This is a genomic window from Streptomyces ochraceiscleroticus, from assembly GCF_000720485.1.
Classification (GTDB): domain Bacteria; phylum Actinomycetota; class Actinomycetes; order Streptomycetales; family Streptomycetaceae; genus Streptomyces; species Streptomyces ochraceiscleroticus.
Map to the genome: position 1 here is coordinate 288,358 of NZ_JOAX01000003.1, position 88,071 is coordinate 376,428.

The 88,071-nt window shown below is 72.4% G+C and carries 77 protein-coding genes and 1 pseudogene (1 of these 78 only partly in view); 39 read left to right on the top strand and 39 right to left on the bottom strand.

Going from position 1 to position 88,071, the window contains the following annotated elements; translation table 11 throughout:
• A protein-coding gene (locus IG84_RS0105510; RefSeq protein ID WP_031051909.1) for a C40 family peptidase crosses the window boundary here: on the top strand, window positions 1-769 show its 3' portion. It extends 383 nt beyond the left edge of the window; only the last 769 of its 1,152 coding nucleotides appear in the window; the start codon falls outside the window, past its left edge; the stop codon is at window positions 767-769.
• Between the two features lie 74 nt (window positions 770-843).
• Here the strand turns inward: IG84_RS0105510 and IG84_RS0105515 are convergent, their stop codons facing one another.
• From IG84_RS0105515 to IG84_RS0105535, 5 genes are read right to left on the bottom strand one after another with little or no spacing between them, the layout of a single operon-like run.
• Entirely contained in the window at window positions 844-2,097 is a 1,254-nt protein-coding gene (locus IG84_RS0105515; protein ID WP_031051911.1) for a styrene monooxygenase/indole monooxygenase family protein, read from the bottom strand.
• Between the two features lie 41 nt (window positions 2,098-2,138).
• Window positions 2,139-2,753, bottom strand: coding sequence for a GTP-binding protein (locus tag IG84_RS0105520; RefSeq protein WP_031051913.1), 615 nt, complete (start codon window positions 2,751-2,753; stop codon window positions 2,139-2,141).
• Window positions 2,754-2,757: 4 nt separating this feature from the next.
• A complete protein-coding gene (locus IG84_RS0105525) occupies window positions 2,758-3,159 on the bottom strand; it encodes a DUF742 domain-containing protein (protein ID WP_031051916.1) in 402 nt (133 codons plus the stop codon).
• Window positions 3,156-3,644: a roadblock/LC7 domain-containing protein gene (locus IG84_RS0105530; RefSeq protein WP_031051917.1), complete on the bottom strand. Its 489-nt coding sequence runs from the start codon at window positions 3,642-3,644 to the stop codon at window positions 3,156-3,158. Before IG84_RS0105530 ends, IG84_RS0105525 begins: the two co-directional genes overlap by 4 nt.
• On the bottom strand, window positions 3,641-6,532 hold the full coding sequence (locus IG84_RS0105535) for a nitrate- and nitrite sensing domain-containing protein (protein WP_031051918.1): 2,892 nt from the start codon (window positions 6,530-6,532) through the stop codon (window positions 3,641-3,643). Before IG84_RS0105535 ends, IG84_RS0105530 begins: the two co-directional genes overlap by 4 nt.
• 589 nt (window positions 6,533-7,121) lie before the next feature.
• Here IG84_RS0105535 and IG84_RS0105540 point away from each other — a divergent pair.
• Entirely contained in the window at window positions 7,122-7,967 is an 846-nt protein-coding gene (locus tag IG84_RS0105540; protein ID WP_031051919.1) for a protein phosphatase 2C domain-containing protein, read from the top strand.
• A 31-nt stretch (window positions 7,968-7,998) separates the two neighbouring features.
• On the opposite strand, the gene IG84_RS0105545 is transcribed toward IG84_RS0105540, so the two are convergent.
• A complete protein-coding gene (locus IG84_RS0105545) occupies window positions 7,999-8,553 on the bottom strand; it encodes a MarR family winged helix-turn-helix transcriptional regulator (RefSeq protein ID WP_078648614.1) in 555 nt (184 codons plus the stop codon).
• A gap of 211 nt (window positions 8,554-8,764) precedes the next feature.
• Between IG84_RS0105545 and IG84_RS0105550 the strand changes: the two genes are divergently transcribed.
• Both IG84_RS0105550 and IG84_RS0105555 read left to right on the top strand, forming a co-directional pair.
• Window positions 8,765-9,634 carry a lysozyme gene (locus IG84_RS0105550; RefSeq protein WP_031051924.1) on the top strand — a complete coding sequence of 290 codons (870 nt, stop codon included), beginning with the start codon at window positions 8,765-8,767 and terminating at the stop codon, window positions 9,632-9,634.
• 124 nt (window positions 9,635-9,758) lie between these two features.
• Window positions 9,759-10,598, top strand: a complete 840-nt coding sequence (locus tag IG84_RS0105555; protein ID WP_031051925.1) for a lysozyme — start codon at window positions 9,759-9,761, stop codon at window positions 10,596-10,598.
• Window positions 10,599-10,675: 77 nt separating this feature from the next.
• Here IG84_RS0105555 and lon read toward each other — a convergent pair whose 3' ends face one another.
• Window positions 10,676-13,084 (bottom strand): endopeptidase La, encoded by a 2,409-nt coding sequence (gene lon, locus IG84_RS0105560; protein ID WP_031051927.1) that lies wholly within the window; start codon window positions 13,082-13,084, stop codon window positions 10,676-10,678.
• A gap of 201 nt (window positions 13,085-13,285) precedes the next feature.
• On the opposite strand from lon, the gene IG84_RS0105565 reads away from it, so the two are divergent.
• From IG84_RS0105565 to IG84_RS0105580, 4 genes are all read left to right on the top strand, one after another.
• Entirely contained in the window at window positions 13,286-13,981 is a 696-nt protein-coding gene (locus tag IG84_RS0105565) for a spermidine synthase family protein (RefSeq protein ID WP_031051928.1), read from the top strand.
• Window positions 13,982-14,125: 144 nt separating this feature from the next.
• Window positions 14,126-14,866 (top strand): response regulator transcription factor, encoded by a 741-nt coding sequence (locus tag IG84_RS0105570; RefSeq protein ID WP_030258798.1) that lies wholly within the window; start codon window positions 14,126-14,128, stop codon window positions 14,864-14,866.
• Window positions 14,863-15,978, top strand: a complete 1,116-nt coding sequence (locus IG84_RS0105575) for a HAMP domain-containing sensor histidine kinase (protein ID WP_037799308.1) — start codon at window positions 14,863-14,865, stop codon at window positions 15,976-15,978. The genes IG84_RS0105570 and IG84_RS0105575 overlap by 4 nt, the downstream gene beginning before the upstream one ends.
• Before the next feature lie 261 nt (window positions 15,979-16,239).
• The gene (locus IG84_RS0105580; protein WP_031051932.1) at window positions 16,240-20,064 is read left to right on the top strand and encodes a multifunctional oxoglutarate decarboxylase/oxoglutarate dehydrogenase thiamine pyrophosphate-binding subunit/dihydrolipoyllysine-residue succinyltransferase subunit; all 3,825 of its coding nucleotides are present in this window, start codon (window positions 16,240-16,242) and stop codon (window positions 20,062-20,064) included.
• An 82-nt stretch (window positions 20,065-20,146) separates the two neighbouring features.
• Here the strand turns inward: IG84_RS0105580 and IG84_RS0105585 are convergent, their stop codons facing one another.
• The 10 genes from IG84_RS0105585 to IG84_RS0105630 form a co-directional block, all read right to left on the bottom strand.
• Entirely contained in the window at window positions 20,147-20,812 is a 666-nt protein-coding gene (locus tag IG84_RS0105585; RefSeq protein WP_031051934.1) for an esterase/lipase family protein, read from the bottom strand.
• A 176-nt stretch (window positions 20,813-20,988) separates the two neighbouring features.
• On the bottom strand, window positions 20,989-23,787 hold the full coding sequence (gene fxsT / locus IG84_RS0105590; protein ID WP_051861418.1) for an FxSxx-COOH system tetratricopeptide repeat protein: 2,799 nt from the start codon (window positions 23,785-23,787) through the stop codon (window positions 20,989-20,991).
• A 123-nt stretch (window positions 23,788-23,910) separates the two neighbouring features.
• Window positions 23,911-26,907 carry an FxSxx-COOH system tetratricopeptide repeat protein gene (fxsT, locus tag IG84_RS0105595; protein ID WP_031051938.1) on the bottom strand — a complete coding sequence of 999 codons (2,997 nt, stop codon included), beginning with the start codon at window positions 26,905-26,907 and terminating at the stop codon, window positions 23,911-23,913.
• A 100-nt stretch (window positions 26,908-27,007) separates the two neighbouring features.
• A complete protein-coding gene (locus tag IG84_RS0105600) occupies window positions 27,008-28,405 on the bottom strand; it encodes an aKG-HExxH-type peptide beta-hydroxylase (protein ID WP_031051940.1) in 1,398 nt (465 codons plus the stop codon).
• A complete protein-coding gene (locus IG84_RS0105605; RefSeq protein WP_078648615.1) occupies window positions 28,405-29,604 on the bottom strand; it encodes an FxsB family cyclophane-forming radical SAM/SPASM peptide maturase in 1,200 nt (399 codons plus the stop codon). Before IG84_RS0105605 ends, IG84_RS0105600 begins: the two co-directional genes overlap by 1 nt.
• Window positions 29,605-29,778: 174 nt before the next feature.
• The gene (gene fxsA, locus IG84_RS41015) at window positions 29,779-30,000 is read right to left on the bottom strand and encodes an FxSxx-COOH cyclophane-containing RiPP peptide (protein ID WP_037799310.1); all 222 of its coding nucleotides are present in this window, start codon (window positions 29,998-30,000) and stop codon (window positions 29,779-29,781) included.
• 59 nt (window positions 30,001-30,059) lie between these two features.
• On the bottom strand, window positions 30,060-33,338 hold the full coding sequence (locus IG84_RS41020; RefSeq protein WP_051861419.1) for an SAV_2336 N-terminal domain-related protein: 3,279 nt from the start codon (window positions 33,336-33,338) through the stop codon (window positions 30,060-30,062).
• 7 nt (window positions 33,339-33,345) lie between these two features.
• On the bottom strand, window positions 33,346-34,368 hold the full coding sequence (locus IG84_RS0105620) for an AAA family ATPase (protein WP_031051944.1): 1,023 nt from the start codon (window positions 34,366-34,368) through the stop codon (window positions 33,346-33,348).
• A gap of 130 nt (window positions 34,369-34,498) precedes the next feature.
• Window positions 34,499-36,532, bottom strand: a complete 2,034-nt coding sequence (locus tag IG84_RS0105625) for a VMAP-C domain-containing protein (RefSeq protein WP_051861420.1) — start codon at window positions 36,530-36,532, stop codon at window positions 34,499-34,501.
• Entirely contained in the window at window positions 36,529-36,972 is a 444-nt protein-coding gene (locus IG84_RS0105630; RefSeq protein ID WP_051861421.1) for a CU044_2847 family protein, read from the bottom strand. The genes IG84_RS0105625 and IG84_RS0105630 overlap by 4 nt, the downstream gene beginning before the upstream one ends.
• A 127-nt stretch (window positions 36,973-37,099) precedes the next feature.
• Here IG84_RS0105630 and IG84_RS0105635 point away from each other — a divergent pair, with 127 nt between their 5' ends.
• The 4 genes from IG84_RS0105635 (at window position 37,100) to IG84_RS0105650 (ending at window position 40,359) form a co-directional block, all read left to right on the top strand.
• Window positions 37,100-37,279, top strand: a complete 180-nt coding sequence (locus tag IG84_RS0105635) for a DUF6104 family protein (RefSeq protein ID WP_018536135.1) — start codon at window positions 37,100-37,102, stop codon at window positions 37,277-37,279.
• A gap of 90 nt (window positions 37,280-37,369) precedes the next feature.
• Window positions 37,370-38,248: a DUF4097 family beta strand repeat-containing protein gene (locus tag IG84_RS0105640; RefSeq protein ID WP_051861422.1), complete on the top strand. Its 879-nt coding sequence runs from the start codon at window positions 37,370-37,372 to the stop codon at window positions 38,246-38,248.
• A gap of 4 nt (window positions 38,249-38,252) precedes the next feature.
• Entirely contained in the window at window positions 38,253-39,302 is a 1,050-nt protein-coding gene (locus tag IG84_RS0105645) for a PadR family transcriptional regulator (protein ID WP_031051953.1), read from the top strand.
• Between the two features lie 178 nt (window positions 39,303-39,480).
• Complete coding sequence (locus IG84_RS0105650; protein WP_031051955.1) at window positions 39,481-40,359, top strand: SCO6745 family protein; 879 nt, start codon at window positions 39,481-39,483, stop codon at window positions 40,357-40,359.
• A 46-nt stretch (window positions 40,360-40,405) separates the two neighbouring features.
• Here IG84_RS0105650 and IG84_RS0105655 read toward each other — a convergent pair whose 3' ends face one another.
• The 4 genes from IG84_RS0105655 to IG84_RS0105670 form a co-directional block, all read right to left on the bottom strand.
• Window positions 40,406-41,746, bottom strand: coding sequence for an extracellular solute-binding protein (locus IG84_RS0105655; protein WP_051861423.1), 1,341 nt, complete (start codon window positions 41,744-41,746; stop codon window positions 40,406-40,408).
• A 104-nt stretch (window positions 41,747-41,850) separates the two neighbouring features.
• Window positions 41,851-42,444 (bottom strand): HutD/Ves family protein, encoded by a 594-nt coding sequence (locus IG84_RS0105660; RefSeq protein WP_031051957.1) that lies wholly within the window; start codon window positions 42,442-42,444, stop codon window positions 41,851-41,853.
• A complete protein-coding gene (locus IG84_RS0105665; RefSeq protein WP_031051959.1) occupies window positions 42,444-43,406 on the bottom strand; it encodes a zinc-binding dehydrogenase in 963 nt (320 codons plus the stop codon). Before IG84_RS0105665 ends, IG84_RS0105660 begins: the two co-directional genes overlap by 1 nt.
• A 194-nt stretch (window positions 43,407-43,600) precedes the next feature.
• Window positions 43,601-44,803, bottom strand: a complete 1,203-nt coding sequence (locus IG84_RS0105670) for an NAD(P)-dependent malic enzyme (protein WP_031051960.1) — start codon at window positions 44,801-44,803, stop codon at window positions 43,601-43,603.
• Window positions 44,804-45,344: 541 nt separating this feature from the next.
• Between IG84_RS0105670 and IG84_RS0105675 the strand changes: the two genes are divergently transcribed.
• From IG84_RS0105675 to IG84_RS0105685, 3 genes are read left to right on the top strand one after another with little or no spacing between them, the layout of a single operon-like run.
• Window positions 45,345-46,313, top strand: coding sequence for an ABC transporter substrate-binding protein (locus IG84_RS0105675; RefSeq protein ID WP_031051962.1), 969 nt, complete (start codon window positions 45,345-45,347; stop codon window positions 46,311-46,313).
• A gap of 55 nt (window positions 46,314-46,368) precedes the next feature.
• The gene (locus tag IG84_RS0105680; protein WP_031051964.1) at window positions 46,369-47,313 is read left to right on the top strand and encodes an amino acid ABC transporter permease; all 945 of its coding nucleotides are present in this window, start codon (window positions 46,369-46,371) and stop codon (window positions 47,311-47,313) included.
• A 32-nt stretch (window positions 47,314-47,345) separates the two neighbouring features.
• Window positions 47,346-48,098 carry an amino acid ABC transporter ATP-binding protein gene (locus IG84_RS0105685; protein ID WP_031051965.1) on the top strand — a complete coding sequence of 251 codons (753 nt, stop codon included), beginning with the start codon at window positions 47,346-47,348 and terminating at the stop codon, window positions 48,096-48,098.
• Window positions 48,099-48,176: 78 nt separating this feature from the next.
• Here IG84_RS0105685 and IG84_RS0105690 read toward each other — a convergent pair whose 3' ends face one another.
• Window positions 48,177-48,938, bottom strand: coding sequence for a class I SAM-dependent methyltransferase (locus IG84_RS0105690; RefSeq protein WP_031051967.1), 762 nt, complete (start codon window positions 48,936-48,938; stop codon window positions 48,177-48,179).
• 91 nt (window positions 48,939-49,029) lie between these two features.
• Here IG84_RS0105690 and IG84_RS0105695 point away from each other — a divergent pair.
• Window positions 49,030-49,687, top strand: a pseudogene (locus IG84_RS0105695) (CGNR zinc finger domain-containing protein); the annotation flags it as partial.
• Here the strand turns inward: IG84_RS0105695 and sodX are convergent.
• Window positions 49,597-50,058 (bottom strand): nickel-type superoxide dismutase maturation protease, encoded by a 462-nt coding sequence (gene sodX, locus IG84_RS0105700; RefSeq protein WP_031051970.1) that lies wholly within the window; start codon window positions 50,056-50,058, stop codon window positions 49,597-49,599. The pseudogene IG84_RS0105695 and the gene sodX overlap by 91 nt on opposite strands.
• Window positions 50,059-50,199: 141 nt before the next feature.
• Here sodX and sodN point away from each other — a divergent pair, with 141 nt between their 5' ends.
• Window positions 50,200-50,595 carry a superoxide dismutase, Ni gene (gene sodN, locus IG84_RS0105705; RefSeq protein WP_030085982.1) on the top strand — a complete coding sequence of 132 codons (396 nt, stop codon included), beginning with the start codon at window positions 50,200-50,202 and terminating at the stop codon, window positions 50,593-50,595.
• 207 nt (window positions 50,596-50,802) lie between these two features.
• Complete coding sequence (locus IG84_RS37680) at window positions 50,803-51,546, top strand: GAF and ANTAR domain-containing protein (protein WP_031051972.1); 744 nt, start codon at window positions 50,803-50,805, stop codon at window positions 51,544-51,546.
• 27 nt (window positions 51,547-51,573) lie between these two features.
• Here IG84_RS37680 and IG84_RS0105715 read toward each other — a convergent pair whose 3' ends face one another.
• Window positions 51,574-52,305: a GAF and ANTAR domain-containing protein gene (locus IG84_RS0105715; protein WP_031051974.1), complete on the bottom strand. Its 732-nt coding sequence runs from the start codon at window positions 52,303-52,305 to the stop codon at window positions 51,574-51,576.
• Window positions 52,302-53,036 carry a GAF and ANTAR domain-containing protein gene (locus IG84_RS0105720; protein WP_031051975.1) on the bottom strand — a complete coding sequence of 245 codons (735 nt, stop codon included), beginning with the start codon at window positions 53,034-53,036 and terminating at the stop codon, window positions 52,302-52,304. Before IG84_RS0105720 ends, IG84_RS0105715 begins: the two co-directional genes overlap by 4 nt.
• A gap of 285 nt (window positions 53,037-53,321) precedes the next feature.
• On the opposite strand from IG84_RS0105720, the gene IG84_RS42020 reads away from it, so the two are divergent.
• Complete coding sequence (locus IG84_RS42020) at window positions 53,322-53,738, top strand: hypothetical protein (RefSeq protein ID WP_169749857.1); 417 nt, start codon at window positions 53,322-53,324, stop codon at window positions 53,736-53,738.
• A gap of 29 nt (window positions 53,739-53,767) precedes the next feature.
• Here the strand turns inward: IG84_RS42020 and IG84_RS0105730 are convergent, their stop codons facing one another.
• The 3 genes from IG84_RS0105730 to yczR all read right to left on the bottom strand — a co-directional run bounded on the left by IG84_RS0105730 (window position 53,768) and on the right by yczR (window position 57,131).
• Entirely contained in the window at window positions 53,768-55,009 is a 1,242-nt protein-coding gene (locus IG84_RS0105730) for an RNA polymerase sigma factor (protein WP_031051980.1), read from the bottom strand.
• 14 nt (window positions 55,010-55,023) lie between these two features.
• Window positions 55,024-55,437, bottom strand: coding sequence for a YciI family protein (locus tag IG84_RS0105735; RefSeq protein ID WP_031051981.1), 414 nt, complete (start codon window positions 55,435-55,437; stop codon window positions 55,024-55,026).
• A 224-nt stretch (window positions 55,438-55,661) separates the two neighbouring features.
• A complete protein-coding gene (gene yczR / locus IG84_RS0105740; RefSeq protein ID WP_037799321.1) occupies window positions 55,662-57,131 on the bottom strand; it encodes a MocR-like transcription factor YczR in 1,470 nt (489 codons plus the stop codon).
• 87 nt (window positions 57,132-57,218) lie between these two features.
• Here yczR and yczE point away from each other — a divergent pair, with 87 nt between their 5' ends.
• Complete coding sequence (yczE, locus tag IG84_RS0105745) at window positions 57,219-57,923, top strand: membrane protein YczE (protein ID WP_037799323.1); 705 nt, start codon at window positions 57,219-57,221, stop codon at window positions 57,921-57,923.
• Here yczE and IG84_RS0105750 read toward each other — a convergent pair.
• Complete coding sequence (locus tag IG84_RS0105750; protein ID WP_031051991.1) at window positions 57,889-58,836, bottom strand: LysR family transcriptional regulator; 948 nt, start codon at window positions 58,834-58,836, stop codon at window positions 57,889-57,891. The genes yczE and IG84_RS0105750 overlap by 35 nt on opposite strands.
• Window positions 58,837-59,064: 228 nt before the next feature.
• On the opposite strand from IG84_RS0105750, the gene snpA reads away from it, so the two are divergent.
• From snpA to IG84_RS0105770, 4 genes are all read left to right on the top strand, one after another.
• Window positions 59,065-59,721, top strand: coding sequence for a snapalysin (gene snpA, locus IG84_RS0105755; RefSeq protein ID WP_031051992.1), 657 nt, complete (start codon window positions 59,065-59,067; stop codon window positions 59,719-59,721).
• Between the two features lie 203 nt (window positions 59,722-59,924).
• Window positions 59,925-60,617, top strand: a complete 693-nt coding sequence (locus tag IG84_RS0105760; protein ID WP_031051993.1) for a FadR/GntR family transcriptional regulator — start codon at window positions 59,925-59,927, stop codon at window positions 60,615-60,617.
• The gene (locus IG84_RS0105765; RefSeq protein WP_245659224.1) at window positions 60,617-61,906 is read left to right on the top strand and encodes a CynX/NimT family MFS transporter; all 1,290 of its coding nucleotides are present in this window, start codon (window positions 60,617-60,619) and stop codon (window positions 61,904-61,906) included. The genes IG84_RS0105760 and IG84_RS0105765 overlap by 1 nt, the downstream gene beginning before the upstream one ends.
• A gap of 69 nt (window positions 61,907-61,975) precedes the next feature.
• Window positions 61,976-63,064 carry a magnesium and cobalt transport protein CorA gene (locus tag IG84_RS0105770; RefSeq protein WP_031051999.1) on the top strand — a complete coding sequence of 363 codons (1,089 nt, stop codon included), beginning with the start codon at window positions 61,976-61,978 and terminating at the stop codon, window positions 63,062-63,064.
• Window positions 63,065-63,110: 46 nt separating this feature from the next.
• Here IG84_RS0105770 and IG84_RS0105775 read toward each other — a convergent pair whose 3' ends face one another.
• Window positions 63,111-64,103 (bottom strand): NAD-dependent epimerase/dehydratase family protein, encoded by a 993-nt coding sequence (locus tag IG84_RS0105775; protein WP_031052001.1) that lies wholly within the window; start codon window positions 64,101-64,103, stop codon window positions 63,111-63,113.
• A 198-nt stretch (window positions 64,104-64,301) separates the two neighbouring features.
• On the opposite strand from IG84_RS0105775, the gene IG84_RS0105780 reads away from it, so the two are divergent.
• Window positions 64,302-65,240: a beta-ketoacyl-ACP synthase III gene (locus IG84_RS0105780; protein ID WP_031052004.1), complete on the top strand. Its 939-nt coding sequence runs from the start codon at window positions 64,302-64,304 to the stop codon at window positions 65,238-65,240.
• 129 nt (window positions 65,241-65,369) lie between these two features.
• A complete protein-coding gene (locus IG84_RS0105785) occupies window positions 65,370-65,819 on the top strand; it encodes a VOC family protein (protein WP_051861424.1) in 450 nt (149 codons plus the stop codon).
• A gap of 10 nt (window positions 65,820-65,829) precedes the next feature.
• On the opposite strand, the gene IG84_RS0105790 is transcribed toward IG84_RS0105785, so the two are convergent.
• Together IG84_RS0105790 and IG84_RS0105795 are read right to left on the bottom strand one after the other, a co-directional pair.
• Window positions 65,830-66,741: a glutaminase gene (locus IG84_RS0105790; RefSeq protein WP_031052008.1), complete on the bottom strand. Its 912-nt coding sequence runs from the start codon at window positions 66,739-66,741 to the stop codon at window positions 65,830-65,832.
• A gap of 10 nt (window positions 66,742-66,751) precedes the next feature.
• Window positions 66,752-67,525, bottom strand: coding sequence for a helix-turn-helix transcriptional regulator (locus IG84_RS0105795; protein WP_031052010.1), 774 nt, complete (start codon window positions 67,523-67,525; stop codon window positions 66,752-66,754).
• A gap of 126 nt (window positions 67,526-67,651) precedes the next feature.
• On the opposite strand from IG84_RS0105795, the gene IG84_RS0105800 reads away from it, so the two are divergent.
• The 3 genes from IG84_RS0105800 to IG84_RS0105810 all read left to right on the top strand — a co-directional run bounded on the left by IG84_RS0105800 (window position 67,652) and on the right by IG84_RS0105810 (window position 69,764).
• Entirely contained in the window at window positions 67,652-67,888 is a 237-nt protein-coding gene (locus IG84_RS0105800; protein ID WP_031052012.1) for a hypothetical protein, read from the top strand.
• A gap of 276 nt (window positions 67,889-68,164) precedes the next feature.
• Window positions 68,165-68,755 (top strand): N-acetylmuramoyl-L-alanine amidase, encoded by a 591-nt coding sequence (locus IG84_RS0105805; protein WP_031052013.1) that lies wholly within the window; start codon window positions 68,165-68,167, stop codon window positions 68,753-68,755.
• A 115-nt stretch (window positions 68,756-68,870) separates the two neighbouring features.
• Window positions 68,871-69,764 (top strand): 1-aminocyclopropane-1-carboxylate deaminase/D-cysteine desulfhydrase, encoded by an 894-nt coding sequence (locus IG84_RS0105810; protein WP_031052015.1) that lies wholly within the window; start codon window positions 68,871-68,873, stop codon window positions 69,762-69,764.
• Between the two features lie 85 nt (window positions 69,765-69,849).
• Here IG84_RS0105810 and IG84_RS0105815 read toward each other — a convergent pair whose 3' ends face one another.
• On the bottom strand, window positions 69,850-71,457 hold the full coding sequence (locus IG84_RS0105815; protein ID WP_031052017.1) for a Na+/H+ antiporter: 1,608 nt from the start codon (window positions 71,455-71,457) through the stop codon (window positions 69,850-69,852).
• A 41-nt stretch (window positions 71,458-71,498) separates the two neighbouring features.
• Here IG84_RS0105815 and IG84_RS0105820 point away from each other — a divergent pair, with 41 nt between their 5' ends.
• The 4 genes from IG84_RS0105820 to IG84_RS0105835 all read left to right on the top strand — a co-directional run bounded on the left by IG84_RS0105820 (window position 71,499) and on the right by IG84_RS0105835 (window position 73,989).
• Window positions 71,499-71,759, top strand: a complete 261-nt coding sequence (locus IG84_RS0105820; protein ID WP_031052018.1) for a UBP-type zinc finger domain-containing protein — start codon at window positions 71,499-71,501, stop codon at window positions 71,757-71,759.
• Between the two features lie 85 nt (window positions 71,760-71,844).
• Window positions 71,845-72,333: a GNAT family N-acetyltransferase gene (locus tag IG84_RS0105825; RefSeq protein ID WP_031052022.1), complete on the top strand. Its 489-nt coding sequence runs from the start codon at window positions 71,845-71,847 to the stop codon at window positions 72,331-72,333.
• 266 nt (window positions 72,334-72,599) lie between these two features.
• Window positions 72,600-73,013, top strand: a complete 414-nt coding sequence (locus tag IG84_RS0105830) for an ATP-binding protein (RefSeq protein WP_030264314.1) — start codon at window positions 72,600-72,602, stop codon at window positions 73,011-73,013.
• Between the two features lie 43 nt (window positions 73,014-73,056).
• Window positions 73,057-73,989: an RNA polymerase sigma factor SigF gene (locus IG84_RS0105835; protein WP_030264312.1), complete on the top strand. Its 933-nt coding sequence runs from the start codon at window positions 73,057-73,059 to the stop codon at window positions 73,987-73,989.
• A gap of 355 nt (window positions 73,990-74,344) precedes the next feature.
• Here the strand turns inward: IG84_RS0105835 and IG84_RS0105840 are convergent, their stop codons facing one another.
• On the bottom strand, window positions 74,345-74,800 hold the full coding sequence (locus IG84_RS0105840) for a hypothetical protein (RefSeq protein ID WP_031052025.1): 456 nt from the start codon (window positions 74,798-74,800) through the stop codon (window positions 74,345-74,347).
• A gap of 82 nt (window positions 74,801-74,882) precedes the next feature.
• Here IG84_RS0105840 and IG84_RS0105845 point away from each other — a divergent pair, with 82 nt between their 5' ends.
• Window positions 74,883-75,866 (top strand): diacylglycerol/lipid kinase family protein, encoded by a 984-nt coding sequence (locus IG84_RS0105845; RefSeq protein WP_031052029.1) that lies wholly within the window; start codon window positions 74,883-74,885, stop codon window positions 75,864-75,866.
• 317 nt (window positions 75,867-76,183) lie between these two features.
• The gene (locus IG84_RS0105850; RefSeq protein WP_003983230.1) at window positions 76,184-76,441 is read left to right on the top strand and encodes a WhiB family transcriptional regulator; all 258 of its coding nucleotides are present in this window, start codon (window positions 76,184-76,186) and stop codon (window positions 76,439-76,441) included.
• Window positions 76,442-76,699: 258 nt separating this feature from the next.
• Here the strand turns inward: IG84_RS0105850 and IG84_RS0105855 are convergent, their stop codons facing one another.
• Complete coding sequence (locus IG84_RS0105855) at window positions 76,700-78,169, bottom strand: sensor histidine kinase (protein ID WP_031052032.1); 1,470 nt, start codon at window positions 78,167-78,169, stop codon at window positions 76,700-76,702.
• Window positions 78,170-78,732: 563 nt separating this feature from the next.
• On the opposite strand from IG84_RS0105855, the gene nagB reads away from it, so the two are divergent.
• Window positions 78,733-79,515: a glucosamine-6-phosphate deaminase gene (gene nagB / locus IG84_RS0105860; protein WP_031052034.1), complete on the top strand. Its 783-nt coding sequence runs from the start codon at window positions 78,733-78,735 to the stop codon at window positions 79,513-79,515.
• Between the two features lie 68 nt (window positions 79,516-79,583).
• Here nagB and IG84_RS0105865 read toward each other — a convergent pair whose 3' ends face one another.
• The 4 genes from IG84_RS0105865 to IG84_RS0105880 all read right to left on the bottom strand — a co-directional run bounded on the left by IG84_RS0105865 (window position 79,584) and on the right by IG84_RS0105880 (window position 84,331).
• Window positions 79,584-81,122 carry a glycoside hydrolase family 3 protein gene (locus IG84_RS0105865; protein WP_031052036.1) on the bottom strand — a complete coding sequence of 513 codons (1,539 nt, stop codon included), beginning with the start codon at window positions 81,120-81,122 and terminating at the stop codon, window positions 79,584-79,586.
• A gap of 160 nt (window positions 81,123-81,282) precedes the next feature.
• Window positions 81,283-82,113 carry a carbohydrate ABC transporter permease gene (locus IG84_RS0105870; protein WP_031052038.1) on the bottom strand — a complete coding sequence of 277 codons (831 nt, stop codon included), beginning with the start codon at window positions 82,111-82,113 and terminating at the stop codon, window positions 81,283-81,285.
• The gene (locus IG84_RS0105875) at window positions 82,110-83,033 is read right to left on the bottom strand and encodes a carbohydrate ABC transporter permease (protein WP_245659230.1); all 924 of its coding nucleotides are present in this window, start codon (window positions 83,031-83,033) and stop codon (window positions 82,110-82,112) included. The genes IG84_RS0105870 and IG84_RS0105875 overlap by 4 nt, the downstream gene beginning before the upstream one ends.
• Before the next feature lie 44 nt (window positions 83,034-83,077).
• A complete protein-coding gene (locus IG84_RS0105880; RefSeq protein ID WP_031052045.1) occupies window positions 83,078-84,331 on the bottom strand; it encodes an extracellular solute-binding protein in 1,254 nt (417 codons plus the stop codon).
• Window positions 84,332-84,573: 242 nt separating this feature from the next.
• Here IG84_RS0105880 and IG84_RS0105885 point away from each other — a divergent pair, with 242 nt between their 5' ends.
• The 3 genes from IG84_RS0105885 (at window position 84,574) to IG84_RS0105895 (ending at window position 88,038) form a co-directional block, all read left to right on the top strand.
• A complete protein-coding gene (locus tag IG84_RS0105885) occupies window positions 84,574-85,335 on the top strand; it encodes a GntR family transcriptional regulator (protein WP_031052048.1) in 762 nt (253 codons plus the stop codon).
• 123 nt (window positions 85,336-85,458) lie between these two features.
• Window positions 85,459-87,600: a carbon starvation CstA family protein gene (locus tag IG84_RS0105890; protein ID WP_031052051.1), complete on the top strand. Its 2,142-nt coding sequence runs from the start codon at window positions 85,459-85,461 to the stop codon at window positions 87,598-87,600.
• A 249-nt stretch (window positions 87,601-87,849) separates the two neighbouring features.
• Window positions 87,850-88,038: a YbdD/YjiX family protein gene (locus IG84_RS0105895; RefSeq protein ID WP_031052052.1), complete on the top strand. Its 189-nt coding sequence runs from the start codon at window positions 87,850-87,852 to the stop codon at window positions 88,036-88,038.
• Window positions 88,039-88,071: the final 33 nt, after the last annotated feature.

Here is an 88,071-nt window from a genome sequence, read left to right on the forward strand (position 1 = left end):
GCTGGACCGCGGCCATCTGCTCAAGGAGGCGGCCGGCCACCAGGCGGACACGGTCACCCGGCTCGCCGGCAGCGCCAAAAAGGCGAACGAGCTGGCGACAAAGGCCAAGAAGGCGCTGGACAGGAAGAAGTCCCTGGCCGACCGGCGGAAGAAACAGAAGGCGAAGGTCGAGGGGAGGCTGCGGGAGGTCGAGACGATGCTCTCCTCCCTCTCGCCGCAGCAGCTCGCGGAGCTGAGCCGGCTGGAGCGGGCCGGCATGGAGGACGCGCAGCAGGCGTTCCTCGGCTCCGGCGCGCTCGGCGGCCCGCAGGCCCCGTCCAAGGGCGGACAGCGGGCCATGGCGTACGCGCTGACGCAGGTCGGCAAGCCGTATGTGTGGGGCGCCGAGGGCCCGGACTCCTTCGACTGCTCGGGGCTCACCTCGCAGGCGTGGGCCCATGCCGGCAAGCCGATCCCGCGCACGAGCCAGGAGCAGTGGAAGCAGCTTCCGCACGTCAGCCTGCGCGAGCTGCGCCCCGGCGACCTGGTGATCTACTTCCCCGGCGCGACGCATGTGGCGATGTATCTCGGGGACGGCATGGTCGTGCAGGCCCCGCGCCCCGGCGCCAAGGTCAAGATCTCCCCGATCGCCGCCAACCCGCTGCTGGGCGCCGTCCGCCCGGACGAGGACGCGGCCGGCCTCAAGGACTACACCCCGCCGGAGCTGCCGGACGGCGCCACGGACGGGGACGACACGGGCTACGGCGACGCGTCGGCGCCCGGTGACTGAAGACCCACCGGGACGCACGGCGGGGCGGCTCCCCCCGAGGGAACCGCCCCGCTTCCGTGCCGCGTGCCCGCGGCTCAGGCGGTCAGCGACGCCAGGTACGCGCCCGCCTTGTCCGGGTCGTAGAAGAAGTTCTCGAAGTCGGACGGGTCGTTGAAGCCGTTGGCGAAACGATCGGCCGCGGGCTGGAGCTGGCCGGCCGCGCCGATGTAGTTCAGCACGTGCTCCGGCGGCGGCGCCAGCATGGCGTTCGTCCACTTGGTGACGTGCTGGGCGGTGGCCCAGTACCGGTCGAAGGCGGCCTGCATGAAGTCCGCGTCGAACGGCTTGTCACCGTGCTCCACGATCGCGTCGAGGTAGGCGGCGGCGCACTTGGACGCGGAGTTCGAGCCCTGGCCCGTGATCGGGTCGTTGGCCACGACGACGTCCGCGACGCCGAGCACCAGGCCGCCCGAGGGCAGCTTGCCGATGGGGTTGCGCACGGTCGGCGCGTACCGGCCGGCCAGCGTGCCGTTGGCGTCGGTCAGCTCGACGTTGGTGCAGCGCGCGTACTCCCAGGGCAGGAACTTCTCCAGCAGCTCCAGCGTCAGCGCCAGGTGCTCGTTGGGATCCTTCACGCCCTGGAAGGCGTCCAGCGGACCGCCGGGGATGCCCTCCCAGAAGAGGATGTCGGCGCGGCCCGAGGTGGTGTAGGTCGGCATGACGAAGAGCTCGCCGACGCCGGGGACGAGGTTGCAGCGGACCGCGTCGAACTCGGGGTGCTCCGGGCGGGGGCCCATGCCGTGCACGTACGCGACGGCCAGCGCGCGCTGCGGGGTGTCGTACGGGGAACGCGTGGCGTCCCGGCCGAACATGGACACCAGCTCGCCCTTGCCCGCGGAGACCAGCGTCAGGTCGTAGCGGGAGGCGAAGAAGTCGAGGTCGGAGACGGCGGCACCGTGGATCACGAGCTGGCCGCCGCGCTGCGCGAAGGTCTCCATCCAGCCGGCCATCTTCACGCGCTGGTCGACGGACTGCGCGTAGGCGTCCAGCTTGCCGACCCAGTCGATGGCGCGCTGGGAGCCCTCGGGCGACTCGAAGCTGCCCGGGGCCGCCACGGAGACGCCCAGGCCCTCGATGCGCGGCGCCTGGCTCTCCCAGAAGTTGATCTGGAGGTCGCGCTCGTGCTGGAGGGCGGTGTGGAACATGCACTGCGTCGACATGACCCGGCCGGAACGGATCTCGTCGGCGGTGCGGTTGGACATGAGGGTGACCTCATAGCCCTTGGACTGCAGTCCAAGGGCAAGCTGGAGACCGGACTGGCCGGCTCCGATGATGAGTATCTTCCGCATGGTGGTGCTCTTCTCTGCTTCGGGTCCGCGACGTTGCGGGCCTATTCGGGGGTCATCTCCAGGGCATGCGCGACGAGGGTGAGCAAGGACTCCACGACCGTGATCCGCTGGCGTGCATCCATGATCACCACGGGCACCCCATGCGGTACGGAAAGGGCCTCGCGCACATCCTCGGCCGCGTATTCGGCGGTCCCCTCGAAGTGATTGACGGCGACGACGTACGGAAGACCGCAGCTCTCGAAGTAGTCGAGAGCGGGGAAGCAGTCCTCGAGACGCCGGGTGTCCGCCATCACTATCGCGCCGATGGCACCCCGGACCAGGTCGTCCCACATGAACCAGAACCGCTGCTGACCCGGGGTACCGAAGAGGTACAGGACGAGGTCCTGGTCGAGCGTGATGCGGCCGAAGTCCATCGCGACCGTGGTCGTGGTCTTCTCCGGGGTGGCCGACAGGTCGTCGGTGTCCTCGCTGGCCTGCGTCATCACCGCTTCGGTCTGCAGCGGCGTGATCTCGGAGACCGACCCGACGAAGGTCGTCTTGCCGACGCCGAACCCGCCCGCCACCACGATCTTGGTGGCGATGGGGGCCTGCGTGCGGTCCGTCTGCCAGCTCTGCAGCCCCTCGTCGGCGGCAGGCGTCCCGGCGCTCGCCGTCATCGTCTCAGAGCCTGCGAAGTCCACTCAGCACCCTCTCAAGCAGCGCGCGGTCGGGCTGGCCGGTGCCGTGCCCGGAGCCGTAGACGCGGATCTTTCCCTGGTCGGCGAGGTCGCTGAGCAGGACGCGGACCACGCCCAGCGGCATTTTGAGCAGCGCGGAGATCTCCGCGACGGACCGCATCCGGCGGCACAGCTCGACGATGGCGCGCATCTCGGGCATGACCCGGTCGGCCCAGCCGCCCGAGGTCAGCTCGCGGCGCTCCTCCGGCGCCTCCAGCGCGGCCACGAACGTCTCGACGAGCAGGACGTGGCCGAAGCGGGTGCGGCCGCCCGTGAGCGAATACGGCCGCACGCGCGCGGGTTTCCGGTCCCCGCTGCGCGTAGGGAGTTTGGGTGCGGTACTCACTGGGAGCTCTCCATCGACTTGCGCAGTTCGCTGCGGAGTTCGGGGGTGAGGACATGGCCGGCCCGGCCGACGAAGAGCGCCATGTGGTAGGCGATGACGCTCATGTCGCAGTCGGGGGTGGCATGCACGCCGAGCAGCGAACCGTCACTGATGTAACTGACGAACAGACTGCCCTCATCCATGGCGATCATCGTCTGCTTGACCGTGCCGCCGTCCATCAGCTTCGCCGCGCCGTTGGTGAGGCTGCCGACGCCGGACACGATGGTGGCCAGGTCGGCGCTGGAACCCCGCGGGCCGCGCCGGCCTGCGGCCTCAGCGGTCCCTTCCGCCAGCAGCGGGTCGGAAGCCAGCAGCAGCAGCCCGTCCGACGACACCACGGCCACCGAACGGATGCCCGGCACCTCGTCGACCAGATTGGACAACAGCCACTGCAGATTCCGGGCCTGATGACTCAGTCCGTAAGCAGTGGGCGCTTGCGCCTTCAATCGCGTGCCTCCTCGACAACGTGACTCTCTCCCGGGGCCCCCGCTCCGTCGGTGTCCGTTTGTGGGATGGTCTGTTCGGACGTGCGCTCCGCGATCTCGGCCTCCACGTCCCGACGGCCTTCCCGCGCGCCCTGCTGGAAGCCGCCCAGCCGGCGCCGCAGCGCCTCGGCGTTCACCCCGCCGCCCTGCCGCGGCGCGCTCGGCGGCCGCTGTGCCACGACGCGGGGCGTGCGCTTGGGCAGCCCCATGTCGGTGAGCCGCCGGACGGGCGGCTCCTCCTCGGCGTCCTCGGCCCGGCTGTGCTCGGCACTGCCGCCGTCGGCCGGGGCCGGCGCCGCGGGGGCTTCGTCGTCGACGTACGGCGACCGGCCGGCCGGTACGGCACCGGTCTCGGGGCCGCCGTCGGGGTCACCGGAGAAGTCCGGCACGCCGGGCCTCGGCGCGGCCGGGGCCGGCACGCCGGTGTTCGGCACGCCGGTGCTCGACGCGGCCGGGGCCGTCCCGATACCCGCCGCGTCGATCGTCCGCTCCGCGGCCTCGATCAGCGGGTCCGTGAACGGGCCCGTGAGGGAGTCCGGCAGAGGGTCGGTGAGCGGGTCCGGCACGGGCCCCCGGAGGGAGTCCGGTGCAGGTCCCCGGAGGGAGTCCGGCAGGGGGTCCGTCAGCGGGTCGGGCAGCGGATCCGTCAGCGGGTCGGGCAGCGGGTCCGTCAGCGGATCACCGACGGGAGCCGGTGCCGACTGCGGCTGCTGGGGCTGCTGCTCCTGTTGCGGCTGAACCTGCTGGGGCTGCTGCGGCTGCTGCGGCTCGGCCTGCTGTTCCCGCTGCGGCGGCAGCATCCGCTGGCCGCGCGGCGGCAGCGCGTTGGAGTTGGCCTCCGCGACCGAGCCCGGGAGGGTCGGCCCCGTCTGCACCGTGCCGGGCTGCGCGGCCGCGGCCGGCGTCGGACGGGTCGGCAGGATGGACTTCGGCAGCACCACGACGGCGGTGACGCCGCCCTGCTGCTGGTCACGAAGCTGGACGCGGACGCCGTGCCGCGCGGCCAGCCGTACGACGACGTACAGGCCGAGGCCGAGCGCCTCGTCGACCGTCTCCGAGGACGTCGCGGTCTCCGGGTCCGCCAGCCGCTGGTTCAGCTCCGCCATCCGCTCGGCGGTCATCCCTATGCCCTGGTCCTGGACCGAGAGCATCAGCTCGCCGCTCTCCAGCAGCCAGCCGGAGAGCTCGACGTGGGCGTCCGGCGGCGAGAACGCCGTGGCGTTGTCCAGCAGCTCGGAGACGAGGTGGCTGACGTCGTCGGCGGCGAAGCCGGCGATCTGGGAGTGCGGCGGCAGCGACTGGATGCGCACCCGCTCGTACCGCTCGATCTCGCTGATCGAGGCGCGCAGCACGTCCAGCAGCGGCACCGGCACGGCGTTGTGGTTGCTGTGCTCGGAGCCGGAGAGGACGAGGAGGTTCTCGCTGTTCCGGCGGACGCGCGCGGCGAAGTGGTCGAGCTTGTAGAGCGTTTCCAGCCGCTCGGGGTCCTGCTCCTTCTCCTCCAGGCCCTCGATGACGGCGAGCTGCCGCTCGACGAGGCCGACCGTGCGCATCGCCAGGCTGACGAACCGGTTGTTCACGCCGGAGCGCAGCGCGGCCAGCCGCTCGGTGAGGTCGGCGCGCTCCTCCAGCAGCACGTCGCGCTCGGCGGCCAGCCGCTTGCGGCCGTTCGCCATCCGGGCGCGCTCGCCCTCCGCCTCGGCGGCCGTCCGCGCCAGCTCGGCGACCTGCGCGTGCAGCGCGTTGACGGAGCGCACGGTCTGCGCGTACTCGTCGTTGCGGCCCTTGTACTCGATGGACTGCTCGTCGGCCGGGTCCTTGGCGACCCGCGCGGCCCCGCGGCGCAGCGCGGACAGCGGCTGGGTCATCGTGCGCGCCGCCCAGACGCTGATGCCGACGGCGAGCAGCAGGCAGAGCCCGACCAGCCCGATGCGGATCTCCAGCGACGTGACGTCGTCGTCCCGGAGCTTCGCCATCGCCTTCACCTCGGCGGTGCTCAGCGAGGACTCCACGCTGCGCATCAGGCCGACGCGGGTGGCGGTGGTGGACTCGATGCGCTTCCGGTCGAGCTGGAGGTCCAGGGGGTAGAGCCGGGGCTGGTCGGTGAGCTTGTCGAGGTAGCGCTCGGCGGTGTCGACGTCGGTGCCGTTGACCGTGCGGTCGTAGCTGTCCCGGGCTCCGTCGCCGGCGCTCTGCGCGAAGTCGGCGAGCGAGGCCAGTTCGCGTACGTGCGACTGCTGGGCCGCTGCGGACAGGTCGGTCTCCCGGCCCTCGCTCGCCAGCCCGGCGAGCAGCAGCGCGCGGCTGGCGGACGCCTGTTCGGTGGCGCGGGCGAGAAGCGGCAGGGCCTCGGCGTGGGAGCCGGCCGCGGTGGCGCGGGGCGGCACCCGGCGGGCGATGTCGGTCGAAATGGCGTCAAGCGCCTGAATGGTGGCAGTGTAGGACTTGAACGTGGCCAGGGCGCTGCCCGCGCCGGTCAGCCCCTGCTGACGGACCTTGGGCAGCGAGTCGAGCAGCTTGCCGGCGTCACCGAACGCCGCGGTCTCCGCGGAGGTCTCGGCCGCCTCGGCGCGCAGGTCCTTGATCTGCCGGTCCACGCGGGCCCGCTGGGCCTCCGAGACGCCGTTCCCACCGCGCGTGGTCCGGCCTCCCGCGACGTACACCGTCATGGCGTCGCGCTCGTCGGCGAGGGAGTGGGACAGGGTCACCGCGCGGGCGTTCAGCTCGCCGAGGTCGACCAGCTCCTGGGAGCCGTCCACATCCTGCGTTGCCGAGGCGATGACGGGCGTGCCGACCGCCATGACGGCGACGGCGACCACCGCCACGGCCCCCATGAGCCTGTTGCGCACGCGCGCGGGACGTCCGCCCGCGCGGTCACCGTCCGTACCGGACCTGGCCGGGCCGGCCGGTGTTCCCGGCTCCACCACGTCACCCCGAAGCCGCTTCTTCCGCACCGCTGCTCGCAATCCTGTCTCGCCTGCCCACGCCGTGTGTGGCCTTGCGGACCCGGCCGTTCTCCCCGGAAGGCGGATCTGCGGCGCGTCCGCAGCACCTCACGCCCCCGCCGGGCAGACAGTCCGGCTGTGCGCGTCGCGATGAGGGAATGGCCCCACCCATGATCCGGAATACGACCATTTCACCGGCGCCGCGCGGTGGCCCGGCAACGCCTGCCCGGCCACCTGAATGAGTGAACATCAATCGGAAGTTGACCATCAACTTCCGCTGTGAGGCGCAACAGTAGGCCATCGGCGGGCGGGTTTGGAGAACCGTCCGGGGCCTGGCAGGATGCCCGCCCGCATCTTACGCAGCGGCCTTTCGGGCCGTCCTGGGGCCGGAATTGGCCCCGTTCACGCGCCGCGCGCCCGATTCCCCGCATTCCGGGCGCCCTTCCCCGGCCGTTCCCCGGTCTCTTCCCGCCACTCCGGCATGCTTGCCCGCATGCGTATCGAACTCGCCACCGAGCCCGGCGACCCCCAACGCCCCAATGAGGACTACGCATCAGTAGCGCTGCCCGCTTCCGGGCAGGGCGGCGTCCTCGTTCTGCTCGACGGCGTGACGCCACCGCCGGAGGACTTCGGGTGCCGCCACGACGTGCCGTGGTTCACCGCGCGCCTCGGGGGCGCGATGCTCGAACTGTCCGGTTCGCTCCGCGACATGACACTCACCGAAGCCCTCTCCGAAGCCATCGGGCGCACCGCCGCGGCCCATCGCGACACCTGTGACCTTTCTCACAGCAGGACTCCGCAGGCGACGGCCATCGCCGCACGCTGGTCCCCGTACGCCGTCGAGTACCTCGTGCTGTCGGACTCGGCGCTCCTCGTCGAGGCGCCGGACGGCACGGTCGAGGCGGTACTGGACCAGCGCCTCGAACAGCTTCCGGCCGCGGTCGGCGAGCTGCGCGCCGCGGTACGGGCGCTGCCGGAGGGCTCCGCCGAACGGGCGGCCGCGGCCCGCGAGTACGTCGCGGCGGTCGAGGCGCTGCGCAACGCCGAGGGTGGCTTCTACACCGCGGCCGCCGACCCTTCGGTGGCGGCGCGCGCGGTCACCGGCACCGTGCCGCGCGACCGGGTCCGCTCACTGACCGCGCTGAGCGACGGGGCCGGGCGCTGGGTGGAGGTGTTCCGCGAGGGCTCGTGGGCCGACTGCCTGGGCGTGGTGCGCAAGGAGGGGCCGCAGGCGCTCATCGACCGGGTGCGGGCGGCCGAGAACGCCGACGCGGACGGGCTGGACTTTCCGCGCGGCAAAATGCACGACGACGCGGCGGTGGTGTACGCGGAGCTGTGAGGGGGGGGCGGGCGGTGGCGCGCTCCGGGCGTCAGCCCTGTTCCCGTCCGTCTTCCTGCGTCTCGCCCTGTTCCCGGGCCTCGTCCTGCTCCTGCACCTCGTCCTGTTCCGGCTCTTGTTCATCGTTCAACCGATGCAGCAGCCGCGCCAGTTCGGCGATCTCCCCGCGGTCCCAGGCGGCGAGCCGACGGGCATACCGGTCACGCCGGGCGCTGCGCACCCGGGTGAAGCGGGCCAGCCCCTCGTCCGTGAGCCGGACCAGGACGGCGCGCCCGTCGGCCGGGTCCTTCTGGCGGGCCACCAGGCCCAGATCGTCAAGGGCCCGGAGCTGACGGCTGATGGTCGCCTTGCCGACACCGAAGTAACAGGCCAGTTCGGTGGCGCGCTGCTCGCCGGCCTCGGCGAGCCGGAGCAGCAGACCGTACGCGGAGGGCTCCAGGTCCGGGTGGACCTCGCGGGCCATCTCGCCGGAGGAGGCGCGGGCACGGCGCAGAAATACGGCCAACTCGTGTTCCAGCGACAGAAAGAGGTCGTCGATGCCGCCGGGCCGCTTCGCCGCCGCTCCGTCGGTTCCGGTGTTGTGCACGTCAGCGCCCTTTCCCGTTTTCCGGACGATGGAAGAATTTTTCAGCGGCGGCCGATTCCGCAGCTGAGCCAGTATTTCGCAGGATTAGACCAACGGAATCACCTGGTCCCCCTTTCCGCCTCTGGTCTACGCGCGTATCGTCCTTTATGGCATGACCACACCAAGTCGGCCCACTCCCTCCCAGGTCCCACCGAGATCTACGGAGTCACGTATGCGCGTGCACAGATCCGGCCCGGCCCGCCACCTCCGGCGCCCCACCGCCACGGTGGCCGCAATCCTCCTCACCCTGCTCGCCCTGCTCTGCGGCACCGTCGGCACCGCGACCGCCGCCGGGCCCGCCACCACTCCCGGCAAGGACGCGCCGGAGCCCACCCACCCCGGCCAGGACTGGGCCGGCTCGCAGGTCGCCAAGCACGAGGGCGGCGCGGGGGCACCCGTCGCGCCGTCCGTCCAGGCGTCCGTGGAAGGCGTGGACGTCAGCGGCCATCAGGGCAACGTCGCATGGTCGACGCTGTGGAACAGCGGGGTGAAGTTCGCCTACGTCAAGGCGACCGAATCCACCAGCTACATCAACCCGTATTTCGCTCAGCAGTACAACGGGTCCTACAACGTCGGCATGATTCGCGGCGCCTACCACTTCGCCCTCCCGAACACCTCCTCCGGCGCCGCCCAGGCCAATTACTTCGTGGACCACGGAGGCGGCTGGTCCAGGGACGGCAAGACACTGCCCGGCGCGCTCGACATGGAGTACAACCCCTACGGCGCCACCTGCTACGGCATGAGCGCAACCGCCCTGGTGAACTGGATGAAGGACTGGTTCGCCACCTACAAGGCGCGCACCGGACGGGACGCGGTGATCTACACCTCCACCAACTGGTGGAAGCAGTGCACCGGCAACTACGCGGGCTTCGGCAGCATCAACCCGCTGTGGATCCCGCGGTACGGCTCCTCGGTGGGTGAACTCCCGGCCGGCTGGGGCTTCCACACCATCTGGCAGTACACGTCCACCGGGCCGACCGTGGGCGACCACAACCTCTTCAACGGCGCGTACGACCGTCTCCAGGCGCTCGCGAACGGGTAAGAGGCCGACAGGGCTCCCCCACCGTGCCGCGAGGACCTGCGCCGGCCCCCCTCCCGCAGGCCCTCGCGGCACGGCGCCCTGTCTCCCCCTCCCCCGTGCGCGTCTTCGAAAGAGGCTCCCCCCTATGCGCATACGCCGGTGCATCACGCTGCTCTCCACGCTCTGCACGGCCCTCGCGGTGGCCGTGCCCGCCTCCGCCGCATCCGCATCCCCCACCTCCCCCGCCGCCCCCGCTTCCTCCTCGGCGGACACCCCCCACCCCTACGGAACCGACCACGCCGGCTCCACGCTCCGCACCCACGAGGGCGCCGCCTCCGGCCCGGCGCCGCAGCCGCTCGCCGGGGTGGCCGGCATGGACGTCAGCAGCCACCAGGGCAATGTGAACTGGGCAGCGGCCTGGCGCGCCGGCGCCCGTTTCGCCATCGTCAAGGCCACCGAGGGCACGGGCTACCGCAACCCCAAGTACGGCCAGCAGTACGGCGGTTCCTACAACGCCGGCATGATCCGCGGCGCGTACCACTTCGCGCTGCCGAACACCTCGTCCGGCGCCGCCCAGGCCAACTACTTCGTCGACAACGGCGGCGGCTGGAAGGCGGACGGCCGGACGCTGCCGCCCGCGCTGGACATCGAGTACAACCCGTACGGCGCGACCTGCTACGGCCTGAGCCGGGCGGCCATGAACGCCTGGATCCGGGACTTCAGCGCCACGGTGCACGCGCGGACCGGCCGCTACCCGATGATCTACACCGCCACCAACTGGTGGCGGCTGTGCACCGGCGACAACGCGTCCTTCGGGATCAAGCACCCGCTGTGGATCGCCCGCTACGCCGCCTCCCCGAACCCGCTCCCCGCCGGCTGGCCGGCCCACACCATCTGGCAGTACGCCGACCGCGGCCGCTTCCCCGGCGACCAGAACGTCTTCAACGGCTCACTGGACCAGCTCCGGAAGCTGGCGACGGGCTGACCGCCTTCTTTCTGGACAGTGCGAGGCCCGGAGCCCCGCCACGCGGGAGTTCCGGGCCTCATGGCCGGACGCGGCCGTCACGCCGCCACCGGCACCTCCGGTGCGGCCGGCGCGGAGGCCGGGGTCAGGGCCAGGTCGAGGACCTGGCGGACGTCGGAGACCGGGTGGACGTCGAGCTTCTCCAGGATCTCGGCGGGGACGTCGTCCAGGTCCGCCTCGTTGCGCTTGGGGATGATCACCGTGGTGATCCCCGCGCGGTGCGCCGCGAGGAGCTTCTGCTTGACGCCGCCGATGGGCAGCACCCGGCCGGTGAGGGAGACCTCGCCGGTCATCGCCACGTCGGGCCGGACCTGACGCCCGCTGAGCAGCGAGGCCAGCGCCGTGGTCATGGTGATGCCCGCGCTCGGGCCGTCCTTGGGGACCGCGCCCGCCGGGACGTGCAGGTGCACGCCGCGCTCCTTCAGGTCGCCGACGGGCAGCTCCAGCTCCGCGCCGCGCGAGCGGAGGAAGGAGAGCGCGATGTGCGCCGACTCCTTCATCACGTCACCGAGCTGGCCGGTGAGCTGGAGACCCGAGCCGCCGGTCTCGGCGTCGGCGAGCGACGCCTCGACGTACAGCACGTCGCCGCCCGCGCCGGTCACGGCCAGCCCGGTCACCACACCGGGCACCGCCGTGCGCCGCTCCTCCGGGTCCTGCGCGGCCTCCGGGACGTGGTGCGGCCGCCCGATCAGCGGGCGCAGCTCGTTCACGCCGACGGTGAAGGGGAGGTCCTGTTCGCCCAGTTCGTGCTTGGCCGCGATCTTGCGGAGCAGCCGGGCAATCGCGCGCTCCAGGTTCCGCACGCCCGCCTCGCGGGTGTACTCGCCGGCCAGCTTGCGCAGCGCGGCGTCCTCGATCACGACCTCGCCGGGCTCCAGGCCGGCCTTCTCGAGCTGGCGCGGGAGCAGGTGGTCGCGGGCGATGGTGACCTTCTCGTCCTCGGTGTAGCCGTCGAGGCGGACCAGGTCCATGCGGTCCAGGAGCGGCTCCGGGATGGCCTCCAGGACGTTGGCCGTGGCGAGGAAGACCACGTCGGAGAGGTCGAGCTCGACCTCCAGGTAGTGGTCGCGGAAGGTGTGGTTCTGCGCCGGGTCGAGCACTTCGAGGAGCGCCGCGGCCGGGTCGCCGCGGAAGTCCGAGCCGACCTTGTCGATCTCGTCGAGGAGGACGACCGGGTTCATGGAGCCCGCCTCCTTGATGGCGCGGACGATGCGGCCCGGCAGCGCGCCGACGTACGTACGCCGGTGGCCGCGGATCTCCGCCTCGTCCCGGACGCCGCCGAGCGCGACGCGGACGAACTTGCGGCCCATGGCGCGGGCCACGGACTCGCCGAGGGAGGTCTTGCCGACACCGGGCGGGCCGGTCAGGGCCAGCACGGCACCGCCGCGGCGGCCGCCGACCAGGCCGAGGCCGCGGTCCGCGCGGCGCTTGCGCACGGCCAGGTACTCGGTGATCCGCTCCTTCACGTCGTCCAGGCCCGCGTGGTCCGCGTCCAGGACGGCGCGGGCGCCCTTGATGTCGTACGCGTCCTCGGTGCGCTCCGTCCAGGGCAGCTCCAGGACGGTGTCCAGCCAGGTGCGGATCCAGGAGCCCTCCGGGCTCTGGTCGCTGGACCGCTCCAGCTTGTCGACCTCCTTCAGGGCCGCCTTGCGGACGTCCTCGGGCAGGTCGGCGGCCTCGACGCGGGCGCGGTAGTCGTCGCTCTCGTCGTCCGTGTCGCCGTTCAGCTCCGACAGTTCCTTGCGGACCGCCTCGAGCTGGCGACGCAGCAGGAACTCGCGCTGCTGCTTGTCGACGCCCTCCTGGACGTCCTTGGCGATGGACTCGGCGACGTCCTGCTCGGCGAGGTGCTCGCGGAGCGCTTCGGTGGCGTCCTTCAGCCGGGCCACCGGGTCGGTGGTCTCCAGCAGCCGGACCTTCTGCTCGGTGGACAGGAAGGGGCTGTACCCGGAGTTGTCGGCGAGCTGGCCGACGTCCTCGATCTGCTGGACACGGTCCACGACCTGCCAGGCGCCGCGCTTGCGCAGCCAGCTCGTGGCAAGCGCCTTGTACTCCTTGACCAGCTCGGTGACGTGGCCGGGCACAGGTTCGGGGACGGTCTCCTCGACCGTCGTGCCCTCCACCCAGAGGGCGGCGCCGGGCCCGGTCGTGCCGGAGCCGATCTTCACGCGCCCCAGGCCGCGGATCAGCGCGCCCGGGTCGCCGTCGGACAGCCGGCCGACCTGCTCGACCTTGCCGAGCGTGCCGATACCGGCGTAGGTGCCGTCGATGCGTGGAACGAGCAGCACCCGTGGCTTGTTACCGGGTGAGGCGGCGGCCTGCGCGGCCTCCACCGCGGCGCGTACGTCCGCGTCGGACAGGTCCAGTGGCACCACCATGCCCGGCAGGACGACCTCGTCGTCGAGGGGCAGCACGGGCAGGGTGAGCGGTGTGGACGTCGAAGCCATGATCTCCCCTTCGGCAGGCAAGTTGAGCTGTACCCACTCAATGCTCGTGAGCCGGTGGATGTTCCCAGGGGCTTGTTCGCTGTCAGCGATCAGACGCGGACGCGCGGTGCGAGGGCCGAAACGGCCGCGCGTACGGGACGTAAGGGCTCATAAAGTGGGGGCCCGTCCGGCATCCATCCCGACTCCGGAGGCCCCGCACCCATGTCAGCCCTGTACGCCACCGACGAGACGCCCGTCACGCTGGAGCGCCGGAACGGGCCGTACGGTGAGGTGGTGCTGCGGCAGCGCGGGCCGCACTTCGAGATCATCGCCAACGGGTGCTTCCTGATGGACACCTCCGACGGTCGGTCGGAGCGGCTGCTGATCGACGCCGCGCTCGCCGCACTGCCCGCCGACCGCGCGCGGCCCTCCGTACTGATCGGCGGGCTGGGCGTCGGCTTCTCGCTGGCGCGCGCCGCCGCGGAGCCGCGGTGGGGCCGGATCGCGGTCGTCGAGCGCGAGGGCGCGGTCATCGACTGGCACCGCGAGGGGCCGCTGGCGGCGGTGTCGGGGCCGGCGCTGGCCGACCCGCGGACGGAGATCGTCCAGGCCGATCTGGTGGCGCACGTACGGGAGGGCGCGGGCGACGGGACGTACGACGCGCTCTGCCTGGACATCGACAACGGCCCGGACTGGACCGTCACCGAGGACAACGGCGGCCTGTACTCCCCCGCCGGTCTCGCGGCTTGCCGGGACCGGCTGACGCCGGGCGGGGTGCTGGCCGTCTGGTCCGCGCAGCCCTCGCCCGCTTTTGAGGATGCGCTCCGGAATGCCGGATTCAGCGAGGTTCGCACCGAAGAGATCCCCGTTGTCCGAGGCGTCCCGGACGTGGTCCACCTCGCAGGGAAACGCGCGTAGCCGCGGGTCACATGGTGCCTTTACGCTGCTGCCAGCAGTATGCGACCAGTCAGTACAGCCGGTCAGCACAGCAGTACACCTAGTCAGTACTCCGGTACAGCAAGTCAGTACGCGACCACGCACGGGGAAATTCAGGGGCGGGCGATGGACCAGACTCAGACCACCCACGGCGCCGCGGCGGCGGCCACGCCCGGCGCCCAGCGGCGGGTGCTCGTCGTCGAGGACGACCCGACGATCGTCGACGCCATCGCGGCCCGGCTGCGCGCCGAGGGCTTCCAGGTGCAGACCGCCGTCGACGGCCCGTCGGCCGTGGACACCGCCGAGGCGTGGCAGCCCGACCTGCTCGTCCTCGACATCATGCTGCCCGGCTTCGACGGCCTGGAGGTGTGCCGCCGGGTACAGGCCCAGCGGCCGGTCCCGGTGATGATGCTCACCGCGCGGGACGACGAGACGGACATGCTGGTGGGTCTCGGCGTCGGCGCCGACGACTACATGACCAAACCGTTCTCCATGCGCGAGCTGGCGGCGCGGGTGCACGTCCTGCTGCGCCGCGTCGAGCGGGCCGCGCTCGCCGCGCACACCCCGCGCAGCGGCATCCTGCGCCTGGGCGAGCTGGAGATCGACCACGCGCAGCGGCGGGTCCGGGTGCGCGGCGCCGACGTGCACCTCACCCCCACCGAGTTCGACCTGCTGGTCTGCCTCGCCAACACCCCGCGCGCCGTGCTCTCCCGTGAGCAGCTCCTCGCCGAGGTCTGGGACTGGGCGGACGCCTCCGGCACCCGTACGGTCGACAGCCACATCAAGGCGCTGCGCCGGAAGATCGGCGCCGAGCGGATCCGTACGGTGCACGGCGTCGGTTACGCCCTGGAGACCCCGCCGGCATGAAGTCGCCCCTACCCCTGGCGCGTGAGCTGTGGCAGCGGGCCTGGGAGGCGATGCGCCCGCTCGATCCGTACCGCTCGGTCAAGGCGGCGCTCGGCGCGCTGGTCACCGTTTCGGTGATCATCACGACCCTGCTGGTCCTCGTCGCGTTCCACTCGGCGACGGAGCTGCGGGTCATCACGGTCTTCTCGATCATCGCCTCGCTGCTGATCACCCAGTTCGTCGCGCAGGGGCTGACGGCCCCGCTGGACGAGATGACGGATGTGACCAGGGCGATGGCCGCCGGGGACTACACGCGGCGGGTGCAGGGCAGCCGCCGGGACGAGTTCGGCGAGCTGGCCGACGCCTTCAACACGATGGCCGCCGACCTGGAGGCGGTGGACACCCACCGCAAGGAACTGGTCGCCAACGTCTCGCACGAGCTGCGCACGCCGATCGCCGCGCTGCGCGCCGTGCTGGAGAACGTCGTCGACGGGGTCTCCGAGGCCGATCCGGAGACGATGCGCACCGCGCTGAGCCAGACCGAGCGGCTCGGCCGCCTGGTCGAGCACCTGCTGGACCTCTCCCGGCTGGACAACGGGGTCATCCCGCTGCACGCCCGCCGCTTCGAGGTCTGGCCCTATCTCTCCGGGGTGCTGAAGGAGGCCAACATGAGCCGCAGCGCCTCGACCCTGGCCGTCGGCTCCAGCCACCACAGCCGTACGGACGTCCATCTCCACCTGGACGTCTCGCCGCCGGAGCTGACCGCGCACGCGGACGCCGAGCGGCTGCACCAGGTCGTCGCCAACCTGATCGACAACGGCATCAAGCACTCCCCGCCGCACGGCCGGGTGACCGTGCGGGCGCGCCGCGGCGAGGGCCCCGGCAGCCTGGTCCTGGAGGTGCAGGACGAGGGGCCCGGCATCCCGGCGTCCGAGCGGCACCGGGTCTTCGAGCGGTTCAACCGCGGCGGCCCCGCGCCGTCCGGTCCGGGCACCGACGGCGGCACGGGACTGGGCCTGGCGATCGCGCGCTGGGCGGTGGATCTGCACGGCGGGCGGATCGGAGTGGCCGAATCCCCGCGTGGCTGCCGTATCCGCGTCACCCTTCCGGGGACCGGTCAGCCCCATCCTTGACGCCCCGTGACGTAGGGTCGGTGGTGGAACCACTCATTCGGGGTGTTCCCCGTGTCCCCACCGGGGGTGCGATGGCGATGCCCCCTACCCAGGTGCGAGCGAACTACGCTTGTTTCCCGCCATCTCGTTCCCCGAAACCCGCCGCCAAATGTGACGTGCGCGACGAGTACCCCTCCCGGACTGCAGCATCGGTCGACAGAGGCGTAGCCTTTATTCCCGCTGTCCACCACCTTTAGGAAGCGGAAGAGGGCGGTTGCCGCCGTGTCGCCACAGTCCCCCAACACCTCGAGTGCCTCGACCGACCAAGACGGGCAGGGTAAGAACCCTGCAGCCGGATTCGGTGCGAACGAGTGGCTCGTCGACGAGATCTACCAGCAGTACCTCCAGGACCCGAACTCGGTAGACCGAGCCTGGTGGGACTTCTTCGCCGACTACAAGCCGGGCGCACCGGTGACGTCGGGCACTCCAGCCGACGAGGCCAAGCCCACCGCGCCTGCCACCCCGGCCGCCGCACCTGCGGCTGCCGCCCCGGCAAAGGCCGAGGCCAAGCCCGCCGCCGCGAAGCCGGCGCCCGCGCAGCCCGCGCCGGCGAAGGCCGCCCCGGCCAAGGCCGACGCGAAGCCCTCCGGTGCAAGCACCGGCTCCACCGGAGCGGCTGGCGCCGCGCGCACTTCTGCCGCCGCTCCGAAGGCGGACGACAAGCCCGCCGAGGCGACCGAAGGCCCGGAGTACGTCACCCTGCGTGGCCCGGCCGCCGCCGTGGCGAAGAACATGAACGCCTCGCTGGAGCTGCCCACGGCCACGTCCGTGCGCGCCGTTCCCGTGAAGCTGCTGTTCGACAACCGCATCGTCATGAACAACCACCTCAAGCGCGCCCGCGGTGGGAAGGTCTCCTTCACCCACCTCATCGGGTACGCCATGGTGCAGGCGCTCAAGGCGATGCCCTCGATGAACTACTCGTTCACCGAGAAGGACGGCAAGCCCACGCTGGTCAAGCCGGACCACATCAACCTCGGCCTCGCCATCGACCTGGTGAAGCCCAACGGTGACCGCCAGCTCGTCGTCGCGGCCATCAAGAAGGCCGAGACCCTCAGCTTCTTCGAGTTCTGGCAGGCGTACGAGGACATCGTCCGCCGCGCCCGGGTCGGCAAGCTGACGATGGAGGACTTCACCGGCGTCACCGCGTCGCTGACGAACCCCGGCGGCATCGGCACCGTGCACTCCGTGCCGCGCCTGATGCCCGGCCAGGGCCTCATCATCGGCGTCGGCGCCATGGAGTACCCCGCGGAGTTCCAGGGCACCTCGCAGGACACCCTGAACAAGCTGGGCGTCTCCAAGGTCATGACGCTGACCAGCACGTACGACCACCGCGTGATCCAGGGCGCCGCCTCCGGCGAGTTCCTGCGCATCATGAGCCAGCTGCTGCTCGGCGAGAACGACTTCTTCGACGACATCTTCAAGTCGCTGCGGATTCCGTACGAGCCGGTGCGCTGGCTGAAGGACATCGACGTCAGCCACGACGACGACGTCTCCAAGGCGGCCCGGGTCTTCGACCTGATCCACGCCTACCGGGTGCGCGGCCACGTCATGGCCGACACGGACCCGCTGGAGTACAAGCAGCGCAAGCACGCCGACCTGGACATCACCGAGCACGGCCTCACGCTCTGGGACCTGGAGCGCGAGTTCGCGGTCGGCGGCTTCTCCGGCAAGTCGATGATGAAGCTGCGCGACATCCTCGGCGTGCTGCGCGACTCGTACTGCCGCACCACCGGCATCGAGTACATGCACATCCAGGACCCCAAGCAGCGCAAGTGGCTGCAGGACCGCCTGGAGCGCCCGCACACCCCGCCGGAGCGCGAGGAGCAGCTGCGCATCCTGCGCCGGCTGAACTCCGCCGAGGCGTTCGAGACCTTCCTGCAGACGAAGTACGTCGGCCAGAAGCGCTTCTCGCTGGAGGGCGGCGAGTCCGTCATCCCGATGCTGGACGCGGTCATCGACTCCGCTGCCGAGTCGCGGCTGGACGAGGTCGTCATCGGCATGGCCCACCGCGGCCGGCTGAACGTCCTCGCCAACATCGTCGGCAAGTCCTACGCGCAGATCTTCCGCGAGTTCGAGGGCAACCTCGACCCGAAGTCGATGCACGGCTCCGGCGACGTGAAGTACCACCTGGGCGCCGAGGGCACCTTCACCGGTCTCGACGGCGAGCAGATCAAGGTCTCGCTGGCCGCCAACCCCTCGCACCTCGAAGCGGTCGACCCGATCGTCGAGGGCATCGCCCGCGCCAAGCAGGACATCATCGGCAAGGGCGGCACGGACTTCACGGTCCTGCCGGTCCAGCTCCACGGTGACGCGGCGTTCGCCGGCCAGGGCGTGGTCGCCGAGACGCTGAACATGTCGCAGCTGCGCGGCTACCGCACCGGCGGCACGGTGCACATCGTCATCAACAACCAGGTCGGCTTCACCGCCGCGCCGGAGTCGGCCCGCTCCTCCATGTACGCCACGGACGTGGCCCGCATGATCGAGGCGCCGATCTTCCACGTGAACGGTGACGACCCGGAGGCCGTGGTGCGCGTCGCGCGGCTCGCCTTCGAGTTCCGCCAGGCGTTCAACAAGGACGTCGTCATCGACCTGATCTGCTACCGCCGCCGCGGTCACAACGAGTCGGACAACCCGGCCTTCACCCAGCCGCTGATGTACGACCTGATCGACAAGAAGCGCTCGGTGCGCAAGCTCTACACCGAGTCCCTCATCGGTCGCGGCGACATCACGCTGGAGGAGGCCGAGCAGGCGCTGCAGGACTTCCAGGGCCAGCTGGAGAAGGTCTTCACGGAGGTCCGCGAGGCCACCACGACGCCGATGGCGCCCGAGGTCCCGCAGCCGCAGGCCGAGTTCCCGGTCCACGTGGACACCGCGGTCTCCCAGGAGGTCGTCAAGCGGATCGCCGAGTCCCAGGTCAACATCCCCGACCGGGTCACCGTCCACCCGCGTCTGCTGCCCCAGCTGCAGCGCCGCGCGGCCATGGTCGAGGACGGCACGATCGACTGGGGCATGGGCGAGACCCTGGCCTTCGGCTCGCTGCTGATGGAGGGCACCCCGGTCCGGCTCGCCGGCCAGGACTCCCGCCGCGGCACCTTCGGCCAGCGCCACGCGGTCCTCATCGACCGCGAGACGGGCAACGACTACACGCCGCTGCTGTACCTCTCCGAGGACCAGGCGCGGTTCAACGTGTACGACTCGCTCCTCTCCGAGTACGCGGCGATGGGCTTCGAGTACGGCTACTCGCTGGCCCGTCCCGAGTCCCTCGTGATGTGGGAGGCGCAGTTCGGTGACTTCGTCAACGGCGCGCAGACCGTCGTGGACGAGTTCATCTCCTCCGCCGAGCAGAAGTGGGGCCAGACCTCCGGCGTCACGCTGCTCCTGCCGCACGGCTACGAGGGCCAGGGCCCGGACCACTCCTCGGCCCGCATCGAGCGCTTCCTCCAGCTGTGCGCGCAGAACAACATGACCGTCGCGATGCCGACGCTCCCCTCCAACTACTTCCACCTGCTGCGCTGGCAGGTGCACAACCCGCACCACAAGCCGCTCGTCGTCTTCACCCCGAAGTCGATGCTGCGTCTGAAGGCCGCGGCGTCGAAGACGGAGGAGTTCACCACCGGCGGCTTCCGCCCGGTGATCGGCGACAGCACGGTCGACGCGAACGCCGTGCAGAAGATCATCTTCTGCTCCGGCAAGGTCTACTACGACCTGGAGGCCGAGCGGCAGAAGCGCGGTGCGAACGACGTCGCGCTCGTCCGCATCGAGCGGCTGTACCCGCTGCCGGGCAAGGAGCTGCAGGCGGAGATCGCCAAGTTCCCGAACGCCGGCAAGTTCCTGTGGGTCCAGGAGGAGCCCGCCAACCAGGGCGCCTGGCCGTTCCTCGGCCTGAACCTGATCGACCACCTGGACCTGGCGGTCGGCGCCGACATCCCGCACGGCGAGCGTCTGCGCCGCATCTCGCGGCCGCACTCCTCGTCGCCGGCCGTCGGCTCCGCCAAGCGCCACCAGGCCGAGCAGGCCCAGCTCATCGCGGAGGCGTTCGACGCCTGAGCCACCGGCGTCGCAGTACCTGAAAGGGCGGGGCCCCACCGGATCACTCCGGTGGGGCCCCGCCCGTATGTCCGGGCCGGCGTCAGCCGTTGACCATGTCCCGGGTCTGGGCGTAGACGGTGGCGTCGGTGAGCAGGGCGTTGTGACTCAGGCAGGCGGTGCGCGTGTTGGCCGCGCCGGCCAGCGAGACGCTGCTGTCGGGGTTGATGACGGTGTCGCACGGCGACCACCAGGTCGCGTAGCGGGGGCTGCCGGGCGTCTCGTCCCCGGCGTTCAGGGCGGTCAGGAAGTCGGAGCCGATCCGCATCTCGCCGCACGAGGTGTCGGCGCAGGTATTGGCCGAGTCGGTGCCGTGGTTGGGGCCGCCGAGCGACACCCAGGCGTCGATCTTCGCCGCGCCGCCGAGGTTCTTGGCGTAGTAGCGCGAGGAGAGGCCGCCCATGGAGTGGGTGACGATGTCGACCTGGGACGCTCCGGTCGCGGCGAGCAGCCGGTCGACCTCGGTGGCCAGCTGCTGTGCGGTGGTGGCGTTGGACTGACGCGAGTCGTAGCTCCACTGGTCCAGGTACCCGGCCGGCCAGCCGTCGGTGCGGAAGCGTCCTGCCATGGTGTCCCAGTTGGCGCCGCTGCCGGACCAGCCGTGGACGAAAAGGACCGGGTGACTGGCGGAGGTGAAGCCCGAGCCGCCGGCCGCTTCGGCTTGAGCGGGCGCGTGCAGGGCGAACAGCAGGCCGGCGAGCACGGCCATGAGCGGTGTCTTCTTCACGTGTCCTCACGGATGCAGGGAAGGGGGAGGGGAAGCACCGGTGCGTGTGGGGAGGGCGCTTCAGGCTACTGCCGGGTAATCCTGGATCGTCAAGACGCGTGCACTTGTCATGTCCACAACTTTCTTCGCCGCATCTCCGCCGCCGGGCGCAGGTCCCTTCAGATCGTCAGCGGCTCGAAGTCGCGGAGCTGGTACGGCGGCAGGTCGGCCTCGGTGGAGCGGGTGTTGTGCGCGAGGTCCAGGGCCCATGGGTGGCTCGGGCCGACCGCCGCTTCCATGGCGAGCAGCGCGCGGCTCAGGGACCCCAGGGCCGCCGCGCGGTCACCTGCCGCGAGCAGCGCCAGCGCGTGGTTGGCGTCGCTGCCGACGGTGTACGGGTGGGCGGGGCCGAGCAGTTCGCGGTAGCCCGTGTACGTGAGCTCGGCCGTGGCCAGGGCCCGCTCCGGGTCGCCGGACTCGCGCTCCAGGCAGCAGAAGCCCGCCGCGGTCATCAGGGTGAGCGGGTCCCGGCGGCCGAGCAGCCGCACCGCCCGCTCCAGCAGCCGTTCCATGCCCTGCCGGGCCCGCTCCCCCTGCCCGGCGCCCCGGCGGCAGAGCGCGAGGCCGTGCCCGGCGCGCAGCGACTGGGGATGATCGGCGCCCAGGACGCGGTGGTGGCTGCGCACGGTCCGCTCCTGGAGCTCCAGCGCCGCCTCGGTACGGCCGGTGAGCCGCAGGTCGGTGGCGTAGTGCAGCTCGGAGTAGAGCGTCCAGGGGTGGCCGGGCCCGAGGAGCCGGCGGCGCGCCCGCAGCGTCCGCAGGTCCAGGTCCAGCGCCTCGTCGTAGGCGCCGAGCAGCCGCAGGGAGACCGCGGTGTTGTTCTGCGCGGCGAGGGTGCGCGCGTCGCCCTCGCCGAAGGTCTGCCGGCTGCCGTCGAGCACGTACCGGGAGAGCTCCAGGGCTTCCTGGAGGCGGGCGAGGCCGCGCAGGTCGGCGGCGAGCGCGGTGGCGGCCCGCAGGATGTCGCTGTCCGGGGTGGAGCGCCGGCCGAGCAGCCGCTCCAGCGCGGCCCGGTCCAGCTCCTCGCAGGCCGCGTACTGTCCGGTGGCGCGCAGCAGGTTGGCGTGTGCGTGCAGCAGGTCCAGGCGGCGCGGGTGGTCCTCGGGCAGCAGCAGCCGCCAGGTGCGGTCCGCGCGCCGGGCCAGGGCCAGGCCGGTGTCCTGGATACCGGCGAGATAGGCGTAACGCAGGCAGTTCAGTACCGGCCGCGCGGTCTCCTCCGGGTCGGCCTCCAGCGCGCCGGAGGGCAGCAGATGCGGCAGCAGCGCGGCGTACGCGGGCCAGTCGGCGGGGTCGTCGGGGCGGCCGGGGTCGGCGGCGGCGAGCGCGCCGCGCACGGCCCGCTCGTACCGTTCCCGCTCCGGCGCGGGGACGCCCTCGCGGACCAGGAGGCGGACCATGCGGTGCAGATGGACGCCGGTGATCTCGGTGCCGTCCGCGGTCTCCATGGCGTCCACGACGGAGTAGCGGGCGAGCAGCCGCAGCGCGTCCTGGAGCCGTCGCGGGTCGCCGGTGAGGGGGGCGAAGTCGCCGCGGATCCGGCCGAGGAGGGTGACCGGTACGGTGCCGGGCGCGAGGACGGCGCACAGCCGCAGCAGTTCGCCGGCGTCCGGCGCGGTCTCGGCGATGCGGTCCAGCAGCGCGGTCCAGGCCGCGGCGAAGGTCATCGGGAAGTCCTCGGCGACGACCGTGCGGGCGTCGCCGATGCCGCCCTCCAGCAGCCGCAGATAGCTCCCGACGCTCATGTCGGAGTCGTTCAGCCAGCCCGCCGTCTGGTCCAGCAGGAGCGGCAGGTCCTCCAGGGCGGCGGCCAGCCGGCCCGCCTCGGCCGCGTCCAGGCGCGGGGCGCGGCGGCGCACGAAGGCGATGCTCTCGGGGCGGTCGAGGACGGGGACCGGGAGGAGGAGGGTGTTGTAGGTGTCCCAGGAGCGGTTCCGCGAGGTGATCAGGACGTGGCCCGAGCCGCTGGGCAGCAGGCCGGCCACCGCTTCGGGGTCGTCCGCGCCGTCCAGGACGAGCAGCCAGCGGTGGTACGGCTCGCCGCGGCGCAGCGCGTCCATGACCGCGCGCAGCCGCTCGGCGGTCCCCGTACCGCTTCTGATCCCCAACTCCGTTGCGAGACCAGCCAGTTGCCGCCTTGCCTCCTCCCCCGTCCCGGCCGCGATCCACCACACCACGTCGTACTCGGTGGCGAAGCGGTGCACGTACTCGGCGGCCAGTTGGGTCTTGCCGACGCCCGCCATGCCCAGCAGGGTGCAGACCGCGGCGCCCCGCACGGAGCCCGCCAGTCGGCGGTGGATGCGGGCGAGGAGGGCCGCGCGCCCGGTGAAGCGCGGGTTGCGGCGCGGCACCCCGCCCCAGACGTCGGGCGCGTCCAGCGGGAAGCGCGGGCCGCCGGTGCCGGGCGCCGGGGTGTCCGGGAGCCCGAGGCGGCGCAGCAGGAGCCGCTCGGCGTGGTGCGCGCCGGCCTCGGTGAGCTGGGCGGGGCCGAGCGCGGTGGCGCCGCGCGGGAGGTTGCCGGGGTCGGTGACGGAGACGGCGGCGAAGCGGCCGGGGTGGGCGGCGGTGACGGCGGCGAGGGCGGCGTCCCATTCCCGTCCCGTGCGCACGCCGGGCTGGAAGTAGCCGGCACTGAAGACGAGCAGCACCCGGCCGCCGGAGAGGGTGAGCCCGGCGAGCGCGGCCCGCAGTTCCATCGCGGCGGGCGGGTCCCAGTGGTGCAGCGGGGCGCGCAGCCCGTGCCGTTCGAGGCGGTCGGCGATCCAGTCGCCCCAGGCCCGGCCGTCCCCCGCGACGCTGACGGTGACCCGCGGGCCGGGCGGCGGACCCGGCCGTACCGGCCGGGCGGGCCGCGGCACCCGCGCGGACGCGGCGTCCGTCTGCCGCTGCGGGAACGTCGACTCCGCCGGCTGCGCCATTACGGTCCTGCTCTCCTCCGGGGGACCGTCGATACGGCCCTGTTCTTCCGTATCCCACCGGGCCCGGCCGCCGCGAGCGGATTCCGGCCTAGTACGGGACGCCCGGCCGCCGCTGACGCCGCATCAGGTCATCTGCGGCTCGAAGTCCCAGTAGGGCCGGGTGCGGGAGCGCGCGGAGACGGTGTGGGCGTGCTGGGGGCCCAGTACGGTGCTCAGGCCGGTCAGTGCCTCCTCCTCCAGCTTGTCGGCCTCCTGGCGTTTGCGCAGGCCGCGCAGGTCCGCGGCGAGCGCGATCTGGCCGGAGAGGGTCAGCGGGTGGTGCAGGCCGAGGGTGGCGGTGGCACGAGTGACGGTGTCCCGCCCGAGTTCGGCGGCGGCCTCCGGGTCGCCGGAGAAGTTGCGGGCCGCCGCGGCGTTCAGCGCGCAGCCCAGCGTCCAGGGGTGGTCGGGGCCGACCGCCCGGCGCATCCCCGCCAGCGCCTCCTCGGACAGCAGCATGGCCTGCTGCCGCTCGCCCGCGGCGCGCAGCACGAGCGCGTGGTTGGCCTGGGCGCCGATCGCGTACGGGTGGGCCGCGCCGAGCTGGAAGAGGTACCGCTCGGCGACCTGCTCGCCGATCTCCCGGGCCTGGTCCAGGCTGCCGTGCTCACGGGCGAAGCAGGAGTAGCTGACGGCGACCATGAGGGTGAGCGGGTCGGTCTCGCCGAGGACCCGCTCGGACCGTTCCAGTACCCGGCCGAGGAGGCGGCCGGCCTTGGCGCGGTCGCCGGAACGGTACAGGCACAGCCCGAGGTTGTGCTCGGCGCGCAGCGTCTGGGGGTTGTCGTTGCCCATGACGATGCGGTGCACCCGGACGCTGTGCTCCTGTACCGAGGTGGCCTCGGCGTAGCGGCCGAGGAGGCGCAGGTCGGTGGCGACGTGGATCTCGGAGAAGAGCGACCAGTTGTGGCGGGGGCGCAGCAGCTCGCGGCGGGCCTCCAGGGTGCGGCGGTGCAGCGCGAGGGAGTCGGTGTAGCGGCCGAGGAGGCGGAGCGAGACGGCGAGGTTGTTCTGTGCGTTCAGGGTGCGCGAGTCCTGCTCGCCGACCAGTTCGGTGTAGCCCTGCAGGACGGTGGCGGACAGCTCCAGGGCCTCCTCGAAGCGGGCGAGGCCGCGCAGGTCGGCGGCGAGCCCGGTGGCGGCGCGCAGGGTGTCCAGGTCGCGCGGGCCCTGGGTCTCGCGCAGATGGTCCAGGACGACGCGGTCCAGCGCCTCGGTGGCGGCGTAGTCGCCGGTGGCGCGCAGCAGGTTGGCGTAGTGGTAGCTGAGGTCCCAGATCCGCGGGTGGGTGTCGCCGAGCAGCTCCCGCCAGGCGGTCAGGGCGCGTTCGGCGAGCTTGAGGCCGGAGCGGTACTCGCCGGAGAGGTACATGTACCGCAGCACGTTCAGGACCAGGTTCTGCACGTCGGGGTCCCGGCTCACCAGGACGTTCGCGGCCTTGAGGTGCTGGGCGAGCTCGGCGAACCGGGGCCAGAGCCGGGTGTCGGTCGGGCGCAGCGGGTCGGCGGCGGCCAGGGCGCGCTGCGCGACGCGGCTGTACTCCGCCTGCTGCCGGTCCGGCATCAGGGCGCGGACGGTCTGGTGGACCATGCGGTGCATGTAGAGGATCTCGCCGCCGGGGGACGCGTCGTCGGCGGTGACGTCGTGGGACTCGATGCGGACGACCGAGTACTGCAGGAGCTTGCTGATGGCCTGGTTCCACAGCAGCGGGTCGTTCATCAGCCCGGTCAGCTCCTCCGGCAGGTCGCCGGGCGGGATCTCGCGGAGCAGCCGGACGGGGATGGCGGCGGGCGCGAAGAAGGAGCACAGCCGCAGCAGGTCGACGGAGGCGGGCACGGCCTCGGCCAGCCGGTTCTGCAGTATCGACCAGGAGGTCTGGTAGGTCATCGGGAAGTCGTGGGCGACCCGGACGACCTCGGCGTCGGCGCCGCTCTCCAGCAGTTCGACGTACTCGTCGACGGTCATCGTGGAGTCGCTGAGCCAGCCCGCCGTCTGGTCGAGCAGCAGCGGCAGGTCCTCCAGCGCCTCGGCCAGTTGGTCCGCCTCGGCGCGGTCCAGGCGCGGGGCGCGGCGCCGGACGAAGGCGATGGACTCCTCGCGGGTGTAGACCGGCACTTCGAACATCATGGTGTTGTGCTCGCTCCACTCGCGGTTCTGCGAGGTGAGGAGGACATGTCCGGGCCCGGAGGGCAGCATGTCGGCGACGTGTTCGGGCTGGTCGGCGCCGTCCAGGACGAGCAGCCAGCGGTTCGACGGCTCGCCTCGGCGGAGCGCGTCGCGGACGGCGCGCAACCGCTCGCCGTACTCCTGGCCGGTGCTCAGGCCGAGCGCGGGGGCCAGCTCGGCCAGCCGCTGGCGCATCGGGGTGCGCTCGCCCGCCGCGACCCACCAGACCACGTCGTACTCGGAGCCGAAGCGGTAGACGTACTCGGTGGCGAGCTGGGTCTTGCCGACGCCGGACATGCCGTACAGCGTGCACACGGCGGCGCCGCGCTCGGCCTGCTGGAGGCGGTGGTAGACGTCGGCGAGGAGGTTCTCGCGGCCGGTGAAGCGGGTGTTGCGGCGCGGCACGCCGCCCCAGACGCGCGGCTGTTCCTGGGGGTAGCGGGGGCCGCCGCCGTCGTCCTCCGGCTCGGCGTGTGGATCGGGCTCGATGCCGAGCCGGGCCAGCAGCCGCCGTTCGGCCTCGCGGGCGCCGACGTCGGCCAGCTCGGCGGCGCCGAAGACGGCGGTGGCGGTGGGCAGCGCGTTCGTAGTGATGGAGACCGCGGCGAACTTGTCCTGGCGGTCGGCGACGACGGTGCGCAGCGCGGCGTTCCACTCCTCGTGGCTGCGCGGGCCGAGCTGGATGTACCAGTCGCTGAGCACGATCAGGACCGTGCCCTCGGCGAGCGCGAGGTCGCTCAGCGCGTCCTCCAGGGGGGTGCCGGCCCGCGGGTCCCAGCGCTGGAAGGCCACCCGCATCCCGTGCCGTTCGAGCCGGTCGCCGATCCAGGCGGCCCACGCGCGGTTGAAGCCGGCGAAACTGACCGTGACCGGTGGCCGGCCGGCGGGTGCGGTGCTCCTGCGCGCTGCGGGCATTCGAACGACTCCCTCGTCTTGCGTACGAACCGGCGGCCGGGCAAGGACCGTCAGAGCTGCCCTTCTGGGGAACATACACCGGCGAACCGGTCGTCGGCGGTCATCGCGCGTACTGTCGCCGCCACATCGTCCGCGACGTCTCCACGTAGGCGCTCGCACGGGCCAAGTACCCCTCGGGAGGCGGGCGTTCCCGCAAACGGGTGAGCCGGTCGGCCATCGCGCCGGCCAGGACGCGGCCGGCCGGGGTGAGGGTGCGCGAGCCGAGCAGCGTGGGCAGCGCGGCGCCGACCTGTTCGCGGCAGCGGGAGTGCTCGGCCCACGCGGTGTGGCGCTCCAGCGCGGTGGTGGCGGTGAGCGCGAAGCCCTGCCAGTAGTCGGCGAGCGCGAGGTGCGAGTAGGTGCCCTGGAGCAGCCCGTCGAAGGGGCGCGGGTCGGGCCGCCAGGGCGCCCAGTGCAGGGCGGTACCGGTGTCGTGGTGCAGCGGCGACAGCTCGGCGAGCGCGGCGAGCTTGGCGTGCTGGAGTTCGTGGACGAGCGTCGCGGCGAGGAAGGCGGGGGTCTGCGGGGTGGAGCTGAGGACCGCGCCGAACGCCTCGCGGCGGGTGCCGCTGCAGTGCGCGGGGCCCGCGGCGTGCGGGCTGGCGTTGGGCGGTGGAGCGAGCGGCACGATGCAGTCCAGCAGGAGGTCCGCCTCCAGGGCGCGGGTCGGGCCGCCGCGCTCCAGCAGCGGCCGGGCCCCGGCCCAGGCGCCCTGCCAGCGGGCCCGTTCGGCGGTGGTGAGCGGCTCGGCGGGCTTCAGGCCGTGCCGCTCCAGCCCGCTGTCGGCCGTACGGAACGGGTCGAGGTCGTCGAGGAGTACGGGATGGGGGCCACCGGTGAGCGGGCGCAGCGGGCGCCACGCGGGGTCGGCCGACTCCCAGGCGCCGTCGGGCCGGGGCAGCAGCACGGCGGCCGGCCCGGCGGGCGGGTGGATCGTCAACCTGCCATTCCGGTAAGCGAGTTCGAGTTCGGGTGGCGGTCCCTCGCGTCCGGCCGCCCGCCCGTGCAAGGTGTACGCGCCGAGGGTGGGCAGGGCCAGTACGCCGCTCGGGGCGCGCAGCTTCAGGGTGAACGGGAGCCGGGCGCGGGCGGCGGCCGCGGCGGCGACGGCCCCGAGGTGTTCGAGGTCGGGAAGGAGGCCGGGCGGCGGGACGGCGGCGGCGAGGCCGCGCAGGGCGCGCCGCACCCAGGGCCCGAGCAGCGGGTAGTACAGCACCCGCCGGGTGGCGTCCCGGTCGGCGCGGTCGGCGGCCTCCAGCAGCGCCCAGTGCGCCGCCACGCGGGCCGCCGCGGGCCGCGGCACGCTCGGCCCGCGGGCGGAGTCCACCGCGTCCAGCAGCGCGCGCAGCAACAGCAGCCGCCGCGTCCGCTGGTCGTCCACCAGCAGCCCCAGCGCCTCCGCACCGCCCTCGGACCGGCCCAGCTCGCGCAGCAGGCCCGCGGGGACGCGGCTGCTCATCAGGCGGGCCCCCGCGCGGCGCGGGCCAGCCGCCCGGCGGCGTGCCGGATCAGCCGCTGGAGGTCGGCGCAGTACACCGAGGGGTTGGCGAAGCCGCTGCCCTGCCGATAGCGGTGCGCGTACTGACCGCCGCCGCAGACCCGCACCAGCGGGCAGGCGCGGCACACGGGGGCGAGCGAGGCGGCGCCCGCGTGCCGGGCGGCGATGCCGGGGTGCGCGAGGGCATCGTCGAAGGAGTGGCGGAAGACGTCGAGCCCGGTGGCGGCGGCGCCCTCGTACGCGGACTTCAGGGAGTCGACCTGCTCGATGCTGCCGTCGGTCTCCACCACGACGGCGGTGAACGGGGTCAGACCCAGCGACTCGCCGCCGGCCGGCGCGCCCAGCAGCAGGGCGAGGCACTCCTCGAAGAACCGGACGCTCGGCTGCCCGGGGCCGCCGTCCCACCAGGCGTCGAAGACGGCGCAGAGCCAGTCGCCGTACGGGGTGGGGCGGTCGGCGCCAGGGGCGAGGCCCGGTGGCGGGGCGGTCCAGTTGCCGTGCGGGAGCAGCAGGTCCAGGCGCGGCGGGCGGAGCGCGCGCAGCGAAGCGTAGGTCTCCAGGGGGTCGGTGCGCGGGTCGACGACGGCGAGGACGCCCGCGTACGCGTCCGGCTGTTCCTCGGCGAGGAGGCGCAGGCCGCGGACGGCGCGGGACCAGGCCGGGCGCCCCGCGTGGTCCACGCGCGCGGCGTTGTGCGCGGGCAGCCCTCCGTCGAGGCTGACGCCGACCTTGATGCCGTGCCCGGCGAGGGTACGCAGCGCTGTGCCGGTGAGCAGGGTGCCGTTGGTCTGGACGGTGGGGTGCAGGGCGCAGTCCCCGGGGAGGCGGGTGCGCAGCAGATCGACGGCGCGGCCGAGGCGGTCCGCGCCGGCCAGCAGCGGTTCGCCGCCGTGCAGGACGAGCGCCGCGTTCCGGAGGCCGTGGGCCGTGACGTGCTCGGCGATGCGGGCGGTGGCGCGGTCCAGGACCGCGTCGTTCATCGAGGCGGGGCGGTCCCGCCAGCCGTGGTCGGCGGCCTCGTAGAGGTAGCAGTAGCGACAGGCGAGGTTGCAGTGGCCGTGCACCTTGAGGATGAACTGCCGGAAAGGGTGCCGGAAAGAGGGGACGTCCGGCCGGTCCGCCGCCGACGGGCCCGTGTCCCGTACGGTCTGCTGCGCCACGTCCGCACCCCCAAAGCCGCGGCCCGCGCAGGGACGGCCCCCGTCGCCGGTCCGAGGCGGAGTATCCCTGCGGGACGGCGTGACCAAACCGGCCGCGATCGCCGGTGTCCGGTTCCCCCGGCTCCGACGACCGAAATTGTTCGGATGACAGCGGTCCACTTCAGCAGGTCCGCTTCAGAAGGCGCTGTTGAATCCCCAGAGCATCTCCGTGGGTTCGTCCACGCGCGTCCGTATCCGTTCCAGTACTTCCGACAGCACCGGGTGGTCCACCGTCCGCAGCTCCGCGAGATCCAGGGCGAGCAGGTCCGGCAGCTCGGACAGCTCGCCGGCCGGCGGCACCGCGGCCCCGGCCGTCTCCGCCTGCCCGGCCCCCGTGTTCTTGCGGCTCGCGCTCATCGCCTTGCCCCTTCCCGCCAACTGCCCCCGCTGGTACGCACGTTCCAATCTGCCGTCTGTCACCCGCCGATGTCCATGAGCCGGCGCGAGGTCTCCCGGCCCGCGGGGCCGCCCTCGTCGGGCAGCCGCCGCCATTCCTCCAGGGCCAGCCGGTAGGCGTCGCGCGCGGCACGCGGCCGCCGCGCGTCCGCGTACGCCTCGCCGCGCAGGTGGTACGCGCGGGCGCACAGCCGTACGGCGGGGTCCGGGTCCGCCGCGCCCTCCTGAGCGGCGCGGGCCGCGTCGGCGGCGCGCCGGTAGGCGTCCGCCGCCTGTTCGAGCTGCGCGTCCAGGCCGGAGCGGCGGTGCGCCAGCCGGTGCGTGCCGCCCAGCTCCAGCCAGCACTCCGCCCGGACCAGCGGGTCGGCGGCGGACTGCGCGGCGAGCCCGAAGAGGTGCTCGGCCTCCCGCAGATCCACCCGGTCGTCGTCGGTCCTGCGCAGCAGCAGGGCGCGGCCGAGCATGAGCAGCCGGCGCGCCAGTCGCGGATCGCCCGCCGCGGTCTCCATCCGGCAGTCCCGCAGCACCCGGACCGTACGGTGGATGACGGCCCGGCCGCCGGGCTCGCGCGCCCGCCGCATCAGCGCGTCGCCCCACTCCTCGATCAGGTCGCCGTAGCCCTCGCGGTCCCGGGGCACCGCGCGGCAGGCCGCTTCGTACCGCCGGTCGGCCTCCGCCAAGTGGCCCGCGTCGCCGTCCGCTTCGAAGCGGCGCACCGCGAGCCGGGCAGCACGCACCAGCACGGCGGCCCGCTCGTCCGGCCCCTGCGCCGCCTCCTCCATGTCCTCGACCAGCCGCCCGGCCCGGTCCAGCGCGGTACCGGTGAGCATCAGCAGCGCGTCGGTCAGGTCCAGCCGGGCCCACAGCCGGGCGTCCTCGGGCGCCCCCTCGGCGGCCATCGCGTCGGCCGCGTGCGTGAGCGAGGCCGCGGCCTGCTCCGCGTACGCCGCGGCCTGTTCCCGGTCGGCGGCCGTGCCGGCCAGCCGCAGCAGCGCCCGGCCGTGCGCCAGCGGCAGCCCCGAGGGCTGCGCCTCGTCGTACGGCCAGGCGTCCGCGAACGCCTCCAGCATCCCGACGGTCTCCTGGAGCAGCCCGCTGTCGCCGCCCAGCCGCCACTGCTCCTCCAGGACCTGCACCCGCTCCAGGGTGATCTCCAGGGCGTGCCACGGCTCCAGCCCGGCGGTCGCGCACACGGCGGTGAACTCCCGGTCGGCGCGGCGCAGCAGGTCCAGCGCCCCGCGGTCGTCACCGGCCGCGCGCCGCTCCCCCGCCTCGGTGTGCAGCACCCGTCCCAGCGCGGTGCGGGCGCGTGCCTCGCCGGACTGCGCCGCCGTACGCGCCGCCTCCCGCGCCTCGCGCAGCAGCGCCCGGCCGCCCTGCAGCTCCCACAGCCGCAGCAGGGTCTCCGCCAGCTCGCTCCACAGCGCGGTGTCCGCGCCACGGTGCCGCTCGCGTCCGGTGGCGTGCCGCAGGAGCTGTACCGCGTCGAGGAGGTTCTGCACCATGCCGTCGGCGGCGAACCGCCGCACCAGCGCCTGGGAGCGGCGCACCGCCTCGGAGGACGCCGGGCCGCCGGGGCCCTCGTGCGCGTCGGCGGAGACGCTGCGCAGCGGGACGAACCGCTCCAGGACGTGCGCGGCGACCTCGGCGAACGGCTGCGGGGCCCGTACGCCGGGCCCGTCGGCCGGCGGGTGGGTGCGCAGCCGCGCGGCGGACTCCGCCGGGTCCGTGCGCCGGTCGCCGGTGAGCTGCGCGATGGCGAGCGCGGGGAAGTTCGGGCCGCCCTTGCCGAACCGTTGCTCCACATACGCGGAGCAGTGCTTGAGCACCAGCAGCGCCTCGTCCCTGCCGAGCGGTCCGAGCAGTACCTCCTGCACGCCCTTGACGAACTCGTACCAGGGGCCGCCGGCCATCGACTCGCCGTCCGTGCGCGTCAGCAGCCCGCCGAGCAGCACCTCCGACAGCTCCGCCGGGCCGGTGCCGGGCAGCATCGTGCGCTGCACGAGCTGCATGACCGGCAGGCACAGCGGGGCCGCCGCCAGATAGACGGCGAGCTGCGCGGCACCGGGCGAGGCGGCGCGGCGGAAGCGCGCGACGACCTCGGCGGCGGGCAGCGGGTCGCGTGGGCGCGCGGCGGGGGCCGGGGGCTGGTCGGCGCGGAGCCAGCCGACGGCGGCGGGCACCTTGCCCGCTCCGGTACCGGAGAGCAGCCGGGCCCAGGCCGCGAGGGCGCCCGCGGCGGGCGGCAGTACGGGGACCGGCAGCGCGCCGCCGCCGGCCTGCGCGGTGTCGCCCGTGAAGTGCAGGGCCGTGGCGTAGGACGGGCCCTCGCCGCGGCGCAGCGTCCCATAGGAGACGGGCAGCCGGGTGCGGGACCACATGCGCTGCGGCAGCGGCTGGAGGACGGCGAGCGGGCCCTGCCGGGCGAGCCGGTGCAGCAGCCGGTGTGCGTGGCCGCTGCGCCACAGGGGGCCCGCGCAGTCGCTGACCAGGACGGTGACGCGGCGGCCCGTGGGGTCGCTGAGCTGGTCGGCCGAGCGTAACGGCGCGTGCGCCGCCTCGAAGCGGCGGGAGACCGCGGGGCGGCCGTCCGGGCCCTGGTGCAGGAACTGCACCTGGACGTCGCGGAAGGCGCCCAACTGGGCGAAGACCTGCTGGAGTTCGTGGAGCAGCCGCTCCCAGACACACATCGAGGAGGACGCGTCCATGATCAGTTGCAGCGACGCCTCGGCCCGCGGCACCGCGCGGAACACCGGCATCACCAGCCCGCCCGACCGCGCGCTGCGCTCCGCCGTCGCCGTCTCGTCCAGGACGTGGTGCACGGCGGGCGCCGCGCTGCGGTACCGCTGGAGGGGGCGCAGGGCGCGCTGGAGGGCGAGCAGATCGGGCAGCGCGGGCGCGGCGGGCACGCCCACGGGCAGGCCGCTGCCGTACGGCCCGGCGGGCGCGCCCGCACCGCTGCCGGGCAGCTCCTGGCCGGCCGGGTAGAGCGCGACGTGGGTGGCGCCGGGCGGCCCGGCGGACCCGCTGCCGGGCGGCTCCCGGTCGGCGCCGGGGCCGTCCTGCCGGGTGCCGGTGCGCGGGGGCGCGGGTGTCCGCGCTCCCGGCGCCCGGTCCTCGGCGGCCGCCGCGCCGCCGCTCTCCTGATCAGCGGCGGCCCCGTGCGGCCGGCACCACTGCGCCAGCCACAGGGCGTCGGCCAGCTCTCCGGCGTCCGGGTCCAGGCCCGCGCCGCGCAGCGCCGCGACGACGTCGGCCCAGCTCTGCGGGGCGGTGGGGCGTCCTGCACGGTCCCGCATCACGCGTTCACCTCGGCCGGTCGAGGCGCTGGATGAGCAGGTCGGCGAGCCGGTCGCGACTGGTGGGGGCGGCCTGGTGGGTGAGGTGGATGGCGTTCAGGAGCTGGTCGGCGGCGAGCAGTTCGCTGCGGGAGCGCTCCAGGAAGCGGGCGATCAGGTCGTCCCCCGCGCGGGCCGCCTCCTCGCCGAGGTGCGCCCGGACGACCGTGGCCAGCCGCTTGTGGTCGGGCTGGCCCAGCTCCAGGTGGATGCAGCGGCGCAGCAGCGGCGCGGGGAAGTCCCGCTCGCCGTTGCTGGTGAGGATGACGAACGGGAAGGCGTGGCAGCGCACCCGCCCGTCGCGGATGCGGACTTTTTGCCCGTCGTCGGTGAGCACCTCCACCTCGGGCTCCCGCTCCGCCAGCCGCTCCAGCTCCGGGATGGCGAACTCGCCCTCCTCCAGGACGTTCAGCAGGTCGTTGGGCAGGTCGATGTCGCTCTTGTCCAGCTCGTCGACGAGCAGGACACGCGGCTGCGCGGTGGGCAGCAGGGCGGTGCCCAGCGGACCGAGCCGGATGTAGCTGCCGATGCCGCCGGGGGACGCGGCCTGCACGCCGGGCCCGCCGGCCGCCCGGCTGCTCGCGGCGATCTGCACGTCCTGGAGGCGGGCGATGGCGTCGTAGCGGTACAGCCCGTCGCCCAGCGTCGTCCGGCTCACGACCGGCCAGCGCAGTACCCTGCCGAGCTTCAGCTCATGGGCGACGGCGTGCGCGAGGGTGCTCTTGCCGGTCCCCGGATTGCCGGTGACCAGCAGCGGACGGCGGAGGTACAGCGCGGCGTTGACGATCTCCAGCTCCTCGGCGCTGGGCCGGTGCATCTCCGCGACGTGCTCGCCGAGCCGCCGGGTGGAGGAGCTGTCGGTGGCGGGCCCGGGCGCGACCAGCGGGGCGCCGTCGAAGTCCCGCCAGGGTGGCGGGTCGGGGAGCGCGGCGATGCCGTCGTGGGGCTCGCCCGTGCCGCGGTAGATGAGCCATTCGTTCGGTCCGCTCACTGCGAACTCCTCGTCAGTGGTGGGTCATCGGCGGTAGCGCACCGGCCACGCTCCGACCGTATCGGGACGGACCGCGACCCGGTAGAAGCACACGGAAACCGGTGGGAGCACGCCCGGAACCGGGTGCCCCTCACGGCGTTTCCAGCACATCGTCCGCACCCGGCAACGGCCGCCCGGGATCGTCGTACAGCAGCGTGATCCCGCGTGACCAGTACGATTCCGGCTCCGCCGCGCCGATGCCGGCCCGCAGCTCACGGACGGCGAGGGGCAGCCGGTGGGCGGTCGTGCCGCTCTTGACCGTGCGCAGTATCCCGCGGTGGTACTCCCCGCACACCGGGTCCATGCGCTCCCTGCGCCACAGTGCCACCGGGTGGCCGCTGCCGACGATCCGGCGGATCGCCGTGGCCCCGCCGTCGCCCCCGGGGACCCGGCACAGTACGGGGAAGGACCTCGGCCCCAGCTCCCGCAGCAGGTCCGCCGTCACCTCCTCGGGGCGGCCCTCGTCGCAGTCGACGCAGGAGTGCTCCATGCCGTCCTCGTGCAGCCGCGTCCAGCGCTCCTGCGGCCCGATTCCCGGATCCGCACCGTCCCCTTCGCCGCACGCCGGGCCCGGCGGCCGGTCGGCGCAGCGCACCACCACCGGCCGCAGCTCCCCTATCGGTCTGCTGCCCGGCGGTATCCGCCAGGTGTCCACGTCCAGGTCCAGCAGCGCCTGTCTCAAGGCGACTTCGAGAATGGCCGGGCGGCCGGGCTCGTCGCTGCGGCGGAACGCCTCGCCCAGCGGACCGGCCAGCTCGGCGGGCAGGTCGGCCAGCGCCGTGCCGTGCCGGCCCTCGCCCAGCGGCAGGTCGCCGGAGGGTCTGCTCGCGGTGAGGTACCAGTCGAACCGGCCCTGCTCCCAGGCGCGTTCGGTGATCTCCAGCAGGACGGACGGCAGCGGTCCCGCGGCCGCGTGCTCGCCGGTGCGCCGGCCCCGGCCGACCGCGCGGGCCCGCACCCGGGCGTGCCACTCGGCGCCCAGCCGGTGCCTGGCCAGCGGTGGCAGCTCGGTCTTGGCCAGGTCGCGCACCCAGCCCCAGACCGCGTCGGCCGCCTCGGCCGCCGCCGGATACGGATGCTCGGCAGTCGCGGCGTACACCGCGTACCGCAGGACGGCCTCCAACTCGCTGTGCGCATCGCGCAGTTCGAGCCGGTCGAGGTAGACCTCCAGCCCCTCGCGCCAGCCGCGGGGCGCGGTCGAGAGTCCCTCGCCGCGGCGCGGCAGCAGCTCGTCGACCAGGGCCACCAGCGCGGGCGTGCCGGCCGGCGGCGGCAGTTGGGCGAGCAGGCCGTGCAGCACCACCCGGCGCTTGGGGGTCAGCGCCGCGACCGTGGCGGCCGAGGCGGGCAGCCCGCTCTGCGCCTCGGTCCAGGTGTCCCGGGCCTCGCTGACGTCGGCGTGCCGGTCGGCGTGGTACCGGTCGTGCGCGTGCAGGACGCGGTGGTACGGGTCGTCCTCCTCGCGGCCGATCGCGGTGCCGGGCACGCCGATGCGGCGGAGCTGGGCCAGCGCGATGCCGAGCCCGCCGTCGCGCGCGCCGCCGCGCCGCCCCTTCAGCACGCCGATCACCTCGCCGCGCTCGACGTCGACCAGCGGGCCGCCGGAGAGCCCCTCCGGCATCTCGTCCTCGTTGCCGAGGCGCAGCAGGCCGTCGCCGCCGAACTCCCCGCGCACGGTGCACCGCCCGTCGAACGCGCCGACCGTCCCGGCGATCTCCGTGTACCCGAAGTACGCGACCCGCTCGCCGCCGTGCGCCCGCACCGTGCGCGGCGAGAGCCAGCAGCAGGGGTGCGCGGTGGGCTGGAGGAGGCGGATCAGGGCGAGGTCGGGGGCCGGCAGCAGGCCGGCCGTGCGCACGGCGGGCTCGGCCCACTCGACGCGGCCGCGCGCGCTGCCCCCTTCGAAGCTCACGCCCACTTCGCCCCCCTCGCCCTCCAGCGCGACATGGGCGCAGGTGAGCACCCAGTTGGGGGCGACGAAGAAGCCGCTCCCCCACAGCGGCGGCTCGGGCTGCCCTCCGTGGGGATACCCGTCCCGGGCGGCGTGGATGCGCACGGTCGCGGCCTTGACGAGCGGGGCGAAGCGCCGGGAGAAGTACGCGTCCGGATCGTGCGCCCCGTTCATGCGCCGCCCCCGGCCCCGCCCTCCGCCAGGTCGGCGGGCGGGCCGCCCTGCCAGGTGAGGGTCACATTGATGGCGGCCTTGGCCTCGCCGTCCGCGAGCAGCCCGACCAGAGTCCCCGACTTCCCGCTCAGCTCGATGCCGAACTGCACGCTGACCTCGTCGGGCCGCAGCCCCTGGAGCGCCCCGGCCAGCGACCGGGCGACGCCGTGCACCAGCCCGTCCAGGCTCTCCATCCGCCCCAGGACGCGGTCGCTGAAGAACCCGCTGTCGACGTAGTCACTACCCCCGTCGGCGCCGTCCCGGCGGCCGCTGTCGACGTACCCCCCGGACCCCTCGTTCCGCGGCCGCGGGAGAAGCCCCTCGGCGCCGGATATCCGGGCCCAGACGGGCGTGCCGTCCGGCAGTTCGATCCGTGCGACATGTGTCGCGTCCTCGCTCATGCCACCCCCCGCTGCCCCCTGCGCCAGGAGGCCGGCCCGTGCCCGGTGCCGATGCGCGGTCCCGGACCGCCGCTGCCTATCCTGACCTGGAATGTCCTTACCCCTACCCCCTTAGCGGAGCACTCACGTGTATTTCACCGACCGAGGTATCGAGGAGCTGGAGAGCCGGCGCGGCGAGGAGGAGGTGACCCTCGGCTGGGTCGCCGAGCAGCTCCGTACGTTCGTCGACCTCAACCCGGACTTCGAGGTGCCGGTGGAGCGGCTGGCGACGTGGCTGGCACGGCTGGACGACGAGGACGACGAGTGACGCGGGGCGCTTGACTTCCCTCAACCGCGATATATCGTGTTCTCAAGGGAACACGATATGTTGCGTTGTCGTACACAGGGGAGGCACGACATGTCAGGCAGGAAAGAGTGGCCGGACGGCCCGGCCGAGGTGACCGAGCCGCGCACGCTCGACGTCGACGCGCCGGTGAACACGCTGCAAGTACGGGTGTACGGCGGCACGGTCAACGTCGTCGGCAGCACGACGGCCGACCGCACCCGCGTCGAGATCACCGAGATCGACGGCCCGCCGCTCACCGTCTCCTACGACCACGGCACCCTCACCGTCGGCTATGACGACCTCCCCTGGCGGGGACTGCTGAAGTTCCTCGACCGCAAGGGGTGGCAGCGCAGCGCCGTCATCTCGGTGACCGTCCCGGCCACCGCCCGGGTCGAGGTGGGCACGGTCGGCGCGAGCGCGGTGCTCTCCGGCATCTCCGGGCGTACGGAGCTGCGCGGCGTCTCCGGCGACGCCACCCTGGCCCGGCTGACCGGGCCGGTGCGCGCCGAGACCGTCACCGGCCGCGTCGAGGCCCAGGCCGTCACCGGCGACCTGCGGTTCCACTCCGTCTCCGGCGATCTGACCATCATCGACGGCGGCGGCAGTTCCGTACACGCCGAGTCGGTCACCGGCGACATGGTCGTGGACCTGGACCCGGCGGCGGAAGGTACCGACGTGCGCCTGACGACGGTCTCCGGCGAGGTCGCCATCCGGCTGCCGGACCCGGCCGACACCGAGGTGGAGGCCAGTACCACCAGCGGCGCGGTCTCCAACGCCTTCGACGACCTGCGGGTCGGCGGCCAGTGGGGCGCCAAGACCCTCGCCGGACGGCTCGGCGCGGGCACCGGGCGCCTGAAGGTCACCACCGTCTCCGGCTCGCTGGCCCTGCTGCGCCGCCCGCGCTCCGAGGACGCCCCCGCCGACCCGCCCGCCCACAAGAAGGTGCTGTAGAGCCATGCCCCCCGTCTTCGCGCACGGCCGCCTCCGTCTGTATCTGCTGAAGCTGCTGGACGAGGCGCCCCGCCACGGTTACGAGATCATCCGGCTGCTGGAGGAGCGCTTCCAGGGTCTGTACGCGCCCTCCGCCGGCACCGTCTACCCGCGCCTCGCCAAGCTCTCCGACGAGGGCCTGGTAACGCACGCCACCGAGGGCGGCCGCAAGGTGTACTCCATCACCGAGGCCGGCCGCGCCGAACTGGCGGCCCGCGGCGGCGAACTGGCCGAACTGGAGCTGGAGATCCGCGAGTCCGTCGCGGCGCTCGCCTCCGACATCCGCGAGGACGTCAGCGGTTCGGCGCGCGACCTGCGCCGCGAGATGCGCGAGGCCGCGCAGGCCGCCCGCCGGCAGGCAGGGCGCGACGGCAGGCCGGGCGGCACCGACTTCCCCGGCTTCCCCGGCCCCTCCGAGGCGTTCGACCGCGGCCCCGACGACCCCGAGGCGTGGCGGTACGCCAAGGAGGAGTTCCGGCGCGCCAAGGAGGAGTGGAAGGAGCAGGCCCGGCGGGCCAAGGAGGAGAGCCGGCGGGCCAAGCAGGAGGCGCAGCGCGCCCGTAAGCAGGCCAAGAACGCCAAGGACTCCGCGCGCGAGGAGGTCCAGGAGGTCATCCGCCGGGTGCAGGAGCGGGCCCAGGAGCAGGTGCGCTCGGGCGACTGGCCGGGCGCGGTGCGCGAGGCGCTCTCCGAGGTCTCGCGCGAGGTCGGCCGCTTCACGGAGGGCTTCGCGGCGGCGTCCGGCGCCTCCGAGCCGACGGCGGCGTCCGGTACCGCCGAATCCGCGCAGTCCGGAACGGCCGATCCGGTGCCCCCGGAGCCGGTGTGGGCGCACGAACCGGCCACCGGCGATCCGGCCCGCGATCTGGACCGGCTGCTGGACCGGTTCCGCGACGACCTCCGGGACGCGGCGCGCGACCACGGCGTGGACGAAGCCCAGTTGGCGGCGGCGAGGCAGCATCTCGCGACGGCCGCCGCGCACATCGGCGCGCTGCTGCGCCGCCCCACCCAGTAGTCACCCACGGTTATTTTTCGAAGGGCCGGGTTCACCCCAGGTAATCGGGGAACCCGGCCCTTCGCAGGACTGCCGTCCGTACTCGGACCGGCCGCGGCATTCCGCCGTCCCATGGCCCTGCTCACGCTTGACATCAACCCTTCCTATTCATAAGTGACTTGAAGGCCAGAGGTATGCGATGTCGGAGTACCCCGCGGTTGCCCGCCGGCTGTGGCACCACCTCGAACCACTGCACGCCACCCTCTACTTCGCCCCCGAGGCATTCGAGGAGGCGGCGGCGCTCGGGTACGACGTCGGGACCCGCTGGCCCAGCTACTTCGCCTGGCGCACCGCGCCGCTGGGCGCCGCCGGGCCCGAGCTGGTGGCCGCCACGTACTACAGCTTCAGCCCACGCATGGTCGAGCAGTACGTGCCGCTGATCTGGTCGACGGCCGGGCCCGCCAAGGTGCTGGAGGCCCGGCTGCACGCGATGGACCGCGTACTGCGCAGGCTGATCGGCGACCGGCTGACCAAGGAGCAGCTCGCGGAGGCGGCCCGGCTGGCCCGCCAGGCCGCGGAGAACGCGATACCGGCCGCCCGGCCGCTGGCCGCCGCCAATCTGGACCTGCCCTGGCCCTCCGAGCCGCATCTCGAGCTGTGGCAGGCGCTGACCGTCCTGCGCGAGCACCGCGGCGACGGGCACCTGGCCGCGCTGCTCACCGCCGGGCTGGACCCGTGCGAGTCGCTGGTCTCGTTCGCGGCGGTGGGCGCGGCGCCGGAGGAGCACTTCCGCAGCCGCGGCTGGAGCCCGCTGGAGTGGCACGGGGCGCGCGACCGGCTGGCCGCGCGCGGCTGGATCGCGCCCGACGGCCGCGCCACCGACCGGGCCCGCGAGGGCCGGGAGGCGGTCGAGCGGCAGACGGACCAGCTCGCCGCCGGTCCGTGGCGGGCGCTGGGCCGGGCCCGCGCCGACCGCCTCGCCCAGCTCATCACCCCGCTGCTGACCGCCGTCTTCGAGTCCGGTCACCTCCCGAAGACCAGCACCCTGGGCATCAGCACGATCCGCGTCGCGTACTGACCCCTCGCCCGGCGCCTTCGTGGCGCCGGGGTCCGGACGCGGACTCTCAGTCGACCACCGCCGCGCGATGGTCCGCCTCGTTCTGCAGGCCGTCCAGGACGGCGGCGGGGTCGCCGTTCCGGGAGAGGGCGCCGGCGATCTTCTCCTGGAGCCCCGCCCGCACCCGCGGCCAGCTCGTCGTGCCCATCGGCTGGAACTGGACCTTCGGAAGCTGGTCGACGAACGGCCACAGCGGCCGGTACACCGCGTCCGCGCGCATCTTCTCCGCGGCCGGCACGGTCACCGGCAGGGTGCCCTGCCCGCCCGCGTAGTGCACCGCGTTGTCGGTGCTGTAGAGGAAGTCCAGGAAGGTGCCGATCTGCTGGGCGTGGTGGTGCTGCTTGAAGGCCACCAGCCAGTCCGAGAGCCCGGCGGGCGTCGCCGCGCCGCCCGTGCGCCGGGGGAACGGGGCCGTCCCGTACGGGACATGGGCCTCCTCGGCCATCGGGATCAGCACCGGGTGGGCGAGGACCATGCCGACCTTGCCGGTGACGAAGCCACGGTACGCCTCGGTGCGGTTGAGCGACGAACCCTTGGGACCGGTCAGGCCCGGGTCGACCAGGCCGTCCCGCACCGCGGTCAGCGTCGCGGTGTTCTCGGCGGAGTCCAGGGTGTAGCCGCCGCTCATGCCGACGTAGCCGCCGTTGTTGCCGAGCAGCCAGCTCAGCGTCTCGTCCTCGGCGGCCTCCGGGCCGGTCTGCAGCGCGTACGGCGTCTGCACGCCGGCGGCCTTCAGCGCGGCGGCGGCGCGCTCGATCCCGGCCCACGAGGTCGGCGGGCGCTCGATGCCGGCCCGCGCGAAGAGCTTCTTGTTGTAGAAGAGGCGCGGCGTACTGGAGCTGAACGGCATCCCGTACTGGACGTGGCTGATCTCGCCCGCCCTGGCCAGCGCGGGGACGAAGTCGGCCTGGGTGCCGATGGAGAGCGTCTCGTCCGCGCTGTAGAGCTGCCCCTTCGCCACATACGGGGCGAAGACGCCCGACTGCGCGATGTCCGGCGCGTCGCCGTCCGCGGCCCGCGCGGCGACCGTCTTGTCCAGCCGGGTGTACGGCACCGGATCCAGGTGCACCGCGATGTCCGGGTGCCGCTTCTCGAAGGCGTCGATGACGCGCTTCCAGTAGTCGGTCGAGGACCGGGCGGTGCGGTGGCCGTAGTCGGCGACCACCAGGTCGAGCGTGACGTCCGCGTCGCCCTCGGATTCAGCGCCGCCGCACGCGGTCAGCGTCAGCGTCAGCGCGGCGGCCAGCCCGGCCGCCCTGCGGACGGTGCGGCGCCCACCCGCCGTGCCTGCCGTCCTGGCCGCCGTCCGGATAAGAAAAAAGGGCGCGCGTCGCCGCCGTATGAACATGTCCGCCTCTGTGCCGAAGTCCCGCTGGCGAGCGGGTGGTTCCCCCGTCCCCTCCGCCATTCCTGCGCACATGATCGCCCACGGGCGGCACGGGAGTACAAAAATCAGCCGCCGGCGGTGAAGGTGACGACGGCGGCGACGCCGTCCGGGCCTCCGTCGAGGTCAGCGCCGGTCCCGGCGGGCAGCAGCGCGGCGTCGTACCGGCCGAGCGGCACCGGTTCCGCGCTCCCCGCGGGCGTCAGCAGCACCGCCCCGGCCACGGCGGCGACCAGTACCGCGCCGTCCGGACCGGCCGCCGGCCGTACCGCGTACCGGCCGCGGGCCATCGCCACCTCGGCGGCGCACCGCCCGTCGCGCACCATCACGTTGAAGTTGACGACGGGGCCGGCGGCGAGCCGGCAGTCCGTGGCGGCGCCGCCGGGGAACGACAGCGGCCGGAACCGCTCGGTGACGGCGGTCCGCTCCCCGTCGATGGTCAGCTCCATGCCGCCTCCGGCGACCATGGTGAGGATCCGCCGGACGCCGGGCAGCGGGGAGTACGGGCCGTCCCGGTCCACGTCCGCCAGGCTGACCCGCCAGTCGAAGGCGTCCCAGCCCGCGCCGGGCGGCCCGGCGGCGATCTCCCGGGTCACGCCGCCCCCGTTGCTCCAGGGGGCGGCGGTGCGTCCGGCGGCCGGCAGCAGGTGTACGCGGTCCATCAGACGGTCAGCACGACCTTGCCGAAGAGGTCGCCCTCGGCCATCTTCGCGAAGCCCTCGCGGGCCCGGTCCAGCGGCAGTTCGGAGTCGATGACCGGCTTGATGCCCTTGGCGGCGCAGAAGCTGAGCAGGCTCGCGAGCTCCTCCTTGTCGCCCATCGTCGAGCCGACGACCTTGAGCTCCAGGAAGAAGATGCGGTTCAGCTCGGTCTTCTCGGGGTGGTAGCCGCTGGTGGCGCCGGAGATCACGAGCGTGCCGCCGGGCTTGAGGGACTTGACGGAGTGCGACCAGGTCGCGGCGCCAACGGTCTCGATCACCGCGTCGACCCGCTGCGGCAGCCGCTCGCCACTCGGGAAGGCGCCCTCGGCACCCAGGTCCAGCGCCCGCTTGCGCTTGGCCTCGTCCCGGCTGGTGGCGAAGACCCGCAGGCCCGCCGCGGCGCCGAGCACGATCGCCGCGGTGGCCACGCCGCCGCCCGCGCCCTGGACCAGTACCGAGTCCCCGGGGCGTACGCCCGCGTTGGTGAAGAGCATCCGGTACGCGGTCAGCCAGGCGGTCGGCAGGCAGGCGGCCTCCGCGAAGCTGAGCTCCTTGGGCTTGGGGAGCACGTTCCAGGCGGGGACCGCGACCTGCTCGGCGAAGGTGCCCTGGTACCGCTCGGTGAGGATCGAGCGGGGCTCCTTGGGGCCGACGCCGTGGCCGGACTGGCCGATCACGGAGTGGATGACGACCTCGTTGCCGTCCGCGTCGATGCCTGCGGCGTCACAGCCGAGGATCATCGGGAGGGCTTCTTCGCCGAGTCCCACACCGCGCAGCGACCAGAGGTCGTGGTGGTTGAGGGAGGCGGCCTTGACGTTGACGGTCGTCCAGCCGGGGCGGACCTCGGGAGCCGGGCGCTCGCCCAACTCCAGGCCACTGAGCGGATCGTCACGGTCGATTCGGGCGGCGTAGGCAGCGAACATGATCCGAACGTACGCCGGGGGAGCGCCGTTGCGGAACCAATACGCGGTGTGACACGCGCCCCTTCAGGGGCGCGGGGAACTGCGCGACCAGCCACCACGGCGCCGCGGACAATCGACAACCCACGCGCGCACGCAAACGGTCCGGGCCCGCTCCCCGAAAGAGGAGCGGGCCCGGACCACAGGCGGCAACGGCGTCAGCGCCGTGCGACGCCCTCCGCGCGCGCAGCCGCGGCAACCGCGGCCGTCACCGCCGGGGCGACCCGCTCGTCGAACGGCGAGGGAATCACCGTGTCGGCGCTGAGCTCGTCGGCCACCACCGCGGCGAGCGCCTCCGCCGCGGCGAGCTTCATGCCCTCGGTGATCTTCGAGGCACGCACCTGGAGGGCGCCCGCGAAGATGCCCGGGAAGGCGAGCACGTTGTTGATCTGGTTCGGGTAGTCGCTGCGCCCGGTGGCCACGACCGCGGCGTACTTGTGCGCCACGTCCGGGTGGATCTCCGGGTTCGGGTTGGCCATCGCGAAGATCAGGCAGTCCTTCGCCATCTTCGCCACCGCCTCCTCGGCAACCGTGCCGCCGGAGACGCCGATGAACACGTCCGCGCCTTCCAGCGCGGATTCCAGGGAGCCGGTGAGGCCGCCCTTGTTCGTGAAGCCGGCCAGCTCGCGCTTGACGTCCGTCAGGTCCTCGCGGTCCGCGGAGACGATGCCCTTGCGGTCGCACACCGCGACATCCCCGATGCCCGCCTCGATGAGGATCTTGGCGATGGCGACGCCCGCCGCACCGGCGCCCGAGATGACCGCGCGAAGCTGCCCCAGCGCGCGGTCGGTGAGCTTGGCTGCGTTGCGCAGCGCGGCCAGCGTGACCACGGCGGTGCCGTGCTGGTCGTCATGGAAGATCGGGATGTCCAGCTTCTCCTGAAGCCGGCGCTCGATCTCGAAGCAGCGCGGCGCGGAGATGTCCTCCAGGTTCACGCCTCCGAAGGAGGGCGCGAGCCGCACGACCGTGTCGACGATCTCGTCGGTGTCCGTGGTGCCGAGCGCGATCGGCACCGCGTCGACCCCGCCGAACTGCTTGAAGAGGATGGCCTTGCCCTCCATCACCGGGAGGGACGCCTCCGGGCCGATGTCGCCCAGGCCCAGCACCGCGGTGCCGTCCGTGACCACGGCGACGACCTGGGACTTCCAGGTGTAGTCGTGGACGAGCTCGGGCTTCTCGGCAATGGCGCTGCACACCTTGGCGACGCCGGGCGTGTAGGCGAGGGACAGGTCGTCCCGGTCGCGCACCGGCACCGTCGCCTGGATGGCCATCTTGCCGCCGCGGTGGAGCGCGAAGGCCGGATCGAAGGGCTCTTCGTCCGTATTGCTGTCGCTGCGAGGATTGACGATCTCCGCTGCCACTGTTCTGACCCCTTTGTCGTAAATCAGTTGAGGGTGACCGCTCCCTGGTTGCAGAGCGGGCGGGCACCGCGTCCGGTCCCTGCGCCGCGGATGGCCGCCGCGCGGGGGGAGGTACGGACGCCGGGCGCGCCGCACACGCGCCCTGAGCCCCGGATGAGGGGTGTAACGACCCTTTGTACCCGACGGGCGTGCACCCCGACGAGTCAGATTGGTTACCCTCGCGTTCGCAATTCCGACAATAACCTCAAACCGCTCGAAAAGCCGGACGCGTGGATCATCTTCCGTCCACATGCCGAGACTTCGAGTCCATGCCGCCTCCGCAGCGGTCCGAGCGTGCCCGCCATACACCGCTGACCAGCTTCGCCACGTCCGTTATGCGATTTTGACCTGCTGGGCAGTCCGAATAACGGAGTCCGGATGGCAAGATTCCGTGACCGAACGAGGTCGCGATGCCCGATGGTGTGTGCCCGGCCCCACTCGGAGCCGGCTCCCACGTCCCCGTCCCAGCCGGCTCCATCCGTTCCGCAGCAGGAGGAAACGCATGACCGCAAGTACCCGCCGTCGCCCGGCCTCCGGCAGGTCCCGTACGGCCGCCGGCGCAGCGACAGCGGTCGTGGCCGCCCTCCTGCTCAGCGGCTGCGGCGACCAGACGGACGCCGCGATCGCCAAGCGTGAGGCCGCGAAGACCCGCAACGTGCACGCCCCGCTCTTCAAGAAGCTCCCCAAGGCCGTCCAGGACAAGGGCTTCCTCCAGGTCGGCTCGGACGCGACGTACAAGCCGGTGGAGTTCCGGAAGAACGGCGCGATCGTGGGCATCGACCCCGACCTCGCCGCCGCCATGAGCAAGCAGCTCGGCATCAAGCTCAACTTCAACAACGCCACCTTCGACACCCTCATGGGCGGCCTGAAGTCCAGGCGGTACGACATCGCGATGTCGGCGATGACGGACACCAAGGAGCGCCAGGAGGGCATCGACTCCACCACCGGCAAGAAGATCGGCGAGGGCGTCGACTTCGTCGACTACTTCAACGCCGGCGTCTCGCTCTACGTCCAGAAGGGCAAGAGCGACACCATCTCGGACTGGGCCGACCTGTGCGGCAAGTCCATCGCCGTACAGCGCGGCACCGTCTCGCACGACTACGCCAAGGACCAGGCGAAGAAGTGCAAGAAGGACGGCGAGGAGACGATCTCCATCGAGGCGTTCGACAACGACTCCGAGGCCCAGACCCGGCTGCGCACCGCCGGCGTGGACGCGGTCTCCAGCGACTACCCGGTCGCCGCGTACGCCGTGAAGACCTCCGGCGGCGGCAAGGACTTCGAGGTCGTCGGCGACCAGGTCGAGGCCGCTCCGTACGGCATCGCCGTCCCCAAGGGCCAGGAGCAGCTCCGCGACGCCCTCAAGGCCGCGCTGGAGGCGACGATCAAGAACGGGGACTACGCCAAGATCCTCAAGAAGTGGCAGGTCAAGGACGCGGGGGTCAAGGAAGTGAAGCTCAACGGCGGCGCGTAGCCGCGCACCGCCCCTTCCCGCCCGCCGAACTCCCGAACCCCGAAAGGCAACACCCGTGTCTGTCGACGTCGACAAGGCGGCCAGGCCGCCGCAGGACGCTCCCCCGCCGCTGCCCGAGCCCATCAAGGCCGTGCCCGTGCGCCACTACGGCCGCTGGGTCGCCGCCCTGGTGGTCATAGCCGTGCTCGCGCTCCTCGTCCGGGCCTTCGCGACCGGTAACGTCAACTGGGATGCGATCCCCGACTACCTCTTCAACTCGGACATCCTGCGCGGTCTGCGCAACACCCTCCTGATCACCGTGCTGTCCATGGTGATCGGCGTGGTGCTCGGCGTGATCCTCGCCGTGATGCGCCAGTCCAAGAACCCGGTGACCTCGACCGTCGCGTGGTTCTACATCTGGTTCTTCCGCGGCACGCCGGTCTACGTCCAGCTCTTCCTCTGGTTCAACCTGGGCCTCGTCTTCCAGTACATCGACATCATGCCGATCTACAAGGACGAGTGGTCGGACTTCATGACCCCGTTCCTGTGCGCGCTGCTCGGCCTCGGCCTGAACGAGGCCGCGTACATGGCGGAGATCTGCCGCGCCGGCCTGACCGCCGTCGACGAGGGCCAGACCGAGGCCGCGCACGCGCTCGGCATGAGCCACGGCAAGACCCTGCGCCGGATCGTCGTGCCCCAGGCGATGCGCGTCATCGTGCCGCCGACCGGCAACGAGGTCATCAACATGCTCAAGACCTCCTCGCTGGTGATCGCGGTCCAGTACTACGACCTGCTGCAGTCCGCGCAGAACGTCGGCCGGGACTCCGGCGTCGTCGTGGAGATGCTGATCCTCGCCGCCGTCTGGTACCTCGTCGCCACCAGCGTGCTCAGCGTCGGCCAGTACTACCTGGAGCGCCACTACGCCCGCGGCTCCAGCCGCCAGCTCCCGCTCACCCCGCTGCAGAAGGCCAAGGCCAAGCTGTCCGGCGGCTCCAACCACCCCGCCGGAGGTGCCGCATGACCGCCGCCAAGTCCGCGTCGAAGGCCGTCCCCATGGTCAAGGCCGAGGGCGTCCACAAGTCCTTCGGCGCCGCGCACATCCTCAAGGGCATCGACCTGGAGGTCGCGCCCAAGGAGGTCTTCTGCCTGATCGGCCCGTCCGGCTCCGGCAAGTCGACCTTCCTGCGCTGCATCAACCACCTGGAGAAGATCAACGCCGGCCGGCTCTCGGTCGACGGCGAGCTGGTCGGCTACCGCGAGCACAACGGCAAGCTGTACGAGCTGCGCGACCGGGAGGTCGCCGCCCGCCGCCGCGACATCGGCATGGTCTTCCAGCGCTTCAACCTCTTCCCGCACATGACCGCGGTGGAGAACGTCATGGAGGCGCCGGTCCAGGTCAAGGGCGAGTCGAAGGCGTCGGCCCGCGAGCGCGCCCTGAAGCTGCTGGACCGGGTGGGCCTGAAGGACAAGGCCGGGAACTATCCGTCCCAGCTCTCCGGCGGCCAGCAGCAGCGCGTGGCGATCGCCCGCGCGCTGGCCATGGAGCCCAAGCTGATGCTCTTCGACGAGCCGACCTCGGCGCTGGATCCGGAGCTGGTCGGCGACGTCCTGGACGTCATGAAGGACCTGGCCGCGGACGGTATGACCATGGTCGTGGTCACCCACGAGATGGGCTTCGCCCGGGAGGTCGGCGACTCGCTGGTCTTCATGGACGACGGCGTGGTCGTCGAGTCCGGCCACCCGCGCGACGTCCTGACCAAGCCGCAGCACGACCGCACCAAGTCGTTCCTGTCGAAGGTGCTCTGAGCAGGCGGTACGGGTGAGGGGGCGGTACGGGCCACCGGCCGGTACCGCCCCCTCGCACATCCCGGCTCGGGAAGGCGCTTACTTCAGCCCCAGCACCATCGCGTCCGACGGGGAGGCCCAGACCGTGCGGGCCTCGGCGAAGCCGGCGTCCCGGAGGGTCTGGGCGTGCCACGCCGCCGAGGGCGTCTCCCCTTCCGCGTGCTCGCCGTAGATCTCGAACCGCTCGGCGGTCGGCCCGGCCAGCACCGGGTCGGCGGCGGCGAGCGCCCACCATTCCTTCCAGTCCACCGCGCCGGCCGCCTTGGCCGCGTCCATGCGGGCGTGCCGCTGCGCCCGGTCGGCGGCGTTCAGCCGGGGCGTCGCCGGGTCGGGCATGTGGTCGGCGTTCAGGAAGACGCCGCCCTTCCGGACCAGGCCCGCGAGCTGCCCGTACAGCACGCTCAGCTCGTCGCTGTGCAGCCAGTGCAGCGCGGTGGCGGTCAGTACCGCGTCGTACGACTCGTACGGCAGCTTCGCCGGCCATGCCGGGTCCTTCAGGTCGGCCCGGACGAACTCCACCCGGCGCTCGCCCGCGAAGTACCCCTCCGCGATGGCCAGCAGCGCGGGGTCGAGGTCGACGCCCGTGCTGAGCGCACCCGGCAGCCGCTTCAGCAGCCGGTCGGTAATACTGCCGGTGCCGCACGCGAGGTCCAGGACGCGCGGCTCGGGGCCCGTCACCGCCTCGACCATGTCCAGCATCACCCGGAACCGCTCCTCGCGGTCCGGCAGGTACCACTCCTGCTGCCGGTCCCAACTGTCCTGCCACGCCTGCCAGTCCGTCCGCGCCACGGCCTCGGTCACCGGAACCCCTCTCGCCTGTAATACCCTCGAACAGACAACGCCCATTACGGGCTCAGTACGCAGACTAGCCCGCGCCCGGTAAGGACTACAGGTGGAACTGGCCTATTACTCGGACTATGCCGTGCGGCTGGTCAACAGCGAGCAGCCGGAGCGCGGCACCGACACCCTGACGTCGGTCGAGGCCGTCCGCGCCCTCTTCGGCCCCGCCCAGCACACCGCCCGGCGGGCCACGGAGGCCGACGTGACCCGGCTGCGCGCCGTGCGGACCCGGCTGCGCGCGATCTTCGAGGCGGCCGCCGGCGGCGACGAGGTGCTGGCCGTCGACCTCCTCAACGCCCTGCTCATGGAATTCCCGGTCAGCCCGCAGATCTCCGGGCACGAGACGCGGGACGCCGACGGCCGTCCCGACTGGCACCTGCACATCGCGGACCACGCCGCCAACGCCACCGCCGGCTACACGGCCACCGCCTGCATGGGCCTGGCCGTCCACCTCACCGAACTGGGCGTGGACCGCCTCGGGAGCTGCCAGGCGGCGCCGTGCCGCAACGTGTACCTCGACACCTCCACCAACCGCTCCCGGCGCTACTGCTCCGACCGCTGCGCCACGCGCGCCAACGTCGCGGCCTACCGCGCCCGCAAGCGCCGCGAGAGCGAGGGCTCACCGCGGCCGTGAGCGGCGCCCCGGCCGCTGCGGGCCCACCGGGCGTACCGCGGAGAACGCCCACCCCAGCACTCCCCGCACCGACCGCTTCGCGTCCCGCGGCGGCCGCACCCGCAGCCACGCGCGGGCGACCACCAGCTCGTCGGGCACCGTGCCGAACTCCCGGCTGTCGTTCTCGACGAAGGGGTTGTCCCCCTGGACCCACCAGCCGCCCGCGCGCCGCTCCACCGCCCGCTTGACGATGAGCAGATCCTGCCGGAACGGGTGTTTCAGGACGATCACGTCGCCCGGTCGCACCACCGCGCCGTACCGGACCACCAACTGGTCCCCGGGCCGCAGCGTGGGCACCATCGAGGGGTTGTACACCTCGGCGAGACCGATCGTCCGGAGCGGTCCCCGGCCCTCCCGGCCCTGCTCCTGCCCCTGATCGGGCCAGCGCTCATGCACCTGCTCCGGCATCCGGCACCTCCCGGTCGAATCCTCCACCAGCCCCAGCCTCCCACCGGACTTTTGCCCTAAGACCCCCGGCCCACCCGAGAAAAGCCTTCCCGTACCGAGTAATCTCGCACCTGAGAAGACGATCACGAGGAAGGACTGAACATGCTTTCCCGCCTGTTCGCCCCCAAGGTGAAGGTCAGCGCCCACTGCGACCTGCCCTGCGGTGTCTACGACCCTGCCCAGGCCCGCATCGAGGCCGAGTCGGTCAAGGCCGTGCAGGAGAAGTACCAGGCCAACGAGGATGCGGACTTCCGCACCCGCGCGGTCCTCATCAAGGAGCAGCGCGCGGAGCTGGCCAAGCACCACGTCTCGGTGCTGTGGAGCGACTACTTCAAGCCCCCGCACTTCGAGAAGTACCCGGAGCTGCACCAGCTGGTCAACGACACCCTCAAGGCCCTCTCGGCCGCCAAGGGTTCGAACGACCCCGCCACCGGCCAGAAGGCCCTGGACTACATCGCCCAGATCGACAAGATCTTCTGGGAGACCAAGAAGGCCTGACCCCGGCCTACCGACCGCACCCGGTCCGCAGGCCGCCGAACACGGCGGCCACGGCGGACCGGGTGCGGTCTTTTTTCCGTGTTCCCGGTTCGCCCACGGGTGCCTGCCCGGCCGCGGATCCGGCAGGCGGTTTGCCTTCGGGGCCGCAGGGTTACCCGTGAGGGGCAGCCCGTTGCGAAAGGACCACCGACCGGGGCAAGTGATCGTATGAAGGATTCGTCCGCCGCGGCGGAGCTGGTGCTGGCCGCTGCCGCCGAGGGGGATGCTCGCAGGCTGCCCGAGCGGTTGTGCGAGGCGCTGTGCGAGGCCCTTCCGGTGGACGGGGCGACGATCTCGCTGCTCACCGATACCCCCGACCGCCAGCTCCTGCACGCGTGCGGCGAGGCGGCGATGCGGCTGGAGGAGATCCAGTTCGAGGTGGGTGAGGGTCCGTGCGTGACGGCGGCGGCGACCGGGCGAGTGCAGATCGTGGCCGATCTGCACGGCCGGCTGACGAAGTGGCCGATCTTCGGCGCCGCGGCGCGCCAGGAACTCCGGCGGATCGGCGCGGTGTACGCCTTCCCGATGGCCGACGGCAGCGAGGATCCCCCCATGGGCTCCATCGACCTGCTGCGGCACGATTCCTGGGAGCCGGACGACGAGACCGTACGGGAGTGTGCGCGGGCCGCGCGCGCCGCGACGGTGGCGCTGCTCACGGCGCCGTCCGCGCTGCCGTGGAATCCGACGCCGATGATGGACGCGCACTGGGGCCGCACGCACCGCGCGGCCGGCATGCTCTCCCAGGAGACGGGTGTCCCCGTGGCCGAGGCGCTCGCCCGGCTGCGCGCCGACGCGTTCGTGAGCGGGAGGCCGCTGCCGGAGATCGCGGAGGAGACGCTGGCCCGGCTGCACGACGGCCGGCACGGCGGTGGGTCCGCCGACAACGGCCGCGGCCCGTACGACTCCTTATGACGAGCGGCTGCCGGAGTTGACCGGCCGCTACCGAAGCGCCTCGGTTCCGAGCGTGCCGTCGATGATCCCGCGGGCCACATCGGCCAGCCGCTCGCCGTGCCGGCGGGCATAGCCGCGCAGCGCGTCGAACGCCTCGTCGACGCCGGTCGTCCAGTGCTCCGCGAGCACGCCCTTGGCCTGCTCGATGACGGTACGGCTGACGAGCGCGGCCTGCACCTGGGCCCGTTCGACGTTGCCCTGCTCGATGGTGTGCTGCTGGAGGACGGCGAGGGTCGCCACGTCGGCGAGCGTCCGGCCCAGCCGTACACCCTCGGGGTCCAGCGTGTGCGGCCCCGCGTGGAGCATGCCTATCGCGCCGATGCTCCGCTGCCGCAGCCGCAGCGGCAGGGCGTGGGCCGTGGCGTAGCCGGCCTGCCGGGCGCGCTCGGCGAACAGCGGGTAGCGCGCGGTGCCGTCGGGCGCGGCGAGACCGGCGTTCACCAGGGCCTCACCGCTGCGGTAACTCTCGGCGCACGGGCCCTCCTCGCTCTGCAGCCCGAACAGCTCCAGCACCCCTGTGCGTTCGTCGGAGGCCGCGAGCACCTGCAGGTCACCGTGCGGGCCGGCGAGCATGATGCCGACCGCGGTCACGTCGAGGAGTTCGACGCCCCGCGCGCACAGCCGGTGCAGCGCGTCGATCAGGTCGAAGTCGTCGATCAGCGTGCCGACCGCTTCGCCGAACGCCTGCAGCACCCTTTCCTGCGGAGCCACCGCGATCATCCCCTCTTCCGGCCGGACGGGTCCGGCTCGGGTCCATCGTTACGAAAGTCCAGGCGTCTGGCGACCACGTCCTCGGCAACCTCCAGAATGGGCCGGCCGTGCCGGTAGGCGTACGCGCGGAGCCGGAGCAGCGCCTGGGACAGCGGTATCCCGGCCTGCACGCTGATCATGCCGGTCGCCTGGTGAACGGCCGCACGATAGAGGTCGGACGGGCGCTCCACGGCCATGAGTGCGTCACTCGCGGCCCCGCCGTCCAGGAGTACGGCGGTCAGCGCGCCGGTCAGGATCAGCGCGTCGTCCATGCCGGCGTCGGTCAGCGGCCCGGCCGCCCGCCGCTGGAGGGTCAGTATCCCCATGCAGACGCGGCCGACCAGCAGCGGGAAGCAGAACACCGCGCCGATACCGAGCGCCGCCAGCTCCGGCAGCAGCACGGGCCAGCGATCGGCGGGCAGCCGGCTCAGGTCCGGCTCGATCACCAGCGAGCCGCGGCCCACCGCGTCGACGCAGGGGCCCTCGCCCAGCGTGAACTGCAGATCCTCCAGTCGGCGGCTGTCGCCTTCCGACGCCCACACCATCTCGGCAGTGCCGTCGCTGGTCAGCAGTGACAGCGCGACGCCGTCCACGCCCAGCACCCGGGCGCAGCTCTCGGGGTCGGTGCCGATCAGCCCCTGAGCGCCGGTGACCGGATGCAGGGTCTGCAGAACGGCCGCCATCTCCGCACTCGTACCCATCGACGGTCACCTGCTCTCCCGTACCCGCCACACCTTCAGCTCCAGACCATGCCCAGCGGGCGATAACACCAGCTTATCCGCTGTGCGCCCGCTGCCGGAGGCGGCCGGGGCCGTAACGCTGCGGGGGCTTTCCGGCGCTGAGAAGAATGCGGGTGCGGAAAGCGCCGGCAGAAATGCGGACGGAAACGCCTCGGCGTGCCACCGGCCGTGCTCCATTCATCTTCGTCGAGGCGTTTCCGCGCCGGATGGGAAAATCCCGTGAGCAACCCCCACGACTCCGCGCCGATGAACGGCCCGTACGCCCCGCAGGCCCCTTACGACGCCGGGCACGCCCCGTACGGGCCCGGCCCGGCCGCGCCGTACGACCAGGGGCAGCCGGGGTACGGCGGGCCGGACCGGGAGCGGTACCGCCGCCCGCGCGACGGCGCCGGCACGGCACGCACCGCATTGATCATCCACACGATCGCCGACATTGCCGCGGCGTTCCTCATCCTGTGGATTCTGCTTTACCTGCTGGGCGCCAACCAGGCGAATGTGTTCGTCGATTTCGTGGAGAGCTTCGCGGACGGACTCGCCTGGTGGTCGCAGGACATTTTCACCATGGACACGGAAGGACTTCGCGTGCTCCTCAATTACGGGCTGCCTGCCGTGATTTACCTGCTTGTCGGTCATGGCATTTCCGCCCGGATCCGCCGCCTCTGACCGAATTCCGGAGCGTTCCGGGCGGCCCCTCACCGCAGCCGCGCCGCCCGGGTCTGCAGATAGCGCTTCTCCGGGACGCTGAGTGCCCGTTCGGCGGCGCGTGCGTACGCCGCGCGGGCCTCGGCGCGGTCCCCGGCCTGCTCCAGCAGATGCGCGCGGACCGCGTCGAGGCGGTGGTGGTCCGCGAGGTGCGGGTCGCCGGCGACGGTGGCGAGGAGGTCCAGGCCGGCCCGGGGGCCGCTGACCATGGCGAGCGCGACCGCCTCGTTGAGGGTGACCACCGGGCTCGGCGCGATCCGGGCCAGCAGGCGGTACAGGCCGAGGATCTCGCGCCAGTCGGTGTCCTCGGCGCGCTCCGCCTCGTCGTGCACCGCGGCGATCGCGGCCTGGAGCTGGTACGGGCCGAGGGCCGTGCGGCGGAGCGCGTCGCTGACCAGCGCCACGCCCTCGGCGATCGCCTCCCGGTCCCAGGCACCGCGGTCCTGTTCGGCGAGCGGGACGAGCGACCCGTCGGGCGCCGTACGCGCCGCACGGCGGGCATCGGTGAGCAGCATCAGCGCCAGCAGCCCGGCCACCTCGCCGTCCTCCGGGAGCAGCGCGCGCAGCGACCGCGTCAGCCGGATCGCCTCGCGGGCCAGCTCGACCCGTTGCAGCCGGCTGCCGGAGGTCGCGGTGTACCCCTCGTTGAAGATCAGGTACAGGATCTGCAGGACGGCGCCGAGCCGTGCGGCGCGCTCCTCCGGGGCCGGCGCCCTGAAGTGCCCGCCGGCCGCCCTGATCCGCTGCTTGGCACGGCTGATCCGCTGCGCCATGGTCGGCTCCGGCACCAGGTAGGCGCGGGCGATCTCGGCCGTGGTCAGGCCGCCGACTGCGCGCAGCGTCAGCGCGGTCTGCGCGGCCGGGGACAGCGCGGGGTGGCAGCACAGGAAGAGCAGGGTGAGGGTGTCGTCCTCGCTGGGCGCGCGGCTCTCACCGGGCGCCGGGGCGTGGAACTCGTCGCGCGGCGTCAGCGCGTACGCGGTCTCCTCGCGCCGCCGCCGCGCCTCCTCGGCGCGCAGCAGGTCCGTGAGCCGGCGCGCGCCGACCTTGATCAGCCAGCCGCGCGGATTGTCCGGGCGGCCGGCCTCCGGCCACTGGACCGCGGCGGCCAGCAGCGCTTCCTGTACGGCGTCCTCGGCGAGGTCGAAGTGCCCGTAACGCCGCACGAGCGCGCCGAGGACCTGCGGCGCGAGCGCGCGCAGCAGGTCCTCGGTCCGTTCCGGTGCGCCCACGGCCCCCGGTCGCCTCAGACCTCGCAGGGCGGGTTGTCGGGGATGGACCGGATGGTAACGGGGCCGTTCTCGGCGCCTTCGGGGACCGGGCACTGCAGGATGCGCTTGGCGATCTCGGTGGCGCGGTCCAGGGACGCGCAGTCCAGGAGCCAGTAGCCGCAGAGCACTTCCTTGGTCTCGCCGTAGGGGCCGTCGGCGACGACCGGTACGCCGTCCTTGCCGGGGGTCACGACGCGGGCCTGCGCGGGCTCGCTCAGCCCCTGCCCGTCGATCATCTCGCCGTTCTCGGCGAGGTCGTTGTTGAGGCTCTCCATGAACTGGAACATCGCCTTGAGGTCGCCCTCGGTCCACGGCGTCTTGCCGGAGTCCTTGCCGTTCATGGCGTCGTAGTGGGCCTGGCTCGCCTGGATCATCAGCATGTACTTCACGTCGCTCACTCCTCGGGAGCTTCCGGCGTCCCCGCTGGGCGCCTCTCACCGGAGACGTCGGAGCCGGCGGCCGGTCCTCGACACGAGGGGAGAAAAATCTTGGGAGAATTCCGGCTGCCCGGCCGCGTACGAGCCTCCGGTACGGATTCTCCTCGCCGCGACCGCACCCCGCACGGCATACAGGGCAAGCGCACGGGGCCCCTCCGGATGCCGCCCGGCAGCGCTCAGGCGATCCAGTGCCGCCGCCGGGTGGCGGCCGAGGGTACGGGGCCGTCGGCGAGCGCGGCGGCCAGCCGGCGCACGGCCTCGCGCAGCGTGTCCGGAGGCAGCGTGTAGGGGATGCGCAAACGCGCTTCGAAGATGCCCGGGTCGGTGGCGAAGCAGGTACCGGCTTCGATGCGTACCCCGTAGTCCAGCGCCCGTTCGGCCAGCGCCGGGGCGACGGGCTCACCGAGGTCGGCCCAGAGCGAGAGGCCGCCGGGCGGCTGCCGCCAGGTCCACCGCGGCAGGTGCTCGGCCAGTGCGGCCGCCAGTGCCGCGCGCTGTTCACGCAGCCGGTCCAGGCGGGCCGGCAGCAGTTCCCCGGCCCCTTCCAGCAGGGCGAGCGCCAGGAGCTGGTCCAGGACCGAGCCGCCCATGTCGGTGGCGACCCGCTGGCCGGCGAGCTCGGTGACCAGTCGCGCGGGGGCGCGCAGCCAGCCGATGCGCAGCCCCGCCCAGTGGGTCTTGCTCATCGATCCGAGGGTGATGACCTGGGCGGCTCCGCCGGGCGGGGCGAGGGAGGCGAGGGGCGGCGGCGCGGGGACGTCGAGCGCGAGGTCGGCCAGGGTCTCGTCGACGACCAGCCACGCGCCGGCGCGCCCCGCCGCGCGCAGCAGCCGGACGCGCTCCTCCTCGGGCATGAGGCAACCGGTCGGGTTGTGGAAGTCCGGTATCGCATAGGCCAGTTGGGGCGCCGACTGGACGAGGGCCGATTCGGTGATCCCGATGTCCCAGCCGCTGTCGGTGACGGGGACCGGCACGGTGCGCAGCCGGGCCCTGCGCAGCGCGTCCAGCGCGTTCGGATAGGACGGGTTCTCGACCACGACGCGGTCGCCGGGCCGGCACAGCAGCGAGACGACCAGCGTGAACGCGTGCTGCGCGCCGGAGGTCAGCAGGATCTGCTCCGGAACGGTGGCCAGGCCCCGCCGGGTGAACCGCTCGGCGACGGCGGCGCGCAGCTTCGGCAGCCCGTAGGGGTGGTAGCCGGGGGTGCGCTCGGCGTGCTCCACGAGGTCGGGGGTGAGGCGGGCGAGGGCGTCGGCGATCGGCGCTCCGGGCATCCCGGGGGCCGCCCGGGCCAGGTCGATCGCGGCGTCCGCCGCGCCGAGGAGCCGGGCGACGCCGTGCGGTCTGCGGCCCTCCGGCAGGTCCGTCCAGGTGCCGGCGCCCTGCCTGCTGCGCGCGAACCCCCGCTCGCGCAGCAGGTCGTAGGCGGCGGTGACGGTGGCCCTGCCGGTGTCGAGGGCGGTGGCCAGTTCCCGCTCGGCGGGCAGCCTGACGTGCAACGCGACGCGTCCGTCCAGGATCAGCGCGCTGATCTCCCGGGCCAGCCGGCGGTACGCGGGCCGTGCCACGGCCGGCGCGGGCAGCAACGCGGCGAGCTGCCGGCTGCCCAGTGTCCGGTCGCCGCGCCGCTGCCCCGCCTCGGCCATACCCACCATTCCCCCGGAATTGGCCCTGCTTTCGAGGCCAATGACTCTACAGACTCGCGGCATTGGCCCCAACGAAGGACAACCACCGTGCGCACCGCCCCGCCCCTGCCCCCGCTCACCTACGTACCCCTGGCCGAACGCCCCCTGCGGCGCCTCCCCCAGCTCTTCACCGGCCTCGCGCTCTACGGGTTCAGCCTCTCGCTCATGATCCGTTCCGCGCTGGGCGTCAACCCGTGGAGCGTCCTGTACGAAGGGCTGGCGCACCGCACGCCGTTGAGTTTCGGCACGATCAGCGCGGTACTCGGCGTTCTCGTCCTGCTGCTGTGGATTCCGCTCGAGCAGAAGCCGACGTTCGGCACGGCCGCGAACATCGTCGTCCTGGCGTGCACCTCGGACCTCGGTCTCCGGATGGTCCCCGCGCATCTCGCGCTCCCCGCCCGGTGCGGCCTGCTCGCAGGCGGCGTCCTGCTCAACGCGCTGTCCGTCGCCGTCTACGTCGGCGCGCGCTTCGGTCCCGGCCCCCGGGACGGTCTGATGACCGGCGCGGCCGCCGCGACCGGCCGCTCCCTCCGGTCCGTCCGCACCCTGATCGAGGTCACCGTGCTGGCCGCGGGCTGGCTGCTCGGCGGTACCGCGGGCGTCGGCACCGTCCTGTACGCACTCGCGGTCGGCCCGCTCACCCAGCTCTTCCTGCCCTGGTTCGCCTACCGCGGGGCCGCCGAGCGCGCCACCGGCACGGCGGCCCGCCGGACCCGTCCTAGGACCCCACCGCCAGCAGACTCTCGTGCCTGACCAGCCACTTCCGGTACGCCGTGCTCGCCCAGGCCACTTCCATGTACGCGGCCCGCAGGTCGTCGAAGAGCGCGTCGACCCACTCGGTGTCGCGCCCGCCGCCGCGGTACGCCAGGAACAGCCGTACGGCCAGCGGGTCGCCGCGCAGCGGGCGGACGACCATGCCGGGGCGGGGGCGGGTGGTCGGCTGGCAGGGCGTGACGACCTCGCCGGCCGCGACCAGGTCACCCGCCGCGAGGTAGTCGCCGTGCACCACGCGCGGGTTCATCCCGGCCGCGGTGAAGATCCGCCGCAGCCCGGCCCATTCGCCGTCCACGGAGGGATCGACCATCCACTGGTCCCCGGCGAGGTCGGCGAGCGTGACGGCCTCCAGCGCGGCGGCCGGGTGCGTCGCCGCGAGCGCCATGAACTGCGGCTCGCGGGCGAGGAGTTCGCGTTCGGCCAGGCCGTCGGGGACGCGCAGCGGCGAGCCCTCGACCTCGTGCACGAAGGCCGCGTCGAGCTGCCCGGCGGCGACCATCTGCAGCAGGGTGTTGCCCGAGAGGTCGATCCGTATCGTCGTGTCGGTCTCGGGCAGCCGGGCCCGCAGCCGGCGGAGCCAGCCGGCCACCGCGCGGCTGCCGGTGCTGCCCACGCGCAGCCGCGTGCCCTGCTCGCGCACCACCGCCGACCTGGTCTCGTCGACCAGTGCGGTCATCTCCGCCACTATCGGCCGGGCGCGGTGCAGGACGGTGTGGCCGAGCGGCGTCGGCCGGCTGCCGGAGCGTTCACGGATGAAGAGCTGGCCGCCCAGCGCGTTCTCGATGCGCCGCAGTTGCGTGGTCAGGGAGGGCTGGGTCATGCCCAGTTGCCGCGCGGCCTTGCGTACGCTGCCGGTGTCGGCGATGGCGCACAGCGCACGTAGGTGCCTCACCTCAAGCTCCACGCGCGGAGCATAACGACGTCCTTACCTGTCGCACCAGCCACCCGAACCCCGCGAATCACACATTTCCCAGGGGCTATTGGACCGTCCTATCGCCACATGGAATCTCCGCGCCCCCGGATATCTCCCGCAGACTCGGCGGCACCACAGTTCATCCGCGGGTCCCGGCCGTTGCCCCACACCTCGGCCGGGTCCCCCGGACACTAAGGAGCCCCCCACATGAGATCTCCCAAGACGGTGCTGTCGGCCGCACTTGGTCTGGGCCTTGCCGCGAGCCTCGCCGCCGCCGTGCCCGCGGTGGCCACCCCCTCGGCCGCCCCCGCGGACCACACGGTGACCGCGGCCCAGTACGTCGGTTCGGCCGCCGAGAAGGCCGACACCAAGCGGTTCTTCGAGGCCGTGCTGAAGTCGGCGCTCGCCAAGCAGAAGAAGACCGGCGCCGCTTCGGTGACGGTGACGTACGACGCGAGCGGCGCGCCCACCTTCGCGCAGCAGATATCCAGCAGCGCGCAGATCTGGAACAGCGCCGTCTCCAACGTCAAGCTCCAGGCCGGCAGCGGCGGCGCGGACTTCTCCTACCGCGAGGGCAACGACTCGCGCGGCTCCTACGCCAGCACCGACGGCCACGGTCACGGCTACATCTTCCTGGACTACCAGCAGAACCAGGAGTACGACTCCACCCGCGTGACCGCGCACGAGACCGGCCACGTCCTCGGCCTGCCGGACCACTACGAAGGCCCGTGCAGCGAGCTGATGTCCGGCGGCGGCCCCGGCCCGTCCTGCACCAACTCCCAGCCGGACGCCAACGAGCGCGCCCAGGTCGACCAGCTCTGGGCGAACGGCCTGAAGGGCGCCCACTTCGGCACGGCGTCCTGACCCACCCGGAACACCGGCCGTCGACCTGCCGCCGATGACCACGAGGGCCGACGGCCGGCACCACTGAGCAGCACCGGACCGTGCGGCGGTACCCAGACCCACAGGCCCCCGCCGCACGGTCGTTTTGACACGTCCAAACATGGGATGTTCCCATCACCGGTGTACTACGTCGGAGAAAGAACACCGGAAGGGGACGGCAGCCGATGCCGTTGCGCAACACCACCCGCACCAGCCTGGTGGACCTGGTCATCGACCAGATGGAGGGCCTGATCGCCGCGGGCGAGTGGGCGGTCGGCAGCAAGATCCCCGCCGAACCGGTGCTCGTCGAGCAGCTCGACGTCGGCCGCAACACCGTCCGCGAGGCGGTCCGCGCCCTCGTGCACACCGGCATGCTGGAGCCCCGCCAGGGCGACGGCACCTACGTGCGCGCCAGCAGCGACTTCGGCGCGGCGGTACAGCGCAGGCTGCGCCGCTCCGGCGACCTGGAGGCGTACGAGGTGCGCGCGAGCCTGGAGCGGGACGCGGCGCGCTACGCCGCCCTGCGCCGCACCGGCGAGGACCTCGTCGCGCTGCGCGCCGCGCTCGCCCACCGCGACGAGGTCTGGCACACCGGCGACACCGCGGCCTTCATCGAGGCCGACATCGCCTTCCACCGCACCGTCGCGGCCGCCGCGCACAACAGCGTCCTGGCCGACCTCTACGACCACCTCACCGACGCGCTGCGGGCCACGCTGCAGTCCGTGCTGGCCGCCCCGGTGCCCGACTCCGTACGCCACCAGTTCGGCGAGCACGCCGCGATCGTGCACGCGATCGCGGCGTGCGACCCGGACGCCGCCGAGCGGGCCGCGCTGGCGCACCTCCAGGAGGCCATGACGGCACTGCGGGAGCAGGACTGATGCCGCGCGAGACCCAGGAGGCCGCCCCCATGCGCACCGAAGAACGGCCGGACGCCCGCATATCCGCCCGGACGCCCTCGGACGCGGCGCCCGCGGCCGGGCCCGGCCCCGTACGCGGCTCCCTCTACCTGGCCGCAGGCGTGATCCTGCTGGCCCTGAACCTCCGCCCGGCGCTGGTCGCGGTCTCCCCGCTGGCCGACACCATCCGCGCCGAGAGCGGCATGTCGGCGGCCGCCACCAGCCTGCTCACCGCGCTCCCACTGCTCTGCTTCGGCCTGCTCGCCCCCGTGGCGCCGCGGCTCGGCCGCCGCTTCGGGCTGGAGCGGTCGCTGCTCGGCACGATGGTGCTGATCTGCGCCGGTACCGCGCTGCGCCTCGCCGACCAGGTGGCCGCGCTGTTCGCCGGTACGGTCGTCATCGGCGCCGGCATCGCGGTGGCCAACGTCCTGCTCCCCGGCCTGATCAAGCGGGACTTCCCCGAGCGGACCGGGCTGATGACGGGGCTGTACTCCATGTCCCTGTTCGGCGGCGCGGCGCTCGCGGCGGGCGTGACCGTACCGCTGCGCACCGCCACCGGTCTCGGCTGGCAGGCCACGCTGGCCTGCTGGGGCTCGCTCGCGCTGCTCGCCCTGCTGGTCTGGCTGCCGCAGACCCGCTCCCGTACGCGGGTCTCCGAAGGCGCGGCGCGGCAGGCGGCGCATCCGGTGCGCGGCCTGTGGCGATCCCCGCTGGCCTGGCAGGTCACCGGCTACATGGGCCTGCAGTCGCTCAGCTACTACGCGGCCACCGCCTGGCTGCCGACCATGTTGACCGACGCGGGCATGAGCGCGGGCGACGCGGGCTGGATGCTGTCCTTCTCGTCCCTGCTGGGCATCGCGGGCTCCTTCCTGGCCCCCGTGATCGCGGGCCGCAGGCTGCGGACGGGGCACCTGGCGGCGCTCGGGGCGGTGCTGTGCGCCCTGGGTCTGGCCGGGATGCTGGCCGCACCGGCCACCGGCGCGTACGTATGGATGACGCTGCTCGGTCTCGGCCAGGGCGCGGCGATCAGCCTCGCGCTGCTCTTCATCGTGCGGCGCGCGCCCGACACCCGGCACGCCGCGCAGCTCTCCAGCATGGCCCAGTGCTTCGGGTACATCCTCGCCGCCGCAGGCCCGGCCGTGCTGGGCGCCGTGCACGACGCCTCCGGTACCTGGACGGTCCCGGTACTCGTCCTGCTGGTCCTGCTCGTCCCGCAGGTCCTGGCGGGTCTGGGCGCCGCCCGGGAGCGGCACGTCGCGGGCCGGGGATGAACCGGAGCGCCCTGATCGGCATACTGGGCGTCGCCCGCCCGTAGGAGCCGCCCGGGAGTCCCCTTGTCGATGATCCGCCACCTCCGCCGGGCCGTACGCCTGCCGCAACAGCGCAGCCGCGGCGTCGACCTCGCCCACCCGGCGCGCTCGCCGCTGGGCACCACGGTCGTCAACTGCGCGGTGTACGAGAACGGGGTGCGGCTGACCGGCGACCACCCCGTGGCGGAGGCGGTGCACCGGGTCCGCGCCTCGGGCGACGGGTTCGTGTGGATCGGGCTGCACGAGCCCTCGGAGGCGGAGTTCGCGGAGATCGTGGAGCTGTTCGGGCTGCACCCGCTGGCCGTGGAGGACGCGGTCCTCGCCCACCAGCGCCCCAAGCTGGAGCAGTACGACACCAATCTGTTCACCGTCTTCAAGACCGCCTGCTACGTCGACCACGACCGGCTCACGGCGACCAGCGAGGTCGTGGACACCGGCGAGATCATGGTGTTCACCGGCGAGGACTTCGTCATCACCGTGCGGCACGGCGGGCACGGCTCGCTCGGCCCGCTGCGCGAGGCGCTGGAGGCGGACCCGGAGCAGCTCGCGCTCGGCCCGTCCGCCGTCCTGCACGCCATCGCCGACCTGGTCGTCGACGACTACCTGGAGGCGACGGCGGCCGTCCAGGACGACATGGACGTGGTGGAGAGCGCGGTCTTCGCCGAGGGCGGGCGGAACGCCGACGCCGGACGGATCTACCAGCTCAAGCGCGAACTGCTGGAGCTGAAGCGGGCCGTGGCCCCGCTGGACCGGCCGCTGCACCAGCTCTCCACCCAGCCGCTGGCCCAGGTCGACCCGCGCATCCGTACGTACTTCCGGGACGTCGCCGACCACCTGGCCCGGGTCACCGAGCGCATCACCGCCTTCGACGAGCTGCTGAACTCGATACTCCAGGCTCACCTCGCGCAGGTCACCATCGCGCAGAACGAGGACATGCGCCGGATCAGCGCCTGGGTCGCGATCCTGGCCGTCCCGACGATGGTGTGCGGGGTGTACGGCATGAACTTCGAGCACATGCCGGAGAAGGACTGGGTGTTCGGATACCCGCTGGTGATGTGCGTGATCGTGGCGGCGTGCGTGGTGATCCACCGCGGGTTCAAACGGAACGGCTGGCTGTAGCGGGCAGCCGTGCCGGAGCGTTCCGGCACGGCACGGCCCGCGCCTCTCAGGAGGTGGCCAGCACCTCGGCCTCCTTCTCCGGGGACAGCCGGACCAGCGGGCGGTCCGGCCGCTGCGGCGCCTTCCCGCCGATCGACCGCAGCCACTCCCAGGTGTCGGCCACCGTCTCCGCCACCGGACGGCAGCGCAGCCCGGCGGCATACGCCTTCTCCACCCCCGTACGGTGCAGCGTGTCGTGGTACTCCGAACCCGGCGGCACCCAGACCGGCAGCTCCGTCCACGGCTCGACGCCGGCCGCGAGGATCTTCTCCGGGTCGGTCCAGCGCAGCTCGGCGGCCGACCCCGTGACCTTGACGCACGCCTCCAGCAGTTCGCCCATGGTGGCGTGGCCGCTCCGGCTGATCAGGTTGTACGGGCCCGACAGCCCCGCCTCGACGGCGTGCAGGATCCAGGCGGCGAGGTCGCGGGGGTCGATGTACTGGAGCGGGAGGCCGTGCGGACCCGGGGCCAGCACGGGGCCGCCGCGGGCGATCCGGGACAGCCACCACGGCAGCCGCCCGACGTTCTCGTAGGGCCCGATGATCAGCCCGGCCCGCCCGAACACCGCCCCGTCGGCGCCGAAGGACTCCTCGGCCGCCAGCTCACCGCCCCGCTTGGCCTCCGCGTACGGCACGTCGCCCGCGTCCGACGCGCCCTCCACGAGGGGTGCCTCCTCGCCCAGCCCCGCCGCCTTCGGGTGCGTGTACACCGAGGCGCTCGACACGTAGACGTAGCGCCCCGCCCGGCCGGCCAGCAGCCGGGCCGAGTCCCGTACCGCCGACGGCGCCCAGGACCAGGTGTCCACCACCGCGTCCCACTCCCCCGTACGCAGCGCAGCGAGCCCCTCCGGAGCGGTGCGGTCCCCCTGAAGCACGGCCGCGCCCGGAGGTGCCTCGTGCCGGCCCCGGTGGAACACCGTGACCTGCCATCCCTGCGCGAGGGCCGCCTCGGTCACGGCCCGCCCGACGAACTCCGTACCACCCAGTATCAGCAGTCTCATGCCGCCGACTCTGCCCGTACGGGTGTACGGCCGTCCCGCGCCTCGCTCTCAGCGGAATCGCTTATCACGGGGTGACGGTCGGAACTCTCCAGATCCGCGCCCCGAAGATTGGACGGTCACGCACCTCAGCAGGCCACCGCGCCGCCAACACTGGTGAGGTCGGTATTCCGTTTCCAGTTTTCACCCACAGGGGGAGAGATGACCGGGTCGCGCGTCCTGGCGCTGGGCCACTACCAGCCCGCCAAGGTGCTCACCAACGACGACCTGGCCGAGCTCGTCGACACCGACGACGCCTGGATCACCAGCCGGGTCGGCATCCGTACCCGGCGCGTCGCCGCACCCGACGAGACCGTGGACGCGATGGCCGCCGCCGCCGCGGCGAAGGCGCTCGCGACGAGCGGCCTGGCCCCGGCCGACATCGACCTCGTGCTCGTCGCCACCTGTACGGCCACGGACCGCAGCCCGAACACGGCCGCCCGGGTGGCCGCCCGGCTCTCCATCCCGGCGGCCGCCACGATGGACGTCAACGTGGTGTGCGCGGGCTTCACCCATGCGCTGGCCACCGCCGATCACGCGATCCGGGCCGGCGCGGCACGCAGCGCGCTGGTGATCGGCGCGGAGAAGTTCACCGACGTGGTGGACTGGACGGACCGCTCGACCTGCGTCCTGGTGGGCGACGGCGCGGGCGCGGCCGTGGTGACCGCGTCGGCGGAACCGGAGATCGGCCCGGTGCTGTGGGGCTCGGTCCCGGAAATGGGCGACGCGGTGCGTATCGAAGGCGAGCCGGCCCGCTTCTCCCAGGAGGGGCAGACCGTGTACCGCTGGGCCACCACCAAGCTGCCGGCCATCGCGCGCCAGGTGTGCGAGCGCTCCGGCGTACGGCCGGATGAGCTGGCCGGCGTCGTACTGCACCAGGCCAACCTGCGGATCATCGAACCGGTCGCCGAGCGCATCGGGGCGGTGAACGCGGTGATCGCCCGGGACGTCGTGGAGTCGGGCAACACCTCGGCGGCGTCCGTGCCGCTGGCCTTCTCGAAGCTGGTCGAACGGCGCGAGGTCCCCTCGGGGGCGCCGGTGCTCCTCTTCGGGTTCGGCGGAAACCTTTCGTACGCGGGACAGGTCGTGCGCTGCCCGTAGGGGCGGTGCTTGCAGGCGCTGAGCCCGCAGGGGCTGCGTCCGTAGGCGCGGCTCGCGGGTCGGGTGCGGCGTCCGGGGACGTCCGATTCGTTCAAGACCGGCGGGGCCGCGCCTTCGTACGCTCGGCACATGACTGACAGGACCAGCGCACAGACCACCCCCGGGACCGCGGCGGCGCGTACCGCCCCCGCGCCCCGGTTCGCCGCGATCGGCCTGGCCGCCGCCGACATGGCGGCCTCGCTCGCCTTCTACCGGCGCCTCGGCCTGGACATCCCGGCGGAGGCCGACACCGCTCCGCACGCGGACGCGCCGCTGCCCGGCGGGCTGCGGCTGATGTGGGACACCCACGAGACGCTGCGCGCCATCGACCCGGACTGGACACCGTCCTCCGGGGGCACGCCCGAGCTCGCTTTCGAGTGCGCGTCCCCGGAGGCGGTCGACGCCCTCTATACGGAGCTGGTAGACGCCGGGTACCGGGGCGCGAAGAAGCCGTGGGACGCCTTCTGGGGCCAGCGGTACGCCGTCGTCCTGGACCCGGACGGCCACGGCGTCGACCTCTTCGCGCCGCTGCCCTCCTGAGAGCCGGCGCTCAGAACACCGACCATCCGGTGAGCGTCGTGAAGTGGTCCAGCGCCGCGGCCCCGGCGACCGAATTGCCGCGCGCGTCCAGACCCGGGCTCCACACGCACAGCGTGCAGCGCCCGGGGACGACCGCCACGATGCCGCCCCCCACCCCGCTCTTGGCGGGCAGCCCCACCCGGTAGGCGAACTCCCCCGCCGCGTCGTACGTGCCGCAGGTCAGCATCACCGCGTTCATCCGCTTGGCGTCGCGCGCGTGCAGCAGCCGGGTCCCGTCGGCGCGCAGCCCGTGGCGGGCGAGGAAGCCGCCGGCCGTGGCCAGGTCCCGGCAGCTCATCTCGATCGAACACTGCCAGAAGTAGTGCTCGATGACGCTGGGGACGGGGTTCTCCAGATTGCCGAAGCTCGCCATGAAGTGGGCCAGCGCCGCGTTCCGGTCGCCGTGTTCGGCTTCCGAGCCGGCCACGGCCTGGTCGAAGGAGAGCTCCGGATTGCCGCTCTCCTCGCGCAGGAAGTCCAGCAGCGCCGTGCTGGCGTCGCCGGTGAGGGTCTGCAGCCGGTCGGTGACGACCAGCGCGCCCGAGTTGAGGAAAGGATTCCGCGGGATGCCCTGCTCCCACTCGAGCTGCACCAGGGAGTTGAAGGCCGTGCCCGACGGCTCGCGCCCCACCCGCTCCCAGATGCTCTGGTCCTCCTGGGCCAGCACGAGGGCCAGGGAGAACGCCTTGGAGATGGACTGCACGGAGAACGGGACCTCCCAGTCCCCGACGCCGTACGTCTCCCCGTTGAGGTCCGTGAGCGCGATCCCGAAGCGGTCCGGCGAGACGCACTCCAACGCGGGGATGTAGTCGGCAACCCTCCCCTGTCTCACCAGCGGCCGCGCACGGTCCGCCACCTCCTCGAGAACGGCCTGGTAGTCCATGGCGGACACGCTATCCCGACGCGAGGACCACCCCGAGCGGGGCTCCCGCCAGCGCCTTCACCTCGCGCGCCAGGTGGGCCTGGTCGGCGTACCCGGCGACCGCGGCGACCTGGGCGTACGGCATCCCGGAGCGGGCCAGGTCCAGGGCCCGCACCAGGCGCAGCACCCGGCCGAGGGTCTTGGGGCCGTACCCGAAGGCGGCCAGGCAGCGGCGGTGGAGCTGGCGCTCGCCCACGCCGACCGCGTCGGCCAGCTCACGCACCGGCGTGCCCCGGGCCGCCGCGCGTGCGATCAGGCCGCGTGCCGGGTCGGGCGCGGCAGCCGTACGCAGCCGGGCGGCGGCAGCGGCTTCCAGGGCGCGGCCGGGCGCGGCTTCCGGGGCTTCCGGGGCGCGGCCGACCGGGGCTTGCGGGGTGCGGCCGGCCGGGGCTTGCGGGGTGCGGCCGGCCGCCGCGGCGGCCAGCTCGTCGGTCAGCCGCCGCACCCGGTCGCCGGGCCACAGCTCGTCGAGGGGAACGCGCAGGTCGCGCAGTGCGTCAGCGGGCACCCCGAAGGCGGCCGGGCCCTGCCCCGGGGCGAAGCGCAGGCCGACGACGGGCGCCTCCGGGGCCCGCTCCGGCGCCGGCGGCAGATGCGCGCGGGTGTCCGGACCCGCGACCAGAAGGCGGCCGTCATACCAGATCAGATCGGTGCAGCCGTCGGGCAGCACGGGGCGCGGCGCCGTTCCCGGGGTCTTGGTCCACACGGCGGCGCCGGGCAGTACGGAGGGCCGTTCCCGGTACACGTCTCCAGCCTGGCACGGGAACCGCCGCCGCGTCCCGGCCGTTGATCGGGTACGGCACGCACCGGGGCCGGAGCAGGACGGGCGCCGGTGCCTGCGAGACCCATGGACCGACGCGGAGGCAGCACGATGGCGGGATTTCTGGACCGTGCCAAGGAGCAGGCGCAGCGTGGCCTGGCGCAGGGCAAGCAGAAGGTGGACGAGGTGCAGCAGCAGCGCGCGGGCGCCGATCTGCTGAAGCGGCTGGGCGCCGCGTACTACGCCGAGCGGCGCGGCAGCGGCTCCCCGGAGTCGACGGCGGCGGCGCTGCAGGCGCTCGAGGCGCACATCGCCACGCACGGGGACGGCGTCCTGCGCGGCGCATAGGGGCGTGTTCCAGGGCGCGTGGGGGCGTGTTCCGGAACGACGCCCGCGTTCCCTCGTATCCCCCGTGCGAAACCGCCCCGGTGGGGACATATGTCCAGCGTATGCCCCGTAAGCGGCCGCTTCGGCTCGCATTGACCGCGAACTGCTGACCTCGGACCTCCCGTTCCAGTACAAGCGTTTCAGGGCCTGTGACCGATCCGGCCGGGGTCCGGCCACAGGCTCTTACGAGGCGGTGCGCGGTCGGCGGCCGTCGTGTCACCGGAACGGGAGCCGTTCATGGCCTCACCCATGTCAGCGGACAGATTCCTCGAAGCGCTGCGGGACGAAGGGCTGCGCGTCGTCGAGGTCCGCAACTGGCGCACGCACAACCGCAATCACAAGGGCCCCTGGGGCGGGGTGCACGGCGTGATGATCCACCACACCGTCACCTCGGGCGCCGAGGAGACCGTACGGATCTGCTACGACGGCCACCCGGACCTGCCGGGCCCGCTGTGCCACGGCGTGATCACCAAGGACGGCACAGTCCATCTGGTGGGCCACGGCCGCGCGAACCACGCGGGGCTCGGCGACGGCGACGTCCTGCAGGCGGTGATCGCCGAGCGGCGGCTGCCGCCGGACAACGAGGCCGACACCGACGGCAACCGCGTCTACTACGGCTTCGAGTGCGAGAACCTCGGCGACGGCCAGGACCCGTGGCCCGACGCGCAGCTCGAGGCCGTCGAGAAGGCGGCCGCCGCGCTGTGCCGGGTGCACGGCTGGAACGAGCGCTCGGTGCTCGGCCACCTGGAGTGGCAGCCGGGCAAGGTCGATCCGCGCGGCTTCTCGATGGACACGCTGCGCGAGCGCATCGGGAAGCGCCTGGGGTGACCTCCCGCCGCGTGGCGCCGGCAGGCGGGTACGGCGGTCCGGCCCGTACACCGATTCGATCGCGACCGGGCTCCGCGCGGACAATGGGGGCGTGACCGGCACCGTCCCCGACCCGATGACGCTGCGGCCGCACCTGCCGTCCCCGCTTCAGGAGATCGAGGACGACCGGTTCGCGCGCCGCGGCGTACGCCTGCTGCTCAAGCGGGACGACCTGATACATCCCGATCTGCCGGGCAACAAGTGGCGGAAACTGGAGCCCAACCTCCGCGCCGCCGCGGCGGCCGGAGACCGCACACTGCTCACGTTCGGCGGCGCGTACTCCAACCACCTGCGCGCCACCGCCGCGGCGGGCCGTCTCCTGGGCCTCGCCACGATAGGCGTCGTACGGGGCGAGGAGCTGGCCGGCCGGCCGCTGAACCCCTCACTGGCCCGCTGCGCCGCCGACGGCATGCAGCTGCACTTCCTGGACCGCGCCCGCTACCGCCGCAAGGACGACCCCGAGCTGCTCGACGCGCTGCGCGCCCGCTTCGGGCCGTACCGCCTGGTCCCCGAGGGCGGCAGCAACGCCCTCGCCGCCCGCGGCTGCGCCGCCCTGGGCCACGAGCTGGCCGGGGCCGCCGACGTCGTCACCGTGGCCTGCGGGACCGGCGGCACCCTCGCGGGGCTGGCCGCGGGCCTCGCCCCGGGGCAGCGGGCCGTCGGCTTCCCCGTACTGAAGGGCGGCCCCGGGCCCGGTCACTTCCTGGAGTCGGACGTGCTCCGCCTCCAGGAGGCGGCCTTCGGGGGGCGGCGCGGCGACTGGCGGCTGGAGACCGCGTTCCACTGCGGCGGGTACGCCCGCAGCACGCCCGCGCTGGACGCCTTCGCCGCGGACTTCGAGGCGCGGCACGGCCTGCCGCTGGAGCGGGTCTACGTGGCGAAGATGCTGCTGGGCCTGGTGACGCGCACCGAGGAAGGCGCCTTCGCGCCGGGGACCACCGTGGCCGCGGTGATCACCGGCTCGCCCTGAAGCGCGGCGTGTCTTGTGGGGCGGCACTTCTTAGGGCGGCGGCGCGCAACTGAGGCGGCGCGCATCCCTGGGCAGCGCGCACCGCCTACTCCGGACTCACCGTCTCCCGGTACGCCGCCGCCTCCTCCAGGTCCAGCCGGCGCAGCAGCGTCCGCAGCATTTCGTCGTCGATGCGCCGCGCGTCGCGCAGCTCCACGAAGACGGCGCGCTCCGCGCCGATCATCTCCCGGGCCAGCCGCAGGTAGGTCGCCTCCACCGACTCCCCGGTCTCCGCGTTCGGCGGCCCCAGCCGCTCCCAGACGGCGTTGCGGCGGCGCTCCAGTACGGTCCGCAGCCGGTCCTCCAAGGGCCCCGGCAGCGCGTTGCGCGAGTCCGCCAGGAGTTCCTGCAGCCGGCGCTCCGCCGCGTCCGACGCGTCGTTCTGCGCCTGCGCCTCGGCCAGCGTCTCGGCCTGCGGGTCCGGCCGGGGCAGCTTCAGGAGGCGGATCAGCGGCGGCAGCGTCAGCCCCTGGACCACGAGGGTGCCGATGACGGTGCTGAAGGTCAGGAAGAGCACCAGGTTGCGCGCCGGGAAGGGCGCGTGGCCGTGGATCGTCAGCGGGATGGAGGAGGCGATCGCCAGCGAGACCACCCCGCGCATCCCGGCCCAGCCGACGATCACCGGCGCCGTCCAGGTCGTGTCGGACTCCCGTTCCCGGATACGCGCGGACAGCCACCGGGGCAGGTACGTCGCGGGGAACACCCATACGAAGCGCGCCAGCACCACCACGGCGAACACCACGAGCGCGTACGTGACCGCCTGCACGGTGCTGAACTCCCCCAGCCCCCGCACCACGACCGGGAGCTGGAGCCCGATGAGCGCGAAGACCGCGGACTCCAGCAGGAAGGAGACCATCGTCCACACCGCGGCCTCCTGGAGCCGCGTCTCGAAGCCCACCTGCCAGGAGCGGTGCCCCAGGTACAGCGCGACCACTACGACGGCGAGCACCCCGGAGGCGCCGACCTGCTCGGCCACCGAGTACGCGAGGAACGGGATGAGCAGCGACAGCGTGTTCTCCAGCACCGCGGAGTCCCGCAGCTTGCAGCGCAGCCAGTGCAGCGGCCCCATGAGGACCAGCCCGATCCCGATGCCGCCGACCGCCGCGATGCCGAACTCCTTCAGGCCGCCGGCCCAGGTCGCGCCCTCCCCGACGGCCGCGGCCAGCGCCACCTTGTAGGCGGTGATGGCGGTGGCGTCGTTGACCAGCGACTCGCCCTGCAGGATGGTCGTGATCCGGCCGGGCAGCCGCAGCCTGCGGGCGATGGCGGTGGCCGCCACGGCGTCCGGGGGCGCGATCACCGCGCCCAGCACGAGGGCCGCGGTCAGCGGCAGGTCCGGGATGACGAGGTACGCGGTGTACCCGACGGCGACCGTCGCGAAGAGCACGTAGCCGACCGACAGCAGCGCCACCGGGCGCAGATTGGCCCGCAGGTCCAGGTACGAGCTGTCCAGGGCCGCGGTGTGCAGCAGGGGCGGCAGCAGCAGGGGCAGCACGATGTGCGGGTCGAGGGGGTAATCGGGAACGCCCGGCAGATAGCCGGCGCCGAGCCCGGCGGCGACGAGCAGCAGGGGCGCCGGCACCGGTGTGCGCCGCGCCAGTCCCGCGACCGCCGCGCTCCCGGCGACCAGCAACAGCAGTGGCATCACGTCCATGGCACGACCCGTCCCCGTACGTTCCGGCTAATCTGGCAATCATGAGCGAGTGCCCGCACGTTCTCGACCTGCCGCGCCCCGAACCGGCCGCGCTGAGCGACACCTGCCCCGAGTGCCTCGCCGTCGGCAGCCACCCCGTGCAACTGCGGCTCTGCCTGGTCTGCGGCCACGTCGGCTGCTGCGACTCCTCGCCGTACCGGCACGCCACGGCGCACTTCGAGGCGACCGGGCATCCGGTGATGCGTTCCTTCGAGGCGGGCGAGGTCTGGCGCTGGTGCTTCGCCGACAAGTCACTGGTCTGAGCGCTGGTGCGAGCGCTCTTCCGGGGCGCGCGGGCCGCGTGGTGCCCGGCGCCGGTTGTCAGTGGTGCCCGTTAGCCTTCACAGCATGATCCGCACTGCGACACCCGCCGACGTCCCGGCGATCCACGCCATGATCCGCGAGCTCGCGGAGTACGAGCGCGCGCTGGAGTCGGCCAAGGCCACCGAAGAGCAGCTCCGCGACGCCCTGTTCGGCGAGCACCCGGCCGTCTTCGGGCTGATCGCCGAGGAGTCCGGCACCCCAGTGGGCTTTGCCCTGTGGTTTCGCAACTTCTCCACGTGGACGGGCACGCACGGTGTCTATCTCGAGGACCTGTACGTCCGGCCTGCGCACCGCGGCGGCGGACACGGCAAGTCACTGCTCGCCGCGCTGGCGCAGATATGCGTCCGTCGCGGATACGGACGTTTTGAATGGTCAGTCCTGGATTGGAATGAACCGTCCATCGGTATATACAAGTCGATCGGTGCTCAGCCCATGGACGAATGGACCGTCTTCCGGCTCACTGGAGAGGCACTGCACGAGCTCGCGGCAACTGCAGATGCCAACGCAGCGTAACCAGCGCCGATTTGGCAGTGCAGACCCCTAGCCACTGTCCGTACCCGTAGGCTTACAATGAGTGACACTCGTGGGTTTGCGGGACACTGCGAGTCCCACCGTCGTGCCAGGCCGGCAGCCACGCCGATCCCGGGCGACATTGCACCGCAGATCGCGATAGCGTCGCACAGCGCATGCGCTGTGCCGGGTGACCGTTCCTTCCGCCGGGAGGATCCGGTCCGGCATGAATATCAGCTCAAACAGCTTGTGTCACCTTGGAGGTGAGGGTGTCCCAGATCGCAGGCGAGCCCGGGAATCAGGACTTCGTGGAAGTCCGGCTGCCCGCTGCGGGTGCCTACCTTTCGGTGCTGCGTACGGCCACGGCCGGACTGGCAGCCCGGTTGGACTTCACCCTCGACGAGATCGAGGATCTGCGCATCGCCGTCGACGAGGCGTGCGCGATCCTCCTGCAGCAGGCCGTCCCCGGAAGTGTGCTGAGCTGCGTCTTCCGGCTGATCGACGACGCGCTGCAGGTGACCGTATCGGCCCCCACCACCGACGGACGCGCTCCAGAGCGCGACACCTTCGCCTGGACGGTGCTCTCCGCACTGGCCGGCAAGGTCGACTCCACCGTCGCCGAGGACCAGACGGTCAGCATCAGTCTGTACAAGGAGCGCGGCGCCGGTCCCGGACCGTCATGACCGAAGAGGGGGCCCTGTGAAGGATCTGGAGCGCGGCGCGCGGATGGAGCCCAGAGTGGCCATCCCCGAGCAGCAGGCCCGGCCGCACCCGATGGGCACGGACGACCTCAGCGGCCGGTTGAACGCGGCGGAGCAGGCAGAGCGGGCGGACCACATGGACCACAGCGAGCAGCAGCGGCAGCAGCAGGATCCGCAGCATCACCCCCACGATGCGCATGATCCGCACGACCGCAGTGGTGCCCGCGCGATGTTCTACGAGCTGCGCAAGCTCCCGGAGGGCTCCGACGAGCGCGCGGAGCTGCGGAACACCCTGGTCCGGATGCACCTCCCCCTGGTGGAGCATCTCGCCCGGCGCTTCCGCAACCGCGGCGAGCCGCTGGACGACCTCACGCAGGTCGCCACGATCGGCCTGATCAAGTCGGTGGACCGGTTCGACCCGGAGCGCGGCGTGGAGTTCTCCACGTACGCCACCCCGACCGTGGTCGGCGAGATCAAGCGGCACTTCCGTGACAAGGGCTGGGCGGTCCGCGTGCCGCGCCGCCTGCAGGAGCTGCGGCTGTCGCTGACCACGGCGACCGCGGAGCTCTCCCAGCGGCACGGCCGTGCCCCCACGGTCCACGAGCTGGCCGAGCACCTGCGCATCTCCGAGGAGGAGGTGCTGGAGGGCCTGGAGTCGGCGAACGCCTACAGCACCCTCTCGCTGGACGTGCCGGACACCGACGACGAGTCCCCCGCGGTCGCCGACACCCTGGGCGCCGAGGACGAGGCGCTGGAGGGCGTCGAGTACCGCGAATCCCTCAAACCGCTGCTGGAGGACCTGCCGCCGCGCGAGAAGAAGATCCTGCTGCTGCGCTTCTTCGGCAACATGACCCAGTCGCAGATCGCCCAGGAGGTCGGCATCTCCCAGATGCACGTCTCCCGGCTGCTGGCCCGCACCCTGGCCCAGCTCCGCGACAAACTGCTGGTCGAGGAGTAGCGGACGCCCCGGCGGGGCGGGAGACCGCCGGATCCGCCGCACTCCTGGCCACGACCGCACCACCACGGGCGCGGGCCGCACCGACAGCCCCACGGGCTCCACCGAGAGCCTCACGGGCCCGGTGCGCCCGCGCCCGTCGGCGTAAGGACTTCCCGACGCGCCCGCTCGCACGGAGGGCGCACGGCTTTCCGGCCCGCCCCGCGCAGGCCCGGCGTACTGGCTTCTGGCACGCCCCGCGCAAGACCGGCGTACGGCCCTCGGAGCGCCCGCGCGAATACCGGCGTACAGCCGTGTGACCGCCCCGGCGTGCAGCGAGCGCCCGCCGGCCACGCGCCCGCATGCCCCTGCGAGTCGGCTACGCGTCCTCGCGCGGTCCGATGCCCAGCGCCTCGGTGGCCGTCGGATTGACCAGCAGGCCGAGCACGAGGAACGCGACGACGGCCAGGGCCACGCCGCCCGCGAGCAGCGCGCCACCGCCGTTGATCAGCGTCCAGGCCACCGGCAGCGCCACGATCTGAGTGATCAGCGAGGGCCCGCGGCTCCAGCGCCGCCGCAGCCACAGCCCGCGCGCGGAGATCAGCGGCAGCAGCGCCAGCACGATCACGGTGATCCCGCCCATCTCGGCCTGCTGCGGACTGTCCGGCGAGCCGGTCAGCCCGTCGACCAGCATGTAGACGCCCAGCGCCGCCAGCGCGAGCCCTTCGAGGCCCGTGAGCACCGCTGCGGCGGTCAGCCGGCGCGGCCGCGGCCCGGCGGGTCCGGGGGCGGGCGTGGGGGCGGCTGGGGTCCGCTTCTGCTTGCTGCTGCTCACCCCAGCAGGGTAGCGCCGGGGCCCGGTCCACCTGACGGGCAGGGCTGGGCCCTCGTACCGACAGGTAGGTACCCTGCTCCTCATGCGTGCACTTCTCGTGGTCAACCCTGCAGCCACCACCACCAGTGCGCGCACCCGTGACGTACTGGCCCACGCGCTGGCCAGCGACCTGAAGCTGGAGGTCGCGCAGACCGAGTACCGCGGTCACGCGCGCGACCTCGCCCGCCGGGCCGCGGAGAGCGGCGAGACGGAGCTGGTGGTCGCCCTCGGCGGGGACGGGACGGTCAACGAAGTCGTCAACGGTCTGCTGACCCACGGCCCCGCCCCGGAGGCGCTGCCGCGCCTCGCGGTGGTCCCCGGCGGCTCCACGAACGTCTTCGCCCGGGCGCTGGGCCTGCCGAACGACGCCGTGGAGGCCACCGGCGCTCTGCTGGACGCGCTGCGCGACGGCAGCGAACGTACGGTCGGACTGGGTTTGGCCGCCGGCACACCGGACACTCAGGACGAGATGATTCCGAAGCGCTGGTTCACCTTCTGCGCGGGGTTCGGCTTCGACGCCGGCGTCGTGGGGCGGGTCGAACAACAGCGCGAACGCGGCAAGCGTTCGACCCATGCGCTGTACGTACGACAGGTCATGCGTCAGTTCCTGGGCGAGCCGAACCGCCGGCACGGCACGATCACGCTGGAGCACCCGGGCGCCGAACCAGGCTCGACGGAGGTGATCGACGATCTCGTCCTGTCCATAATCTGCAACACCGCCCCCTGGACCTACCTGGGCAATCGCCCGGTCTACCCGTCACCGCAGGCGTCCTTCGACACCGCCCTGGACGTCTTCGCGCTGACCAGACTCTCCACCCCGGCGGTCGCCCGGTACGCCACCCAGTTGCTGGCGTCAACCCCGGACCGCGGCCCACGGGGAAAGCACGCCGTATCGCTTCATGATCAGACGGACTTCACCTTGCATTCACAGGTTCCACTGCCCTTCCAGATGGACGGCGACCACCTGGGACTGCGTTCCAGCGTGACGTTCACAGGCGTACGCCGTGCACTGCGTGTGATTGTGTGAGCAGTAGGGCCTAAAGTCCTTTCAGTCGAACGTTTAGGCTGACTTCCACCCCCCAGAAGTACGGCTGTGACGCAGCCGACACCAAGGAATCAAAAAAAAGTTTCCGGAAGGGGTTGTATCCGCCGCCGAGGTTTGCGAGTCTCTTCATGGCGATCGGGACGGCCGCTCTTCGGCCCCCTTGAGAGCCCGAATCCCCTCCTCTTTTCCAGGACCGCACCAGCCCCATGCGGGTGTTCGGCCCTTCCCTTGCGGAGGGATTCGTGAAAGCGTTCACATTCACAAGCAACGTTCCCGTAATACGAGGAGATGGAGCAGCCATGGACTGGCGTCACCGCGCCGTTTGCCGCGAGGAAGACCCCGAGCTCTTCTTCCCCATCGGCAACACCGGTCCTGCGCTGCTGCAGATCGAGGAAGCCAAGGCCGTCTGCCGCCGCTGCCCCGTCATGGAGCAGTGCCTGCAGTGGGCGCTCGAGTCCGGCCAGGACTCCGGCGTCTGGGGTGGTCTGAGCGAGGACGAGCGCCGCGCAATGAAGCGCCGTGCGGCTCGTAACCGGGCGCGCAACGCCAGCGCCTGAACCAGACGCCCCGTGGCATCCGAGCCGCAGCGCGCAGTACCCCCGATGCGCTAAGCAACGTGAGCTTTGAGCCCCGGACCGTAACTCGGTCCGGGGCTTACTGCTGTCCGCGCACGCCTCCGTATGGCCGTACGGGAGGGAGCGCATGGTGGTGCGTACCGCGTGAGATGCGCCACCAGGCGCCTCGCCGGTACCTCCGTACACCGGGGCGCGAGCGGGATGAACCGGCCGCGGGCGGTCAAGGCCCTTCCGGCGCGCTCAGTGCTTTTCGGCCCGCACCGGGATGTCCAGCACCACCTGGGTGCCGCGCCCGGGGGCCGGCAGCATGTCGAACGTGCCGCTCATCTCCCCCTCGACCAGCGTCCGGACGATCTGCAGCCCGAGGTTGCCGGCGCGCTGCGGGTCGAATCCCTCGGGCAGCCCGCGGCCGTTGTCCTGGACGGTGACCCGCAGCCGCGGCTCCGTACTGCTGCCGCCGCGCACCGCGCCCACCTCGACCGTGCCCTGCTCCCCCGGCGCGAAGGCGTGCTCCAGCGCGTTCTGGAGGATCTCGGTGAGCACCATGGACAGCGGGGTCGCGACCTCGGCGTCCAGGATGCCGAAGCGGCCGCTGCGCCGCCCGGCCACCTTCCCCGGCGAGATCTCCGCCACCATGGCGAGCACTCTGTCGGCGATCTCGTCGAACTCGACCCGCTCGTCCAGGGTCTGGGACAGCGTCTCGTGGACGATCGCGATGGAACCGACCCTGCGGACCGCCTCGTTCAGCGCCTCGCGCCCCTGGGGCGAATCCATCCGGCGGGCCTGCAGCCGCAAGAGGGCGGCGACTGTCTGCAAGTTGTTCTTCACCCGGTGGTGGATTTCCCGGATGGTCGCGTCCTTCGTAATCAATTCGCGCTCTCGGCGTCGCAATTCGGTGACGTCGCGCAGGAGCACGAGTGAACCGATGTGCGTGCCCTTCGGTTTGAGCGGGATGGCTCTCAGTTGAATGACGCCGTCGTCGCCCTCCACCTCGAATTCGCGCGGCGCCCAGCCGCTGGCGAGCTTCCACAGGGCCTCGTCCACGGGGCCGCGCGCCGGCGCGAGTTCGGCGGTGGCCCGGCCGAGGTGGTGGCCCACGAGGTCGGCGGCGAGTCCGAGACGGTGGTACGCGGAGAGCGCGTTCGGACTGGCGTACTGGACGACGCCGTCCGCGTCGAGCCGGATCAGCCCGTCGCCGGCCCGCGGCGAGGCGTCCATGTCGACCTGCTGGCCGGGGAAGGGAAACGATCCTGCAGCGATCATCTGCGCCAGGTCGGACGCGCTCTGCAGGTAAGTGAGCTCCAGTCGGCTGGGCGTCCGCACGGTGAGCAGGTTGGTGTTCCGCGCGATCACACCGAGCACCCGGCCGTCCCGGCGTACGGGGATGGACTCCACCCGTACGGGTACTTCCTCGCGCCACTCGGGGTCGCCCTCGCGCACGATGCGGCCCTCGTCCAGCGCGGTGTCCAGCATGGGGCGGCGGCCGCGCGGCACCAGGTGGCCGACCATGTCGTCCTGGTAGGACGTCGGCCCGGTGTTCGGGCGCATCTGCGCGACGGACACGTACCGGGTGCCGTCCAGGGTGGGCACCCACAGGACGAGGTCGGCGAAGGACAGGTCGGAGAGGAGCTGCCATTCGGAGACCAGCAGATGGAGCCACTCGAGGTCGGAGTCGCTCAGAGCGGTGTGCTGACGGACGAGATCGTTCATGGAGGGCACGCATGCGAGCCTACCGGCGTACGGTGTATCCGTTGACCGTGCACAGGCATGGACTGATGCGCATGGTCTAGTCCACAATGAATCGGTAAAAGGCTTCCGCCCTCCCCGCACAGGAGGACGGATAGAGGACCGAGGCGCTCTCTGCCCTGACTGCGCCGCGGCCTCCGATCGGCCGGACCGGGCGCCGCGAGGAACCGCACACCTCACGGCGTACACCGGCCGATGTCAGCTCCGGGCTGCGGTGCCGGACAGGTTGAGGGTCCTGTCCCGGCGCCGCGGCCCGCGGGTGTTTCCGGGCGCTTGTACAGGCGCACATCGGGCGCATACTCAGACGGACATACGGACGGCCCCCGCTCCCCCGAGGAGCGGGGGCCGTCGGCGTGTGCGCAGGTGGATCGGGGTCCCCGGGTCTGCGGTAGCCCGTCGGGTGGGGAGCGCGGAGCATGGAAAGGCGGTGGCGTGCGCGGCTGTGCGCCAAGGGCACCACGGGCCCGCGACGCCGCTGCTAGAGTGGTCTATACCACTTGCCCCCTCTCCAGAACGGCAGGCCCAGCGTGGAAGTTGTCATCGTCCCGGATGCCAAGGAAGGCGGCGAGCTGATCGCCGAGGCCATGGCCGCCCTGCTGAGGCGCAAGCCCGACGCGCTGCTCGGCGTGGCCACCGGCTCGACCCCGCTGCCCATCTACGAAGCGCTCGCGAACAAGGTCGCGGCGGGGGCCGTGGACGCCTCGCGGGCCCGTATCTGCCAGCTCGACGAGTACGTGGGGCTGCCCGCGGGCCACCCCGAGTCCTACCGTTCCGTGGTGCTGCGCGAGGTCGTCGCGCCGCTCGGGCTGGGCGCGGACTCCTTCATGGGCCCGGACGGCGCCGCCGAGGACCTCCAGGCGGCCTGTGACGCCTACGACCGCGCGCTGGCCGAGGCCGGCGGCGTGGACCTGCAACTGCTGGGTATCGGCACCGACGGGCACATCGGCTTCAACGAGCCGTGCTCCTCGCTCGCCTCCCGTACCCGTATCAAGACGCTGACGCAGCGGACCCGGGAGGACAACGCCCGGTTCTTCGACAGCCTCGACGAGGTGCCGCACCACGTCATCACCCAGGGCATCGGGACCATTCTGGAGGCCCGTCACCTGGTGCTGCTGGCCACGGGCGAGGGCAAGGCGGACGCGGTGGCCCAGACCGTGGAGGGTCCGGTGTCCGCGCTGGTACCGGCCTCCGCGCTGCAGCTTCACCCGCACGCGACGGTGGTCGTCGACGAGGCGGCGGCCTCGGAGCTCAAGCTCGCGGACTACTTCCGCGCGACGTACGCGGCCAAGCCGGAGTGGCAGGGGCTGTAAGACTTCCCGTACGGAACGCACAGGTGCCGAGTCCGGCGGGGCTCGGCACCTGTGCGTCTGCCGCGTCCTCAGCCGCCCGTGATGACCTCCGCGGCCGCCCGTCCGCAGACGCGGGCGGCCCCGTGGGTGGCGATGTGCAGCGCTCCGGTGGGCGGCGCCTGCGGGACTCCCATCTCGACCACGACGGTCTCGGGGCGGGCGGCGATGAGAGCGGCGAGGGCGTCGGCCATCCAGGAGTGCCGGTGGACGTCGCGGACCACGGCGACGATCGTGCGGTCCGCCGCGGCCCGCAGCACCTTCGCGATCAGTGCGGAGGTACCGGCCTCCTCGGCGTCGGCCGGGGCGTAGCTGCCGGTCGTGGTGGAGGGCAGCAGCCGCTCCAGCTCGGCCGCGACGCCCCAGGGCGTCTCGTCGCCGACCGCGATGTTGGCGACGGGCGTGAACGCCGCGACATACGCGGGCGTGCGCAACGGCTCGTACGCGCCTTCGGCAGCCGTCACCCGTAGGGCCCGCCGGGCCGCCCGGAGCCCCACATCCGGGTCCCCCGCTCCCCCGTGTGCGCGTGACGGAGGCCGCCCGGCGTCGCGCGTCCAGCGGGCCAGGGCGCGGACCCGGCCCGCCGCCTCGGCCAGGCGCTCCTCGGTGAGCGCGCCGGAGCGCACGGCGCTCACCAGGGCGTCGCGGAGGCGCAGCACGGTCGCCTCATCGGCCAGCCCGCCGCCGACACAGATGGCGTCGGCACCGGCGGCGATAGCGAGCACGCTGCCGCGTTCGATCCCGTATGTGGCGGCGATGGCCCGCATCTCCACGGCGTCGGTGACGATCAGGCCGTCGAAGCCGAGGCCGCCGGCCGCGACGGGCGCGCGCAGCAGTCCGTGCAGGGCCGCGGGGCTGAGCGTGGCGGGCAGCTCGCCGTCGAGGGCCGGTACGAGGATGTGCGCGCTCATGACGGCCTTGGTGCCGGCCGCGACGGCCGCCTTGAAGGGCACGAGTTCGCGGGCGTGCAGGGTGTCGCGGGCGGCGTCGATGCGGGGCAGGTCGTGGTGGGAGTCGACGGCGGTGTCGCCGTGGCCGGGGAAGTGTTTGGTGCAGGCGGCGACGCCGGCGGACTGCATGCCCTGAACGTAGGCGGCGGTGTGCCGGGCGACCAGGTGCGGGTCGGAGCCGAAGGAGCGTACGCCGATGACGGGGTTGCCGGGGTTGGAGTTGACGTCGGCGCTGGGGGCCCAGTTGAGGGTGATGCCGCAGTCGGCGAGGCGGCGGCCCAGCTCGCGGGCGACGGCGTGGGTGAGGCCGGTGTCGTCGACGGCGCCGAGGGCGAGGTTGCCGGGGAAGGAGGAGCCGCCGCGTACTTCGAGGCGGGTGACGTCACCGCCCTCCTCGTCGATGGCGATCAGGAGGCCGTCGGTCTCGGCGCGGAGGCGGGCGCTCAGGGCGGCGAGCTGTTCGGGGGTGTGGACGTTGCGTCCGAACAGGCCGACGGAGGTGAGGCCCTCGCCGAGCCGGCGCAGCAGCCAGCCCGGCGCTTCGGTCCCCGTGAAGCCCGGCTGGAGCACGGCCAGCGCGTCGCGGGTGAGGGTGTCGGCGGAGCGTACGAGCGTCGTCATGGAGCTGCGTGTCCCTTCACTGCGCATGAACGAGCAGGCGGGCGGCCGGAGGTGCCGGGCCGGAGGGCGGTACCGGACCGGAAGGCCGTACCGGACCGGGCGCGGCTTTCATCAGACCGCAGACCGGCGGCGTCGACGCGGAGGCAGGCGGGCGTCCGCGTCATCCCTTCACCGCGCCCGAGGTGAGGCCGCCGACCGCCTTGCGCTGCAGGAAGAGGAAGAGGATCAGGATGGGGAGGGCGAAGAGGGAGGCGGCGGCCATGGTGGCGCCCCAGTCGTCGCCGAAGTTGGTCTGGAAGCCGGACAGCCACAGGGGCAGGGTCTGGGCCTCGGTCTGCTTGTTGAGGATGAGGACGAGGGGGAATTCGTTCCAGGCGGTGATGAAGCCGAAGAGCGAGGTGGCCATCAGCCCGGGGGCGAGCAGCGGGAGGATGATCCGGAGGAATGCCTGGGGGCGGGAGCAGCCGTCGACCATGGCGGATTCCTCCAGCTCCTTGGGGACGGCCGCGATGTAGCCGCGGAGGGTGAGGATCGTAAAGGGCAGCACCATGACCATGTAGAAGAAGGTGAGAGGCAGCAGGCTGTTCAGCATGTCGCCGTCCCGGACGATCATGTAGATCGCGATGACCATCACTTCCCAGGGCGCCATCTGGGCGATCATGAAGGTGACGATCACGCCGCGCCGGCCCTTGAAGCGCATCCGGGCGATCGCGAAGGACGCGAGCAGGGCGATCACCAGCGACATGCCCACGGCGAGGACCGTGACGGTCACGGAGTTGCCGACGTACCGCCAGAAGTGCGGGGCGCTGACGGCGGTGCGGAAGTGTTCGAGGGTCGGGGTGAGCGGGAACCACACGGGGTCCTCGCTGATGATGTCGCCGGCCGGCTTCAGTGCCGTACTGAACATCCAGTAGACGGGGAAGAGGAAGCCGACGGTCAGGAACAGGGCCGTGGCGTTGGGCCAGAAGCGGCCGAAGAGACTGCGCTTCATCGCTCGTCCTCCTCCTGCCGGAGCACGATCCGGAGATAGTACGAGGTCAGGGCGAGCAGGATCAGGATGGTCAGCAGCGAGATGGCCGCGCCCATGCCGTAGTGCTGATTGCCCATGCCCTCGATGAAGGCGTACACGGGGAGGATTTCGGTGAGCCGCTCCGGGCCGCCCTCGTTGATGGCGAACACCTGGGCGAAGGCTTTGAAGACCCAGATGACTTCGAGGAAGGTCGTCGCGTAGAGGAACGGCCTGATGAAGGGGAGCGTGACCGAGGTGAAGCTCTTCCAGAGGCCGGCGCCGTCGAGGGCGGCCGCTTCGTAGAGCTCCTTGGGGATGGTGGTCGTCGCGGCGTAGAGGTTGATCGCGACGAAGGGTACGGACTGCCAGACGACCAAAACCGTGATGACGAAGAAGGTGGAGAACTGGCCGCCGGTCCAGTTGAAGTCCGCCATGCCGTGCCATCCGAGGCGGTCCAGTACCCAGTTGACGACGCCGAAGCGCTGGGCGAAGAGCCACTGGTAGACGGTGGTGGCGGCGATGACGGGCATGGCCCAGGCCAGGACGAGCCCGAACAGGAGCGTGAGCCGCATGCGGGGGCCGAGCCGGGCGAGGAGCAGGCCGGTGAGGGTGCCGATGCCCATGATCAGGACGACGTTCGCGGCGGTGAAGAGGAGGGAGCGGAGGGAGACCCGCCAGAACTCCTCGTTGCCCAGGATCTCGCCGTAATTGTCCAGGCCGTTCCACTCGGTGGCGTGCCGGATGAGCTGTCCCATGTTGAGGTTCTGGAGGGATAGCAGTCCGTTGGTGACCATGGGCCAGCCGAGGAATACCGCGGTGGCGGCGAGCGCGGGCAGCAGCAGGAGGTACGGCCCGTAGGCGCGGCGCCGCACCTCCTTGGCGGGCCGCGGCGCCTCCTTCACAGGCCGTACCGCCTTACGGGGCCGTACGTCGGTGGTGCTCGCGCTCACTGCTTCTGGCCGAGGCGCTTGTTGAACTCGCCCTCGACCTGCCGGGCGGCGTCCATCGGGCTCTTACCGCTCAGCACAGCGGTCATGTACGTCTTGATGGGGTTGGGCGGGTTCTCTACGGCGCCCCACTCCGGGATGAGCGGGGTGGTGCCGCCGCCGGCGACGGCGGGCGCTGCCGCCTCGGCCGCCGGGTTGCCCTTCAGGGCGCTCTGCAGCGACTCCTTGTTGGGGATGACGCCGCCCTCCTGGGCGAGCTGTCCCTCGTACTTGTCGGAGAGCGCGATCTTCAGGAACTTCTTGGCCAGGTCCTGCTTCTGGCTGCCGGCGGCGACGGCGAGGTTGGAGCCGCCGAGGAAGACGCCTTCCGGTGTCCCGGCGGTCTCACCGGGGATGGTGAAGTAGCCGATGTCCTTCTCGATCTTCGGGTTGGCCTTGATGGCGATCCCGGACTCCCAGCCCATGCCGATGAACGCGCCGGTCTTCCCCTTGGCGAAGACCTCGCCCTGCTGCGGAGTGGCCTCGTCCTTGTCCTTCGGTGCCTTACTGAAGGACTGGTACTGCTTGTAGATGTCCATGGCCTTGGCGACCTTGGGGTCGGCGAGGTTGGAGACCCACTTGCCGCCCTGCTTCTTGACCAGGGCGGCCTTGGTGCCGATGGTCAGGCCGTCGAAGAAGTACCAGTTCTGGCCGGGCAGGTAGAGCGGCTCGGCGTCGGTCTTCTTCTGGATGAGGTCGAGGTCCTTGAAGAACTCGGTGCGGGTCTTCGGCGTGTCCTTGATGCCGGCCTCGGCCCAGATCTTCTTGTTGTAGATGACGACGCGGTTGGCTGCGTACCAGGGGGCTGCGTACTGCTTGCCCTCGTGGACGGCCGACTTGTTCAGGGACGGCGTCCAGTCGGCGCCGATCTCCTTCTTCAGGTCGTCCAGTTCGGCGAGGCCGGAGGTCTTGGCGTAGGCGGAGGTCTGGGTGTTGCCGACCTCAATGACGTCCGGCGGGTTCTCCTCGGAGAGCGCGGTGGTGATCTTCTGCTGAATACCGTTCCACTTCTGGATCTCGATGTTCAGCCTGGCGCCGGTCTTCTTCTCGAAGGCGGCCTTGACGCCCTTCGTCCAGCCCGGCGGGGTGGAGCCGTCCATGACCCATACGGTGAGGCTCTTGCTGTCCGCCCCCGCCGACCCGCCGGACCCGCAGGCCGCGACACTTACCAGCATTCCCGCGACTGCCGTCGCCGCGATCAGCCCACGCTTCACAGCACACTCCCCTAATGGCTATGTGTGGTCTTTAATGGTTTAGACCAGTGCCCGCAGCTTGGCCTAGACCTTTAGGGGTGTCAAGAGGTGTATAAGAGTCGCAGTCGGCTCCGTTACCGGACCGACATCCGGCAGGCGCGGACCTGCGAGGGAGCATCAGCACCTCACCCGTGCCACGATGTGAGCCGCTACGTACGGAGGAGCCGGTGACGACAGCACGAGTGGAGTCGGAAGGGCGGGTCATGGAGACCGACGGGGCCGGCGCGGAGTCCGGCGGCGGAGCCGCGCGCACGGCGCGGGTGCCCAAGTACTACCGGCTCAAGCGGCACTTGCTGGAGATCACCGAGACGCTGCCGCCGGGCACCCCCGTACCGCCCGAGCGCACCCTGGCCTCGGAGTTCGACACCTCGCGGACGACCGTGCGGCAGGCCCTGCAGGAACTGGTCGTCGAGGGGCGGCTGGAACGCATCCAGGGCAAGGGCACTTTCGTCGCCAAGCCCAAGGTCTCCCAGGCGCTGCAACTGACCTCCTACACCGAGGACATGCGCGCCCAGGGCCTGGAGCCCACCTCGCAGCTCCTGGACATCGGCTATGTCACCGCCGACGACCGGCTGGCCGGGCTGCTGGACATCGCGGCGGGCGGCCGGGTGCTGCGCATCGAACGGCTGCGGCTGGCCAGCGGCGAGCCGATGGCCATCGAGACCACGCACCTGTCGGCCAAGCGCTTCCCGGCCCTGCGCCGCAACCTGGTCAAGTACACCTCCCTCTACACCGCGCTGGCCGAGGTCTACGACGTCCGCCCGGCGGAGGCCGAGGAGACCATCGAGACGTCCCTCGCCACGCCGCGCGAGGCCACGCTGCTGGGCACGGACGTGGGCCTGCCGATGCTGATGCTCTCCCGGCACTCCCTGGACCCCCAGGGCGAACCGGTCGAGTGGGTGCGCTCGGTGTACCGCGGCGACCGGTACAAGTTCGTGGCCCGCCTGCAGCGGCCGAACGACTAGCGGCACGGGCGGGGGGGAACGGAAGCGCACATCCCCGTCACCCGGGTTATCCACAGGGTGTAGCGCACGTCACATTCCCTGCTCTACGGTCCTTCCGTCACCGTCAGGACGGGAGGACGGCCAGTGCGTACGACATCACCGCGAACGATCGTCATCTGGACAGCCGTTGCGCTCATCGGCGCCGTCGGCTGGACCCTGCTCGCACTGGGCCGCGGCGAGGAGGTGTCGGCGGCCTGGATGGTGGCCGCCGCCCTCGGCACGTACGCCATCGCGTACCGCTTCTACTCCCGCTTCATCGCCACGCGAGTGCTGCGGGTGGACAAGAGCCGCGCCACCCCCGCCGAGCGGCTGAACAACGGCATCGACTTCCACCCCACGGACCGCCGCGTCCTGCTCGGCCACCACTTCGCGGCCATCGCGGGCGCGGGACCGCTGGTCGGACCGGTGCTCGCGGCACAGATGGGCTATCTCCCCGGCACGATCTGGATCATCGCCGGAGTGGTGTTCGCGGGCGCCGTGCAGGACATGGTGGTGCTCTTCTTCTCCACCCGGCGGGACGGGAAGTCGCTGGGCCAGATGGCGCGCGAGGAGATCGGCCCGTTCGGCGGGGCCGCGGCGCTGCTCGCTGCCTTCGCCATCATGATCATCCTGCTGGGCGTACTGGCCCTGGTGATCGTCAACGCGCTGGCCGCTTCCCCCTGGGGCACGTTCTCCATCGGCATGACGATCCCCATCGCCCTCATCATGGGCGTCTACCTGCGCTTCCTCCGCCCCGGCCGGATCACCGAGGTCTCGCTCATCGGGATCGCGCTGCTGCTCCTCGCCCTCGTCGGCGGCCGCTGGGTCGCGGAGTCCTCCTGGGCCGACACCTTCACCCTCCAGCCGAAGACCCTGGTCATCTGGCTGGTGGCATACGGCTTCATCGCCTCGGTGCTCCCCGTCTGGACCCTGCTCGCGCCCCGCGACTACCTCTCCACCTTCATGAAGATCGGCACGATCGGGCTGCTGGCCCTGGGCGTGGTGATCGCGCTCCCGACGCTGAAGATGGACGCGGTGACGGACTTCGCGAGCCGCGGCGACGGCCCGGTCTTCGCCGGCTCCCTCTTCCCCTTCGCCTTCATCACCATCGCCTGCGGCGCGCTCTCGGGCTTCCACGCGCTGATCTCCTCGGGCACCACACCGAAGATGGTGCAGAAGGAGACCCAGATCCGGATGATCGGGTACGGCTCGATGCTGATGGAGTCGTTCGTCGCGGTGATGGCGCTGGTGGCCGCGTCCATCATCGACCCCGGCCTGTACTTCGCGATGAACGCCCCGGCGGGCGTCATCGGCGACAGCGTCCAGTCCGCCTCTCAGGCCGTCGCCCACCTCGGATACTCCATCTCCCCCGACCAACTGGCGGCCGCGGCCAAGTCCGTGGAGGAACAGACGCTGCTGTCCCGGACAGGCGGCGCGCCCACACTGGCCGTCGGCGTCTCGGAGATCTTCTCCCAAGTGGTGGGCGGCGCCGGGATGAAGGCGTTCTGGTACCACTTCGCGATCATGTTCGAAGCGCTCTTCATCCTGACGGCGCTGGACGCGGGCACGCGGGTGGGCCGCTTCATGCTCCAGGACATGCTGGGCAACGCCTACAAGCCGTTCCGGGACATCAGCTGGAAGCCCGGGCTGGTGCTGTGCAGCGCGGCCGTGGTGGGCCTGTGGGGGTACTTCCTGTGGGTGGGCGTCCACGAGCCGCTCGGCGGCATCAACCAGCTCTTCCCGGTCTTCGGCATCTCCAACCAGCTGCTGGCGGCGGTCGCGCTGGCGGTGTGCACGACGCTGCTGGTGAAGTCTGGTCGGCTGAAGTGGGCCTGGATCACGGGCATACCGCTGGCCTGGGACGCGGTGGTCACGCTGACCGCGAGCTGGCAGAAGGTGTTCTCCGGCGACCCGAAGGTGGGGTTCTTCACCCAGCGCGCGGTCTACCAGGACGCGATCGACGCGGGGAAGGTGCTGCCGCCCGCGAAGTCGATGGACGACATGCACACGGTCGTCACCAACTCCACGGTGGACGGGGTGCTGTCGGCGGTACTGGCCCTGCTGATCGTGGTGGTGATCGCCGACGCGGCCCGCATGTGCATCCGCCACCTCCGCACCCCGGACGCAACCCCGCTCCACGAAGCCCCGTACGTCACCTCCCGCCTCGTCGCCCCGGCCGGCCTGATAGCCACACCGGAGGAAAAGGCGGAACTTGCGGCGACCGGGAGCGAGGAGGCCAGGAGGTGACGGGCCGGACGGCACGGAGGGCAGGCGGAGTGCCCGGTGGAGGGCCGTCGTAACGCGGCGGACGCAAGGAGACCGGTGGAGGGCGGCGGTGGCGCGGTCGGCGCTAGTAGACCGGTGGAGGGGGAGGGCGGCGGTGGCATGGTGGGGCTTGGCGGCCGGTGGAGGGCTGTCGTGATGCGGCGGGCGCGGGGCATCCGGTGGAGCGCCGGGGTGGCGCGGAGGCCGTATGGGGGCCGGTGGAGGGCCGCTGTGGCGCGGTGGGCGCGGGGCGTGCGGTGGTACGTGCGGGAGTTGACCGGTGAGTCGGCGTACGACCGGTACGTCGAGCACCTCCGCCAACACGACCCGGACGCCCCGGTGCCCACCCGCGCCGAGTTCGAACGCCGCAGGACGGACGCGAGGGAGGCCGACCCCCGCTCGGGCTTCCGGTGTTGCTGAGAGTCGGGGGTGGTGGAGGAGGTGGAGGGGGGG

What these genes read in the sequence shown, in the direction of transcription:
- IG84_RS0105515 (WP_031051911.1), bottom strand. Translation starts at nt 2,097, where the DNA reads ATGCGGAAGATACTCATCATCGGAGCCGGCCAGTCCGGTCTCCAGCTT.
- IG84_RS0105520 (WP_031051913.1), bottom strand. Translation starts at nt 2,753, where the DNA reads ATGACGGCGAGCGCCGGGACGCCTGCCGCCGACGAGGGGCTGCAGAGC.
- IG84_RS0105540 (WP_031051919.1), top strand. Translation starts at nt 7,122, where the DNA reads ATGCGTATCGAACTCGCCACCGAGCCCGGCGACCCCCAACGCCCCAAT.
- IG84_RS0105550 (WP_031051924.1), top strand. Translation starts at nt 8,765, where the DNA reads ATGCGCGTGCACAGATCCGGCCCGGCCCGCCACCTCCGGCGCCCCACC.
- IG84_RS0105555 (WP_031051925.1), top strand. Translation starts at nt 9,759, where the DNA reads ATGCGCATACGCCGGTGCATCACGCTGCTCTCCACGCTCTGCACGGCC.
- lon (WP_031051927.1), bottom strand. Translation starts at nt 13,084, where the DNA reads ATGGCTTCGACGTCCACACCGCTCACCCTGCCCGTGCTGCCCCTCGAC.
- IG84_RS0105565 (WP_031051928.1), top strand. Translation starts at nt 13,286, where the DNA reads ATGTCAGCCCTGTACGCCACCGACGAGACGCCCGTCACGCTGGAGCGC.
- IG84_RS0105570 (WP_030258798.1), top strand. Translation starts at nt 14,126, where the DNA reads ATGGACCAGACTCAGACCACCCACGGCGCCGCGGCGGCGGCCACGCCC.
- IG84_RS0105575 (WP_037799308.1), top strand. Translation starts at nt 14,863, where the DNA reads ATGAAGTCGCCCCTACCCCTGGCGCGTGAGCTGTGGCAGCGGGCCTGG.
- IG84_RS0105585 (WP_031051934.1), bottom strand. Translation starts at nt 20,812, where the DNA reads ATGGCCGTGCTCGCCGGCCTGCTGTTCGCCCTGCACGCGCCCGCTCAA.
- fxsT (WP_051861418.1), bottom strand. Translation starts at nt 23,787, where the DNA reads ATGGCGCAGCCGGCGGAGTCGACGTTCCCGCAGCGGCAGACGGACGCC.
- fxsT (WP_031051938.1), bottom strand. Translation starts at nt 26,907, where the DNA reads ATGCCCGCAGCGCGCAGGAGCACCGCACCCGCCGGCCGGCCACCGGTC.
- IG84_RS0105600 (WP_031051940.1), bottom strand. Translation starts at nt 28,405, where the DNA reads ATGAGCAGCCGCGTCCCCGCGGGCCTGCTGCGCGAGCTGGGCCGGTCC.
- fxsA (WP_037799310.1), bottom strand. Translation starts at nt 30,000, where the DNA reads ATGAGCGCGAGCCGCAAGAACACGGGGGCCGGGCAGGCGGAGACGGCC.
- IG84_RS41020 (WP_051861419.1), bottom strand. Translation starts at nt 33,338, where the DNA reads ATGCGGGACCGTGCAGGACGCCCCACCGCCCCGCAGAGCTGGGCCGAC.
- IG84_RS0105625 (WP_051861420.1), bottom strand. Translation starts at nt 36,532, where the DNA reads ATGAACGGGGCGCACGATCCGGACGCGTACTTCTCCCGGCGCTTCGCC.
- IG84_RS0105630 (WP_051861421.1), bottom strand. Translation starts at nt 36,972, where the DNA reads ATGAGCGAGGACGCGACACATGTCGCACGGATCGAACTGCCGGACGGC.
- IG84_RS0105640 (WP_051861422.1), top strand. Translation starts at nt 37,370, where the DNA reads ATGTCAGGCAGGAAAGAGTGGCCGGACGGCCCGGCCGAGGTGACCGAG.
- IG84_RS0105645 (WP_031051953.1), top strand. Translation starts at nt 38,253, where the DNA reads ATGCCCCCCGTCTTCGCGCACGGCCGCCTCCGTCTGTATCTGCTGAAG.
- IG84_RS0105650 (WP_031051955.1), top strand. Translation starts at nt 39,481, where the DNA reads ATGTCGGAGTACCCCGCGGTTGCCCGCCGGCTGTGGCACCACCTCGAA.
- IG84_RS0105655 (WP_051861423.1), bottom strand. Translation starts at nt 41,746, where the DNA reads ATGTTCATACGGCGGCGACGCGCGCCCTTTTTTCTTATCCGGACGGCG.
- IG84_RS0105660 (WP_031051957.1), bottom strand. Translation starts at nt 42,444, where the DNA reads ATGGACCGCGTACACCTGCTGCCGGCCGCCGGACGCACCGCCGCCCCC.
- IG84_RS0105665 (WP_031051959.1), bottom strand. Translation starts at nt 43,406, where the DNA reads ATGTTCGCTGCCTACGCCGCCCGAATCGACCGTGACGATCCGCTCAGT.
- IG84_RS0105675 (WP_031051962.1), top strand. Translation starts at nt 45,345, where the DNA reads ATGACCGCAAGTACCCGCCGTCGCCCGGCCTCCGGCAGGTCCCGTACG.
- IG84_RS0105685 (WP_031051965.1), top strand. Translation starts at nt 47,346, where the DNA reads ATGGTCAAGGCCGAGGGCGTCCACAAGTCCTTCGGCGCCGCGCACATC.
- sodX (WP_031051970.1), bottom strand. Translation starts at nt 50,058, where the DNA reads ATGCCGGAGCAGGTGCATGAGCGCTGGCCCGATCAGGGGCAGGAGCAG.
- sodN (WP_030085982.1), top strand. Translation starts at nt 50,200, where the DNA reads ATGCTTTCCCGCCTGTTCGCCCCCAAGGTGAAGGTCAGCGCCCACTGC.
- IG84_RS37680 (WP_031051972.1), top strand. Translation starts at nt 50,803, where the DNA reads ATGAAGGATTCGTCCGCCGCGGCGGAGCTGGTGCTGGCCGCTGCCGCC.
- IG84_RS0105715 (WP_031051974.1), bottom strand. Translation starts at nt 52,305, where the DNA reads ATGATCGCGGTGGCTCCGCAGGAAAGGGTGCTGCAGGCGTTCGGCGAA.
- IG84_RS0105720 (WP_031051975.1), bottom strand. Translation starts at nt 53,036, where the DNA reads ATGGGTACGAGTGCGGAGATGGCGGCCGTTCTGCAGACCCTGCATCCG.
- IG84_RS42020 (WP_169749857.1), top strand. Translation starts at nt 53,322, where the DNA reads ATGAACGGCCCGTACGCCCCGCAGGCCCCTTACGACGCCGGGCACGCC.
- yczR (WP_037799321.1), bottom strand. Translation starts at nt 57,131, where the DNA reads ATGGCCGAGGCGGGGCAGCGGCGCGGCGACCGGACACTGGGCAGCCGG.
- snpA (WP_031051992.1), top strand. Translation starts at nt 59,065, where the DNA reads ATGAGATCTCCCAAGACGGTGCTGTCGGCCGCACTTGGTCTGGGCCTT.
- IG84_RS0105760 (WP_031051993.1), top strand. Translation starts at nt 59,925, where the DNA reads ATGCCGTTGCGCAACACCACCCGCACCAGCCTGGTGGACCTGGTCATC.
- IG84_RS0105765 (WP_245659224.1), top strand. Translation starts at nt 60,617, where the DNA reads ATGCCGCGCGAGACCCAGGAGGCCGCCCCCATGCGCACCGAAGAACGG.
- IG84_RS0105770 (WP_031051999.1), top strand. Translation starts at nt 61,976, where the DNA reads ATGATCCGCCACCTCCGCCGGGCCGTACGCCTGCCGCAACAGCGCAGC.
- IG84_RS0105775 (WP_031052001.1), bottom strand. Translation starts at nt 64,103, where the DNA reads ATGAGACTGCTGATACTGGGTGGTACGGAGTTCGTCGGGCGGGCCGTG.
- IG84_RS0105780 (WP_031052004.1), top strand. Translation starts at nt 64,302, where the DNA reads ATGACCGGGTCGCGCGTCCTGGCGCTGGGCCACTACCAGCCCGCCAAG.
- IG84_RS0105785 (WP_051861424.1), top strand. Translation starts at nt 65,370, where the DNA reads ATGACTGACAGGACCAGCGCACAGACCACCCCCGGGACCGCGGCGGCG.
- IG84_RS0105790 (WP_031052008.1), bottom strand. Translation starts at nt 66,741, where the DNA reads ATGGACTACCAGGCCGTTCTCGAGGAGGTGGCGGACCGTGCGCGGCCG.
- IG84_RS0105800 (WP_031052012.1), top strand. Translation starts at nt 67,652, where the DNA reads ATGGCGGGATTTCTGGACCGTGCCAAGGAGCAGGCGCAGCGTGGCCTG.
- IG84_RS0105805 (WP_031052013.1), top strand. Translation starts at nt 68,165, where the DNA reads ATGGCCTCACCCATGTCAGCGGACAGATTCCTCGAAGCGCTGCGGGAC.
- IG84_RS0105810 (WP_031052015.1), top strand. Translation starts at nt 68,871, where the DNA reads ATGACGCTGCGGCCGCACCTGCCGTCCCCGCTTCAGGAGATCGAGGAC.
- IG84_RS0105815 (WP_031052017.1), bottom strand. Translation starts at nt 71,457, where the DNA reads ATGGACGTGATGCCACTGCTGTTGCTGGTCGCCGGGAGCGCGGCGGTC.
- IG84_RS0105820 (WP_031052018.1), top strand. Translation starts at nt 71,499, where the DNA reads ATGAGCGAGTGCCCGCACGTTCTCGACCTGCCGCGCCCCGAACCGGCC.
- IG84_RS0105825 (WP_031052022.1), top strand. Translation starts at nt 71,845, where the DNA reads ATGATCCGCACTGCGACACCCGCCGACGTCCCGGCGATCCACGCCATG.
- IG84_RS0105835 (WP_030264312.1), top strand. Translation starts at nt 73,057, where the DNA reads ATGGAGCCCAGAGTGGCCATCCCCGAGCAGCAGGCCCGGCCGCACCCG.
- IG84_RS0105845 (WP_031052029.1), top strand. Translation starts at nt 74,883, where the DNA reads ATGCGTGCACTTCTCGTGGTCAACCCTGCAGCCACCACCACCAGTGCG.
- IG84_RS0105850 (WP_003983230.1), top strand. Translation starts at nt 76,184, where the DNA reads ATGGACTGGCGTCACCGCGCCGTTTGCCGCGAGGAAGACCCCGAGCTC.
- IG84_RS0105855 (WP_031052032.1), bottom strand. Translation starts at nt 78,169, where the DNA reads ATGAACGATCTCGTCCGTCAGCACACCGCTCTGAGCGACTCCGACCTC.
- IG84_RS0105865 (WP_031052036.1), bottom strand. Translation starts at nt 81,122, where the DNA reads ATGACGACGCTCGTACGCTCCGCCGACACCCTCACCCGCGACGCGCTG.
- IG84_RS0105870 (WP_031052038.1), bottom strand. Translation starts at nt 82,113, where the DNA reads ATGAAGCGCAGTCTCTTCGGCCGCTTCTGGCCCAACGCCACGGCCCTG.
- IG84_RS0105885 (WP_031052048.1), top strand. Translation starts at nt 84,574, where the DNA reads ATGGAGACCGACGGGGCCGGCGCGGAGTCCGGCGGCGGAGCCGCGCGC.